This is a genomic window from Burkholderia sp. 8Y, assembly GCF_902506145.1.
Taxonomy (GTDB): domain Bacteria; phylum Pseudomonadota; class Gammaproteobacteria; order Burkholderiales; family Burkholderiaceae; genus Caballeronia.
The window spans coordinates 1,894,920-2,005,600 of record NZ_LR733519.1; the positions used below are offsets into that span (position 1 = coordinate 1,894,920).

General features: G+C 63.7%; 122 protein-coding genes and 2 pseudogenes (2 of these 124 cut by a window edge). 79 read left to right on the forward strand and 45 right to left on the reverse strand.

All coding sequences use genetic code 11. From position 1 onward, the window contains the following. The 8 genes from GV035_RS08365 to GV035_RS08400 all read left to right on the forward strand — a co-directional run. Positions 1–125 carry the 3' portion of a hypothetical protein gene (locus tag GV035_RS08365; protein WP_201303933.1) on the forward strand. Its footprint begins 160 nt before the window's first position, so 125 of the gene's 285 nt are visible here — the last part of the coding sequence; the start codon falls outside the window, past its left edge; its stop codon occupies positions 123–125. Next, positions 112–582, forward strand: a complete 471-nt coding sequence (locus tag GV035_RS08370) for a hypothetical protein (RefSeq protein ID WP_159834480.1) — start codon at positions 112–114, stop codon at positions 580–582. The genes GV035_RS08365 and GV035_RS08370 overlap by 14 nt, the downstream gene beginning before the upstream one ends. After that, complete coding sequence (locus GV035_RS08375; RefSeq protein WP_159834481.1) at positions 579–1,160, forward strand: hypothetical protein; 582 nt, start codon at positions 579–581, stop codon at positions 1,158–1,160. Before GV035_RS08370 ends, GV035_RS08375 begins: the two co-directional genes overlap by 4 nt. 82 nt (positions 1,161–1,242) lie before the next feature. Then, positions 1,243–1,449, forward strand: coding sequence for a hypothetical protein (locus GV035_RS08380; protein WP_159834482.1), 207 nt, complete (start codon positions 1,243–1,245; stop codon positions 1,447–1,449). Positions 1,450–1,525: 76 nt separating this feature from the next. After that, a complete protein-coding gene (locus GV035_RS08385) occupies positions 1,526–1,945 on the forward strand; it encodes a recombination protein NinB (RefSeq protein WP_159834483.1) in 420 nt (139 codons plus the stop codon). Then, complete coding sequence (locus tag GV035_RS08390; RefSeq protein WP_159834484.1) at positions 1,942–2,256, forward strand: hypothetical protein; 315 nt, start codon at positions 1,942–1,944, stop codon at positions 2,254–2,256. The genes GV035_RS08385 and GV035_RS08390 overlap by 4 nt, the downstream gene beginning before the upstream one ends. Positions 2,257–2,528: 272 nt before the next feature. Beyond that, positions 2,529–3,014: a hypothetical protein gene (locus tag GV035_RS08395; protein WP_159834485.1), complete on the forward strand. Its 486-nt coding sequence runs from the start codon at positions 2,529–2,531 to the stop codon at positions 3,012–3,014. A gap of 541 nt (positions 3,015–3,555) precedes the next feature. Further along, entirely contained in the window at positions 3,556–3,729 is a 174-nt protein-coding gene (locus GV035_RS08400; protein ID WP_159834486.1) for a hypothetical protein, read from the forward strand. Positions 3,730–3,803: 74 nt separating this feature from the next. On the opposite strand, the gene GV035_RS29930 is transcribed toward GV035_RS08400, so the two are convergent. Further along, on the reverse strand, positions 3,804–4,175 hold the full coding sequence (locus GV035_RS29930) for a 4-fold beta flower protein (protein WP_442859533.1): 372 nt from the start codon (positions 4,173–4,175) through the stop codon (positions 3,804–3,806). Between the two features lie 81 nt (positions 4,176–4,256). Here GV035_RS29930 and GV035_RS08405 point away from each other — a divergent pair, with 81 nt between their 5' ends. The 25 genes from GV035_RS08405 to GV035_RS08520 all read left to right on the forward strand — a co-directional run bounded on the left by GV035_RS08405 (position 4,257) and on the right by GV035_RS08520 (position 23,487). Further along, a complete protein-coding gene (locus GV035_RS08405) occupies positions 4,257–4,889 on the forward strand; it encodes a hypothetical protein (protein WP_201303934.1) in 633 nt (210 codons plus the stop codon). Beyond that, positions 4,858–6,267: a PBSX family phage terminase large subunit gene (locus GV035_RS08410; RefSeq protein WP_159834487.1), complete on the forward strand. Its 1,410-nt coding sequence runs from the start codon at positions 4,858–4,860 to the stop codon at positions 6,265–6,267. The genes GV035_RS08405 and GV035_RS08410 overlap by 32 nt, the downstream gene beginning before the upstream one ends. Positions 6,268–6,309: 42 nt before the next feature. Further along, complete coding sequence (locus GV035_RS08415) at positions 6,310–7,758, forward strand: DUF1073 domain-containing protein (protein WP_159834488.1); 1,449 nt, start codon at positions 6,310–6,312, stop codon at positions 7,756–7,758. Continuing rightward, a complete protein-coding gene (locus GV035_RS08420; protein WP_159834489.1) occupies positions 7,697–8,446 on the forward strand; it encodes a phage head morphogenesis protein in 750 nt (249 codons plus the stop codon). Before GV035_RS08415 ends, GV035_RS08420 begins: the two co-directional genes overlap by 62 nt. Before the next feature lies 1 nt (position 8,447). Continuing rightward, entirely contained in the window at positions 8,448–9,722 is a 1,275-nt protein-coding gene (locus tag GV035_RS08425) for a DUF2213 domain-containing protein (protein WP_159834490.1), read from the forward strand. A 12-nt stretch (positions 9,723–9,734) separates the two neighbouring features. After that, the gene (locus tag GV035_RS08430) at positions 9,735–10,223 is read left to right on the forward strand and encodes a structural cement protein Gp24 (protein ID WP_159834491.1); all 489 of its coding nucleotides are present in this window, start codon (positions 9,735–9,737) and stop codon (positions 10,221–10,223) included. A 14-nt stretch (positions 10,224–10,237) separates the two neighbouring features. Beyond that, complete coding sequence (locus GV035_RS08435) at positions 10,238–11,269, forward strand: DUF2184 domain-containing protein (RefSeq protein WP_159834492.1); 1,032 nt, start codon at positions 10,238–10,240, stop codon at positions 11,267–11,269. A 2-nt stretch (positions 11,270–11,271) separates the two neighbouring features. Next, positions 11,272–11,445 carry an STY1053 family phage-associated protein gene (locus tag GV035_RS08440; RefSeq protein WP_159834493.1) on the forward strand — a complete coding sequence of 58 codons (174 nt, stop codon included), beginning with the start codon at positions 11,272–11,274 and terminating at the stop codon, positions 11,443–11,445. Between the two features lie 4 nt (positions 11,446–11,449). Beyond that, positions 11,450–11,833, forward strand: coding sequence for a DUF4054 domain-containing protein (locus tag GV035_RS08445; protein ID WP_159834494.1), 384 nt, complete (start codon positions 11,450–11,452; stop codon positions 11,831–11,833). Next, the gene (locus GV035_RS08450; protein ID WP_159834495.1) at positions 11,830–12,309 is read left to right on the forward strand and encodes a hypothetical protein; all 480 of its coding nucleotides are present in this window, start codon (positions 11,830–11,832) and stop codon (positions 12,307–12,309) included. The genes GV035_RS08445 and GV035_RS08450 overlap by 4 nt, the downstream gene beginning before the upstream one ends. A gap of 2 nt (positions 12,310–12,311) precedes the next feature. Further along, positions 12,312–12,686 carry a hypothetical protein gene (locus tag GV035_RS08455; protein ID WP_159834496.1) on the forward strand — a complete coding sequence of 125 codons (375 nt, stop codon included), beginning with the start codon at positions 12,312–12,314 and terminating at the stop codon, positions 12,684–12,686. A gap of 1 nt (position 12,687) precedes the next feature. Continuing rightward, entirely contained in the window at positions 12,688–13,272 is a 585-nt protein-coding gene (locus GV035_RS08460; protein ID WP_159834497.1) for a phage neck terminator protein, read from the forward strand. A gap of 62 nt (positions 13,273–13,334) precedes the next feature. Further along, the gene (locus GV035_RS08465) at positions 13,335–14,819 is read left to right on the forward strand and encodes a DUF3383 domain-containing protein (RefSeq protein ID WP_159834498.1); all 1,485 of its coding nucleotides are present in this window, start codon (positions 13,335–13,337) and stop codon (positions 14,817–14,819) included. Positions 14,820–14,828: 9 nt separating this feature from the next. Further along, the gene (locus GV035_RS08470; RefSeq protein WP_159834499.1) at positions 14,829–15,272 is read left to right on the forward strand and encodes a phage protein; all 444 of its coding nucleotides are present in this window, start codon (positions 14,829–14,831) and stop codon (positions 15,270–15,272) included. A gap of 2 nt (positions 15,273–15,274) precedes the next feature. Then, positions 15,275–15,673, forward strand: a complete 399-nt coding sequence (locus tag GV035_RS08475; RefSeq protein WP_159834500.1) for a phage tail assembly chaperone — start codon at positions 15,275–15,277, stop codon at positions 15,671–15,673. Between the two features lie 56 nt (positions 15,674–15,729). Continuing rightward, positions 15,730–15,870 carry a DUF6889 family protein gene (locus tag GV035_RS29070; RefSeq protein ID WP_201303935.1) on the forward strand — a complete coding sequence of 47 codons (141 nt, stop codon included), beginning with the start codon at positions 15,730–15,732 and terminating at the stop codon, positions 15,868–15,870. Then, on the forward strand, positions 15,867–17,609 hold the full coding sequence (locus GV035_RS08480) for a hypothetical protein (protein ID WP_159834501.1): 1,743 nt from the start codon (positions 15,867–15,869) through the stop codon (positions 17,607–17,609). The genes GV035_RS29070 and GV035_RS08480 overlap by 4 nt, the downstream gene beginning before the upstream one ends. Further along, positions 17,606–18,295 carry a phage baseplate protein gene (locus GV035_RS08485; protein ID WP_159834502.1) on the forward strand — a complete coding sequence of 230 codons (690 nt, stop codon included), beginning with the start codon at positions 17,606–17,608 and terminating at the stop codon, positions 18,293–18,295. Before GV035_RS08480 ends, GV035_RS08485 begins: the two co-directional genes overlap by 4 nt. Then, positions 18,292–18,600, forward strand: coding sequence for a phage baseplate plug family protein (locus tag GV035_RS08490; protein WP_159834503.1), 309 nt, complete (start codon positions 18,292–18,294; stop codon positions 18,598–18,600). Before GV035_RS08485 ends, GV035_RS08490 begins: the two co-directional genes overlap by 4 nt. Further along, complete coding sequence (locus GV035_RS08495) at positions 18,597–19,538, forward strand: phage protein (RefSeq protein WP_159834504.1); 942 nt, start codon at positions 18,597–18,599, stop codon at positions 19,536–19,538. The genes GV035_RS08490 and GV035_RS08495 overlap by 4 nt, the downstream gene beginning before the upstream one ends. A 43-nt stretch (positions 19,539–19,581) precedes the next feature. After that, positions 19,582–20,298: a Gp138 family membrane-puncturing spike protein gene (locus GV035_RS08500; protein ID WP_159834505.1), complete on the forward strand. Its 717-nt coding sequence runs from the start codon at positions 19,582–19,584 to the stop codon at positions 20,296–20,298. Continuing rightward, on the forward strand, positions 20,298–20,651 hold the full coding sequence (locus tag GV035_RS08505) for a hypothetical protein (protein WP_159834506.1): 354 nt from the start codon (positions 20,298–20,300) through the stop codon (positions 20,649–20,651). The genes GV035_RS08500 and GV035_RS08505 overlap by 1 nt, the downstream gene beginning before the upstream one ends. After that, the gene (locus tag GV035_RS08510) at positions 20,651–21,841 is read left to right on the forward strand and encodes a baseplate J/gp47 family protein (RefSeq protein ID WP_159834507.1); all 1,191 of its coding nucleotides are present in this window, start codon (positions 20,651–20,653) and stop codon (positions 21,839–21,841) included. The genes GV035_RS08505 and GV035_RS08510 overlap by 1 nt, the downstream gene beginning before the upstream one ends. A gap of 1 nt (position 21,842) precedes the next feature. After that, on the forward strand, positions 21,843–22,505 hold the full coding sequence (locus GV035_RS08515) for a DUF2612 domain-containing protein (RefSeq protein WP_159834508.1): 663 nt from the start codon (positions 21,843–21,845) through the stop codon (positions 22,503–22,505). Positions 22,506–22,521: 16 nt separating this feature from the next. Beyond that, positions 22,522–23,487: a hypothetical protein gene (locus tag GV035_RS08520; RefSeq protein WP_159834509.1), complete on the forward strand. Its 966-nt coding sequence runs from the start codon at positions 22,522–22,524 to the stop codon at positions 23,485–23,487. A gap of 139 nt (positions 23,488–23,626) precedes the next feature. Here the strand turns inward: GV035_RS08520 and GV035_RS08525 are convergent, their stop codons facing one another. The 4 genes from GV035_RS08525 to GV035_RS08540 form a co-directional block, all read right to left on the reverse strand. After that, entirely contained in the window at positions 23,627–24,886 is a 1,260-nt protein-coding gene (locus tag GV035_RS08525; protein WP_159834510.1) for an acyltransferase family protein, read from the reverse strand. Continuing rightward, positions 24,847–26,004: a hypothetical protein gene (locus GV035_RS08530; protein WP_159834511.1), complete on the reverse strand. Its 1,158-nt coding sequence runs from the start codon at positions 26,002–26,004 to the stop codon at positions 24,847–24,849. Before GV035_RS08530 ends, GV035_RS08525 begins: the two co-directional genes overlap by 40 nt. Beyond that, positions 26,001–26,267 carry an XRE family transcriptional regulator gene (locus GV035_RS08535; protein WP_159834512.1) on the reverse strand — a complete coding sequence of 89 codons (267 nt, stop codon included), beginning with the start codon at positions 26,265–26,267 and terminating at the stop codon, positions 26,001–26,003. Before GV035_RS08535 ends, GV035_RS08530 begins: the two co-directional genes overlap by 4 nt. A 209-nt stretch (positions 26,268–26,476) precedes the next feature. Next, positions 26,477–26,815 (reverse strand): hypothetical protein, encoded by a 339-nt coding sequence (locus GV035_RS08540; protein ID WP_159834513.1) that lies wholly within the window; start codon positions 26,813–26,815, stop codon positions 26,477–26,479. Here GV035_RS08540 and GV035_RS08545 point away from each other — a divergent pair. The 5 genes from GV035_RS08545 to GV035_RS08565 all read left to right on the forward strand — a co-directional run bounded on the left by GV035_RS08545 (position 26,796) and on the right by GV035_RS08565 (position 28,921). Next, positions 26,796–27,332, forward strand: a complete 537-nt coding sequence (locus GV035_RS08545) for a glycoside hydrolase family 19 protein (protein ID WP_159834514.1) — start codon at positions 26,796–26,798, stop codon at positions 27,330–27,332. The genes GV035_RS08540 and GV035_RS08545 overlap by 20 nt on opposite strands. A 73-nt stretch (positions 27,333–27,405) precedes the next feature. Beyond that, a complete protein-coding gene (locus GV035_RS08550; protein ID WP_159834515.1) occupies positions 27,406–27,837 on the forward strand; it encodes a hypothetical protein in 432 nt (143 codons plus the stop codon). Continuing rightward, positions 27,834–28,043 (forward strand): hypothetical protein, encoded by a 210-nt coding sequence (locus tag GV035_RS08555; RefSeq protein WP_159834516.1) that lies wholly within the window; start codon positions 27,834–27,836, stop codon positions 28,041–28,043. The genes GV035_RS08550 and GV035_RS08555 overlap by 4 nt, the downstream gene beginning before the upstream one ends. 27 nt (positions 28,044–28,070) lie before the next feature. Beyond that, positions 28,071–28,535, forward strand: a complete 465-nt coding sequence (locus tag GV035_RS08560; RefSeq protein WP_159834517.1) for a hypothetical protein — start codon at positions 28,071–28,073, stop codon at positions 28,533–28,535. Then, positions 28,532–28,921, forward strand: coding sequence for a DUF1353 domain-containing protein (locus GV035_RS08565; protein WP_159834518.1), 390 nt, complete (start codon positions 28,532–28,534; stop codon positions 28,919–28,921). Before GV035_RS08560 ends, GV035_RS08565 begins: the two co-directional genes overlap by 4 nt. A 99-nt stretch (positions 28,922–29,020) precedes the next feature. Here GV035_RS08565 and GV035_RS08570 read toward each other — a convergent pair whose 3' ends face one another. Then, positions 29,021–29,530 carry a hypothetical protein gene (locus GV035_RS08570; protein WP_159834519.1) on the reverse strand — a complete coding sequence of 170 codons (510 nt, stop codon included), beginning with the start codon at positions 29,528–29,530 and terminating at the stop codon, positions 29,021–29,023. Between the two features lie 1,023 nt (positions 29,531–30,553). Between GV035_RS08570 and GV035_RS08575 the strand changes: the two are divergent. From GV035_RS08575 to GV035_RS08590, 4 genes and pseudogenes are all read left to right on the forward strand, one after another. Then, positions 30,554–30,898, forward strand: a pseudogene (locus GV035_RS08575) (winged helix-turn-helix domain-containing protein); the annotation flags it as partial. 336 nt (positions 30,899–31,234) lie between these two features. Further along, on the forward strand, positions 31,235–31,975 hold the full coding sequence (locus GV035_RS08580) for an AraC family transcriptional regulator (protein WP_159835037.1): 741 nt from the start codon (positions 31,235–31,237) through the stop codon (positions 31,973–31,975). Next, positions 31,953–32,276 (forward strand): hypothetical protein, encoded by a 324-nt coding sequence (locus tag GV035_RS08585; RefSeq protein ID WP_159834520.1) that lies wholly within the window; start codon positions 31,953–31,955, stop codon positions 32,274–32,276. Before GV035_RS08580 ends, GV035_RS08585 begins: the two co-directional genes overlap by 23 nt. Positions 32,277–32,333: 57 nt before the next feature. After that, complete coding sequence (locus tag GV035_RS08590; RefSeq protein ID WP_159834521.1) at positions 32,334–32,747, forward strand: response regulator; 414 nt, start codon at positions 32,334–32,336, stop codon at positions 32,745–32,747. A 61-nt stretch (positions 32,748–32,808) separates the two neighbouring features. On the opposite strand, the gene GV035_RS29075 is transcribed toward GV035_RS08590, so the two are convergent. Further along, positions 32,809–32,979: a hypothetical protein gene (locus GV035_RS29075; RefSeq protein ID WP_175941955.1), complete on the reverse strand. Its 171-nt coding sequence runs from the start codon at positions 32,977–32,979 to the stop codon at positions 32,809–32,811. 113 nt (positions 32,980–33,092) lie between these two features. On the opposite strand from GV035_RS29075, the pseudogene GV035_RS08595 reads away from it, so the two are divergent. The 3 genes and pseudogenes from GV035_RS08595 to GV035_RS08605 all read left to right on the forward strand — a co-directional run bounded on the left by GV035_RS08595 (position 33,093) and on the right by GV035_RS08605 (position 37,356). Beyond that, positions 33,093–33,764: pseudogene (locus GV035_RS08595) on the forward strand (glutathione S-transferase family protein). Between the two features lie 114 nt (positions 33,765–33,878). Then, positions 33,879–35,516 (forward strand): ATP-binding domain-containing protein, encoded by a 1,638-nt coding sequence (locus GV035_RS08600; protein ID WP_159834522.1) that lies wholly within the window; start codon positions 33,879–33,881, stop codon positions 35,514–35,516. Positions 35,517–35,535: 19 nt separating this feature from the next. Continuing rightward, complete coding sequence (locus GV035_RS08605) at positions 35,536–37,356, forward strand: ATP-binding response regulator (RefSeq protein ID WP_236572491.1); 1,821 nt, start codon at positions 35,536–35,538, stop codon at positions 37,354–37,356. A 3-nt stretch (positions 37,357–37,359) separates the two neighbouring features. Here GV035_RS08605 and GV035_RS08610 read toward each other — a convergent pair whose 3' ends face one another. Together GV035_RS08610 and GV035_RS29410 are read right to left on the reverse strand one after the other, a co-directional pair. Further along, on the reverse strand, positions 37,360–38,214 hold the full coding sequence (locus tag GV035_RS08610; protein ID WP_159834523.1) for a helix-turn-helix domain-containing protein: 855 nt from the start codon (positions 38,212–38,214) through the stop codon (positions 37,360–37,362). A 238-nt stretch (positions 38,215–38,452) separates the two neighbouring features. Next, positions 38,453–38,647, reverse strand: coding sequence for a hypothetical protein (locus GV035_RS29410; RefSeq protein WP_236572492.1), 195 nt, complete (start codon positions 38,645–38,647; stop codon positions 38,453–38,455). 45 nt (positions 38,648–38,692) lie between these two features. Between GV035_RS29410 and GV035_RS29415 the strand changes: the two genes are divergently transcribed. Continuing rightward, on the forward strand, positions 38,693–38,977 hold the full coding sequence (locus tag GV035_RS29415; protein ID WP_236572493.1) for a DUF6622 family protein: 285 nt from the start codon (positions 38,693–38,695) through the stop codon (positions 38,975–38,977). 65 nt (positions 38,978–39,042) lie between these two features. Here GV035_RS29415 and GV035_RS08620 read toward each other — a convergent pair whose 3' ends face one another. Next, positions 39,043–39,246, reverse strand: a complete 204-nt coding sequence (locus GV035_RS08620) for a cold-shock protein (protein ID WP_159834524.1) — start codon at positions 39,244–39,246, stop codon at positions 39,043–39,045. An 89-nt stretch (positions 39,247–39,335) separates the two neighbouring features. Continuing rightward, positions 39,336–39,581 (reverse strand): hypothetical protein, encoded by a 246-nt coding sequence (locus GV035_RS08625; protein WP_236572494.1) that lies wholly within the window; start codon positions 39,579–39,581, stop codon positions 39,336–39,338. Between the two features lie 165 nt (positions 39,582–39,746). Here GV035_RS08625 and GV035_RS08630 point away from each other — a divergent pair, with 165 nt between their 5' ends. From GV035_RS08630 to GV035_RS08650, 5 genes are all read left to right on the forward strand, one after another. Then, on the forward strand, positions 39,747–39,980 hold the full coding sequence (locus tag GV035_RS08630) for a hypothetical protein (RefSeq protein ID WP_159834525.1): 234 nt from the start codon (positions 39,747–39,749) through the stop codon (positions 39,978–39,980). A gap of 109 nt (positions 39,981–40,089) precedes the next feature. Beyond that, positions 40,090–40,851 (forward strand): SDR family NAD(P)-dependent oxidoreductase, encoded by a 762-nt coding sequence (locus GV035_RS08635; protein WP_159834526.1) that lies wholly within the window; start codon positions 40,090–40,092, stop codon positions 40,849–40,851. Positions 40,852–40,876: 25 nt separating this feature from the next. Beyond that, positions 40,877–42,211, forward strand: coding sequence for an MFS transporter (locus GV035_RS08640; protein WP_159834527.1), 1,335 nt, complete (start codon positions 40,877–40,879; stop codon positions 42,209–42,211). A gap of 26 nt (positions 42,212–42,237) precedes the next feature. Then, positions 42,238–43,416, forward strand: a complete 1,179-nt coding sequence (gene rhmD / locus GV035_RS08645) for an L-rhamnonate dehydratase (protein ID WP_159834528.1) — start codon at positions 42,238–42,240, stop codon at positions 43,414–43,416. Positions 43,417–43,427: 11 nt separating this feature from the next. Continuing rightward, entirely contained in the window at positions 43,428–44,210 is a 783-nt protein-coding gene (locus tag GV035_RS08650) for an SDR family NAD(P)-dependent oxidoreductase (protein WP_159834529.1), read from the forward strand. Here the strand turns inward: GV035_RS08650 and GV035_RS08655 are convergent. Next, positions 44,197–45,153 carry a LysR family transcriptional regulator gene (locus GV035_RS08655; RefSeq protein WP_159834530.1) on the reverse strand — a complete coding sequence of 319 codons (957 nt, stop codon included), beginning with the start codon at positions 45,151–45,153 and terminating at the stop codon, positions 44,197–44,199. The two genes, GV035_RS08650 and GV035_RS08655, sit on opposite strands and share 14 nt — an antisense overlap. Before the next feature lie 163 nt (positions 45,154–45,316). Between GV035_RS08655 and rhaM the strand changes: the two genes are divergently transcribed. The 6 genes from rhaM (at position 45,317) to rhaS (ending at position 51,207) form a co-directional block, all read left to right on the forward strand. Beyond that, on the forward strand, positions 45,317–45,631 hold the full coding sequence (gene rhaM / locus GV035_RS08660) for an L-rhamnose mutarotase (RefSeq protein ID WP_159834531.1): 315 nt from the start codon (positions 45,317–45,319) through the stop codon (positions 45,629–45,631). Between the two features lie 27 nt (positions 45,632–45,658). Then, on the forward strand, positions 45,659–46,549 hold the full coding sequence (locus GV035_RS08665) for an amidohydrolase family protein (RefSeq protein ID WP_159834532.1): 891 nt from the start codon (positions 45,659–45,661) through the stop codon (positions 46,547–46,549). Between the two features lie 14 nt (positions 46,550–46,563). Further along, positions 46,564–48,075 (forward strand): sugar ABC transporter ATP-binding protein, encoded by a 1,512-nt coding sequence (locus tag GV035_RS08670; protein WP_159834533.1) that lies wholly within the window; start codon positions 46,564–46,566, stop codon positions 48,073–48,075. After that, positions 48,075–49,115, forward strand: a complete 1,041-nt coding sequence (locus tag GV035_RS08675; RefSeq protein WP_159834534.1) for an ABC transporter permease — start codon at positions 48,075–48,077, stop codon at positions 49,113–49,115. The genes GV035_RS08670 and GV035_RS08675 overlap by 1 nt, the downstream gene beginning before the upstream one ends. Beyond that, a complete protein-coding gene (locus GV035_RS08680; protein ID WP_159834535.1) occupies positions 49,108–50,112 on the forward strand; it encodes an ABC transporter permease in 1,005 nt (334 codons plus the stop codon). Before GV035_RS08675 ends, GV035_RS08680 begins: the two co-directional genes overlap by 8 nt. Positions 50,113–50,193: 81 nt before the next feature. Then, entirely contained in the window at positions 50,194–51,207 is a 1,014-nt protein-coding gene (gene rhaS / locus GV035_RS08685) for a rhamnose ABC transporter substrate-binding protein (protein ID WP_159834536.1), read from the forward strand. 57 nt (positions 51,208–51,264) lie between these two features. On the opposite strand, the gene GV035_RS08690 is transcribed toward rhaS, so the two are convergent. The 6 genes from GV035_RS08690 to GV035_RS08715 all read right to left on the reverse strand — a co-directional run bounded on the left by GV035_RS08690 (position 51,265) and on the right by GV035_RS08715 (position 56,421). Then, on the reverse strand, positions 51,265–51,744 hold the full coding sequence (locus tag GV035_RS08690; RefSeq protein WP_328698909.1) for a helix-turn-helix domain-containing protein: 480 nt from the start codon (positions 51,742–51,744) through the stop codon (positions 51,265–51,267). A 377-nt stretch (positions 51,745–52,121) separates the two neighbouring features. After that, a complete protein-coding gene (locus tag GV035_RS08695; protein ID WP_236572495.1) occupies positions 52,122–52,409 on the reverse strand; it encodes a hypothetical protein in 288 nt (95 codons plus the stop codon). 429 nt (positions 52,410–52,838) lie between these two features. After that, positions 52,839–53,084, reverse strand: a complete 246-nt coding sequence (locus GV035_RS08700; RefSeq protein WP_159835041.1) for a hypothetical protein — start codon at positions 53,082–53,084, stop codon at positions 52,839–52,841. Between the two features lie 224 nt (positions 53,085–53,308). Then, positions 53,309–54,304 carry a luciferase-like monooxygenase gene (locus GV035_RS08705; RefSeq protein WP_159834538.1) on the reverse strand — a complete coding sequence of 332 codons (996 nt, stop codon included), beginning with the start codon at positions 54,302–54,304 and terminating at the stop codon, positions 53,309–53,311. A 179-nt stretch (positions 54,305–54,483) separates the two neighbouring features. After that, a complete protein-coding gene (locus GV035_RS08710; protein WP_159834539.1) occupies positions 54,484–55,299 on the reverse strand; it encodes a phosphate/phosphite/phosphonate ABC transporter substrate-binding protein in 816 nt (271 codons plus the stop codon). Positions 55,300–55,413: 114 nt separating this feature from the next. After that, positions 55,414–56,421: a fatty acid desaturase gene (locus GV035_RS08715; protein ID WP_159834540.1), complete on the reverse strand. Its 1,008-nt coding sequence runs from the start codon at positions 56,419–56,421 to the stop codon at positions 55,414–55,416. A 258-nt stretch (positions 56,422–56,679) separates the two neighbouring features. Here GV035_RS08715 and GV035_RS08720 point away from each other — a divergent pair, with 258 nt between their 5' ends. Continuing rightward, positions 56,680–57,762, forward strand: coding sequence for a HoxN/HupN/NixA family nickel/cobalt transporter (locus GV035_RS08720; protein WP_159834541.1), 1,083 nt, complete (start codon positions 56,680–56,682; stop codon positions 57,760–57,762). 121 nt (positions 57,763–57,883) lie between these two features. Then, positions 57,884–58,762 (forward strand): formate/nitrite transporter family protein, encoded by an 879-nt coding sequence (locus GV035_RS08725; RefSeq protein ID WP_159834542.1) that lies wholly within the window; start codon positions 57,884–57,886, stop codon positions 58,760–58,762. Positions 58,763–58,786: 24 nt separating this feature from the next. Here the strand turns inward: GV035_RS08725 and GV035_RS08730 are convergent, their stop codons facing one another. The 6 genes from GV035_RS08730 to GV035_RS08755 all read right to left on the reverse strand — a co-directional run bounded on the left by GV035_RS08730 (position 58,787) and on the right by GV035_RS08755 (position 63,301). Next, entirely contained in the window at positions 58,787–59,089 is a 303-nt protein-coding gene (locus GV035_RS08730) for a beta-xylosidase (RefSeq protein WP_236572496.1), read from the reverse strand. A 168-nt stretch (positions 59,090–59,257) separates the two neighbouring features. Then, the gene (locus GV035_RS08735; RefSeq protein WP_159834543.1) at positions 59,258–59,563 is read right to left on the reverse strand and encodes a hypothetical protein; all 306 of its coding nucleotides are present in this window, start codon (positions 59,561–59,563) and stop codon (positions 59,258–59,260) included. 311 nt (positions 59,564–59,874) lie between these two features. Further along, positions 59,875–60,177 carry a hypothetical protein gene (locus GV035_RS08740; RefSeq protein WP_159834544.1) on the reverse strand — a complete coding sequence of 101 codons (303 nt, stop codon included), beginning with the start codon at positions 60,175–60,177 and terminating at the stop codon, positions 59,875–59,877. Positions 60,178–60,195: 18 nt separating this feature from the next. Further along, the gene (locus tag GV035_RS08745; RefSeq protein ID WP_159834545.1) at positions 60,196–60,528 is read right to left on the reverse strand and encodes a hypothetical protein; all 333 of its coding nucleotides are present in this window, start codon (positions 60,526–60,528) and stop codon (positions 60,196–60,198) included. Positions 60,529–60,709: 181 nt separating this feature from the next. Beyond that, positions 60,710–62,413, reverse strand: coding sequence for a peptidoglycan D,D-transpeptidase FtsI family protein (locus GV035_RS08750; RefSeq protein ID WP_159834546.1), 1,704 nt, complete (start codon positions 62,411–62,413; stop codon positions 60,710–60,712). A gap of 12 nt (positions 62,414–62,425) precedes the next feature. Beyond that, entirely contained in the window at positions 62,426–63,301 is an 876-nt protein-coding gene (locus tag GV035_RS08755) for an arylamine N-acetyltransferase family protein (RefSeq protein WP_159834547.1), read from the reverse strand. A gap of 177 nt (positions 63,302–63,478) precedes the next feature. On the opposite strand from GV035_RS08755, the gene zwf reads away from it, so the two are divergent. From zwf to GV035_RS08770, 3 genes are read left to right on the forward strand one after another with little or no spacing between them, the layout of a single operon-like run. Next, a complete protein-coding gene (gene zwf, locus GV035_RS08760; RefSeq protein ID WP_159834548.1) occupies positions 63,479–65,035 on the forward strand; it encodes a glucose-6-phosphate dehydrogenase in 1,557 nt (518 codons plus the stop codon). Positions 65,036–65,051: 16 nt separating this feature from the next. Beyond that, a complete protein-coding gene (locus GV035_RS08765; RefSeq protein ID WP_159834549.1) occupies positions 65,052–65,885 on the forward strand; it encodes an ROK family protein in 834 nt (277 codons plus the stop codon). After that, on the forward strand, positions 65,882–66,763 hold the full coding sequence (locus GV035_RS08770) for an HAD family hydrolase (RefSeq protein ID WP_159834550.1): 882 nt from the start codon (positions 65,882–65,884) through the stop codon (positions 66,761–66,763). Before GV035_RS08765 ends, GV035_RS08770 begins: the two co-directional genes overlap by 4 nt. Positions 66,764–66,820: 57 nt before the next feature. Here the strand turns inward: GV035_RS08770 and infA are convergent, their stop codons facing one another. From infA to GV035_RS08800, 6 genes are all read right to left on the reverse strand, one after another. Further along, entirely contained in the window at positions 66,821–67,090 is a 270-nt protein-coding gene (infA, locus tag GV035_RS08775) for a translation initiation factor IF-1 (protein ID WP_159834551.1), read from the reverse strand. Between the two features lie 542 nt (positions 67,091–67,632). Beyond that, positions 67,633–68,610 (reverse strand): magnesium/cobalt transporter CorA, encoded by a 978-nt coding sequence (gene corA / locus GV035_RS08780; protein WP_159834552.1) that lies wholly within the window; start codon positions 68,608–68,610, stop codon positions 67,633–67,635. 153 nt (positions 68,611–68,763) lie between these two features. After that, entirely contained in the window at positions 68,764–69,201 is a 438-nt protein-coding gene (locus tag GV035_RS08785) for a bactofilin family protein (protein ID WP_159834553.1), read from the reverse strand. A gap of 75 nt (positions 69,202–69,276) precedes the next feature. Beyond that, positions 69,277–69,633, reverse strand: coding sequence for a hypothetical protein (locus tag GV035_RS08790; protein WP_159834554.1), 357 nt, complete (start codon positions 69,631–69,633; stop codon positions 69,277–69,279). Further along, positions 69,620–70,570 (reverse strand): M23 family metallopeptidase, encoded by a 951-nt coding sequence (locus GV035_RS08795; RefSeq protein ID WP_328698910.1) that lies wholly within the window; start codon positions 70,568–70,570, stop codon positions 69,620–69,622. Before GV035_RS08795 ends, GV035_RS08790 begins: the two co-directional genes overlap by 14 nt. Before the next feature lie 326 nt (positions 70,571–70,896). Beyond that, on the reverse strand, positions 70,897–71,859 hold the full coding sequence (locus GV035_RS08800) for a LysR family transcriptional regulator (protein ID WP_159834556.1): 963 nt from the start codon (positions 71,857–71,859) through the stop codon (positions 70,897–70,899). A 187-nt stretch (positions 71,860–72,046) separates the two neighbouring features. On the opposite strand from GV035_RS08800, the gene GV035_RS08805 reads away from it, so the two are divergent. The 3 genes from GV035_RS08805 to GV035_RS08815 all read left to right on the forward strand — a co-directional run bounded on the left by GV035_RS08805 (position 72,047) and on the right by GV035_RS08815 (position 75,114). Further along, on the forward strand, positions 72,047–73,591 hold the full coding sequence (locus GV035_RS08805; protein WP_159834557.1) for a CoA-acylating methylmalonate-semialdehyde dehydrogenase: 1,545 nt from the start codon (positions 72,047–72,049) through the stop codon (positions 73,589–73,591). A gap of 17 nt (positions 73,592–73,608) precedes the next feature. After that, positions 73,609–74,493, forward strand: coding sequence for a 3-hydroxyisobutyrate dehydrogenase (mmsB, locus tag GV035_RS08810; RefSeq protein WP_159834558.1), 885 nt, complete (start codon positions 73,609–73,611; stop codon positions 74,491–74,493). Positions 74,494–74,757: 264 nt separating this feature from the next. After that, positions 74,758–75,114: a hypothetical protein gene (locus GV035_RS08815; RefSeq protein ID WP_201303936.1), complete on the forward strand. Its 357-nt coding sequence runs from the start codon at positions 74,758–74,760 to the stop codon at positions 75,112–75,114. Positions 75,115–75,201: 87 nt separating this feature from the next. Here the strand turns inward: GV035_RS08815 and GV035_RS08820 are convergent, their stop codons facing one another. The 4 genes from GV035_RS08820 to glgC form a co-directional block, all read right to left on the reverse strand. After that, on the reverse strand, positions 75,202–76,638 hold the full coding sequence (locus tag GV035_RS08820) for a dihydrolipoyl dehydrogenase (RefSeq protein WP_159834559.1): 1,437 nt from the start codon (positions 76,636–76,638) through the stop codon (positions 75,202–75,204). Positions 76,639–76,644: 6 nt separating this feature from the next. Next, a complete protein-coding gene (locus GV035_RS08825) occupies positions 76,645–77,445 on the reverse strand; it encodes an SDR family oxidoreductase (protein WP_159834560.1) in 801 nt (266 codons plus the stop codon). 70 nt (positions 77,446–77,515) lie between these two features. After that, positions 77,516–78,979: a glycogen synthase GlgA gene (gene glgA / locus GV035_RS08830; protein WP_159834561.1), complete on the reverse strand. Its 1,464-nt coding sequence runs from the start codon at positions 78,977–78,979 to the stop codon at positions 77,516–77,518. Between the two features lie 91 nt (positions 78,980–79,070). After that, on the reverse strand, positions 79,071–80,345 hold the full coding sequence (gene glgC, locus GV035_RS08835) for a glucose-1-phosphate adenylyltransferase (protein ID WP_159834562.1): 1,275 nt from the start codon (positions 80,343–80,345) through the stop codon (positions 79,071–79,073). Between the two features lie 394 nt (positions 80,346–80,739). Between glgC and pdxY the strand changes: the two genes are divergently transcribed. Then, positions 80,740–81,621: a pyridoxal kinase PdxY gene (gene pdxY / locus GV035_RS08840; protein WP_159834563.1), complete on the forward strand. Its 882-nt coding sequence runs from the start codon at positions 80,740–80,742 to the stop codon at positions 81,619–81,621. Positions 81,622–81,626: 5 nt separating this feature from the next. On the opposite strand, the gene GV035_RS08845 is transcribed toward pdxY, so the two are convergent. Continuing rightward, on the reverse strand, positions 81,627–82,106 hold the full coding sequence (locus GV035_RS08845; RefSeq protein WP_159834564.1) for a hypothetical protein: 480 nt from the start codon (positions 82,104–82,106) through the stop codon (positions 81,627–81,629). Positions 82,107–82,667: 561 nt separating this feature from the next. Between GV035_RS08845 and GV035_RS08850 the strand changes: the two genes are divergently transcribed. Further along, entirely contained in the window at positions 82,668–83,936 is a 1,269-nt protein-coding gene (locus GV035_RS08850; RefSeq protein WP_201303937.1) for a hypothetical protein, read from the forward strand. 336 nt (positions 83,937–84,272) lie between these two features. On the opposite strand, the gene GV035_RS08855 is transcribed toward GV035_RS08850, so the two are convergent. Both GV035_RS08855 and GV035_RS08860 read right to left on the reverse strand, forming a co-directional pair. Then, positions 84,273–84,737 carry a hypothetical protein gene (locus GV035_RS08855; protein WP_159834565.1) on the reverse strand — a complete coding sequence of 155 codons (465 nt, stop codon included), beginning with the start codon at positions 84,735–84,737 and terminating at the stop codon, positions 84,273–84,275. 240 nt (positions 84,738–84,977) lie between these two features. Then, the gene (locus GV035_RS08860) at positions 84,978–85,805 is read right to left on the reverse strand and encodes a shikimate dehydrogenase family protein (RefSeq protein ID WP_159834566.1); all 828 of its coding nucleotides are present in this window, start codon (positions 85,803–85,805) and stop codon (positions 84,978–84,980) included. 235 nt (positions 85,806–86,040) lie between these two features. Between GV035_RS08860 and GV035_RS08865 the strand changes: the two genes are divergently transcribed. Further along, the gene (locus GV035_RS08865) at positions 86,041–87,507 is read left to right on the forward strand and encodes a cytochrome P450 (protein ID WP_159834567.1); all 1,467 of its coding nucleotides are present in this window, start codon (positions 86,041–86,043) and stop codon (positions 87,505–87,507) included. On the opposite strand, the gene GV035_RS08870 is transcribed toward GV035_RS08865, so the two are convergent. Next, positions 87,501–88,130: a helix-turn-helix domain-containing protein gene (locus tag GV035_RS08870; RefSeq protein ID WP_159834568.1), complete on the reverse strand. Its 630-nt coding sequence runs from the start codon at positions 88,128–88,130 to the stop codon at positions 87,501–87,503. The two genes, GV035_RS08865 and GV035_RS08870, sit on opposite strands and share 7 nt — an antisense overlap. A gap of 202 nt (positions 88,131–88,332) precedes the next feature. On the opposite strand from GV035_RS08870, the gene amaB reads away from it, so the two are divergent. The 9 genes from amaB to GV035_RS08915 all read left to right on the forward strand — a co-directional run bounded on the left by amaB (position 88,333) and on the right by GV035_RS08915 (position 97,308). Beyond that, entirely contained in the window at positions 88,333–89,832 is a 1,500-nt protein-coding gene (gene amaB, locus GV035_RS08875) for an L-piperidine-6-carboxylate dehydrogenase (RefSeq protein WP_159834569.1), read from the forward strand. A 34-nt stretch (positions 89,833–89,866) separates the two neighbouring features. After that, positions 89,867–91,039 (forward strand): NAD(P)/FAD-dependent oxidoreductase, encoded by a 1,173-nt coding sequence (locus GV035_RS08880; protein ID WP_159834570.1) that lies wholly within the window; start codon positions 89,867–89,869, stop codon positions 91,037–91,039. A 155-nt stretch (positions 91,040–91,194) separates the two neighbouring features. Beyond that, positions 91,195–91,401 (forward strand): hypothetical protein, encoded by a 207-nt coding sequence (locus GV035_RS08885; RefSeq protein WP_159834571.1) that lies wholly within the window; start codon positions 91,195–91,197, stop codon positions 91,399–91,401. A gap of 334 nt (positions 91,402–91,735) precedes the next feature. Then, positions 91,736–92,224, forward strand: a complete 489-nt coding sequence (locus tag GV035_RS08890; RefSeq protein ID WP_159834572.1) for a hypothetical protein — start codon at positions 91,736–91,738, stop codon at positions 92,222–92,224. A gap of 133 nt (positions 92,225–92,357) precedes the next feature. Then, positions 92,358–92,744, forward strand: a complete 387-nt coding sequence (locus GV035_RS08895; protein ID WP_159834573.1) for a PaaI family thioesterase — start codon at positions 92,358–92,360, stop codon at positions 92,742–92,744. A gap of 6 nt (positions 92,745–92,750) precedes the next feature. Further along, positions 92,751–93,671: a LysR family transcriptional regulator gene (locus GV035_RS08900; protein ID WP_159834574.1), complete on the forward strand. Its 921-nt coding sequence runs from the start codon at positions 92,751–92,753 to the stop codon at positions 93,669–93,671. Positions 93,672–93,781: 110 nt separating this feature from the next. Continuing rightward, positions 93,782–94,975 carry a CaiB/BaiF CoA transferase family protein gene (locus tag GV035_RS08905; protein WP_159834575.1) on the forward strand — a complete coding sequence of 398 codons (1,194 nt, stop codon included), beginning with the start codon at positions 93,782–93,784 and terminating at the stop codon, positions 94,973–94,975. Next, a complete protein-coding gene (locus GV035_RS08910) occupies positions 94,972–95,916 on the forward strand; it encodes a hydroxymethylglutaryl-CoA lyase (protein WP_159834576.1) in 945 nt (314 codons plus the stop codon). The genes GV035_RS08905 and GV035_RS08910 overlap by 4 nt, the downstream gene beginning before the upstream one ends. Positions 95,917–95,970: 54 nt before the next feature. Further along, positions 95,971–97,308, forward strand: coding sequence for an MFS transporter (locus GV035_RS08915; protein ID WP_159834577.1), 1,338 nt, complete (start codon positions 95,971–95,973; stop codon positions 97,306–97,308). Between the two features lie 89 nt (positions 97,309–97,397). Here GV035_RS08915 and GV035_RS08920 read toward each other — a convergent pair whose 3' ends face one another. The 3 genes from GV035_RS08920 to GV035_RS08930 all read right to left on the reverse strand — a co-directional run bounded on the left by GV035_RS08920 (position 97,398) and on the right by GV035_RS08930 (position 102,419). Continuing rightward, the gene (locus GV035_RS08920; protein ID WP_159834578.1) at positions 97,398–98,504 is read right to left on the reverse strand and encodes an acetate/propionate family kinase; all 1,107 of its coding nucleotides are present in this window, start codon (positions 98,502–98,504) and stop codon (positions 97,398–97,400) included. 4 nt (positions 98,505–98,508) lie between these two features. Further along, complete coding sequence (locus GV035_RS08925; protein WP_159834579.1) at positions 98,509–100,908, reverse strand: phosphoketolase family protein; 2,400 nt, start codon at positions 100,906–100,908, stop codon at positions 98,509–98,511. 212 nt (positions 100,909–101,120) lie between these two features. Next, on the reverse strand, positions 101,121–102,419 hold the full coding sequence (locus GV035_RS08930; RefSeq protein WP_159834580.1) for a hypothetical protein: 1,299 nt from the start codon (positions 102,417–102,419) through the stop codon (positions 101,121–101,123). Positions 102,420–102,571: 152 nt separating this feature from the next. On the opposite strand from GV035_RS08930, the gene GV035_RS08935 reads away from it, so the two are divergent. Beyond that, positions 102,572–107,002 (forward strand): DEAD/DEAH box helicase, encoded by a 4,431-nt coding sequence (locus GV035_RS08935; RefSeq protein WP_159834581.1) that lies wholly within the window; start codon positions 102,572–102,574, stop codon positions 107,000–107,002. On the opposite strand, the gene GV035_RS08940 is transcribed toward GV035_RS08935, so the two are convergent. The 3 genes from GV035_RS08940 to GV035_RS08950 all read right to left on the reverse strand — a co-directional run bounded on the left by GV035_RS08940 (position 107,003) and on the right by GV035_RS08950 (position 107,978). Beyond that, entirely contained in the window at positions 107,003–107,218 is a 216-nt protein-coding gene (locus GV035_RS08940; protein ID WP_159834582.1) for a hypothetical protein, read from the reverse strand. It lies immediately after the preceding gene. Positions 107,219–107,390: 172 nt separating this feature from the next. Next, on the reverse strand, positions 107,391–107,657 hold the full coding sequence (locus GV035_RS08945; RefSeq protein ID WP_159834583.1) for a hypothetical protein: 267 nt from the start codon (positions 107,655–107,657) through the stop codon (positions 107,391–107,393). Between the two features lie 30 nt (positions 107,658–107,687). Further along, positions 107,688–107,978 (reverse strand): hypothetical protein, encoded by a 291-nt coding sequence (locus GV035_RS08950; RefSeq protein ID WP_159834584.1) that lies wholly within the window; start codon positions 107,976–107,978, stop codon positions 107,688–107,690. A gap of 392 nt (positions 107,979–108,370) precedes the next feature. Between GV035_RS08950 and GV035_RS08955 the strand changes: the two genes are divergently transcribed. Further along, the gene (locus tag GV035_RS08955; RefSeq protein WP_159834585.1) at positions 108,371–110,509 is read left to right on the forward strand and encodes a serine/threonine-protein kinase; all 2,139 of its coding nucleotides are present in this window, start codon (positions 108,371–108,373) and stop codon (positions 110,507–110,509) included. A 3-nt stretch (positions 110,510–110,512) separates the two neighbouring features. Here the strand turns inward: GV035_RS08955 and GV035_RS08960 are convergent, their stop codons facing one another. Beyond that, positions 110,513–110,681, reverse strand: partial view of a phasin family protein gene (locus tag GV035_RS08960; RefSeq protein ID WP_236572497.1) — the final stretch only. 419 nt of this gene lie beyond the right edge of the window; 169 of the gene's 588 nt are visible here — the last part of the coding sequence; its start codon lies off the right edge, out of view; it ends in the stop codon at positions 110,513–110,515.

Genomic DNA, 110,681 nt, shown 5'->3' on the forward strand with positions numbered 1-110,681 from the left:
CACGAAAGCTGACTGATGACGAGGCGGTGTGGTTCGGCAACTGGAAGGGCGAAGCATACGTAGTGGAAACGCCGGAACAGGCGATCGAGTATCTGACGAGGAGTGGTGCAAATGGCAGGCAATAAGAAACCTAGGAAGCAGTACCGGCCGCGCTGGAATGGCGGCAACGTGAAGCTGAAAGCCGAGCCGTGGAAGGTCGCGGCCGTCTTCGGCCCGCTCGAGAACATTCTCGACGAGCTGGAAAGCGAGGGCACCGTGAGCACGATGCCTGACGGCACGCCGATCTTCCAAGACACGAACGACGGCTGCTGGTATCCGATGGCACCGGCGCTGATGGGCGTCGTCGATGCCTACGAGATCCACCAGACGCGCACTGGCCGCGCGATGCCGCTCGACACGCTTCGCCAGATGGCAAAGAAGCTCGAGCTCCAGATGCCGCTGTTCACGGCGGACACGGACGCGGCGCGCGCGGCACTGGCGACGCTGAAGGCCGAAACGCTGCTGATGAATGCCGCGTACGCATCCAGCCTGGTGCGCTCCGTGCAGATCCGCATCGAATTCGAAGAGCGGAGGGCGGCATGACGAAGGAATGGAAGGTGTGGACGCCCGAGGAAGACGCGCTCCTGCGCGAAGTGTGGGCCCAGCCGGGCACGTTGAAGGCGAGCATCGGCAAATTCCCCGGGCGAACGATCAATGCGATCAGATTCCGCGGCTCGGTCGACTTGGCTCTGCCGCGCCGTGGATCGCTGCGCGCGACGACCTACTCGTGGTGCGAGGAAGTCATCGACGACGCGCTCCGCAATGGATTCGCCGGGACCGCCGATCAGATCGCCGAGGTGACATCGGCATCGCCGAATCGGGTCCGCGCGATTCTCCGGGAAGGCGAAGAGAAGAAGTATCACGTCTCGGACTGGGCTAAGCGCAGCAACGGCTGCGATTGGAGTCCGATTTGGGTGTGGGGAGGAGGCGAGCGCGCGCCGAAGCCTGAGCGGCAAACCAGCGCGGTTCTTTCCAAACGCTTCCGCACGCGAAAGAAGCTGAAAGAAGGACAGTACAACCCGTTCGACGTGCTCGCGAGGCAAGTCGTCAACGGAGAAAAGCAGGCGCTGGCCATCCGAGGCCGATACCAGAAACGAATCTACGTGCAGGAGGCTGCGTAATGTTGCCCGATAACTTCGATCCGTATTTTGCCGTCACCGGGGTGAAGCGCAGGGACTGGACGCAACCGGCGGGGAGCCAGAAGTGACCGACCGCGAGCAATTCGATCGTCACTACGAGGAGGCCGGCGGCTGCCTTCTCGCGACGGTGAAGGAAGCGCACTGGAAGACGTGGCAGGCCGCGCAGGCGGCGCTGCTCGCGGCGAGCGGACCGGCCGTAGAGATTCGCTATCTGCACGAGCAGGGGCCGCTGGACGCTGACGCCTGGGATCGACTGAGGAGGAAGGGATGAGCGAAGCGAAGCTTTTCTGCATCGAGGTGGTGCTGCTTGCTGCCACGTTCATTAGTCTCGTTGGGATGTACATGTCATGAGCACGCCAATCCTCTACCGCGAGTTCCTGATGCACACGCCGGGCGTCGGGCATCACCTCGTTGCGTTCCTGAAGGCGAACTGCGGTGCGTACGCCGAGCGCGGCGAGCCGCTCCGCGTGATCGTGACGGCAGAAGAGAAGCAGCGCAACGCGCAGCAGAACCGCTTCTACTGGGGCGGCATCCTGAAGCAGATCGCCGAAAAGGCATGGGTCGACGGCCGCCAGTTCGACAAGGACGCGTGGCACGAGTTCTTCGCGCGCAAGTTCGGCGTGCTCGACGAGCTGGTGCTGCCCGATGGCGAGATCGTCACGCGTCGCAAGTCGACGACGCAGATGAGCGTCGGCGAGTTCTCGGAGTTCATCGAGCAGGTGCAAGCCTATGGTTCGGGCGAGCTCGGCGTGGAGTTCGATCGATGACCGCGCGGCTTATCGGAATCCCGAAACCGAAGACGTTCCGCAGCGAGAAGCTCCGGCGCGCGGTCGCCGCGCTTCCCTGCGTGAACTGCGGGCTGGAGCTGTCGACGCAGGCCGCGCACGGCAACTATGGCAAGGGCGGGGCAATCAAGGCGAGCGACGCGCGCATCGCCGCACTGTGCGTGAAGTGTCACTCAGAGCTCGACCAGGGCGGCAAGCTGACGAAGCAGGAACGGCGCGCATTCGAGAATAAAGTCATCGCGAAGACGTACGTTGCGCTAATGGAAAAAGGTGCTCTTGAGGTGGTCACGTGAACCGCAAAGCCGTTAATAAACAATTGTTTAAGTCGGACAATTGAAGTAAAATATAGGCGTCCTAAATGAGAACAACACATGCGGCGCGGTGACTATCGAGACCCTGCAGTGATCATCGAAGAACGGGAGGCGCGCACGTGCAGAGGGTGCCGTCACTTCGTCGAGCAGCGGGTATTCGACGTCAGCTACATGGCATGCAAGAAGGATGCATCGAAGCATTGGCGGGATGACTGGCAGAGCCGCAAGTGTGCGCAATACGATACGGGGGCTAGATGAACTTTGAGACTTTCGGTGAGCGGCTGGACAATTGGGCGCGCGTCGTGCGCCTTCCCAGGTTTCAGGCGGGCGTATGTGCGCAGTGGGCACGGTGGTACGTCGCGATCCGGGATTCCGAGTCGAAGTACGCGGGCACCGCTCCGGCTATGTCGAAGGACGAGATTGATGGATGGCTCGTCGAGCGCGCGTGGTCAAGCATGCAGCACCCGGTGCACAAGCACATCCTGAAGTATCACCACGTGTGGGGCATGAGCGACGTCCAAGTCATCACCCGTATGCGCAAGGCGCACGGCATCAATCTGCGTGGCCGCCCGTGGAATCTGATAATCGCCGAGGCAGAAGCATCGCTCAAGAAAGTGCTTGTAAACCCGGAAGATTTGGCTAAAATGATGCTCAGACTACCGATTCCGCTTCGGCGTGAGCTTGTGGATGCCCCTAGGCAGGCATCCGCGCCTCAACAGAAAGCTGAGTTGGTCGACTGACAGAAGCCCGCCATTGAGCGGGCTTTGTTCGTTTACGCGCACCGATAAAGCGAAGAACAGCGGGGTGAGCCATGAAGCGATAACGTTCAGGTCCTTCCGACAGCCACTTACTCGCTCGACTGAGCAACGGCGCAAACTCGACTCAAGACAACGGCTCTGTGTGGGCCACAGCGACGCCAATAGCTGTTTGGGCGTGGATTCGATTCCACCGCAGCCGGCGCGTACACAGCGGGACCGCTCAAAGCAGCTAACCGGTGGATGCCGGCTCTGTGCTGCGAGCGGGTCTCCTTAAGCGTTTTCAAATTGACGCCGTCACCCGGCGGTCGGCGCCGGAGATCACATCCGGGCGACGTCAATCTGAGAGCGCAACCCCTTCCGCTCGCGTAGCGAACCATCTCGGAAGACGCGGTCACTCTCAGCCTATGAAGAATCGATACTTCGCCGGCCTCGCGCGCAACCGGTGCTTTTGGTGCGACCAGCCAATCTACGACGGCCGGAAGTGCCACGACCCGGACGAAATGGCGAACCTGTGAGAACAAACATGTCCGCAGCACCCTGCAGCATCGAGCCGACGATCAGCCGCCACGCTGAGGCAAACGCCATCGTCGACAAGCTCGAAGCCTTCATTGGCAATTTCCGCTTTCTGTCGGCAGAAGCCCGCGCGCACATCGCTCAGCAGTTCGACGACCTGCGCAGCTACCTGCCGCAAGACTGAACACGTCCTCGTGTCTCCTCGCTCTCGAAAGAGAGTTTGCGCCCGCGCCGGCTAACTCCGGCGTGGGCGTTTTTTTACGCGGCGAGCCACGCTTGCAGGTTGAGATTGGACCATCCGCCGAGCGGGTTCAGCGGTTGCAACGGTCTCAAGGGGTTGAGCGGTCGCAATGGTGTAAGTGGGTTGAGCGGTCTTAGCGGTCGCAAAGGCGCCAGCGGGCGCAAGCCACTTGACGGGCTTCCGAGCCCTGGCATCCAGAATGCGGCCTTGCCGTTCTTGTCCTGGAGAGTGCCCCCATCTACGCTTCCAAGAAAGTTGAGCGTCTTGGAGCTAAACGCGTAGCCGTTCTGCATGAAGCCAACCCAGCTCATGTTTGTGTCGAATATGTTTCCCGACTTGTGATCCACCCAAAGGGCTAGATTGCAGTTTTTATCGAATGCCGGTGTCACTGTAGTGTCCTCGTATATAGATTCGCCCGGTGTATCGCCAGACGAAAGCTATGTTATGGCAACTCGTATCGGTTAAAAAGCATGGCGCATCAAAAAAAGGCGACGCCGGACTGGGAGCGCATCGAAGCTGACTACCGGGCCGGCATCCTGTCGGTGCGAGAGATAGCCGCCTCTCAAGGCATTTCGCACGTCGCCATCGCCAAGCGCGCCAAGCGTGACGGATGGGACCGCGATCTCGCCAAACGCATACAGGCTAAGGCCGAGGCGCTGGTTACCACGCGCACGGTTACCACTGAGGTTACCAGCGAACAGGCGGTAACCGACCGGGTGATCGTCGAAGCCAATGCTGAGGTGATCGCCAACATTCGGCTGGCGCATCGCTCCGACATCGCGCGCTCCCGCCGCCTGGCGATGGCGCTGCTCGGCGAGTTGGAGAGCGTCACCGAGAATCGCGAGCTTTTCGAGGAACTCGGCATCATGCTTCGCTCCGAAGACGAGCGCGGCAACGACAAGCGGAACGACCTGTATCAGAAGGTCATCTCCATGTCCGGGCGCGTAAGCAACATGAAGCAGCTCTCCGAGACGCTCAAAACCCTCGTCGGGCTGGAGCGTGAGGCGTACGGCATAACCGGCGCGCACGACGGCGGCGGAACCGAGGCGCCCGCAGGGCTGGATCACTTCTATGCAGGCTCCGACGAACAAGGCGACGCTTAACCCGGCGCTGCGCAAGTTCTGGACTACGCCCGCGCGTAACCGTGTGCTGCACGGCGGCCGGGCGAGCTCCAAGTCATGGGATGCGGCAGGCTTCGCCGTCTTCCTGACGAATACGTACAAGATCCGCTTCCTCTGCGCGCGGCAGTTCCAGAACAAGATCGCCGAGTCGGTCTATTCGCTGCTGAAGGTGCAGATCGAACGCTTCGGCCTCCAGCACCGGTTCGACATCCAGCGCGACAAGATCATCAACGTCGTGACGGGAAGCGAGTTCCTGTTCTATGGTCTCTGGCGCTCGATCGACGAAATCAAGTCGCTGGAAGGCATCGATGTCTGCTGGATCGAAGAGGCGCACAACCTCACGGCCGAGCAGTGGGAGATCCTGAATCCGACGCTCCGGAAGTCTGGCTCGCAGTTCTGGATCATCTTCAACCCGAAGCTCGCGACGGACTTCGTCTATAAGCGGTTTGTGACGAATCCGCCGCCGAAGACGGTCGTCCGACAGATCAATTACACCGAGAACCCGTTCCTCTCCAGCACGATGCTCGAGCTAATCGAGGCGGCGAAGCAAGAGGATTACGAGGACTTCGAGCACATCTATCTAGGTGTGCCGCGCGATGACGACGAAGGGTCGATCATCAAACGCTCGTGGATCATGGCCGCGATCGACGCTCACAAGGTGCTGGGCTTCGAGCCGCGCGGCAGCAAGCGCATCGGGTTCGACGTCGCGGACAGCGGCTCGGACAAATGCGCGAACGTCTATGCGCACGGCTCCGTTGTCGACTGGGTCGACGAGTGGAAGGCTGGCGAAGACGAACTCATGAAGTCGTGCAAGCGCACGTACAACGCTGCAAAAGAGCGCGAGGCCGCAGTCACGTACGACTCCATCGGCGTCGGCGCGACGGCAGGTTCTAAGTTCGCTGAGATCAATGAGGCGCGGCGCGCAGAAGGCGAAACCTTTCTGGTGCGCTATGACAAGTTCAACGCGGGCGGCGCAGTGTGGGAGCCGGATCGGAACTATCAGCCGGGCATCAAGAACGGCGACATGTTCTCGAACATCAAGGCTCAGGCATGGTGGCTAGTGGCTGACCGCTTCCGCAACACCTTCAACGCCGTGCGCAACGGCGAGAAATTCACCGACGATCAACTGATCAGCATCTCCAGTGAGACGCCGTTCCTCGATCGTCTGATCGACGAACTGTCGACGCCCAAGCGCGACTACGACCAGAACGGACGCGTGAAGGTGGAAAGCAAAAAGGATCTCGCCAAGGCGAACCGCGAGGGCGGCCCTGTGCCATCCCCGAACTTGGCCGATGCGTTCGTTATGTGCTTCCCGCCCAACGCTGGCGCGCTGGATGTGTGGTCGCGCCTCGCCGGATAACATGCTGACGCCTCCCACGTGGCAAGCAAGGATTTTTCTTACATGACACGCAAACGAGGCAACTCAGTCGCACGAACCGCGAAGGTGGAAAGCGCCAAGCGGTGGGTGGCCGGCGACAGCTTCCAGAACTTCGAAGCGCGCGTCGGCTACGGCACGAACAACCAGACTTCCGGTTCCGGGTACGGTTTCGACTTCATCAGTCGCAACCGCGTGCAGGTCGAGGCCATGTACAGGTCGTCGTGGGTCGTGGGCGCGGTCGTCGACTGCGTCGCCGACGACATGACGCGCGCCGGCATCGAGATGGAATCGGATCTGCCGCCGGATCAGATGGACACGATCCATGCGGCGTTCGAGCGCATGGCACTGTGGGATCGCATCAACGACACCATTAAATGGTCGCGCCTGTACGGCGGCGCCATCGGTGTGATGATGATCGATGGCCAGAACATGCGCACGCCGCTCAATCTGGACTCGATCGCGCCTGGCCAGTTCAAGGGCATTCTCGTGCTCGACCGGTGGCTGATTCAGCCGTCGCTCAATGACCTGGTGACCGAGTTCGGCCCGGATCTCGGCCAGCCCCAGTTTTACGACATCGTCGCGGATTCGATGGCGCTCGCGCGTCAGCGCATCCATTACAGCCGCGTGATCCGGCTCGACGGCGTCGAACTGCCGTACTGGCAGAAGATCAGCGAAAACCTGTGGGGGCAATCGGTCATCGAGCGCCTGTTCGACCGGCTGATTGCGTTTGACAGCACGACGGCCGGCGCGGCGCAGCTCGTCTACAAGGCGCATCTGCGCACGCTCGCCGTCGACGGTCTGCGCGAAGTGATCGGCATGGGCGGCCCGGCGCTCGAGGCGCTGCTGAAGAACGTCGATATGATTCGGCGCTTCCAGTCGAACGAGGGCATCACGCTCATCGACGCCAAGGACAAGTTCGAGGCGCACCAGTATTCGTTTTCTGGCCTCGACAACGTGCTCCTCCAGTTCGGCCAGCAGCTTTCCGGCGCGACCGGCATTCCGCTCGTGCGGCTCTTCGGCCAGTCGCCGGCGGGGTTGAACAGCACCGGCGAGTCGGACGTCCGCAACTACTACGACAACATCAAGCAGCAGCAGGAGCGGAAGCTTCGGCTGCCGCTCACGCGCCTGCTCGAAGTCATCGTGCGCTCGGAGCTCGGCATCGAGCCGCCCGAAGGATTCCAGTTCGGATTCAATCCGCTGTGGCAAATGTCCGACATGGACAAGGCGACGATCGCCAAGACGATTAGCGATGCTGTAACGCAAGTCGAAGGGGCTGGCCTTATCAGCCAGCAGACGGCTCTGCGTGAGCTGCGTCAGTCCAGTCACATCACCGGCGTCTTCAGCAACATCACCGACGAAGACATCAACGATGCCGACGACGAGCTTCCCGACCTGACCGAGATCGAACCCGATGCTCCGAACGCAGGACAAGAAACGCAGCCGGAGCCGGGCAAGCCAGCCGCAAACGCGTAGAGCCGAAACGCAATACGCGCTGAAGCTGCGCAAGGTCGCGCTACAGGTGGGCGAACTCATCAACGGCTTTACGCCGGGCGATCCGTCCACCGTGCCGACGATGACCGACATGCTGCGGCGATACGCCGAGGCGCTCACGCCGTGGGCCGATGCGACCGCCGCGCGCATGCTGTTCGACGTCAACCGGCGCGACGAGGCCGCATGGCAGGAGCAGGCGAAAGAGATGTCGCGCGCGCTGCGCGATGAACTCCGCAATGCTCCGACTGGCGAGATCATGCGCGCGCTGCTCGCCGAGCAGGTGACGCTCATCAAGAGCCTGCCGCTCGACGCCGCGAAGCGCGTGCACGACCTGACGCTGAAGGGCATCGAAGACAGCACGCGCGCGAAGGAGATCTCGAAGGAGATCCAGCGATTGGGCCAAGTGGCGAAGAGCCGCGCCAACCTGATCGCGCGGACGGAAGTAGCGCGAACCGCGTCGACGCTGACGCAGGCGCGCGCCGAGCACATCGGCTCAGAAGGCTACATCTGGCGCACCTCCAACGACTCGGACGTGCGCCACTCGCATCGCGAGATGAACGGCAAGTACGTGCGATGGGATGCGCCACCGCGGCTATCCGATGGCACGGTCACGCACGCCGGCCAGATCTACAACTGCCGGTGCTATCCCGAACCGGTCATCCCTGACTGACATGCGCTTTTACACCATTCAGAAGCTCGGGCCGAAGCGTTCGCTGACCCCCGAGGGCTTCCTGCTGTGCGAGGAAGTGCCCGTCGCGCGCACCGGCGAAATGCTCTACGGCGCCGGCGAGGTGCCCGTCGAGCCCGGTCCCGATGGCCTCATCCGCATCAGCCGCACGCCGGAAGAAGTGTTTCGCGACGAGACGCTGGCGAGCTGCATCGGCAAGCCGGTCACCCTCGACCATCCGACCGACTTTGTCGACCCATCGAACTTCGGGGCGCTTTCGCGCGGAACGATGTTCAACGTGCGCCGTGGCGCAGGCATCGCAGACGACCTGATCATCGCCGACCTTCTGGTGACGGAAGCCGAGGCGATCAGGGCGGTGCAGGAAGACGGAATAGAAGAAGTCAGCCTTGGATACGAGGCCGACTACGAACAGGTATCACCCGGCCGCGGGGTTCAGCGGAACATCGTTGTCAACCACGTAGCTCTCGTGGAGCGCGGGCGCTGTGGTCCGCGCTGCGCGATCGGAGATAAGGAACCTCAAATGGCGAAGAAGCCCAGTTTTCTCGACAAGCTGCGCGCTCTCATGAAAGACGCGGAGATGGAAGAGAAAGAAGAGAAGAAGACCGACGACGAAGAGTCGGAGGAACAGGAAGAGAAGAAGGAAAAGACCGGTGACTCGGCTCTGCTGAAGTCGCTCGTCAAGCGCATGGAAGCGCAGGACGCGTTGCTCGCATCGCTCGCGACGCTCGTCAAAGCGCAGGCCAAGGACGCAGACGGCGACGACGAAGAAGATGAAGAGGACGACGAGTCCGGAAAGACCGGCGACGAAGGCGACCTCACCGAAGCGGAAACCGGCGGCAAGCTCAACCAGGCCGAAGTCGATCTGTACACCGGCGACTCGGCAAAGACGATCCTCTCTCGCGCAGAGATCCTGTCGCCGGGCATCAAGCTCCCGACGCTCGACTCGAAGGCAAGCACCGTCGACCGCGCTGCCGCGCTGTGCAAGTGCCAGCGCAAGGCGCTCGACCTCGCGTATCAAACCGATGCGGGCCGCGCAGCAATCGCGCCGTTCGTCGGCGGCAAGACGGCGGACTTCGAAAAGATGCCCGTCGCGCTGGTCAACGCCGCGTTCATGGGCGCTTCGGAACTGATGAAGGCGCAGAACAACGGCGGTGCGCACGCATCGGCCGCGCCGACGAAGGACTTCGGCAAGCGTTCGACCGTCGCCGACATCAACAAGCGCAACCGCGAATTCTGGGCCGATCGGGCCGCACACTAAGGAGAATGCCTCATGGGCAACGCAATTCTATATCGCATGCCTTCGGGCATTCCCGGCGACCTGAGCCGCGCATCGGTCGCGACGGTCGAATCCATCCCGCTGAGCGCGAGCGCGCCGTTCGCAGGCTTCGGTCTGTTCGGCAAGATCGTCAGCGGCACGTTTCAGCCGGTCGGCGCCGGTGACACGGCAGCCGCCGTCTACGGTGCGCTCGTTCGCCCATACCCGGCCGGCGGCTCGCAAGACCCGCTCGGCACCTCGACGCCGCCCACGACTGGCATCGCAAACGTGCTGCGCCGCGGTTACATGACCGTGAAGAACAACGCAGGCACGCCGACGCTCGGCGGCCAGGTCTACGTCCGCGTTGCCGCTGCATCGGGCGCGAAGGTCATCGGCGGCATCGAAGCCGCTGCCGACTCCACCAACACGATCGCCATCACCGGCGCGACGTTCACGAACGCGGGCGACGCAAGCGGCAACGTCGAAATCGCCTTCAACATCTAAGGGGCCATCACCACATGAGCAAAATCATCAAACCGCTGGCGATGGCAATGGCGATCGCTGGCGCGCCGTCGATCATCACCCGCTCGCGCACGCGCGACAGCATGCTGACGTTCGACTCGCGCACGATCGACAGCACGGGCTCGTTCCTGATCGGCGAACTCGAACGCCTCGACCAGCGCCTGCACATGCCGCTGGCGTCGGTCACTTGGACGCGCGACATCGATCTCCGCGAGGATGTGTCGATCGCCGACGAAACGTCGTCGTTCACGAACTCGTCGTTCGCGGCGGCCGGCGGCGCATCGCCGAACGGCAAGTCGTGGATCGGCAAGGATGCAACGGCAATCGCCGGCATCTCGCTGGACATCGGCAAGACGGCCAATCCGCTGACCCTCTGGGGCATGCAGATCGGCTGGACGATCCCCGAACTGGAATCGGCGCAGAAGCTCGGCCGTCCGGTGGATCAGCAGAAGTTCGCCGGCATGCAGCTCAAGCACAACATGGACATCGATGAGCAGGTCTACATCGGCGACTCCGTGCTGGGCGTGACCGGCCTGGTGAACAACGCAGCCGTGACGAACATTACGAACGCGCAAACCGGCGGCTGGGCGAGCGCGACGGCAGATCAGATCCTCGCTGACGTCAACGAACTGCTGACGAGCGTCTGGGCAGCGTCGGGCTATGCAATCTGCCCGCGCGAGCTGCGCGTCCCGCCGGTCAAGTTCGGCCTGCTCGTGAGCATGAAGGTTTCGAGCGCGGGCAATATCAGCGTGCTCGAGTATCTGAAGCAAAACTCGATCTCGAACTCGATCAACGGCGTCCCGCTGAACATCCAGCCGCTCAAGTGGCTGTATCAGCGCGGCACGTCGAGCGCAGATCGCATGGCTGCGTACACGAAGGAAGAGGACAAGGTCCGCTTCCCGATGGTGCCGCTGCAGCGCACGCCGCTGGAATACCGCGACATCCGCCAACTGACGACCTACTTCGGCCGTCTGGGCGTGGTGGAAGTGGTGTACCCGGAAACGATCGGCTATCGTGACGGAATCTGACGATGGCGAAACTCATCGTTGAGAAGCCGTTCGTTCTCACCGATGCCGCCGGCCTGAAGCGCGAGTTTCCGGCCGGCGAGCATGAAGTGGACGACGCGACCGCCAATCACTGGTACGTCCAGGCGCACGCGCAAGTCGTGAAGCCCGAGATGAAGACCGCCAAGACCAAGGGCTGATGCTGTGGACGCTGCTCAATTCCGATCCGACTTCCCTGAGTTCGCCGACACGACGCGGTATCCCGACTCGCTGGTCACCCTGTGGCTGACGGTCGCGGCATCGCTCGTGAATGCGGACCGCTGGGGCGAGTTGACCAACATCGGGCTTGAGCTCGTCACCGCGCATCATCTCGTGCTTGCCGCGCGCGACCAACAGGCGGCTGACGGCGGCGGCCTTCCGGGGCAATCCTCCGGGCCGCAGTCGTCGAAATCGATCGACAAGGTTAGCGTCAGTTACGACACTGGCGCGACCACCGTCGCTGATGCTGGCTTCTGGAACATGACGTCGTACGGCGTCCGGTTCATGGGGCTCACGCGGCTGATGGGCGCAGGCGGAATGCAGCTATGACGGCCAAGATCACGCGCGACAAGGTCGCATCGGTGATCAAGGCTGTCAGCGATCTGGCAACAAAGGACGTGCTTGTCGGCATTCCCGACAGCGCGCCCGAGCGCAAGGACGGCGAGCCGATCAGCAACGCGCAGATTGGGTACATCCAGGAGCACGGCGCGCCGGCGGCGAACATTCCCGCGCGTCCGTTCCTCGTGCCCGGCGTGCGCGACGCGCAAGACAAGATCGGCGAGCGTCTGGGCAAGGGCGCGAAGGCGGCGCTGAACGGCCAAGATCAGGCAGAGCAAACGCTGAACGCCGCTGGCCTCATCGGGCAGAACGCGGCGCGCGCCAAGATCAACAGCAACATCCAGCCGAAACTGGCTGACTCGACGATCGCGGCGCGCCTCGCGCGCGGCGTGACTCGGACCAATACGCTGGTCGACACCGGCCAGCTTCGCAACTCGATCACGTACGTGGTCCGCAACAAGACCTGACCATGCCACTTCTCGACGTCTCCGACCTCCTGACCGATCCGGATTTCGTCGACACATCGCTGACTTGCACGCGGAGCGCGCAGACGGTAGGCGATGACGGCATGGCGGTGAATGCGCCCACGGTGACGCAGTTCTCTGGCGTCGTGACGAACGACTCCGGCGACCAACTGCGCCGCCGGCCAGACGGCACCATGATCGAAGGCTCGATCACGATCCACACGCGCTTCCAATTGATCGACGGCAAGACAGGCTTCGATGCCGACGTCGTGACATGGCAGGGAAGGCAGTACACGGTCGTCAACGTGCGAGACTGGTCGACGTACGGTCGCGGCTTTGTGGCGGCGCAGTGCGAACTGATGCCGTTCTCGGGAGGCTGATATGGCGAACGATTCAAGCACCGGCGGCTATCTCCTGCCGACTGCGCCGTCGCCGCCGCTCGAAGACGCCGCGCTCGATGCGGTCTTTCAGCAGCTGATAGTCGGGCTCACCGGCCTGCCCGGCAACATGGTGCGACCGCGCTGGCAGCCGACCGTGCCGAAAATGCCAGAGCCGACGCAGAACTGGTGCGCCATCGGCGTGACGGACATTGATCAGGACTTCGCGCCGACGGTCGTGCACGTGCCGGACACGGCAGGCACCGACAAGCTTTACCGAAACGAGATTCTCACGCTGACGGCCAGCTTCTACGGACCGGCGGCGATGCAATACGCGGCGCAGGCGCGCGACGGCATCTTCGTGGCGCAGAACCACGGCATGCTCGAACTGAGCGGCATGGGTCTGGTCGACGTCGGCCGCCTAACCGCCGCGCCCGAGCTGCTCAATCAGCAGTGGCTGCGGCGCTACGACCTGCAGTTCCGCGTGCGACGCCAAGTCGAGCGCACCTACAGCGTGCTCAACGTCCTGTCGGCGCACGGCACGATCAACCGCGATCCCGACACGACAGACTTCGTCGTCGAGCAGTAAGCCCATCAACATCGGATTCTTCGGCCCGCCGCGCGCGGGCTTTTCCTTTTTAGGACGCACACATGGCGAACAAACTGCCGATCAGCCGACTGGTCAATGTCGCGATCACGCTCACGCAGGCGGCTGCGCAAGCTCAGAACACATCGACGCTGCTGATCCTCGGCACGTCCAACGTCATCGACCTGACGTCGCGCTTCCGTTCGTACGGGAGCCTGGCCGACGTCGCAAGCGACTTCGGCACGACGGCGGAAGAGTATCTCGCGGCCGCGCTCTGGTTCGAGCAGTCGCCGCAACCCACGACGGTTATGGTCGGTCGCTGGGCCAAGACGGCCGCCGCCGGCCAATTGCTGGGCGGCACACTGTCGGCAGCGCAACAGGCGCTCGCGAACTTCACGGCGGTGTCGTCGGGTGGCATGAAGGTGACCATCGACGGCACGCTCAAGTCGCTGACGGGCATTAGCCTCTCGGGCGTCCTGAACCTAAACGGCGTCGCATCGGCTGTGACGACGGCGCTCGCCGGCGCGGGCACGTGCGTGTGGGATGCCGAATTCGGCCGCTTCGAGATCACCAGCGCGACGACCGGCGCGACGTCGTCGGTCAGCTTCGCTTCGGCTCCGACATCGGGCACGGACATCTCTGCGCTGATGGGCCTGACCTCGACGTTCTCCGGCGCATACGTGTCCGCGGGCGTCGCGGCTGAATCGGCTGTGTCCGCTGTGACGCTGTTCGATGCGAACTACGGCCAGCAGTGGTACGGGCTCGTTGTGCCGTCTGCTGCTGATGCTGACCATCTCGCGATCGCACCGTACATCGAAGGTGCGTCGACGAAGCACTTCTACGGCGTCACGACGCAAGAGGCGGCCGTGCTCGTCGCAAGCGATACAACGAACATTGCGTATCAGCTCAAGGGGCTCGGCTTCAAGAAGACGGCCGTCCAGTATTCGAGCTCGAACGCGTATGCGGCCGTCTCGCTGCTCGCGCGCATCCTAACGACCGACTACACCGGCAACAACACGGTCATCACGCTGAAGTTCAAGCAGGAGCCCGGCATCACCGCCGAGAACCTGAACAGCACGCAGGCAAACGCCCTCGAAGCGTTCAACTGCAACGTCTTCGTCGAGTACGACAACAACACCGCGATCATCGAGCAAGGCGTCTGCTGCTCTGGCGACTACATCGATGAGGTGATCGGCGCCGACAACTTCGCCATCGACGTGCAGAACGCAGTGTTCAACCTGCTCTACACCAGCACGACGAAGATCCCGCAGACGGACGCAGGCAATCACCTGATCGCAACGAAGATCGAGCAGGTGTGCGCGCAGTACGTCAATAACGATTTCCTCGCGCCGGGGACGTGGAATTCCGGCGGTTTCGGCACGCTGAACGAAGGCGATTACATGCCGAAGGGCTTCTACGTCTACGCGCCCCCGATCGCGAACCAGAGCCAGGCGGACCGCAGCGCACGCAAGTCGGTCGCGTTTCAAGTCGCAGCGAAGCTCGCCGGAGCGATCCATTCCGTCGACATCGCTCTCACCGTCAACCAGTAAGGGGCATAGATGAGCACGTACTCGTTTCTGAATTTCAACGCGTCGCTGATCGGTCCCGGCGGCGCTATTTCGCTCGGTTCCGGTGCCGGAATCGCCGAGGAAGGCTTCTCGGTCGAATTCACCGAAGAAGCGGACAACATGAAAATCGGCGCCGATGGCACGCCGATGCACAGCCTCAACCCGAGCAAGGCCGGCAAGCTGACCATCCGCCTGCAGAAGACCTCGCCGACGAACGCGCTTTTGTCGGCGATGTATAACTTCCAGCGCACGAGTTCGGCGAACTGGGCGCAGAACACGTTCACGGCGACGGACACGATCCGGGGCGACGTCTACACGTGTCAGCTCGTCGCGTTCACCAAGTTCCCGAAGAACGATTTCGCCAAGGAAGCCGGCACGATCGAATGGGAATTCAACGCCGGCATCATTGACCCGGCACTCGCCGCAGGCACCTGACCATGAGCGGAATCGTAGACATCAACGGCCAGTCCTACCGGATCGGCCGCCTCGACGCGAAGAAACAGTTCCACGTCGCGCGGCGGCTCGCGCCGCTGCTCGCCGGCCTCGGCGGCGCACTGAAGGGAAAGGCGCAAGGGTTCGCCGAACTCGTCAGCCCGATCGCCGATGCGCTCGCGAAGATGTCGGACGAAGACACCGACTACGTGCTGGACACGTGCCTGTCGGTCGTCGCTCGGCAGCAGGGGGACGGATGGCAGAACGTCATGGTGAAGGGCGGTGGCCTGGTGTTTCAGGACATCGACCTTCCGGCGATGCTTCAACTCACCGTCGCTGTCGTGCAGCAGAACCTCGGCAGTTTTTTTCCCGGCGGGCCGTCGACTTCGACCGCGGCGGCCTGAGCAGCGTTAAGTTCGTCTCCCTTCCTGACGGCGAAGACTGGCTGCTGCTGCCGGTGATGGAGGGACTCATCAAGTACGAGTCCCTGATCGACGGCACGGTTGATCTGTGCGATGTCGCGCTGCTCAACGACGCGCTCTCGGTCAAGCGCGAGAACGAAGCGCGCGTGCAAGCCCACATGGAAGAGACGAAGCGATGAACGAGGAAGTCATCAAGGAGTTCCTGGTCAAGATCGGTTACCAGACCGACGAGACCAGCCTGCGCAAGTTCACGCTCTCGCTCGCGTCCGTCACGAAGAAAGTGATGGCACTAGGCGCGGTCGTCGCGGCGACCGCTGCGGCCGTCGTCGCAGGCGTGAAGGTCATCTCCGCAGAGATGGAGCGCCTGTATTACGCGTCGCAGCGCACCGGCGAAACGGTCGGCAACATCATGGCGCTGCGGTTCGCCGCCGGCCAGATCGGGCTAACAGCGGAGCAGGCGCAGGCGTCGCTCGAGGGATTCACGCGCACGCTTCGCCTTAATCCGGGCATGAACGGGCTGCTCACGCAGCTCGGCGTCACCGGGAACGGGCCGCTGGAGCAATTCGAGAGCTTCATCGGCAAGATGAAGCAGATGCAGCCGTACATCGCGGCGCAGTATGCGGGGCTGTTCGGGATCGACCCGGACACGCTCCTGATGCTGGAGAACGGACTGCCGAAGCTGCAGGCCGCGCAGGCCAAGTATCAAGAGAAGCTCGGTGCGTTCCACATCAACCCCGAGCGCGCGGCGCAAGCCGGGGTCGACTTCGACAACTCGGTCCGGGATCTCACGAGCGACATCCACCTCTTCTGGGTGCTGTTGCAGGAGCATCTTGCTCCCGTCCTCGCAACGATTTCGTCCGAGTTCGAGAAATGGGCAGCCGGGCACGCTGACGAGACAGCGCGCAAGATTGCAACGGCTCTCGAAGCCGTCGCAAAGTGGGTGCAGGAAATCGACTGGCAGAAGGTCGGAAAGGACGTCGACATCTTCCTCGACAAGGCGGGCAAGGTCGCGAAGGTCCTTGGCAACATCGTCGGCAGCTTCGCGAAAGTCGCGGCATGGTTCGCTGGCGGCGACGATAGCGACGACGCTGCGGCCGGCAACAAGCCGGCTGGGCCGAGAGACGGAAAGGACGAAACGCCGCCGGACGCGCGCCCCGACGACAGCCCGTTTCTCGCATGGGTGCGCCGCAAGCGATACGCGCTGCAGAAGTGGGCCGGCAGCGCGCAAAAGCAACCGGCGACTCATCCGGATGCACCGGCGAGTCAGTCGGACAGCGGCAACGGAAGGCGGGCGAAGGAAGGTCAAGGGCCGAGCTCTGCGCCGCGCGGCATCCGCAACAACAATCCGGGAAACATCCGGTATGGCGAATTCGCGCGCAGCGCGGGCGCAATCGGCGCGGACAGTGGCGGCTTTGCAGTCTTCGCGGACATGCACGCTGGCATCGAGGCGACGGCAAGGCTTCTGCGTAGCTACGCGGCGCGCGGCTTCAACACGATTCGAACGATCATTTCGCGTTGGGCGCCGGCGAACGAGAACGACACGCAGGCATACATCGCTGAGGTCTCGAAAAAGCTTGGCATCTCGGCTGACGTTCAGTTGGACGCCGATCAGTTGCGGGGCGTGGCCGGTTCGATCTTCCAACACGAGAACGGTGCTTCCTACCGGAACCTTGGCGACAGCCTCGAGCTCGCGTCCAAAAATGTCGGAGCGGTAACGTCGCGCAACGACAACGCGGCATACGGCAAGCTCGGCGCGACCGCCGCGCCAGCCGCATCGAAGTCGGTGACCATCAGCCAGAAGACTGACGTGCACGTTCACGGCTCTCCCGATCCGGGCGGCACGGGGCGCGCCGTCGCATCCGAGCAGTCGCGAGTGAACGGCGACCTCGTCCGTAACATGACAGGAGCATTCGTGTGAGCGTTCTCGGCTACCTCGAGTCGGCTGCGCAGATTGGCATTCAGTCGGTCGCGATCAAGCCGACACGCGGCTTCAAGTCTTCGGACAATCTGCCGCAGTCGATGTTCTTCTCTCAGGTGACCTTCGAGGAGGTTCACTCCGACGAGATGGAGGTCACGGAACATCCCGTCGAGCAAGGCACCAGCATTTCTGACCATGCCTTCGCTCGACCATCCGAAGTGATCGTGACGGTTGGTTGGTCGAATAGCTCAAGTGACACGAGCGCAATGAGCCAGGTTTTGGGCGCCGCTGCTACGGCAAGCCCTTTGCTGCGCAAAATCGTCGGAGCGGCTCAACTGGTTAGCGGCATCGCCACCGCAGTCAGCCCAGGGCCGCAGATCTCGGCGATCGGATATAGCGTGCTGTTGAAGGCATATCGCGATCGACGGCTCTACAACGTGTACACCGGGAAGCAGGTCTACAAGAACATGCTCATCCGGTCGCTGTCTACGTCGACAGACGCGAGCAGCGAGAACAACCTCATCGTTCGGATAGTGTTCCGGCAGATGCTGCTCGCGCAGACGCAGACGGTGACGGTGCCTGACTCCAGCAACATGTCGAACCCCGCCAGCACGGCATCGCCTCAGGACGCGGGTGTAACGCAGCCTGTTCCGGCGCCGAACATCAATGTCAAAGCCCTTCCATGACCGCATACGAGATCCCGCTGTCGGCCAAGCCGCAGACGTTCAGCATCCCGCTCGGCGGCGTCACCTACAAGATGACGCTCCGGTGGAACGTGCCGGCGGAAGCGTGGATGCTGGACGTCGCGGACGCGAGCGGAAGTGCGATGGTCGGCAGCATCCCGCTCGTGACCGGGGTCGATCTCCTCGGGCAATACGCGTATCTTGGCTTCGCAGGGCAACTCGTCGTTCAGACAGACAATGACCCGGCCGCAGTGCCGACGTTCGACAACCTCGGAACTACGGGGCATCTCTACTTCATCACGTCATGAGTGACCAGTTCGGCCGGAAGGCAACGCTGATTGTTTCGACTGGCTCGAACGGCCTGGACCTGTCGCAGCTGCGGTTCAAGTTCGAGGTGCGGCAGGCGGACACGCAGGCGCCGAACACGCTCTACGTGCGCGTCTACAACCTGGCACCCGCAACCGTCAAGGCGATCCAGGGCGAGTTCACGACGATCACGCTCCAAGCCGGGTACGAGAAGGGCAACTTCGGCATCATCTTTCAAGGCACGATTAAGCAATTCGTGCGCGGCAAGGAGCGGAACGTCGACTCGTTCCTCGACATCTGGGCGGCGGACGGCGACGAGTTCTATAACTTCGGCGTCGTCAACCAGACGCTGGCGGCCGGCAGCACGCAGAAGCAGATTCTCGACTCGATCACGAAGCAGAACGCGGATGCAGGAAAGCTGCCGTACGCGACGGACGTCAACGGTCTTGTCGGTGGCATTCCGGCGCAGGCGCTCGCGCGCGGTAAGGTGCTGTTCGGCATGACACGCGACTATGCGCGTGATTGGGCCGCGAAGAACGGCTTCCAGTGGAGCATTCAGAATGGCCAGGCCGTGCTCGTGCCGATCACAGGGTATCGCCCGGGCGAGGCCGTCGTGCTGTCATCGACGACTGGCCTAATCGGCGTGCCGGAAGCGACGTCAGACGGCGTGCACGCGCGCATCCTGCTGAACCCGCTGGTGAGGATCGGATGCCTCGTGCAGATCGCGCAGGCGGACATCAACACGCTGACTGTAAAGCAGCAGGGCCTTTCATACACGGGGCTATCCGCAGCCGCGCAGACGACAGCCGCCGGGTTCTACCGCGTGCTCGTGTCGGAGATCAGCGGCGACACGCGCGGGCAGGAGTGGTATTGCGACCTGACCTGCTTGGCGGTCGATACGTCGGCGCCAGCCAGCAGTTCTGTCCAAGCTGCCGGCTAGCGATAACGAACAGCAGCGAAGCTATTTTGATTCTCAGGTTCCTATGCTTCAAACCGAACGCTCGGCCGACTTAGAGGAAGCTCTGCGCGCGGCGCTCGGCGGCCACCAGACAGGAATCTGGACCGCGCTCCCGGCGATCATCCAGAGCTTCGACGCCAACGCGCTGACATGCACGGCACAGCCGGCAATTCAGGCGCAAGTGCGCGCGCAGGATGGTAGCACGGCATGGGTGTCGCTTCCGTTGCTCGTCGACGTTCCCGTGTGCTTCCCGCGCGGCGGCAACTGCACGCTGACGTTTCCTATCGCAAAGGACGACGAGGCGCTGATCGTGTTCGCGTCGCGGTGCATCGATGCATGGTGGCAATCCGGCGGCGTTCAGGTGCAGGCTGAACTGCGGATGCATGATCTGTCGGACGGCTTTGCGATTCCGGGCCCATTCTCGCAGGCGACCAAGATCAGCGGCGTGAGCACCAGCACGACGCAGCTTCGCAGCAATGACGGATCGACGTTCGTCGACCTTGATCCTTCGGGGCAGGTCGTCAAGGTCAAGGCGCCAGGCGGCATTACGCTTGATACGCCCGCCGTCACGATCACCGGCGTGATCAACGTCGAGAACGTGAACGGCGCGTCGACGGCAATGGCAATCAGCGGCAACACGAATTTCAGCGGTCAAGTATCTGCTAACGGCAAGCGGATCGACGACACCCACACGCACGGTGGCGTGCAGACCGGCTCAGGCAACACAGCGAAGGTCAACTGATGCGATACCGAGCACTCGACGCAAACGGCGATTACTCTTGGGGCCAAGGCTCGGCGAACTTCCTTGTTGACTCTCCCGAGGCAGTCGCGCAGCTCGTGCTCACACGGCTGAAGCTCTCGACAGGCGAGTGGTTTCTCGACACGACAGAGGGCACGCCGTACGCCACCGAGATCCTCGGCGCGGGCACGGCATCGACGCGCGACCTTGCAATTCAGGAGCGCATCCTTGAAACGGATGGCGTGACGGGCATCGCCGACTACGCCAGCGTGGTGAACCCGACGACGCGCGCGTTCACGGTGGCCGCGACCATCGACACCACGTACGGCCAAACCACCATTACGGCGGAATTCTGATGGCGACTTACCCTCTTGCAACGCTCGGGCCGACGATCACGAGCGCGGGGATTTCCATTCCCTCGTTCAATGACGTCTATCAGAGCTTGATCGCGACGTTCCAGAGCATCTACGGCTCCGACGTAGTCGTCACCGCCGATAGCCAGGACGGCCAGTGGATCGCCTCCATTGCCTCGGCCATCAACGACTGCAACAACGGCGCGATCGCTTGCTACAACGCGTTCTCGCCGGCGACTGCGCAGGGTGCGAATCTGTCCAGCGTGGTCAAGATCAACGGCATCGCGCGCAACGTTTCGTCGGCGTCAACGGTCGACGTGACGGTCGTCGGTCAAGCGGGCACCACGATCACGAGCGGCATTGTCACTGATAGCAATTCGAATCAGTGGGCGCTTCCTTCGTCGGTCTTGATCCCTTCGGCGGGGCAGGTGACGGTGACAGCCACGTGCCAGACGCAAGGCGCAGTCTCGCTCTTGAGCGGCACGGCGTTGAAGATTGCCACGCCGACGCTCGGCTGGCAGACGGCGACGACGGCCGCCGATGCGGCCGCCGGCTCGCCCGTGGAAACTGACGCGGCATTGCGCTCGCGGCAAGCGACGTCGGTCGCTATTCCTTCGCTGACAGTCTTTGCGGGAATCATCGGCGCCGTCGCGCAGGTGTCGGGGGTCACTCGATATGCGGCCTACGAGAACGACACGGGAGCGACAGATGCGAATGGCGTCCCGGCCCACATGATTTCGCTCGTCGTTGAAGGCGGCGACTCGACAGCGATCGCGAATGCCATCGCGGCGAAGAAGACGCCCGGAGGCGGAACGTATGGGACGACGACGGTCACAGTGACGGACGTCTACGGCATTGCTCATCCGATCAGCTTCTTTCGACCAACGACGCAGGCGATCACGGTCGCCGTGTCGCTGAAGGCGCTCGCCGGCTACTCGTCCGTCACAGGCTCGGCTGTGCAGCAGGCCATCTCGGACTATGTGAATTCCGTGGCGATCGGCGGCGGCGCCGCTGGCGCTGTCGAATGGGATTCGTGCATCGCGGCGGCGAAGAGTGTCAGCGGCGGCAACACATTCAAGGTCACGTCGCTCACGTTGACGGGGCCGGGCGGAGTCGGATCGCCAGACGTCCCGCTCGCGTTCAACCAGTCCGCAACGTGTACGCCGGCAAGCGTCACTCTCACGGTTTCCTGATATGGCCGACGCTACAGATTACACCGCACTGGTCACGTCCGAGCATGCCGACAAGCCGAAGTTCATCGCGATGGTTGCCGGCGTCGCGCAGGCGTTCGTCGACATCCAGAATCAACTCGCGGCGACGCCGCCAGCATTCGATCTCGACGCGGCGGTTGGCTCGCAACTCGACGACGTCGGTCTGTGGGTCGGCGTGACACGGAACGTCAACACACCGCTGACGGGCGTCTACTTCTCGCTCGATACGTCGGGACTGGGGTTCGATCAGGGCGTATGGCAAGGGCCGTTTGACCCGACAACCGGCGTCGTCTCGCTCGATGACGACACATACCGTCTTCTTATTCGCGCCAAGATCGGCGCGAACAGTTGGGATGGAACGCTCGGTACATCGGCGTCGATCCTCAACAGCATCTTCAACGGCGGAACGTATGTCTTCATCCAAGACAACGGCGATATGTCGATCACGTACGGCATCGCCGGCAGCGTGCCGAGCGCGATCTTTCTCGCGCTGCTGCGCGGTGGCTACATTCCGCTTAAGCCGGAGGCAGTACATATCAACGGCTATTTCGTGACATCGAATCCCGGCGGCCCGCTGTTCGGATTCGACGTAGAAAACCACCTGATTTCTGGTTTCGACGTCGGCGCATGGGGCGTCGCTGCCTGACCATCACGGAGCATAAATGGCAACGAATGATTTCCTTCCGTTCGCAGTTGGCGGATCGGCGAACGTCTTATCTCAATCGGCATACGCCGCGCTCCCGGCCGTCACCAATGGCTATCAATCAGGGGTGGCGAACTCGGCGCAGATCAACAAAACGTTCCGACAGTCGAGCATCATGGCGGCAGTGTTGGCGCAATTCATCGTGAATCAGACCGGCGCTAATGCGACCGATGATGGAACAACTGCCACGCTTCTTGCGAATCTGACTTCCGCAACGAAGGGTCGGCTGCTGCGCATTTCCGTATATCGATTGGCAAGCGGAGTCCAGCAGGTTTCAGTAAACGGAGGTGCATTCGCAACGACTGGCGCCGGCACTTTCACCGCGATGTCGGCCACTACCAGCCTAGTCGTCGAGATGTGCGGCGGCGGTGGCGGCTCCGCAGGCGTGCCGTCTACGGGGGCGTCTCAGGTCGCTGCATCTGGTGGAGGTGGCGGCGCTGTCTATGGCAAGAGCGTATTTTCATCGGGCTTCAGCGGCTCAATTGCAGTCACCATCGGTGCCGGGGGCGCCGCCGGCGCAGCTGGACTCAACAACGGAGGGGCTGGCGGAACCTCCAGTTTCGGGGCGTTGATGACCTGCGGTGGCGGCAACGGTTCAAACGCAACACCGGCCGGCACCGCGCCAATTATCGTCGGCGCTGGAACAAGTACGACGACGGCGTCGGGGGTGAACATTTATGGCACGCAGGGCGGCCCCGGCGGTCTTGGGTTTATGTTCTCGGCAAGCGCCGGCGTCGGTGGTAACGGAGGGTGCAACGGTGCCGGTTGGCCGGGTCCGGTCGGGGCAACTATTGGGTCGCCCGGCATTTCTGGGGCGGCTTCTTACGGCGTAGGCGGGGCCGGTGGTGCGCAGGGCAACAGCGGCGCTGCACTTGCGGGCGCACCGGGCGGAGCGGGATTCATCGCGGTGTATGAATACGCCTAAGGGGAATCCATGAAGACTTTCGCGAATATTCAGAACGGCGTGATCATTGAGATCATCAAGCCCCGGTTTGACGACACCGGGGCTGAGATCCCTATCGCTGACAGGTATCACCCAGACTTCGTGTCGAAGCTTGTTGACATCACCGACGTGACGCCGCAGCCGGTTTGCGGCGAAGCTCTTCCGACCGCCTCCGCCTGACAAGGAACGACGGTGCGCCCTTCGCCAATCTCTTGCCGAATGACATGAAGGGACGCTCGATGATCACGTAAGTGAAGGTTGACCCGATCGTGAGCAGGGCGCAACAAAGAGCGGCGCTGACCCAATAAACAGCGGGAGACATGAACGCCCAACCCCGCACGATCGGGAGTCCATACATCGCCGTGATTGCGAGCCCTTGAAGAAGATAGACGCTGTAGCTGATGTTCCCGAGCCTCTCGGCTGGTCGAGAAGAAAGCAGGCCGAAGAGGGTATTTCCCGACGAGACAATCGCGAAGAAAACAGCTAAACCGAAGATCTGGAACGAGTGGCCGTATGTACTCGGTGATGATGCAATGGAGAGCGTAAGCGCGGCGATTGCTATCAGACTGGCCGTCCGTGAGGTAGCGCGGAGTCCCCTTATTACGAGCGACGCGGAAAGCATTCCGCCACAGAACAGCGCGGCGAATCCAGGGATGCCAAGCCCTGGGCGAGAGATGCACAGCATGGCGTAGAACGACAACAGCGCAAAGGGAAGGTGAATCGAACGTCGCGCGACGACAAAGAGCATAGGGAGCGCGGCATAAAAAGCCCATTCATAGCCGATCGTCCACGTCACTCCCGCGAGGACCAAGGTTGCATGCTCGTCACCGTTCAGGGGGATCCTCGATCCGGCTATCCCTAGCGATAACCACTGCGCAACGTTGCGGACAAGTTGGCCAAAAGGTACACGAAGCTCCCAATGTGTCCGGTGCGCGACAACGGCGAACATCAAGCAGACGACGACTATGTACATCGGCGCTATGCGAAAGAGACGTCCGATATACAAGCGGACGAAGTCGGTTCGTCCATCTTCCGTGACAAGCCGATGCCAGAATAGGTAACCCGTGACCATGAAGAACAGCGACACACTGGCTTCGCCAAGCTGATTGTAGAAGCCTGACGGCAACCATCCCCAAACCCCGTCGAGATGGTACTTGTACGATGTAACGACGTGGTGAACGGCAACGCTCAGTGTGAGTATGCCGCGCAGACCGCCAATTGATGCGACACGATGAGGAGCGTCCGGCTTCTCCTTCTCATCGACGAACGACCACAGCGGCAGGCTGAACAGAACTAGCACTGCCGCCACCACACCAAAATATGGCCAGATAGCGTAGATATTCACTGATTGTCCGGCGTCTTGATCGGTAAGTTGATCCATGACAATGCTAGGTCGCGCCGGAGATTGTCATCGATGGAAGGCATGTTTGTGGCCGTGGCACTTCCGTCATAAATTACCGCCAGCTTTCCGTCTTTCTCGATCACCGTTGGCAGACCGATCACGGCCTTCGCCCACTTCGAGGATTGACCGTCGATGACGACTGCCTTGTCTGATGCCTTCCACAAATTCAAATCCTTCGTCCAATAGACCCATGCCGCGTCCGAGAACTCTCGGGTCCCGTCGGGTGATAGTCCAACGTGGTTCACGAACATGAACCATTGTCCGCTCGACTGCTGGAAGTACAGGCTTGCGTTTTCGAGTTGCTCGGCCTGCGGGAGCACGGGCTTCGGGTCGACCGTCCAAGGTCCGGCCATCGTCGGCGCTCGTGCAACGCCGATGGTGCGCAGAAGCTTCCCATCAACCCGTTGTGCAGCGGCGAAGAACTGCAGGTATTCGTTCCCGTTCTTCACGATCTGACCAGGGCTGGCCGTGTCGGCGTAATAGGTTCCAGCCTGTGGAGAGAATGGTGCTCCGTCCTTGACCCAGGGACCGGCGAGTGTCGAAGCATGCGCCTTCATCGTCGTGTAGGGCGCGAGAGGAACGATTGACGGCGCGGGCGTCTGAGTGGTCGACGCGGTGTAGTACATCTGATATTGCTTGCCGTCAAACATCGTCACGCCATAGCAGACGCAATCCACATCTAGTTCACCCGGTACGCCGAGGGGAATGATGTTTCCCTTCACCGTCCACGAAAGCAGGTCTTTGCTCGTCGCCTCTACGACGTTCCACGGGCCTGTACCCGACGAGCCATCGTAATGAAGATAGTACGTGCCGTTGTCGGCGAAGACGAATGGGTCGCGCGCACCTTCTTTGTCAGAGCCGTCAGGCGCAGTCCCGTGCGGAAGAATCACGCCGTAATCGGCGATTGGTAGCCGATAGGAGGCGTTCGGACGGCCGTCTTTGTATGCAGTTGGTGAGACCGCATAGATCTGACTTCCGTTCTGCTGCGCTGACGTTTGGCTCGGTTGCGATGCTGCGTTGGACGATCCGCCGCTGCCGCCGCAACCGCTGCACGCGACAACCAAAGTTCCAAGAAATGATGCGGCGATTCCCTTCATGACTCGTCGTCGAATGTTATTTGAGCGCCGGATTGTCTCATGCGGTCGAGCACTCTTCGAATCGATGCCTCGTCCAGTTCCAGTCTGGAAATAGCGAAGAAGAGCATTTGCGCGCTCATGGGTCGAGGATCTTGGCCGCCGGTGTATTTGCGCCACTGCTGGTCTCCGGCCAAGCCGAATAACCCGGCCATTTCCTTGCCGGTCATTCCGAGATTCGCTTTTAGTCGAGCCAGGTCGCTTGGAGACGGAGGCGTGTATTTCATTGGGGCTTCTCTTAGACGCGCTCTCGAGCGCACGAAACGGCAGTTTCATGATCGTCCTTTCGGGGTGACGGGCTGCGCTAAACGCGCTACCCAATGGCATAGAACATAGCCCCTTTGGGGCTGAGTGTCAAGACCATAACCGGCCACCTTCAGGTGGCTTTTATATTTCCGGGGCCAATTTGAATCCATCCGCGCACGCAGAGCGCCGACTAAGTCACGACGAGCGGTTCGCCGTAATCGACCAGCGGTTTGAAGACTTTCAGGCCCAGATTGACCGCCGTTTCGAGGCGGTTCACAAGTCCATCGCCGAAAACACCGAGCTGACGAAGTCGGCTGATGAGCGGTCGCTTCGCATCGAGACGAACACGCAAGCGCTCGTCGACATATTCAATCGGGCAGGGCAGAGCGCGACGTTCTTCGCGCGCACCGCGCGCTTCCTTCGCAGCACGGCCATTTTCTTGGCCCCGTTTCTCACAGTCGCCGGAGTTCTCTGGGCGATTGCTCACGGCAAGTGGCCCGGAGAGTGACATGAACCTGACGTCCAGCATCGTTTCCGCCTCGACGGGCGCGGCGAAGTTGCGCGCAGCGCAGTGGCTGCCCGCCATTCAAGCAGCGTGCGACAAGTACGTTATCAACACGCCTCGGCGGATCGCCGCCTTCCTCGCGCAGATCGGCCATGAGAGCGGCGGGCTCGTCTATACGCGCGAGCTCTGGGGGCCGACGCCAGCGCAGAAGGGCTATGAAGGACGCACCGACCTCGGCAACACGCAGCCCGGCGACGGAGAGCGATTCATGGGCCGCGGCCTCTTACAGATCACCGGGCGTCGCAATTACCAGCTCGCGAGCATCGGGCTCGATCTCGATTTAATCGCGCATCCCGAACTGCTCGAGCAGCCGGCAAACGCCGCAATGTCTGCCGCCTGGTGGTGGGGTAATCACTACCTCAACGGCTATGCGGACGTCGAGCAGTTCGACCGCATCACCAGGATCATCAACGGCGGGACGAACGGCGCGGCCGACAGGCTGGCGCTGTACGCGGACGCGAAGAAGGTGCTCGGCGTCTGATCGCTGGCGAACAGCGTTCCACTGCTTTGAACATCCATCTAACCGCCCTCGGGCGGTTTTTTCGTTTACGGACATGACAAACGTCGCACACGAACACGAACAGCGCGAAACGATCCAGATCGACGTCTTTTATCCAGACCACGCTCCGCGCACGGAGTCCGCGCTGTTCCGCAAGACGAAGCATCACCTGATCGCGGTGCTCGATACGCCGTGCTGGGTGTGCGGCTCAAAGGAGCAGCGCGAAGTGCATCACTTCCATGCGGAGTGGGCGGACGCAGACGGCATCGATTTCGACAAGATGCGAGCGCTGCATCCTGGCTTTGACTGGTCGGCATACGAGGAGCCGAGCGACTTCATCGACTCCGAGTACAACATGCGCGTGCTGTGTGCGAAGCATCACCGCGGCAAAGACCACGGCATCCACATGCTTCCGTATCCGCTCTGGATCATGCAGCGCAACCAGCGCGCCGACTTCATCTTTTCGCCCGACGAGGAGGAAGCATGATCAAGCGCCTCCTGCAGCTCGTTACCGGCGACGACAACGTGACGCTCGAACCGGCCTACGCATGGTCCGCTGTGGCGGTCATTGTAGGCCTCGGTCTGGGAGTCTATAGCGTGGCGACCGGCAAGCCGTTCGACATGCAGTCATACGGCACCGGCGCGGCCGCGCTGTTGGCCGGACTCGGCATCTCCGCGAAGCTCGGCAAGTAACTCTCTCACCCCTCGAAGGAATCCACCATGAAGAACCTCATGCTGCTCGCGGCAGGTCTTGTCGCGCTCGTCGCAATCCTCGCCGGCTGCTCGCAAGCGCAACTGCAGGCGACGCAGACTGCTGCGCAGAAGCTCCAGTCGGATGTCACGCTCGCGTGCAACGTCCTCCAGCCGGCGATTGCGCCGTACGCGATTCTGCTGTCGGGCAACACGGCCGTCGACGCCTTCAATGCTGACGCCGCGCTCGCGTGTAGTGCGAATGTCGTGCTCAACCTGACGTCGGTCGAGAATGTGATCTACTCTTCGGCCGCTGCGGCTCAAGGTGTCGTTTCGAAACTGCCGGGCCTGACCGAAACGCAGGTCGCAATGATCAACTCGTTCATCGGTGCGTTCCAGGGTTCGCTGAATAACGCGGTCGCCATATACAAAGCGAGTCGGCCCGCAGAGACCGCAGCGCCAGCGTCGGCTGCAAGCGGAGCCATCGCATCGTGAGCGGGTTTGTCGCCCCATACGACAAGCTCGACGCCGACCTGATCAAGGACGAGCCGGCGACGTGGCGCCTGAATGAGCCGCTTGTCTACCAGTCCGATGTAGCTGGCCAGACGTTCACTGTTCCCGCTGGCTTCGTCACCGATCTGGCGAGCACGCCGCGCATTCCGGTCGTCTATGAGATCGCCGGGGGCGCGGCCAACATGGCAAGCGTCGTTCACGATTTCCTCTACGCATCTCACCCGGTGACGCGAGGCGTCGCGGATTCCGTTCTCAGGGAGGCGTCGCTTGCCACCGGCGTGGCTAAGTGGCGCGCTCGTCTCATGTTCTATGGCGTCCGCCTATTCGGCGCAAGGCATTGGCAACCCGGCGAACGTGCAGCGGTATAACGGTGAAAGCCCGCCTCGCGCGGGCTTCGACGCCTCTTCGACGGAGGCATGCCGACCATTAAAAAAGCCCGTCGGTAGGACGGGCGGCTTGTGCGTCGATTACTTGCTTGGCGGGACGTTTGCTTGCGCAGTCTGCTGCGGATTGGTAGCTGCCGGCGCTGGTTGGGCCGGATCAGTCTGCGGGGTGCCGTCCGTCTTTTTGGGTGCCTCGATGATTGTCTTCAGTCCCATCGAGACAGTGATCAACGGCGGGTAGTCGTACGCTGCGCCTGATGCCATGTCGACGCCTGCACCGATCACCCCGCCGAACAGAATGTTGCCGAATGCCATGCCCTTCGTGCTTGACTTGACTGCGGCGAGGCCCGGGTCGAGACCGTCCTTCTCGCACTTCACGTTGAGTTCCCCGTACGCGCGGTGCACGGTTACGGTCCCGGGCGTTTTAACGAACCATACACCTTTGTCGTTCTCCAGTTTGCAGGAAGCGCCCGCGACATCGTTGCCCGATTGCAGCGTCTGAATCGATACGACTTGGCTCGTCCCTCCGACGATAGAAGCGCATCCGGAAAGTGCAGCTACAGAAACCAATGCCCCGACAGCAATAATTCTCATAATTTTCCCTCGTCGTTTTTTCTAATTGGCGGCTCATGCCGCTCATGGCGTTTACGGCGGCACGACGGGGAACTTGAGAGCCCTGTCACTCCGTTTTCGCGAGGGTCATAGCGCGACTGACTGCGCAAACAAAAAGCCCGGCACGGGGCCGGGCTAAACAGAGAGATTGACCGGACATACCGGTCATTCAAAGGTTAGGACATAACGCGGGACGCATCGAGTCGTTTCGTGAACTAAAGCGTTTCACTTCTCGTGTTGTGGCGGGCCTGGATTAGCGGCGCGAGACTGAATGAACCCGATCCGTGCTGGCAAGATCGGCGCCGACGAACCCAGCGGGGCAGATCCTCGCGCCGACCTCGCGATCGCCAGCGTCAGTTCAATGGGGCGTGGAGCCTACCGTTCACGAAGCCCAGACCACAACTGGCGCAGATGTAGTTGGGCAATCCGCCCGCAAAATTGAGCAAACGAAAGTGGCATTTATGTTTCATCACGCATTCCCCGATGCCTCGGTCGGAGTGTCGTCATGCCGAGGTCGAACAGAATGCTATCGCAGATCTTCTGCGGCTCAAATCGAAGAGTTTCGTTTTGTCGTACAGCTAGTTGGAATTCTAAGTAGCAAACGTTCAACGATGCCCGAGTGTGACTCCTAGACGACGGGCGCGCATTGTTCCTTATGACGCGGACGATCGGAGTGAGCGCGTCAGAAAAAAGCCCGGTGCGAGACCGGGCAAGATTTGCCGAGAGGGAAAGCGCGCAGATGGGGTGCGCGCCGGAAGATCGCGTGCGCTGGCCGACATTTAATGCGGTTGATGAACCACTCAGTTGCTGACGGCGAAACGGCGACGATTGCCTCACGGTAGGCGGGCTCAGACTACGACGCACCCGTCTCTTAAGCGTTTGAAACCCATGCGCAAGTGACTGATTTTATTAGGACGTGTCAGGCTGTTTCTGCGCCTATTCTGCGGCGCCTCGATTGGCCCGAATCCCTTGCTGGTATTTGCTTTGAGCCAGATGACAGCCGCATACCGCTTCGATTCGCGTCAGCAGACCGTCACCGTGCGAGGCCGCCCGGTGCAACTGAGCGGCACGCAGTTCCGGCTGGCGCAGCTTTTCTTCTCGAATATCGGCCGCGTGCTCTCGCGCGATCACATCTTCGCGATGGTCTGGGGCCGCGAATTCCGCGAGACCACGCGCACCATCGACAGTCACGTGTCGCGTCTGCGTCTCGCGCTCGAAATCGAGCCGGTCAATCACTTCCGCTTGCAGCCCGTGTACAAGAGCGGCTATCGCCTGCTCCATCTTTACGATGACGGCGAGGACGCCGGCGACGATCGCCTGGAAACGGAGCATGCGCGAATCGCCGCTTGAGCTGGCGTTAAACGTTGCTGATTAGGGAATGCCGTCGCGAGACGGCATTTTTGTTTTTGGAACGCTAAAAGTGCAGCTTCGGCTGGCTCCGCGCGACAGCACGCCGACGCGCAGCGACATCCTACTCGCCGACTAGGAATCGTCGTAAGAAACGCGTCCGCGAAAACATAGTGGGGAGAGCGCCAATATTGGCGTCATTCCCGCGCACCTATAATCGGCGCCATTCCGACTTGCGCGCCCGAACGCACGATGAGCACGACCGCACACACTGCCGGCAGCGCCTCGCCCCACGCGTTCGACGCCGCCGCGCTGCCCCTCGCGTCGCCGCTGCGCGACATGCTCGCGCACTTCGCGCTGCTCGCGCCCGTCTTCGATGCCATGCCGGATATCGTGTTCTTCGTGAAGGACCGCGACGCGCGCTACGCGATGGTCAACCGCACGCTCGCACGGCGTTGCGGTCACAAGGACGACAAGACGGCGCTCATCGGCAAGACCGCCGAAGACGTATTCCCGCGCCGTTTCGGGCGCATCTACACGGCGCAAGATCAGGCGATCATCGCGCAGGGCGTGCAGTTGATCGATCAACTGGAACTGCATCTTTACCCGGGGCGCGAGCCCGGCTGGTGCATGACCTGCAAGCAGCCGCTGCACGATGCCGAGGGCAATGTGGTCGGGCTCGCCGGCATTTCTCGCGACTTGCAGGCCGCCGAGAGCACGCACCCGGCCTACAGCCGGCTCGCCGCAGTCGTGCAGCACATTCAGGACAATTACGTGCAACCGCTGAATATGCGCGATCTCGCGCAGATGGCGAACATGTCGATTGCCCAGCTCGAACGGTACTTCCACAAGGTTTTCCATCTGACGCCGCGACAGGTGTTGCTCAAGACACGGCTCGACGCCGCGACCGCGCTGCTCGTCACGCACGACAAAGTCACCGATGTCGCCGCGTTGTGCGGCTACACGGACCACAGCGCGTTCACGCGGCAGTTCAAGGCGACCGTCGGCATCACGCCCACCGAATATCGCGCGCTGCTGCAAGCACCCGCGTCGCGCGTTGAACAATATGCAAACGGCTGACCGTAAAACAGGCGCGGCGCAGGCCCAATTTACAAAGCGATGCGCCAAGGCGCGCGAAGATTTAGGCGAAAAAGGCGCGCGAAGCCGCATCCCGGCTCGGAAACGCACGTCGGTCCGTTTTTTGCTCGATCAGATTTGCTGGGACATGGCGGCCGGCCGGAATTTCGTGCTGGCGGTGCCCAGACACCGCGAGACGTTCAGCACCGGCGCACGCGCGGCGAAAAATACGGTGCGTCCGGAATTCCCGCTGCGATTTTCTGTCAACCAGCACGCACCCGCGAAACGGTCGGCAGAGAAGTGAAGCGGCGAGCCGTGGAGACCGTGCGCGAGAATTCCGTTTGAGGCAGTTCAAAACAACATGATGAACGAAGTGGCAAGACTGGGGCATGCGCGGATCGTACTCATCGAAGACGACCCGGAAAGCAGGGAATCACTGCAAATGTTGCTGGAAGAAGAGGGCGCGCAAGTCGTCGCCGTGGCCGACGCCGAAGACGGCGCGGAAACCGCGACCCGTGTGCTGCCGGATGCGGTGATCTGCGATCTCGACCTTCCTGGAATGGACGGTTTCTATCTCATCCAACGTTTGCGCGACCACGAAATACGCGGGAATTTGCCGCCTTCGGTCGCCATCGCGCTGACGGGACACGGCGGCGAAGAGTATCGATTACGCAGCATCGGCGAGGGCTTTCAGCATTTCATGACCAAGCCCGCGCACCCGGACGAACTCGTGACGCTGATTCAGGACGCGCTCAACGCGCGCGTCGCGGCTTGATGCGAAAAGCGCCGCGCGAGACATGGCGCGGCGCTTCGCTTCGAGGTGTGCTTGGCGGACGCTAGGAACGGTCGCGATTGCGCGCCCGCGTCGCGCCCGTGATGACGGCGATCCCCAGCAAGATGACGGCGACGATGGCGATGGTATGTTGCGCCACATGCATGGCAACGAGCGCCCATGAAACGCCGCCGATCAGAATGAGCCAGCCCACGAGATAAATGATCAGGGTCATCGGGTTCTCCTTTTACTTGTCGGAATAGTCAGGAAATGATGCTGCGCGGCCGCTGCGCCCGCGCGCAGCGTTCTGCCTGCAAGAGCCGTGCCGTCCGCGCACAACACCGCCCTATGCTCACCGTCCATCACCTCAACCATTCCCGCTCTCAGCGCGTGCTGTGGATGCTCGAAGAACTCGGCGTCCCTTATGAGATCGAGCGTTACGCGCGCGATCCGCAGACGATGCTCGCGCCGCCCGCCTTGCGCGCCGTGCATCCGCTCGGCAAGTCGCCCGTCGTCACGGACGGCGAAATGACCATCGCGGAGTCGGGCGCGATCATCGACTATCTCGTGGAACGCTACGGCGAGGGCCGGTTCGCACCGCCGCATGGGGCCTCGGCGGAGCGGGTGCGCTACAACTACTGGATGCACTACGCCGAAGGCTCGGCCATGCCGCCGCTGTTGCTCAAGCTCGTGGCATCGCGGATCGGCAAGGCGAAGATGCCGTTCTTCGCGAAGCCGATCGCGCGGCGCATCGGCGAGACCTTGCAGCGCAGTTTCATCGACCCGCAGCTCAAGCTGCATTTCGGCTTCATCGAAAGCGAGCTCGCAAGGACGCCGTGGTTCGCGGGCGAGACCTTTAGCGCCGCCGATGTCCAGATGAGCTTCCCGCTCGAAGCCGGCAGCTAGCGCGCGGGCGCGAACGACTGGCCGCATATCCGCGCGTTTCTCGCGCGCATTCACGCGCGGCCCGCCTATCGCCGTGCGCTGGAACGCGGCGGCCCTTACGACTTCGCGGCGTAGCGGGCCGACAAGGAAGCGCCGCGCCTTGCGTACAATGAGGCGCACCACGCGCCACGCACCACATTGCGCAGCCGCGCGTTTCGTCGCAACGTCCCTCACGCTCAAAGGCAACGCATGGCCCGAATCGTTCCCGACGACTGGAAGAACCTCGAAGCGACCGGCGCCGCGGCGCGCGAACTCGAAACGCTCGCGCAGCTCGAGAAGCTGCCGGACGACTACACGGTGTATCACGGCGTCCACTGGACGCGCATCAACGAAGGCTTCTCGGTGTTCGGCGAAGCGGATTTCGTCGTGGTTGCGCCGTCGGGGCGCGTGCTGATGATCGAGATGAAGGCCGGTTTCCTGCGCGAAACGGGCGCGGGGCTCGTGAAGGTGTATCTGCAAAAGGAGCGCAACGTCGCCATTCAGCTTGCGCGCGCGCTGGAGAATCTGCATCGGCGATTCACGGCGGCGTTCGGCGCGGGCACGTACCGCATCGAGGAATTGCTCTATTGCCCCGACTACACGGTGAAGGACGCCGCCATCGCGGGCGTGCCGCCGGGCCGTATCGTCGATGCAAGCCGCAAGGCGCAGCTTGCGCGCGTCGTGCTGGAGACCCTTCCGCCCGACGAACCGCGCTTCGAAGCCGCCGCGCGCATCCACCACTTTCTCGCCGATGAACTCTCGCTCACGCCGGATACGAATGCGCTCGTCGGCGCGGCGAACACGCTCGTCACGCGGCTCTCGGGCGGCCTGGCGACGTGGGCGCGCCGCCTCGAATTCGAGCCGTTCCGTCTGCGGGTGATCGCGACGGCGGGCGCGGGCAAGACGCAACTCGCCGTGCGCGTGATGCGCGACGCGCTGGCCGCCGGCAAAAGCGTGCTCTACGTCTGCTTCAACCGGCCGCTCGCGGACCATATCCGCGCCATCGCGCCGAAAGAGGCGAAGATCGCCAATTACCATCAACTGAGCGCGGCGGTTGCGCGCGACGCGGGCAGTCCGCCCGATTTCAGTCAGCCCAACGTTTTCACCACGCTCGAGGAACGCTTCGCCGCCGTGCCGGTGCCGGAGCACTGGAAGACGGATGTGCTGATCGTCGACGAAGGCCAGGATTTTCACGCGGCCTGGGTCGAGGCGCTCGAACGTTTGCTGAACCCGGATGCCGCGTGGTGGTGGCTCGAAGACCCGATGCAGAACCTCTATCTGCGCGAGCCGGTGCCGCTGCCCGGCTGGACCATTCTGCGCGAGACGACCAACTATCGCAGCCCACGCGACTTGCTCGGCTTTATTCGCAAGGTCGTGGGACCGGGCGTGCGGCTCGATGCCGGCAGTCCGTTCGACGGCTCGGACGTCACCGTGTCCACTTACGAGGACGGCCATCCGGACGAAGTCATCGAAGCCACCAAGCGCGCGATCACGCATGCGCTGTCGCTCGGGTTTCGCAAGCAGGACATCGCGGTGCTGTCGTTTCGCGGGCGCGAGGGCTCGGCGCTGACGGCCGTCGATCATCTCGGGCCGCATCGGCTGCGCGCGTTCACCGGACAGTACGATCTCTTCGGCAATCCCGAATACCGCGAGGGCGACGTGCTGCTGGAGTCGATTTATCGCTTCAAGGGGCAATCCGCGCCGTGCGTGATCCTGACCGAAGTCGATTTCGACACGCTCGACGATCAGGCGGCGCGCAAGGTCTTCGTCGGCGCGACGCGTGCGACGATGAAGCTCATCGTGGTCGCCTCCGAGCGCGCCACGCACGCGATGGAAGCGTTGCGCTAGACCGCGCCGCTGACCGCTCATGGCACTCATGCAGAACCGGCGTCCGTGGATTCGCCGCCTGTGGTATGCGGCGATGATCGCGCTCGCGGTCACGCCGCCGCTCGGCGCGGTCGGCTACATGCTGTACTCCGGCTTGCTCGTCCGGCAGCCGCACGGCATGGTCGTGCCGTACGAAGGTCTGTACTGGGACGCCGCGCAGTTCCAGATTGCGTACGAGCGGTTCGAGAGCCAGGTGCTGCTGTTTCGTAGCGGCATCGACGAAGATGTCGGCGCGGTCCGCGATTCCTATGCGCGGCTGCGGGCGCGGCTCGATATCGTCGCGGATGCCACGCGCACGCCCGAAGGCCACGACGCATTGCGCAACCGGCAGCAGGAGATCCTGCGTCAGTTGCGCACGGCGCTGGATTCGATCGATGCCGACGTCGACCGGCTGACCATCCGGCAGAGCCGCGCGCTGCGGGTGATCGGCGTGCTGCGGCAGAACGCGCCCGCCGTCGCGGAACTGGCGACCGGCAGGCGTCTGATGGATGCCGCCGAGCGCGAAAGCATCGTGCGCGACTTCGAGGCGAAGCGCCGCTATCTGCTTTACGGCGGCATTCTGCTCGGCTTGTTGTCGGCGGCGGCGACATCGCTGCTTCTGCTCAATGGTTATCGGCGTACGCGCCTGATCGAGCAGCAACGGGCCGCGCTCGCCGCCGAACATCAGGCGACGCGGGCGGCGCGCGAAGCGGGCGTCGCGAAGGACACGTTTCTCGGCATGATTAGCCACGAACTGCGCACGCCGCTGCACGCGATCGTTTCTTCCATCGAACTGCTCGGCCTCAATTTGCGCGGCGAGGCGGATCGCAAGATCATTCAACGGCTGGAAACCGGCGCGCGGCATCTGGAAGCGCAAATGCGCGACCTGACCGATTACGCGCGTCTCGGCGCCGGCAAGCTCGAACTGCGCATGACCGTGTTCGATCCCGTCGAGCTGCTCGATTCCATCGTCGATGCCAACATGCCGGCGGCTTCTGCGAAGGGCCTGCGACTGCGCGGCACATACAGCGGCGAGCGCGGGCTGCTGGAATCGGACCCGCATCGCGTGCGTCAGATCGTGACGAATCTCGTGACCAACGCGATCAAGTACACGGACGCCGGTTCCATCGACGTGCGCTTCATGCGCGAGGCCGCGCGCCTCGATATCTCCGTGACCGATACGGGCCCCGGCATCCCACGACAACAACTGCCGCTCATCTTTCAGGAATTCACGCAGCTCGATTCGTCCAGCACGCGCCGTTTCGACGGCGCCGGCATGGGGCTCGCGGTCGTGCGCGGGCTGGTGAATCTGCTGGGCGGAAGCATCGACGTGTCGAGCGAAGTCGGCCAGGGCGCGGCGTTTCGCGTGAGCTTGCCGGCGGTGTCGGCCGAGCGGATGCCCGAGCGCCGCGAGCATGACGCCGATGCGCCCGGCTTGCGCAAGTCGCGCGTGCTCGTGATAGACGATCACGAGGCGATCCGCGATTCGCTGATCGAAATGTTGACGCTGCTGGGTTATTGGGCCGTGGCAATGTCCGACGTGGATAGCGCGCTCGCGTGGCTGCGCGCGAACGACGCCGATGTGATCCTGCTCGACCTTCACATGCCTGGCAAGGACGGCTACTCGTTCGCGAACGAATATCGCTCGCGGATCGCGCCGGGCGCGAGCGTGCCGATCATCGCGGTGAGCGCGTATGCGCCCGAGCTCGTCGATCCGAGCGCCACGGTCCTGTTCTTCGATTACCTGCTGAAGCCGGTGCGCTTCGAGGTGCTGAAGGCGGCCGTGCATCGCGCGACGACGGCGCGGCGGCGCGCGGCGTGAGTGTCAGGTTCGCAACAGCCGCTTCGACAGATCCGCGACGAGAATGCCGAGCCGCGCCGGCTTTTCGAAACACGTGACGTTGCAGTCGCGAATGATCTGGCTGATTTCCGATTCGCTCGCCTTGCCGGTGGTGAGTTCGCCGGTGAGCACGAAGATCGGCGCGTCCGGGTTATCGGACTCGCGCACCGCCTGGATCGCGCCTGCCGACGTGTGCACGCCGAACAGCCAGTCGATCACCACGGCGTCGAAAACTTGCGACTGCAGCGCCTCCAGAAAGGTGTCGAGGCTGTAGAAGGCCATCGCGGCGAAGCCGGTCATTTCCAGATAGTCGTGCAGATTGTCGGCGGACGCGTGATCGTCATCGACGACCGCGATCACCGGCTTCTCCGTATCGGCGCGACGCGGCTGGATTTCGATCTTGTGGACGTCGCACGCTTGCTGCAAAAGCACGCCCTCGTGCCGCATGACGATCCAGCGGCTATTCACCTTCTGCGCGATGAAATCGGGCCGGCTGCCCGCGTCCAGTGCATCGCCGATCCAAGCGGTGCACGGAATCTCGACCGATCCGAGCTTCAGGACGGCGTCGTGCGCGGTGCCTTCGGTTTCGTCGGGGCGCGTATCGATGCTGTCGAAAAGCTTAAGCGCCGGTTCGTCGAAGGCGTCGGCGACACGGCGAATCTGCGCGAGCGTCCACGGACTGTTGCCGCGCAGCTTGCGATGCCCCTGCGAAAAGCTCAGATCGAGGATGCGGCACAGCTCGGCCGTCTGCTGACGCTTGCCGATGCCGTGACGGCTCATCAGCTCACGAACGCGTTCGGCGACGGCGAGGGATTCCAGGGAAGAGGTTTCAGAGACCATGCTGCCGGACGGAGGCGGGAAATAGCTGCGAATGCGCAGCGAACCGCCCATTGTAAACGGCGGCGGTGGGCGTGCTCAAAATCGTAATGATGCTTCCGGCGTTCTGCATAGGAATGAGGAGTCGGCCGCCGATCAATCTTTACAATGGAAAAAAGCGTTGACGCAGCGATCGGCCGAAGTCAAAATGTTTCCATCGTAAAGATTTGCGACGACAGCAATTCAACCGAAATCAACCGCATCAACGGAGAACGATCATGTCCTTGCAGGCAATCTTGGCCGGTACGCCGGTATGGGTTTGGGTGTTGTTGGCAGTGCTCGTGTCGCGCGGTATCAAGGCGATGAAAGGCGGCACCGCGCCGCTCTCGAAACTGGCGGTCGTACCGGCGATATTCGCCGCGTGGGGCTTGCTGCATATCGTCAGCGGGCCGTCCACCGGCTGGCAAGCTGCGGCGATGTGGCTCGTCGGGGCCTGTTCGGCATGGGAACCGGCGCCGTGCTGGCGAAGAACAGCGCCATCACGGTGGATCGCGTGCAGCGGACCGTCACCGTGCCCGGCTCCGTCGTGCCGATGCTGCTGATCCTCGCGACGTTCGCGTCAAAGTTCTTCATCGGCTTCGAACTGGCGGCGAGCGCGGGCGTCGACTCGACGCTGATCGCGCTGAATGCGCTGATTTCGGGCGTGATCGCGGGAATTTTCGCGGGCCGTTTCCTGTTTTACTGGCTGGCGCTGCGGCCGGCAGCGGCTGTCTTCGAGCGCGTGTGATTGTTCGAAAAAAAACGTGAAGCCGATGACACGGCTTCACGGCTTCGGCGTCTGCACTCGCTTGCTTACTGCGGCTGAATGTTGGCGGCTTGCAGGCCCTTCGGACCCTGACGCACGTCGAACAGCACCTTTTGATTTTCTTGCAGCGACTTGTAACCGTCCGCCCGGATTTCCGAAAAATGCGCGAACAGGTCAGGGGTGCCGTCGTCCGGCTTGATGAACCCGAAGCCCTTCGAGTCGTTGAACCATTTCACAGTGCCAGTTGCCATTGTTTCCTCTTCTTCTGCAGCGTTGCGCGAGGCCATGCCCCGCGTGGATGAATGATCGTCGGTTGATGCGTCAGTCGAAGCGTGGCTCGTCACGCCAGCGCGGCTTCGGCCGGAATTTCGTCGAGCAGCGTCGAAAGTTGGCCTTCCGCGTCGCGGCCGCTGAATTCGCGCAGCGTCGCGAGCAGCGTGCGCCACGGGGCAGGCCAGCGCGTTTCCCGCACGCAGCGGCCGGTGGCGTCGGTGATGCGAAGCAGCGTGGTATCGGGATAGTAGGTCAGCGTGACGGGCATGCCGTCGAGGACGCAAGTAGCGGTGCAAGGTTTCGGTGTGAACATGCTGTTTTTGTTGGATAAGTAGTCGTCGCTGCGCGCGGCGCGCGCCTGGTCGTTCGACGGTGCGTGGCATAAAGCAACGGCCGTGCCTGCCCGACTCGATGGTGACGGCAGCGATCTCGCCAATAGTCATAGTTCGAAAAAGCGTTTCGCGATTTTGGATGTCGAATGCTTCAGTTTCATGTTACTTACGCAAAGTTATCCATTTACACTGCGTCGCACGTTGAATGGAGAACCTTCATCATGTTTGTCGCTACTTTGTTGCTCTGTCCTGTCGGCGTTGCCGCGCTTTTCGCATTTGCTCTTTATGCCGACAAGATATTTCGGCGCGGCGACCTGCAAAAGGCGCCTGCCGTCGCGCATACGGACGCGCCGGGTCGGCCCGATTTCGATCGGCGCTGAAGCCGCGTGCCGGTCGATCCGGTTTCGTTATCGAACGATTGCCCTTTCGAATTGTTGCGTTATTGGCACCCGACTATAGTGCTACACACAACACGACAGGAGACAACGCATGAACCGGATCGATCTGGCGGAACGTACTGTGATCATCACCGGCGGCGCGCGCGGTATCGGGCTCGCGGTCGCAGAGCGGGCGCTTCTTTCGGGTGCGAACGTCGCGCTGTGGGATGTCGACGCCGAGCGGCTTCAGCGCACGCGCGCCGAACTGGCGTCAAAGCACGAGGACCGCACCGTCAGCGAGTCCGTGGTCGAACTGACCGATGAAGCGTCGGTCGATGCCGCCGTCCAGTCGACGCTCGCGGCGCACGGCAAGATCGATGTCCTCGTGAACAACGCGGGCATCACCGGAGGCAACGGTTCGACGTGGGAGCTTGCGCCGGACGTGTGGCGCCGCGTGATCGACGTCAATCTGATCGGGCCTTACCTCACCTGCCGCGCCGTCGTGCCGCACATGCTCAAGAACGGCTATGGGCGAATCGTCAATATCGCGTCGATCGCGGGCAAGGAAGGCAACCCGAACGCCTCGCATTACAGCGCGTCGAAGGCCGGACTGATCGGCCTCACGAAGTCGCTTGGCAAGGAACTCGCGGGGAAGAACATTCTCGTCAACGCGGTCACGCCCGCCGCCGCGAAAACCGAAATCTTCGATTCGATGTCGCAGCAGCACATCGACTACATGCTCTCCAAAATTCCGATGAACCGCTTCCTCATGCCGGAGGAAGCGGCGTCGCTCATTCTGTGGCTCTCATCGGAGGACTGCGCGTTCAGCACGGGCGCGGTGTTCGACCTGTCGGGCGGACGCGCGACGTACTGATCCGCGCGCCTCACTGGAGAGAGACATGGACCACGCCGCCACGGCGGAAGGCGCTGTCACGTCCCGCGTGATGCGCCGGCTGCTGCCATTCCTCTTGCTGATGTACGTGCTCGCGTTCCTGGATCGCGCGAACATCGGCTTCGCCCAGAAAGCCTTGCAGCAGGACACGGGCCTCACGAACGCCGCGTTCGCGTTCGGCGCGGGCGTGTTTTTCGTCGGCTATGCGATCTTCGAGGTGCCCAGCAATCTGCTCTTGCATCGCGTGGGCGCGAAGCTGTGGATGTGCCGCATCATGGTCACATGGGGCCTCGTTTCGTCGGCGATGGCCTTCGCGCATTCCGCGACGGCCTTCTACGCGCTGCGTTTTCTGCTCGGCGTGGCGGAAGCGGGCTTCTTCCCCGGCATCGTCTATTACCTGACGCGCTGGTTTCCGCAGAGCGCGCGTGCACGGGCGCTGGGCGTGTTCTATTTCGGCGCGCCGCTCGCCTTTATCTTCGGTGCGCCGCTTTCCGGCTTGCTGCTGGACCTGCACGGCGCGTTAGGCTTTGCCGGCTGGCAGTGGCTTTTTCTCGTCGAAGGGCTGCTCGCGTCCATCGTCGGCGCGTGGGCGTTCTTCTATCTCGACGACGATCCCGCCCGCGCCCGCTGGCTCACGCAGGAACAACGCGCGTGGCTCGTCGCGCGACTGGATGATGACGCGCGCGCCGCGTCATCGCACGGGCCGCATCGCGTGCTGGCCGCGTTGGTCGATCCGCGCGTGCTCGTGCTCTGCTGCGTCTACTTTCTGATTCAGGCGGCGGTGTATGGCGTCGTCTTTTATCTGCCGCAGCAAGTGGCCGCGCTGCTGGGCACGAAAGTCGGGTTGCGCGTCGGACTCGTGACCGCGCTGCCGTGGATCGCGGCGGTCGTCGTGACGTGGATCGTGCCGCGCTACGCGGATCGCACCGGCACGCATCGCGCGTGCGCCGTCGCGCTGCTCGTCATGTCCGGCGTCGCCATCGCGGTGTCGGGCGTCGCGGGCGCGCCCATCGTCTCGCTGATCGCGCTCTGTTGCGCCGCGAGCGGATTCATTGCCGCGCAGCCGCTTTTCTGGACCTTCCCGACGCGTTATCTGACCGGCGCGGCCGCCGCCGCGGGTATCGCGCTCATCAATTCGCTCGGCGGATTGGGCGGTTTTTTCGCGCCGATGGCCCGCACCGCCGCCGACGCCGCTTTTCATTCCGCGAGCGCCGGGCTCGTCGTGCTCGGCGCGTCGAGCGTGCTGGCGGCGGTCATCATCGTCGCGCTGGTCCGCGTGCCGGCGCGCGGCGCCGCCGCCGAGCCTCGTGGCGATCGCCGCAAACCCGCGAACGCGTCCTGACCATTCCAATCTACGGAGACGAAACCATGTCCATGCCCACCATTCGCCAGGTCCGCGCTTTCGTGGTTCGCGGCGGCGGCGCCGATTATCACGATCAGGGCGCCGATCACTGGATCGACGATCACGTCGCCACGCCGATGGCGCGTTATCCGGAGTATCGGCAGAGCCGGCAATCGTTCGGGCTGAACGTGCTCGGCTCGCTCGTCGTCGAAATCGAAGCGAGCGACGGCACCGTCGGCTTCGCGGTGACGACGGGCGGCGAGATCGGCGCGTTCATCGTCGAAAAGCATCTGGCGCGCTTCCTCGAAGGGCAGCGCGTGACGGACATCGAGAAAATGTGGGATCAGATGTACTTCGCGACGCTCTACTACGGGCGCAAGGGCATTGTGCTGAACGCGATCTCGGGCGTCGATCTGGCGCTCTGGGATCTGCTCGCGAAGGTGCGCAAGGAGCCAGTGTTCCAGTTGCTTGGCGGCCCCGTGCGCGACGAACTGCAGTTCTACGCGACCGGCGCGCGTCCCGATCTGGCGAAGCAAATGGGCTTCATCGGCGGCAAGATGCCGTTGCAGCACGGCCCGGCGGAAGGCGAAGAAGGGCTCGCCGCGAACATCGCGAAGCTCGCCGACATGCGCTCGAAAGTGGGCGACGACTTTTGGCTCATGTTCGACTGCTGGATGTCGCTCGATCTGAATTACGCGAAGCGGCTCGCCACCGCCGCGCACGAATACGGCCTGAAGTGGCTCGAAGAAACGCTTCCGCCCGACGACTATTGGGGCTACGCCGAACTGCGCCGCTCCGTTCCGCGCGGCATGATGGTGACGACGGGCGAACACGAAGCGACGCGCTGGGGTTTCCGGATGCTATTCGAAATGGGCTGCGCGGACCTCGTGCAGCCGGACGTCGGCTGGTGTGGCGGCATCACGGAGCTGATCAAGATTTCGGCGATGGCGGACGCGCACAACGTGCTCGTCGTGCCGCACGGGTCGTCCGTGTACAGCTATCACTTCGTCGTGACGCGGCATAACTCGCCGTTCGCCGAATTCCTGATGATGGCGCCGCAAGCCGATCAGGTCGTGCCGATGTTCACGCCGCTCTTGCTCGACGAGCCGGTGCCGGTCAACGGCCGCATGAAAGTGCCGGAGACGTCCGGCTTCGGCGTGCGGTTGAATCCGGAATGCGCGCTGGCGCGGCCTTACACCCACTGACGAGGCGTCCCATGCTGCTGGAGAACAAAGTCTTGATCGTGACGGGCGGCTCGCGCGGCATCGGGCGGGCGATCGCACTCGCCAGCGCGCGCGAAGGCGCGAACGTCGCGATCAATTACTGGCGCGACAACGACCAGTCTTACGGCAAGGCATCAGCGGTGGAATCGATCGTCGGCGAGATCGAGGCGCTGGGCCGTCGCGCGATTGCAGTCGAAGGCAATGTCGCGGAACGCGAGACCGGCATCGAACTCGTGCGGCGAACGGTCGAAGCGTTCGGGCGCGTCGACGTGCTGTCGAGCAATGCGGGCATCTGTCCGTTCCACGCGTTTCTCGACATGCCGCCTTCCGTGTACGAAACGACGGTCGCGGTGAATCTCAACGGCGCGTTCTACGTGACGCAGGCCGCCGCCAATCAGATGAAGGCGCAGGGCACGGGCGGCGCGATCGTCGCGACGAGTTCGATCAGCGCGCTCGTCGGCGGCGGCATGCAGACGCACTACACGCCGACGAAAGCGGGTGTGCATTCGCTAATGCAGTCGTGCGCGATCGCGCTCGGGCCGTATGGCATTCGCTGCAATTCGGTGATGCCCGGCACCATCGCGACCGACCTGAACGCCGACGATTTGTCGGACGCGGACAAGCGCGCCTACATGGAAAAGCGCATTCCGCTCGGCCGTCTCGGTGCGCCCGACGATGTCGCGCAGTGCGTGGTGTTCCTCGCGTCGGATCGTGCGCGCTATGTGACGGGCGCGTCGTTGTTGGTCGATGGCGGTCTTTTCGTCAACTTGCAGTGACCGCCGAGGGAACTGCCGAGTATTTGCGCAGCAACGCGATGAAGTATTCGGCCGGTTCGCTGAGCGTTTCGAATTTGCGGCGCAGCAGGCCGAAACCGGACAGGCTCTTGCCGATCTCGACCGGCAGCTCGACCAGCAGTTGCGCGCGCAGATAGTCGCGCACGACGGACTCGGGCAGCATCGCAACGGCATCGCTGTTTTGCAGCAGTTGCAGCGTCGCGAAGATCGACGCGCATTCGACGATATCGGCGGGCGTCGTCAACCCGGCACGCGCGAGTTCTTCCTCGAAGAGACCGCGCGCGGGGCTCGTGATCGGCTGAAGAATCCACGGCCAGCCGACGAGCGTATCCAGAGCAAGCGAAGCCTTCGCGGCCAGCGGGTGCTTCGCGCGCACGACGAGGCGCATGGCTTCGCGTGCGAGCGGTTCGAAGTCGAAGTCGTTGTGCTGCAAGGGCGTGGTCAGGCGGCCGAGCGCCAGATCCACTTCGCGGCGATGCAGCAGTTGCACGACCTGATCGCTCGTTTCGCCGAGTATCCGCACGTTGAGCAGCGGCCGCTCAGATTTGAGTTCGGTGACGGCCATCGCGAGCACGTCGGGCGCGGCGCCCATGATCGCGCCGACCGTCAGTTGTCCGTGACCGCCGCGCCGCTTGTTGTCGAGATCGTCGGCGAAGCGCGTCAAGTCCGCGAGCGAACGGCGCGCGTAAGCAAGCGCGGCGGTGCCGAGCGGCGTCGGATGCATGCCGCGCGCATTGCGGTCGAAGAGCTGAAAGCCGAACGCTTCTTCGATATCCGCGAGCATGCGGCTCGCGCTCGGCTGCGCGACGTTGATATTGTCCGCCGCCTGATGGAGATTGCGCGTGTTGTCGAGCGCGACGAGCAGCGCGAGATGCTTGAATTTGAGGCGGTTGACGAGCGCGACTTGTGACACGTTCTGGTTCATTGAGCAGCCCCGCGTGATGCAACACGACGATGTTCGCTGATACGGTTTTGCAATCGGCCAATCCTGCTTTCGGATTGTCGTGCTATCAGTCGGCGCATTATAGTCGCAGCACAACGCGCCTTATCGCAAAGAGAAGGCGCATCAAACATAAAAGGCGGCCGCCATGGAGACAGTGGCTTTTCGCATGACCCTCAAACCGGGCATGCGCGAGGAATATGAACGGCGCCATCGCGAGCTATGGCCCGAACTGGCCGATGCGCTGCGTGCCGCCGGCATCCGCGATTACTGGATCTTTCTCGACGAAGCGACAGGCCATCTCTTCGCCACGTACAAGCGCACGGACACGCATACGACCGATGCGCTGCCAGACCAGCCCATCATGCGCAAATGGTGGGATTTCATGGCGGAACTGATGGATACGCATGCGGACAACGCGCCCGTCGCTGTGGCGCTCGCGCCGGTTTTTCATCTTGCGTGAACGCGCCCGAGCCGCGAGGACACCACCATGCAGGTTGTCGATCCGCATATTCATCTGTGGGATTTATCCACGCACCATTACCCGTGGCTCGCAAATCCGCAGACGTCGTTCGTCGGCGACGCGCGCGAGCTGAAGCACGATTATCTGCTTGCCGACTTGCTGCGCGACGCCGAGGGCATCGACGTGCTCAAGCTCGTGCATGTCGATGCGAATCACGATCCCGCCGATCCGGTGGAAGAGACGCGCTGGCTGCAAGGCATCGCGAACGGTGAAGGACGCGGCATGCCGAACGCTATCGTGGCAGGCGCGGCTCTGTCGCGCGACGATGCGCCGCAAGTGCTCGAAGCGCATGCGGCGTTTGCGAATACACGCGGCATTCGGCAGATACTGAATGTGCATGAGAATCCGCTGTATGACTACGTTGGGCGACACTATTTGCACGAGCCGCAATGGCGCAGGCATTTCGCCTTGCTGCGGCGCTTCGGCATGTCGTTCGACTTGCAACTCTATCCATCGCAGATGCACGATGCCGCACAGCTTGCGCGTGAACACGACGATACGCAGTTCATCGTCAACCACGCGGGCATGTTCGTGGATCGTGCGTCGCCGGCCGGGTATCGCGCGTGGCGCGACGGGTTGCGCGCGCTGGCTGCGTGCCCCAACGTCGCGGTGAAAATCAGCGGTCTTGCGATGTTCGATCATCAATGGACCGTCGAGAGCTTTCGGCCCTATGTGCTCGAAACGATCGATACCTTCGGCTGCGAGCGCGCCATGTTCGCTTCGAATTTTCCGGTTGACCGCCTGTTCGGTTCGTACACGGCGATATGGAACGCGTATGCGCGCATCGTCGAGGACGCAAGCACGAGCGAGAAAGACGCGTTATTCATTCAGAATGCAGAACGTATATATCGCATCTAGTCAGGAGACGTTTGATGATCCCAAGGCTTGAAATGCGGCACGCGAGCAAGGCATTCGGCCGCGTGCGTGCGCTCGGCGACGCGAGTTTGCAGCTTTTTCCCGGCGAAGTGCATGCGCTGCTCGGGGAAAACGGCGCGGGCAAGTCCACGCTCGTCAAGCTGCTCGCGGGCGTCTATCAGCCGGATTCGGGCGAACTGCTCGTCGATGGCGTCGCGCGCCGCTTCGCGAATCCCGCCGAAGCACGCAACGCGGGCATCGCGGTGATCTACCAGGAGCCGACGCTCTTCGCGGACCTTTCCATCGCGGAGAACATTTACATGGGGCGTCAGCCGCGCGACAGGCTCGGGCGTATTCGCTATGACGAGATGCATCGCGAAGTCGATGCGTTGCTCGCATCGCTCGGCGTGAACATGCGCGCGCAGCGCCTCGTGCGCGGGCTGTCCATCGCGGATCAGCAAGTCGTGGAGATTGCGAAGGCGCTGTCGCTCGATGCCAACGTGCTCATCATGGACGAACCGACCGCCGCGCTTTCGCTGCCTGAAGTCGAGCGGCTCTTTGCTATCGTGCGCGGATTGCGCGAGCGCAATGCGGCGGTTCTTTTCATCACGCATCGGCTGGATGAAGTGTTCGCGCTCACGCAACGCATGACGATCATGCGTGATGGCATGAAAGTCCACGACGCGCTGACCGCGGACATGAGCATAGATTCGATCGTGAGCAAGATGGTGGGCCGCGATCTCGACACGTTCTACCCGAAGGCCGACGTCGCTCCGGGCGATGTGCGTCTCTCCGTGCGCAATCTGACGCGAGAAGGCGTATTCAAGAACGTGTCGTTCGATGTGCGCGCCGGTGAGATTGTCGCGCTGGCAGGTCTTGTCGGCGCGGGAAGAAGCGAAGTCGCACGCGCGATCTTCGGCATCGATCCGGTCGATGGCGGCGAAGTCAGGGTCGGCGGAAAGAAGATCGAACTCGGCAAACCGGCTGCGGCCGTGCGAGCGGGACTCGCGCTCGTGCCCGAAGACCGGCGCGCGCAAGGACTTGCGATGGAGTTGTCCATCGCGCGCAATGCATCGTTGACAGTGCTCGGACGTTTGGTGCGGCACGGCCTCATCTCGTCGCGAAGCGAATCCACGCTCGCCGCGGACTGGGGCAAGCGCCTTCGCCTGAAGGCCAGCGATCTCGACGCACCCGTGGGCACGCTGTCGGGCGGTAATCAGCAGAAGGTCGTGCTCGGCAAGTGGCTCGCGACGAATCCCAAGGTGCTCATCATCGACGAGCCGACGCGCGGCATCGACGTGGGCGCGAAAGCCGAGGTGTATCGCACGCTCGCGGAACTCGTGAAGGAGGGCATGGCCGTGCTGATGATATCGAGCGAACTGCCTGAAGTGCTTGGCATGGCAGACCGCGTGCTCGTGATGCACGAGGGACGTATCAGCGCGGACATTGCCCGCGCCGATGCGAGCGAGGAGCGCGTCATGAGCGCGGCGTTGGGCGCTCCTGCGCATACTTTAGGTCACGCGGCATGATGACACGACACTCTCCCAGCTTGCCCGCCATGCACGCCGCGCAAGAGAAACGCGACGGTTTCGCCGCATCCATCGCGAAGAGCCGCGAGTTGACGCTCTTCGTCGTGCTGCTCGTGCTCGTCGGCGCGACGGCGGCCGTGAAGCCCGACTTCCTGAATTTGCAGAATCTGCGCGACGTATTGCTCAATGTGTCGATCATCGGCTTGCTGACGGCGGGCATGACGATCGTGATGTTGATGCGGCACATCGACTTGTCGGTGGCGTCGATTGTCGGCGTAAGCGCGTATGCGGTCGGCAGCCTCTTTGTCGTGTTCCCGCATATGCCCGTGATCGCCGCGATATTCGCCGGCATATTGATCGGACTCCTGATTGGTGCGTTGAACGGCGCACTGGTCACGTTTGGCCGCGTCCCGTCGCTGGTTGCGACGCTCTCCACGCTTTACATCGTGCGCGGCGCGGATTACGCATGGGTCCACGGCGGACAGATCAACGCGACCAGCCTGCCGGATGCGTTCGCGAAAATCGCAACGGGGTCGTTGATTGGCGTGCCGAATCTCGTGTTGATCGCGCTCGTCGTGCTCATTGCGTTATCCGTGTATCTGAAGCAGTATCGCGGCGGACGCGAGCATTATGCGATCGGCTCGAATCCCGAAGCGGCGCGGCTTGCCGGCATTCGCGTGGACCGTCGCGTGATGATCGGCTTCCTGCTGTCGGGCGCGATTGCCGGGCTCGCCGGCGTGCTGTGGCTGGCGCGCTTCGGCACCGTCGATGCGAGCACGGCGAAGGGCATCGAGTTGCAAGTGGTCGCGGCGGCCGTCGTCGGCAGCGTCGCGATCACGGGCGGCGTCGGCACGGTGGCGGGCGCAACGCTCGGCGCGCTCGTGCTCGGCGTCATCAACATCGCGCTGGTGGTGCTGCGCGTGTCGCCGTTCTGGCAGCAAGCGATACAAGGCGCGCTGATCGTCGCGGCGATCACGCTCGATACGTTGCTCGCGCGTTCCGTTGCGCGCCGCATGATGAGGAAACGCGATCATGGCTAAACCCGATTCCGCTTTGTCCGTCGCGAAGCGCCGCCATGTGCAATGGGAAGCGATGCTGGTCATCGTGCTCGTCGTCTCGCTCGTGACGGGACGGGTGCTGGCGCCCATGTTTTTGTCGTCAGCGAATCTCTCCAACATGCTCGCCGATTTCACCGAGATCGCCTTGATCGCGTTGCCGATGACGCTCGTCATCGTCGCGGCGGAGATCGACTTGTCGGTTGCGTCGGTGCTCGGGGCATCGAGCGCGCTGATGGGCGTGCTGTGGCATATGGGATTGCCGATGCCGCTCGTCATCGCCATCGTGCTTGTCGCGGGCACGCTCGCGGGGCTGCTGAACGGGCTCGTGATCGTGCGCTTCGGCTTGCCCTCGCTTGCCGTGACCATCGGCACGCTCGCGTTGTTTCGCGGGCTCGCGTATGTATTGCTGGGCGATCAGGCCATCGCGGATTTCCCCGCGTCATACACGGCGTTCGGCATCGATACTGTCGGCGATACCTTCCTGCCGATGCCGTTCCTTCTCGTGATCGCGGGCGCCATCGTCTTCACGATTCTCTTGCAGGCGACGCCCTTTGGACGCAGCCTCTATGCCATCGGCGCGAACCCGACCGCCGCGCAGTTCTCCGGCATCGACGTCGCCAGGACGAAGCTGAAGCTCTTCATGATGTCGGGCGCGATGTCGGCGCTCGCGGGCGTCGTCTATACACTGCGCTTCACGAGTGCGCGTGGCGACAACGGCGAAGGCTTCGAACTGTCGGTCATCGCGGCGGTGCTGTTTGGCGGCGTGAGTATCTTCGGCGGACGCGGCTCGATGATCGGCGTGCTGCTGTCGCTCGTGATCATCGGCGTGCTGCGCAATGCCTTGACGCTCGCGGACGTGTCGAGCGAAACGCTGACCATCGTGACCGGCGCTCTGTTGCTTTCCTCGGTGCTGATACCGAACCTGGTCGCGCGTTGGCGGGCGGCGCGCGAGAAGCGCCTGATGGCGCAGACGCTATGACGAAAAGTTATACCCGCGTTGATAACCAGCGCAGAAGCCCGTTTTTGAAGGGCGGCGCGCAATGACAGGAGACGTTCAGACATGAAAAAGCCCTATCGATTCGCACGCGGCCCGATGCTCGCGGCGGCCTTGCTTGCCGTCACCGTGGCATTGACTGCGAGCGCCGCCGAAGTGAAGAGCGGCCTCAAGATCGCATTCGTGCCGAAGCAGATCAACAACCCGTACGAGGTGATCGCCGACGATGGCGGCATGGCCGCAATCAAGGAGATGAAGGGCGACGGCAAGGTCGTGGGGCCGTCGGATGCCGGTGCGTCATCGCAAGTCAGCTATATCAACACGCTCATCACGCAGCGTCAGAACGCGATCGTGATTGCGGCCAACGATGCGAACGCGGTCGTGCCGTATCTGAAGAAGGCGATGTCGCAGGGCATCAAGGTCGTCACGTTCGATTCGGATACCGCGCCCGATGGCCGGCAGATTTTCGTGAATCAGGCCGAGTCCGAGGCGATCGGGCGCGGGCAGATTCAACTGCTATCCAAGCTGATCGGCGGCGAAGGGGAATTCGCGATTCTTTCGGCTACGCCCAACGCGACGAACCAGAATACGTGGATCAAATGGATGCAGGAAGAGTTGAAGAAGCCCGAGTATTCGAAGATGAAACTGGTCAAGATCGCCTACGGCAACGACGATGACCAGAAGTCGTTCGTCGAGACGCAAGGCTTGTTGCAGGCATATCCGAACCTGAAGGGCATCGTCGCGCCGACATCGGTCGGGATTGCGGCTGCGGCGCGTTATATCCAGAGCTCGCCGGCCAAGGGTAAGGTCACTGTGACCGGCCTTGGCACGCCGAATCAGATGCGCGCGTTCATCAAGAACGGCACCGTGCAGGCGTTCCAGTTGTGGGACCCGGGCCAATTGGGCTACCTCGCGGCGTTTGCGGCGGCGAATCTCGCGTCCGGCACCATCACGGGCAAGGAAGGCGATTCGTTCGATGCCGGCAAGCTCGGCAAGCGCACGGTGGGCAAGAGCGGCGAAGTGATTCTCGGGCCGCCGACGACGTTCGACGCCAGCAATATCGATCGTTTCAATTTCTAGGCGGATGCGGCGGAGCGCCTCGACGCTCCGCCGTATAGTTTTACTAAGGTTAGCTAACTATCTTCGCGACTTGGACAGACGGTGCGCCAGTCCGAGATTGGTCGCGATTTGCCAGACATACACGCGCGAGAAGCGCACGCCATAGCGCCGCTCGATCAGTTCGCGCAGACGCGCATTGGTCCATGCGTCGCTTGGAAAGCCGTGTTTGCGCGCCGGGTTCTGCAACGCGGCGGCGATCCAGTCGAGCGCCGCGCGGTCCAACACCGACGTGCGTCCGCCGACGCCCATTTTCGCGAGCGCATCCAGCCCGCCGTCCGCAACGATGCTTTTGTAGCGGCGCACCGTCTGCACCGACAGATGCAGCTCGTCCGCGACCGTCGCCACCGATGCGCCTTCCAGCAGCCTGCGCCCGGCGCTCATGCGCCGCTCGACGCTCGGAAGAGGGGCGGGGCGGGACGGCATCGCGCTGTCGTCGTTCGGGCGGTCCGGGGCTTCGACGCGCGGCGGTTCAGCCGCGCAGCCCGGCGGCGCGCTCACGCGCAATCCAGTGCGCCCGTGAAATGCGGGGCGCGTCGAAGCCGGGCGCGGCGTCACGGCGTCCGTATGCGTTCATGCGTGGCTCCTTTTCGGGAGACTGCGGAACTCGATCGAACGTGCTTAACGGAAAATCGTGCGCGGCCCGCGAAGTCAGGCCGGCTACTTCGGGCTACCAATAAACGTTTTACGGCGCAATGGGCAGCGGTCGCCAAAAATTTTTTGGCTTGAATAATGGAGGCGAATTGCCTATGCGCGCGGCGGTCCAGGCGCGCTTCAACCCACGCGCGATGCGCGGCGAGCAATGCTGCGGGACTCGGTTGCAGTTGTTCGTGTATCCGTGCGTCGCGAGGACGCCATGCGCGGCCGAAGCCCTCGCCTCAGACGCGATAGAACTCGATATCCTGGCCCGCATGTACCGCGCGCTTCAACCATTCCGGCATGTCGCCCACGCCGTCCCAGGTGTCGCCGCTTGCGTTGCGGAAAACCGGACCGGCTCCGTTCGATGCGGGCATGGACGGCAATTGAGGCATCGCGCGATGCGCCTTTTGGGCGCCGTTCGCCCCGTTCCCGTTGGTTTTCGTGAACGTGGGCGGTGGGGGAGGCGCGGCCTGCGCTTCGGCTAAAGCTTCGGCCAGGGCGGTTTCGGTAATGCCGAATTCGGCCATGCGGCTGCGTAAGTACGCAATGATGCTATCTCGCTTTCTTTCGTCCACGGCTTTCCTGATTCAGCTTTTTGATTTACAGAAGACGAACCCATGCCCCGCGCGGACCGGGGCGGTTCGATGTCTTTAATAGGTGTATTACCAAGCGTGGCGCAGTGTTTGCCGCTCGTCAATTGGTGAATTTACCGCGAGGCTGTTTTAATCCGCCAGACTCATTGACGCAATCGCCGAATAGACTCGCCGAATAGAGTCGCTAAGTCCTTTACTCGTTCGAGGATCACCGCGACGGACGCACGACAAGAGTGCGCGCGGGAAGTCACGCTGAAAACCACGATCCGCAGAGGGGCAAGCCGCGCCGCCGACGACTGCGCGACGGCCGAAAAGCTCGCTCCGCTTCTATTGTATGCTGCTCTTAGCCGGAATCAGAAAGTTTTAACGCGAATGTTGTTCTCCCGGTAATTCCGCACCGTGCGCGCGAATGGCGGCAATCAGTTCCGCCGGTGTTATTTCATAACGGACTTCCCGATGAATACCGGGTTTGCGTTCATCGATCTCGATCAGCAGCACGGCCTTGCCGTCAGCGGCGGGTTCGAGCTTCAACGAGCGCACTTCCTGGCCGGTGGCGTCGTCATATTCGGTCAGGAGCGTCATGGCCCCGGTGGCTGCGCTTCTCGGCATCGACATTCTTCCTCCCGTCTTGCGACGCATTTGTTGTTGTTCCGCTGCATCGGCCAGCCGCGCGCACGATAGGGCGTGCGCGCTCGACGGACGAAATAGGGCGGATACGGCGGACGCGGAGCGCGGCGCATACGCGAGTGCACTCCGGTATCTCATTATTGCCTGCCAAAAGCGCGGGCGTCCAGCGTGCGAGTTTCCCGCCCGCTTGCGCCTCGTCGTGCCCCTTAAGCGGTCGCCCCGATGGCGTCGCGGGCTTCTGCGGTGATTTCGAACGAACGCAGCCGCGCCGCATGGTCGAAAATCTGCGCGGTGACGATGAGTTCGTCCGCCCGCGTCTGATCGATCACGGAGCGCAGCCCGGCTTCGACGTCCCCACGGTCGCCGACGACCGAGCACGACAGCGAGTGATCCACGCCCGCGCGCTCGGCCGGCGACCACGCGATCGATTCGACCGGCGGCGGCAGTTGCCCCGGCGTGCCTCGTCGAAGATTGATGAATTGCTGTTGCAGCGATGTGAACAGGAAGCGCGCTTCGTCGGCGGTGTCGGCGGCGAAGACGTTGACGCCGACCATCGCGTAAGGCTTGTCGAGCGTGGCGGACGGCCGGAATTGCGAGCGATAGACGTGCAGCGCGGTCATCAGATAATCCGGCGCGAAATGGGACGCGAACGCGAACGGCAGCCCGAGCGCCGCTGCGAGCTGCGCGGAAAAGAGCGAGGAGCCGAGCAGCCAGATCGGCACATGCAGCCCCGCGCCGGGCACCGCGCGCACGCGCTGGCCTTCCACGGGATCGCCGAAATAACGCTGAAGCTCCACGACGTCGTCGGGGAACGAGTCCGCGCTGCCTTGCAGGTCGCGGCGCAGCGCGCGGGCGGTCGTCTGGTCGGTGCCGGGCGCGCGCCCGAGCCCGAGGTCGATGCGGTCCGGAAACAGCGAGGCGAGCGTGCCGAACTGCTCGGCGATCACGAGCGGCGCGTGATTCGGCAGCATGATGCCGCCCGAGCCGACTCGAATCGTCTTCGTGCCGCCCGCGATATGCGCGATCACCACGGAGGTCGCCGCGCTGGCGATCCCCGTCATGTTGTGATGCTCGGCGAGCCAGTAGCGCCGGTAACCCCAGCGTTCGGCGTGCTGGGCGAGATCGAGCGAATGGGCGAAGGCGTCGGCGGCGGTGGAGCCGAGCGGAATGGGCGAGAGGTCCAGCAGCGAGAAGGGGATCATTGCGATTGGGCTTGCAAGAACGTGGCGGCGCGGCGTGCGGATGGGCGCAGCGGCCTCGACGCGGCCACGCGTTGGACCTTCGATTGTGCCGAAAGTCCGGGAAGTCTGCCGAAGCCGACGATGTTCGCGGCGTGCGGGCGGCTCGGGGCGAGGATCATGCGGGCCGGATGCGTCTGCCGTCACGCCAGCGCCGGGTATCCTCGCTGCGCCGCCTCGCGCTCATAGCGGAGAATCGGCGCGTAATCCGCTTTTTCCAAGCGCACGACGCCCTTCAGCCTCAACCTGCCTGCAAGCTGCCGGTCACGCTCGATGGCATCGCTCAGCGCGGCCGCGAGCCCATCGACGAGTTCGGGCGGCACGCGCTTCGATGCGATGAACGGAAGCGCGGGCGCACTCGCCGTCGTGCCGAGTTCGCGCACGCCGGCCGCCAGTTCGGGCCGATGCGCCCGCACGAACGCGAGCGTCACGCAGTCGATGGCGGCGATATCGGCGCTTTGGTCGATCGCGATGGCCCGCAGCGACGCCAGATGCCCGCCGCTCTTCGTCACGGAGCCGAAGAAGCGCCCGCCCTGCGCGAAAGGGGCGACGGCGTGTCGGAACAGGTTCATGCCGCTGTTCGAATCGTCGTCGTTGTAGACGGCGCGCAGGCCGCGACAGGCTTCCAGCGATGCCGCGTCCACGTGCGCGCCCGCCACCAGCACGCTGCGATAGCCGCCGTTATCGCAGCCGGGGACATCGAAGTCCGGCGTGGCGACGAGTTGCACCTGCTCATCAAGCGCATGCAGCAGCGGATAGCCGCACGTCTGCGAGAGCAGCAGATCGTCGCGCAGCCAGAAGGCGGTCAGTTCCGAGCGCGGATCGGCGATGGTGAGCGTATCGCCGCGCGCGTCGAGGCGATCGGCGATCCGGGCGTGCACGGCATCGAGCAAGGCGCGCCAGTCGGCGGCGAGCGCGGGCGTGACGTTGTACATCGGCAGGGCGGCGGTCCAGTGCATCGTCGGGGGCGGGCGTGAGATGTTGCATCGTAACGGGTGTTTCGAGGCGATGGTCGGCGAGCCGGCTCGCCAGCGGTGACGAGCAGTCGCCGGATCGCGGCGTGCGTCGAATCTTCAACCGCCGGAAGCCGCCTCCGCGCGCTCGCCGCGCCCGAACGTTCGTACCGGCGCGTCATCGGCCGCACTCGCGAACGGATGCACCGGCGCGACCGCCCGCGCGAACGCATACCGCGTGAACCACTCGCCGTATCCACGCACGACGAAACCGCCATTGCTCGCCCGATACGCTTCGCGCCGCTCACGATAAACCGCGCCGAGCGCAAACCAGGGCACGCCCGGCAAATCATGATGCACCGCATGGTAGTTGTTGTTCAGAAAGAGCAGCCGCCACGGCCACGCGGCCTCGTTGATGACCGTCCGTTCGCGCTCCGGACCGACCGCACGATGTTCGAGGAACGAGCGCACGGACGAAAGCACGAGCGCCGCGTAGCCGACGCCCAGGAACGCGCGCCACGGCACGCCACATCGCGTGTCCAGCCACCACGCGAGCACCGCCAGCGCCGCAATGTGGGCGATCCAGCTCGCGACGATCCGCCATTCGCGATCAAGAACCGCCATCGCCGCTTCCCGCCAGGACGCGGCGATGGCGAACCACGGCCCGATCAGCAGGCGCCCGACGAACGTATTGCGCGCGGCGATCGCGGCACGCAGCACGATGCCCGCGCTTGCCCACTGAGCGGGCGTCACGTAGTAGCTTTCGGGATCGCGGCCGGGCACGGTCAGATGCGCGTCGTCGTGATGACGCAGGTGGGACGCGCGATAGACCGCATACGGAAACCACACGGCGAGCGGCGCCAGCCCGAAGATCATGTTGACGAGCGGCCAGCGCGTCGGATGTCCGTGCAACAACTCGTGCTGCAGCGACATGTACCAGCACGACAGCACCGCGAGCAGGCCGAGCGCGACCGGCAATCCGAGCGTGCGCGCATGCATCGCGACGGCGAACCAGCCGCCATGCACTGCGACGATCACGAGCCAGGTGGGCCATTCGCTGCGCCAGCGCCAGGACGCGCGCTGGTCCTGGATTGCATCGCGTTGGGCGTCGTCGAGATAGCGTGGCATGGCGGACTCTGAAAGGCGAAGGGCCATGTTAGCCGCGTGCTCGCGCCACCCCAACGAACGAATACGCCTATGGTTTTCGCGCAAAGCGGATAGCAGCGCGTTGCACGCCGGCGCTTTTCACGCGATCGCGATTTATGTAGGCATGCGAAATAATGAGGCATGCATTCGCTAGCTGAGACGACGATGCGAATATTGGCCGCAAGAAGAAGCACGGTATTCTTTGACGCTGTCCCGGTTCCTTGCCCGCCACGCGCACCTATGACCCGACCTCCCGCATCCGGCACCGCGTCAGTCTCTCAGTCCACGCGGCGGCTACCCGCCCGCTCAACGCGTCTTTTCGCCGGACTCATCGCGTTCAACGTGGCCGCATGGCTGTGGGCGCTCATCGCGTTTCGTCACTATCCGCTGCTCATGGGCACGTCGCTGCTCGCGTATTCGCTCGGGCTTCGCCATGCGGTCGATGCAGACCATATCGCGGCCATCGATAACGTCACACGCAAGCTGATGCAGCAGGGCAAGCGTCCGCTTTCGGTCGGCATCTACTTCTCGCTCGGGCATTCGACCGTCGTCATGCTCGCGACCGCGCTGATCGCCGCGACCGCGCTCGCCGTGCAGTCGCGGTTCGCGGCGTTTCGCGAGATCGGCGCATTCATCGGCACGTCGGTCTCCGTGTTTTTCCTGTTCGCCATCGCCGCGATGAACCTCGTCGTGCTGCGCGGCGTGTGGCGTGCGTTCCGGCGCGCGCGTCGCGGCGACGCCTTGAAGGAAGACGATGCGAACATGCTCGTCGTCGGCGGCGGGCCGCTCGCGCGCATCGCGCGGCCGCTTTTCAAGCTGATCGGCACGAGCTGGCACATGTATCCGCTGGGCTTTCTGTTCGGCCTCGGCTTCGATACCGCGACCGAAATCGGGCTCATGGGCATTGCCGCGTCCGAAGCGGCGCGCGGCATGCCGGTATGGTCGATCCTCGTGTTCCCGGTGCTCTTCGCCGCCGGCATGTCCCTGATCGATACCGCCGACAGCCTGCTGATGGTCGGCGCCTACGGCTGGGCGTTCATGAAGCCGGTCCGCAAGCTCTACTACAACCTGACCGTGACGCTGGCGTCGGTGGTGATCGCGATGTTTGTCGGCAGCGTGGAGGCGCTCGGCCTGCTCGCGGACCGCCTGCAACTGAAAGGCGGCCTCTGGGATCTCGCCGCGCGCCTGTCGGACCATTTCGGCGCGCTCGGCTACGCGGTGATCGGCCTCTTCGCCGCGTGCTGGCTGGGGTCGGCGCTGCTCTACAAGTGGCGCGGCTACGATGCCGCCGACGACGCGCTCGACTCGGGCATCGCGCGCTAGCTTTCTCACGCCGGCTTTCGCGCCGGCTTTCGTTCTCCTGATGCGGGCATCGTTTCTGCTGTCCATGTGCGCCTGCCGCTCATCGGTTCCCGCATCGAGCGGCCTACACGGAGAACACATCATGGCAGATACGCAGGACGCCTCGCGCGAGGGCGGTTCCGCAGGCGCGGACTCACCGAATCTCGACGATGCACAACGGGAACAGGCGGCCAAGCATTCGACGCCGCATGCGCTCGTCATTCACGAAATCGTGCGGGAGGAAGGCGAGGCCGCGATGGAGCGGACCTTCGGCGCATTGATGTGGTCCGGGCTGGCCGCGGGGCTATCGATGGGCTTCTCGTTTCTCGTCCAGTCGATACTGGAAAGCGCGCTGCCCGAGACGCACTGGAGCAGTCTCATCGCGAGCCTGGGCTATACCATCGGCTTCGTGTTCGTCATTCTCGGACGGCAGCAGTTGTTCACCGAAAGCACGCTGACGGCGGTGCTGCCCGTCCTCACGCGCCGCGACATGAAGACGGTCGGCAAGACGCTGCGCCTGTGGATCATCGTGCTGGTGTTCAATCTGATCGGAACGGCGATCTTCGCGGGCCTGCTGCAACTTCCCGGCGTGTTCTCGCCGGAAGTCACCGAAGCGCTTGCCAAGGTCGCGAAGGCGCCGTACGCAGGCAGCTTCGGCGTGACGGTCGCGCGGGCGCTTTTCGCCGGCTGGCTGATCGCGTTGATGGTCTGGCTGCTGCCGAGCGCGCGGTCGGCGCGTTTGCTGACGATCCTGCTCGTCACCTACACGGTCGCGGTCGCCAAGCTCTCGCACGTGATCGCGGGCTCCGTCGAAGCGGCCTACGCGGTCATGTCGGGCGCGGCCAGCGTCTCGCAGTACTTCCTCGTTTTCCTCGTGCCGACGCTCATCGGCAATATTCTCGGCGGCGTGTCGCTCGTCGCGATCGTCAATCACGCGGCCATCGCGCCGGAGATCAACGGCACGCCGCAGAACGCCGATTGAGGGCGGAGTGCGGCGCGGCGCGCGTTACTTGTTGTTGCCCGCGCCCGTGCCGTACAGACCGTTGTTGAAGCCGCCCGCGCCGTTCGTCGAGTGCTCCTTGCCGACGGTCGGGCCGCGCGACTTGCCTGCGGCGTCCTTCGACTGCGGCTTTTGCGTCTCGTGCACCGCGACGCCGGACGGGTTGGCGCGCGCGGTCGAGTCGGACGTGCGGTTTTCCTGCTGATCCGAGCCTTCCGGCTTCGTGATCTGCGCGCTGGCGCAAGTGCTGAATCCGGCGGCGAATCCCGCGAGCAGCGTGGCGGCCATTCGAGTGCGTAAAGCGGACATGACGTCTCCAGGCAGTTCGGAAAAAGAAAGCCGAGCACGAACGATGCCTGAGGACAGCCTGTGCGATGTCGGGTTCGCCGGACTCGCCGGCGAAGCTGCGCGCCCGCCCGGCAGAACCGTTGCGAGCGAAGAACGTCGCGCGCCTGGCGCGAATGGCGAAAGCGGCGGTCAGGCCGCTTTCGCCCAAAGCCTGTTGGTCGACCTTTTGCGGCCGCCGCCGTCGCGTGGATTGCTTTGAACCGCATCGAGCGCAACGCGCAGTGCTTCGATGCGCTGCTTCTGCGCGGGCACGAGCGCGTAGCCACTGACCACGGCCGTGAGGCGTTCGCGCCAGTATTCCACGTTGAGCGTGCCGGACGACTGGTTGTTCATCGTGCGAAGCTGCGCCACGGCGCGCTCGATGTGTTGGAGTTCGATGTCCGCCATCGCCGAGGGCAGCAGGCTGCCCTTGGTCTCGCCTTTCTTCTTCTTCATTAGTGGTCTTCCTCTCAGCCGCACGGCTCAACGCTGCATGGACGTTGCGCGTCGTGCGGGCACCCCGTTCACCCGCGCGTTTTCTGTTGAAACGTCACGGGCGGCCCTTGCTCATTTTCTGAATTGTTCGTCGCGACCGGCAGGCGTGATCCGCAGTCTTGTATCTGCGGCTGCCAACGGTACGACCGTTGACAAAAATGTACGCAAAGGGGGCCTGTTGCCTCCGTCTGTCATCGCACATTTTTGAGAGAGCTCGGGCGGCTTTCGATGCTGCGCCGCGCCACGCACGAGCGAAGCGCAAGGCGACGCGTTCAGTCGGTGTCGTCGGAAGAGGACTTGCGCGTGGATGGCTGAGCGCGCTTACCGCTGCGTCCGATTTGCGCTTCCATCGCTTCGTCGAGCTTGCTCACCTTGCGCGGCTTGGCGGGCTCGCGGGCGTTGACGAACGCGATGAAGTCGTCCATCGGCAGCGGGTCGCAGAGCTTGGCGGTGCCTTGCGCCGAACGCTCGACCAGATAGAAGAAGCCGCCCGGCATGCTCACGGCCGCGTAGTGCGGATTGCCGGTGCGCGTCTTGAGCCGTTCGACGGCGCTGATGGCTCGTGTCGAGCGCATGATGCTAGCCTCGCGCGGTCAGGGCGCGCACTTCTTGCCCGCGCCTTCGATCCACATGTTCGACACGTGGCGCTCGCCGGGGTAGAAGCGGTAGGTGGTCTCGCCGTTGTCGTAGCGGACCTTGACGACGTTCGAGTCGCCGAATTCGAGCATCGTGCCTTGCGGAATCGGCGTTTGCTTGTAGGTCGCGTTGTGCTTTTTCGCTTCGTCGGTGATGCATTGCACGATGCTCGCGACCTCGTTGTGCGTCGATGCGGCTTCGACTTCGGGCTGGCCGGCGTCTTCGTTATGAAAGCGGCCGCAAGCGGCGATGAGCAGGGGCAGCGCGAGGGCCGCGACGAGTTTCTTCATGATCTTCCCGGTCGTGAGGGTGTCGAATCGAACGCTCCATGAGAGCTCCATTAGAGCACAGCGTCTTTACAGTTCGGACGGCTCCCGGCGTTCGGCGCAACGACGAAGGCAGCAACGTCCGCGCCCGCACGCGGCGCGTGCGTCGGCGGACGTCTTCGCTCAGGCTTGGCTCAAACGCAACTCAGGCGTCCGGCGGCACGCCGAGCAGCGGCAGCGTGGCCCCGACGATGCCCGAGAACACCGGCCCGGCGACGGTCCCGCCGTAGTACGCGCCGCCCGACGGCTCGTCGATCATCACGGCGACGATCACGCGCGGATCGCTCATCGGCGCGATACCGACGAACGACGCGCGATACTTGTTCACCGCATATGCGCGCCCGATCTGCTTGCGCGCCGTGCCCGTCTTGCCGCCCACGCGATAGCCGTCGACCGCGGCGGCGCGTCCGGTGCCGTTCGGTCCCATCGCCATTTCGAGCATGTCGCGCACGGCGGCGGCCGTCGCCGGCTGGACCACCGGCGTGCTCGCGCGGCGCTTTTCGCCGTGGATGAGCGTGGCCGCGTGGAAGCGCCCGTCGCCGGCATACGCCGTGTAGATCTGCGCGATCTGCAGGAGCGAGAGCGACAGGCCGTAGCCGTAGGCCATCGTCGCCTGTTCGATCGGCTTCCAGCGTTCGGGCGCGCGCAGCCGTCCCGTGGCCGCGCCCGGAAACGTCAGTTCCGGCGCCTGACCGATGCCGTACTCGCGGTACTTGTCCCAGATGGTCCGCGCAGGAATCTTCAGCGCGAGCTTCGTCAGCGCGACGTTGCTCGACATCTGCACGGCCTCGGCCACCGTGATGACGCCATGATTCGACGTATCGTGAATCACGTTCGGCCCGATCTTCAGCGTGCCGGGGTTCGTGTCGATGCGCGTATCCGGCCTCACGTGACCGAGGTCGATGGCGAGCGCGGCCACGAGCGGCTTGATGGTCGAGCCGGGCTCGAACGTATCGGTGAGCGCGCGGTTGCGAAGCTGCTCGCCGGTAAGACGGCGGCGGTCGTTGGGATCGAAGCTCGGGTAATTCGCCAGCGCCAGCACTTCACCGTTTTTCGCGTCCAGCACGACGACGCTGCCCGCGCGCGCCCGATGTTTCGCGATGGCCGCCTTCAGTTGCGAATGCGCGAGCTGCTGAATGCGCCGGTCGATCGTCAGGCGGATCGTCTCGCCGTTTTGCGGCATCGCCGTCTCGCCGATCTGCGAAACGACGCGCCCCAGCCGGTCGCGGATCACTTCGCGCTGGCCGGCGGCACCCGCGAGGCGCGCATCGGCGGCAAGCTCGATGCCTTCCTGACCGCGATCCTCGTTATCCGTGAAGCCGACGACATGCGCCGCCGCTTCGCCTTCCGGATAGAAGCGTTTCGTGTCGGGCACGAGCGTGATGCCCGCGCGACCGATCTCCGCGATTCGCTCGGCCGTCTGCGCATCGACCTGGCGCTTGAGCAGCACGAAGCGGCGATTCGTCTCGATGCGGCGCGTCAGTTCCTCAGCCGGAAAGCCCAGCCCTGTCGCGATGTCGCCGGTGCGGGCGGCGTCGAGGAGCTTCGGGCTCGCCCAGACTTCGTAGGTGGCGAGGCTGACGGCGAGCATCGCGCCATGCCGGTCCACGATGCGCCCGCGCGTGGCATCGAGCGCGAGCGTTCGCTGATAGCGTTTCTGTCCTTCGCCGATATAGAACGCGTGATCGACGACTTGCACCCACAGCGCGCGCCCGGCCAGCGCGAGAAACGCGGCGGTCACGCCCGCGAGGACGAACGTCGAGCGCCACGCCGGCAGCCGTTGCGCGAGCATGGCGCTGCGATGATGCGTATGGAAATCGCGGCCACCGCGCGTCTTTTTCTTGAACATCGTTGCGATGCGTCAGGCAGGATCAGACTGCGCGAGGCGCGCGAGCGCCGCGTCGAGCTCGGACGACGCGATGGCGCCGTCCGCATCCGGCAGACGAATGCCGATATCCTCGCTCAACACGCGCCGGAGCTCTTCGACGCTTGCGAGTTCGCGATGCGTGGTGCCGTCGCGCTCGTCGTGCATGGACAGGCGCCCGTTGAAAAGACCGTAGCGGCGTCCCGGCGCGAGCCGCGCAGCCAGCAGGTTATGCACGAAAATCGACTGCGGATACGTGGACACGAAGTAATTCGACATCTCGTAGTCGATGTCATATTGCGGATCGAAGTCGAAGCGGTAGATGGCGGTCCACGTTCCGTCGATGAGCGCCTCCATTCGATAGTGCGGCAGGCCCGCATCCCAGTCGATGCGCTGCAGCCTGAACGCGCCATGCGGCGTGATCTGCTCCAGACCGCCTTGAAGCGCGAGCGGCGCGGAAAGCGTCATGCCGCCGAAGCCGACATCGGCGACGAATGCGCCTTCGTCCAGCTCCACGACGAGCAGCATGTGCGTGCGCGGCGGCATGACCGACGCATCGCGGCCCCACAGCACGCGGCCCGCGTAGCTTTTCACGCGGAAACCCAGTGCTTCGAGTACGCTGCGAAAAAGCAGGTTGTGTTCATAGCAGTAACCGCCGCGCCGGTTCGTGACGAGCTTGCGCTGAATGGAAGCGGGATCGATGCGGACCGGCCGCCCGAGCAGCACGTCGAGATTCTCGAACGGTATCGCCTGCGGATGCAGCAGATGCAGCGCGCGCAGCGTGTCGAGCGTGGGCGCGGGCCGGTCGCCGCCGCCGAAGCCGATTCGCGCGAAGTAGGCGGGCAGATCGATGAGCGTGTCGTGTGGAGTCATGTCGAGGTTGGCCTTGGGGCTGCGAAGTCGCGCAAGCATTCTACGACACGGCAAGCCGAAAATTACAGATAGCCTACGAACGAAGCAAAGCGCCGTAAGAAGCGATGCGCGATTGAACTGTGCCGCATTGCCCGAGGTCTTTCCAGTTTCCGCTCAACGGATGAGGACACCCACGTCATGCCGAACGATGCAGACCAAAGCAGTCAGGCAAGTGCTTCGAACCCGCCTTCAGCGTCGCCCGCAGCGAGGCGCCGCGCGCCTCCCTGCACACTCGTGATCTTCGGTGCGGGCGGCGATCTCACGCGGCGGCTTCTGATGCCCGCGCTCTACAACCTGTCCGCCGACGGTCTGCTCGACGACGACATGCCCATCATCGGCGTCAATCACGGCGCGCGCGAGACGTCCGAGTGGCGCGACGAGCTCACCGAGTCGCTGCGGAAATTCGCCGCCGACAAGGCCAGCACGTTCCACACGTCGAAGCTGGACGAAGACGCCTGGAACCGCGTCGCGCAAAAGCTCGAATACTTCGCGGGCGAGTTCGACGACGACGACACCTTCGCGCGGCTCAAAAAGCGGCTCGCCGAGTCGAAGGCGCGCAATGTCGTTTTCTATCTGGCCGTGGGCGCGCGCTTCTTCGCGCCGATCGCCGAACATCTCGGGCGCGCCGGTCTGCTGGAAGAGAAAGACGGCGCATTCAGACGGCTTGTCATCGAAAAGCCGTTCGGCACCGACCTCGCTTCCGCGCAGGCGCTCAACCGCTGCATTCTCACGTACGCGCAGGAATCGCAGATCTATCGCATCGACCATTTTCTCGGCAAGGACACGGTGCAGAGCATTCTCGCGGTGCGCTTCGCCAACGCCATGTTCGAGCCAGTGTGGCGGCGCGAATACATCGATCACGTGCAGATCACGGCGTCGGAGACGATCGGCGTGGAAGGGCGCGGCAGCTTCTACGAGCAGACCGGCGCATTCCGCGACATGGTGCCGAACCATCTCTTCCAGTTGCTCGGCATGGTGGCGATGGAGCCGCCCAATTCCTTCGACGCCGAAAGCGTGCGCGACAAGAAAGCCGAAGTCTTCGACGCGATGAAGCCGCTCTCCACCGAGGACGTGGTGTTCGGGCAATATGAGGCCGGTGCGGCGGGACCGGGCTATCGCGAAGAGCCGGGCGTCGCGAAGGACAGCCGCACGGAGACGTACGCGGCGGCGCGCGTCTTCATCGAGAACTGGCGCTGGGCGGGCGTTCCGTTCTATCTGCGCACCGGCAAGCGGCTGACGGAGCGCCGCACGGAGATTTCGGTGCAACTGAAGGCGGTGCCGTTCAGGCTGTTCCGGGACACGCCCGTCGATGCGCTGACGCCGAACGTCTTCACGCTGCGCATCGATCCCGCGCACGGCACGACGTTCGACTTCAACGTCAAGGTGCCGGGCCCCGTGATGCAAATAGGCGCGGTGCGCTCGGCGTTCGATTACGGCGACTTCTTCGCGGAACGCGCGAACGTCGGCTATGAAACGCTGCTCTACGACTGCATGCTCGGCGACGAAACGCTGTTCCAGCGCGCCGACAGCATCGAGACGGCATGGGCGGCGGTGGATCGCGTGCTGCATCCGGATGGCGAACTGCCCGTGCATGGCTACGCGGCGGGCAGCGCAGGCCCGCAGGAAGCGGACCGGTTGCTGGCCGAGGACGGCCGGGCGTGGCGTCCGCTAACCGATAACCGCAAGAAGAACTGAACCCTGGACATCGACGATGACAAGCGTGAGCACGGAAACCAGAACCAAGCAAAGACGGCATGCGAGCACTGCGAAGGGCGCGGTGAAGGCGGACCGCATTCTCGCGATCGATATCGGCGGAACGGGGTTGAAGGCCGCCGTGCTGTCCGAAGACGGCGAGATGAAAAGCGAGCGCGTGCGCGTGCCGACGCCCAAGCCCGCGATGCCCGACGTGGTGGTGGATACGCTCATCGCGCTCGTGCAGCCGATAGTCGCCGAGCCGCCGACGCATATTTCCATCGGCTTTCCCGGCGTGGTGCGCGATAACGTCGTGCTGACCGCGCCGAATCTCGGCAACGAATACTGGAAACGGGTGCCGCTCGCGGACCTGATTTCGCAGCGTCTCGGCGGCATGCCCGCGCGCATGATCAACGATGCCGAAATGCAGGGGCTCGCGGCCATCGAAGGACACGGTATCGAATTCGTGCTGACGCTCGGCACGGGCGCAGGCACCGCGCTCTTTCGCGACGGCGAACTCATGCCGCATCTGGAACTCGCGCACCATCCGGTGTCGAAGAGCCGCACGTATGACGAATATATCGGCAACGCGGCGCGCGAGAAGGCCGGCAACAAGCGGTGGAACCGGCGCGTCGAGAAGGTGATCGGCATTCTCGACACGCTGGTCAATTTCGACAAGCTGTGGATCGGCGGGGGCAACGCCGCGCACCTGACTTTCGAGTTGCCGCCGAACGTGGCGGTCGTAGCGAACGCGGCGGGCATCGAGGGCGGCGCGAAGCTGTGGCATCCGCGCTCCGTTCGCGAGAGTCGCCAGCTTACTGACTTCAATCAGCGCGAGGGAGCGCCTTCATGAACGCCAATGGCCAATTCGGTTTGCACAGCGTGAACGGCGACGGCGCCGCCGCATTCGAGGCGCTCGCGCAAGTCGATCTCGTCGTCTCGGACTGCGACGGCACGCTGCTCCATACCGACAAGTCGATCAGCGAGGCCGCGAAGGACGCGGTGCGGCGTCTGCGGCAAGCGGGCGTCGAGTTCACGGTCGCGAGCAGCCGCCCGGGGGCGGGGATGCGCACTATCGTGGAGACGCTCGGCGTCGACATGCCGTATGCGTCGTATAACGGCGGCAATCTGGTTCAGCCGGGCACGTGGGAAGTGCTCGCCGCGCACAAGCTGCCGCGCGATGCCGTGCAGACGTCGCTGGAGGCGCTCGCGTCGGCGGGCGTGGATGCGTGGGTGTTCGTCGGCGACGTGTGGTATCTGACCAATCCCGATGGCGCCTACGTGCCGCGCGAACGGCGCACGGTTGGCTACGACGGCGTGGTGGTGCAGCGTTTCGACGATGTCGACCTCGATGCCGTCGACAAGATCGTCGGCTCGACGGCGGACGCGCCGCTGCTCGAACGCGTTGAAGCGCAGTTGCAGACGCGCTTGGAAGGGCGCGCGAACGCGGCGCGCTCGCAGAGCTATTACCTCGACATTACGCATCTGCTCGCGAACAAGGGCGACGCGGTGCGCGAACTCGCGAAGCGCAAGAACGTGCCGCTCGAGCGCGTGGCCGTGCTCGGCGACATGACCAACGATATCGCGATGTTCGAGATTGCGGGGACGTCGATCGCCATGGGCCAGGCGTCGGAGGCGGTGCAGCGACGCGCGAGCCTCGTCTCGTCGACGAACGATGAGGATGGATTTGCGGTGGGAATCAGCGCGCTCTTGTCGGCGCGTGGCGCATAGCAGAAATGGCAGCGCCGCCCGGCTCGCGCTGGCGAGCCGCGCTGGCGCGCGGACGGATTAGCGCCGGCGCATCGGCGCGCGTGCCCCGCCGCCGCCGCTTGCGCGTTCGTCCTTATGACGAAAGTTGATACGGCCCTTCGTCATGTCGTAGACCGACATTTCGAGCGTCACGCGGTCGCCGGCCAGAATGCGGATGTGGTTCTTGCGCATGCGGCCCGAGGCGTAACAGCCCACGACCACACCGTTGTCCAGCGTCACGCGATAGCGGCTGTCGGGAAGCACTTCGTCAACGATACCGTCGAGTTCGATAAGTTCTTCTTTCGCCATTTGAGCTCCTGTTAAGTAATTGTGAGTGCCGCGCCCGCCGTTCGAGGCCACGTAATGCCAGCCACGCAAGGCCACGCAGCGACATTCGCGATTGTCGGCGGGCGACGGTGCCAAGAGGGCATCGTCGCTGCAACGCGTCGGTAGCGAAGTCAGGCGTGGTTCGGCGCGCTCGAACGAAGAAACGCGCCGCGTCTTGCTTTCAGGCTCGTGGCGAGCTTGACGGCAGTGGCCGCAACGACAGGACGCGCCTCGAAGCGGCAAGTCCTTGGCCGGCATGACCGGGACGGCGACGCCGGCGCGATGTGAGGCTTCGACCCGGATTCAGGGCGATGCCGCGAGTGCCGACGTGCGGTGTGATGCGGTGAATGGGTCTGCTGTGACTGGCAGGTGCGGTCAGAAAGCCGGAATACAAGCTACTGAGGAGGCACTGAGGCTGCGTCGCGACAGAGTCCGTTTAGACAGAGGAAACCGCACAAAAGTTCCTTGCGCGATGCCCGGCGAGTGGTGCTTGTTTTGATGCGACTAATCGCATCGAACCCGTATTATAACCACCCGGCCTTCTTGAAGCGCCAAAAGAGCGCGATATCGACCAGCAACATCACGCCGATGCACGCCGGATAGCCATACGCCCAGTCCAGTTCCGGTATCCGATGGAAGTTCATGCCGTAGATGCCCGCGATCATCGTCGGCACGGCGAACAGGGCGGCGAACGAGCCGAGGCGCTTCGTGACTTCGCTTTCCGCGAGCGCAATCAGACCGAGGTTGACCTGAATCGCGGTGACGATCATTTCCCGGCGGCCTTCGATCGTCTTCACGATGCGCAGCAGGTGGTCGTAGACGTCGCGGAAGTATTCCTGCATGCCCGCGCACACGCCCGGCGGCCGCCCGCCGTACAGCTTGCTCACGGCTTCGAGCAGCGGCGCCGTGTGATGCTGCATGAGGGTCATGCGGCGCTTGAGGGAATACAGGTCTTCGATGATCTCGCGCGACGCCGCCGAGCCGTTGCGCTCGAAGATGCGCTCTTCCACTTCGTCGAGCGCCGCGCCGAGTGTTTCGAGCACCGGAAAATAGCGGTCGACGACGGCATCGAGCAACGCGTACATCACGAAGGCCGGACCGTGCTTGAGCAACTGTGGCTCGCGCTCGCAGCGTTTGCGCACTTCCTGGAACCCTTGCGTGGCGCGGTTACGCACGGAGATCACGTAGTTGCGCCCGACGAACACGTTCATTTCGCCGACGAGCAGCTCGCCTTCTTCGTCGAACTCGACGGTATGGATCACGGCAAAGAGCGAATCGCCGTACTCCTCGATCTTCGGCCGCTGATGCCCATGCTGCGCGTCCTCGACGGCCAGTTCGTGCAGGCCGAACTGATGCGCCATGTGCGCGAGTTCGCCGGGACCGGGCTCCTTCAACGCGACCCAGATGAACGAGTCGGGCAGATCGCGGTACGCATTGATATCGTCGATTTGCACGTCCGCGAGCTTTCGGCCGTTCTGATAGGCCGCGCAATTGACCAGCATGGGGCGCCTTGTAATTTCGATGTGATCGGCCACGCGCCTTTTGAAAGATGCACGACGGGCGCGGCCGCGCGGACTTCACCGTTGAAATCTTAGCGGATCGCGACGCGCCGCGCGCCCGGTATTCGCACGGGCGAGCGGCATCTCGCGCGGGGCTCAGTTCGCCGTGTAATCGAGCTGCGGGAGGACTTCGGGAACGGGCAGGGCGACGACGGTCGACTGCATCGCGTCGAGCTTGGTCAGCTTGCCTTCCACCGTCGCGCCGACGTCCATGCGCAGTTTCTGATAGTAGATGTTGCCCTGCACGTGCGCGTTCGACTGCAACTCGACGAAGTGCGCGACCGTCACGTCGCCGACCACGCGGCCGTTGATGATGACATCGTACGCGCTGACGTTGCCGTGAATCGCGCCCTGATCGCTCAGGACGAGCAGCGATTCATCGCCCGGGCGGCCCGTGACGTTGCCCGTCACCTGACCGTCCATGCGCAGCCCTTCGCTGAATTCGAGGTCGCCCGAAATATGCACGTTCTGCGCGATGAGGGTGGAGAGCTTGGCCGGCTTGACGCTTTGTGCGTCTTTCTTCGATGAAAACATGGCGATTCCTTGCGATGCGATAAAGGGTGACTTCCGGCGATCACGCGCAGCGGCGTGCCCGGTCGGTCGGATGAATCAACGTTGCTTCTTCATGAAAGCGAGGTCGGTCTGCAGCCGCTCGATCTGCGCGGCGCTTTGCACGGCACGCTGTTCGAGCGCGGCGCGCGCCGCCGTTTCCTGTTCGAGCGCGAACTGCGCATGCGCCAACTGGTCGCGCAGCGTCTGTTCGGACACGGGCGGCGCGCAAAGCACATCCAGCTTGCGCGCCTGTTCGTGCGAGGTCTTCAACGCGTAACCGGCCGCGGCCAGCGCGCCGATCGCGCAGATCGCCGCCATCGCGCCGGGGAGATACGCGGCGCTGCGCTTGGGCGTGAGCGAATACGTATGCTGGGTCAGCTTCAGCGACATCCGCTTCGAATCAGCCTTGCGCATTGGGTTTTTGCCTGAAGAGCGTGAGATAGGGCTTCGGATTGAGCTGCGCGCCGCCGACGATCACTTCGAAGTGCAGATGCGGCCCGGTCGAGCGGCCCGTCGAGCCGACCTCAGCGACTTCATCGCCCGGCATCACGTACTGGCCTTCCGTCACGAGAATGCGCGACGCGTGTCCGTACCGCGTCACCATGCCGTTGCCGTGGCGAATATCCACGGCGTTGCCGTAACCGTTGCGCTCGCCCGCCTGGATCACGCGCCCGCCCGCGCTCGCGAGAATCGGCGTGCCGGTCGGCGCGACGAGGTCCAGCCCCGGATGAAAACTGACGTGCCCGGTGAACGGATCGATGCGGTTGCCGTAAGGCGAGCCGAAGTGCGAGCCGGGCGCGGGATCGCGGCCCGGAAACGCCATGTACGCGGTGTAATGCGCGATGGCCTGGCCTTGCACTTGCGAGAGCGTGTCGCTCAGGCACCCGATGACCTTCTTCGCGCGCTCGAGGCGCTGCGCGGGCGTGCCATCCTGCCCGCGCGCCGAGTCGCAGAGGCGCGGCGGCAGTTCGGGACCGCCCGCGCCGTCGAGCGAAGTCGCGGGCCCTTCGGTGTCGGGCAGCGGCGGCACGTCATGGACGCCGGAGGCGGTGCCCGTGCCGGGCGCGGCCTTCAGCCGGTTATCGAAATCGCGCAGTTCGCCGATCTGCGCCGACAGCGCCGCGACGCGCGGCACGAGCGAGCCGATATCGGCGTCGATGCGCCCGAGTTGCTCGATCTCGTAAGAGCGGCGCGACACGAACGCCTGCTCCTCGCCGAGATGACTGCGCGCGAACGTCGTGCCAATGGCGATGCCGAGCGCAAGCGCGGCGATCAGCAGCGCGATCAGCCCGATGACGGCGATGGTGCGAGCCGTGCGCGCTTCGACGAAGCGCACGCGCTGGCTCGACACGGAACGTCTTGACCAGATGACGAACGACATCAGCGGACGGCGCGCAGTGTGCCGGCGCACGCGGCCGGACAGGGTTGAATTAGGCTAAAGCTCAATCGATTCAAGTAGAAGCAGCGCCGCGACGGACGGCGCGATGGAACGGGCCGGCGAATATGCCGCACGACGTCCGGTGCGCCGACATGTAGTCGGGATGGCGAATTAAATTAATACGAAGCCAGCGCGAACAAGCCGGATGGCGATGCGGGACTGCATCGCCGGAAAGCGGCATTAAAACACCTGTGCGCGCTAACAACGTCAAAAAGGTTCAAAGCGTTCCGAGCACGTGTTCAGGATGGCTTGACGTCCACCCAGCCGATGTCGGGCGCGTCGCCCAGAAGAAACGCTTGGTTGAGTTCCGCCGCCGCGCGCAGATAGTCCCAGACGGCGGTGATGCGCCGCAGCCGGCGCAAGTCTTCGCGACACGAGAGGAAGAAGGCGCGCGTCACGACGATCTCGTCGGGCAGCACAGGCACCAGCCGCGCATCGGGCGACGCCATGAAGCACGGCAGGATGGCGAGCGCGCGCCCCTGAAGCGCGGCGTGATACTGCGCGATTGCGCTCGTGCTGCGCCAGCGCGACACCGCGCCCGGCACCGCGCGCTCCAGATACAGCAGTTCGTGACTGAACGCGAGGTCGTCGATATAACTTGCGAAGCGATGCTCGCGCAGATCGTCTTTCGCGCGGATCGGCGCGTGCGCGTCGAGATAGCCGCGCGTCGCGTAGAGCTTCAGCCGGTAATCGCAGAGCTTGGTGTAGACGTACTGCCCTTGCTCGGGGCGTTCGAGCGTCACCGCGATATCCGCCTCGCGCTTGGACAAGCTCACGAAGTGCGGCACCGGCAGCAGGTCGATGGAAATGTTCGGATGCGCGTCCTGAAAGCGCGCGAGATGCGGCGCGAGAAAGAAGCAGCCGAAGCCTTCGGTCGAACCGACGCGCACGTGCCCCGACAACGCATGTCCCGTGTTGGCGATCTGCTCGGCGGCGGATTGCACCGTCGTTTCCATCGCATCGACGAAACCGAGCAGGCGCTGGCCTTCCGCAGTCAGCACGAAGCCGCCGCTGCGCGACTTGTCGAAGAGCAGCGTGCCGAGCGCATCTTCGAGCGCGCGCACGCGCCGCGCGACAGTCGTGTAATCGACGCCCAGGCGCTTGGCCGCGCCGCTCGCGCGCTGCGTGCGCGCCACTTCGAGGAAATAGCGCAGATCGTCCCAGTTCAGTTTGGCGGCGTCGAACTTCGTGCCTTTTTGCATATCGGTCGGGTGTTTTTCTAGTGCCAAGGCGGACTTTTGCATAACTATACTCAAAGGCACGAGCCTGCCGGATAGCGGGCCGATACCTGAAACGGAGACGACATGCCTTTCCCCCCGACGCTTTGCCCGCGTCGCGCCCGCGCGTCTTCGCTCCTTCTTCCGCACCGTTCCCATCGAGGAGTCATTCGTGAATATCGTTGCTGAACATCCGGCGCAGGGTGCTCGACCCGGCGCGTCCGCGCGCACGGCCAAACTGCTGATCGACGGCGAGTTCGTCGAGTCGAAATCGGGCGAATGGCGCGACATCGTCAATCCGGCGACGCAGGAAGTCGTCGGCCGCGTGCCGTTCGCGACCGCAGACGAGGTGAACGCGGCGGTCGCCGCCGCGCAGAAGGCGTTCGAGACGTGGCGCACGACGCCGCTCGGCACGCGCATGCGGCTCATGCTCCGCTTTCAGGATTTGATTCGCCAGAACATGAAGCGCATCGCGCAGACGCTGACCGCCGAGCAGGGCAAGACGCTCGCGGACGCGGAGGGCGATATTTTTCGCGGCCTCGAAGTGGTGGAACACGCGTGCGGCATCGGCACGCTGCAACAGGGCGAGTTCGCGGAGAACGTCGCGGGCGGCGTCGATACCTACACGCTGCGCCAGCCGATCGGCGTCTGCGCGGGCATCACGCCATTCAATTTCCCCGCGATGATCCCGCTCTGGATGTTCCCGATGGCGATCGTCTGCGGCAACACCTTCGTGCTGAAGCCGTCGGAGCAGGACCCGCTGTCGACCATGGAACTCGTCGAGCTGGCGATGGAAGCCGGCGTGCCGCCGGGCGTGCTCAACGTCGTGCATGGCGGCAAGGATGTGGTCGATGCGCTCTGCACGCACGCCGATATCAAGGCGGTGTCCTTCGTCGGCTCGACGGCGGTCGGCACGCACGTCTACAACCTCGCGAGCCAGCACGGCAAGCGCGTCCAGTCGATGATGGGCGCGAAGAATCACGCCGTCGTGCTTCCCGACGCCAACAAGGAGCAGACGCTCAACGCACTTGCCGGCGCGGGCTTCGGCGCGGCGGGGCAGCGTTGCATGGCGACGTCGGTCGTCGTGCTCGTGGGCGCGTCGAAGGACTGGCTGCCGGATCTCGTCGAACGGGCGCGCTCGCTGAAGGTCGACGCGGGCACGGAGCCGGGCGCGGACCTCGGGCCGGTCGTGTCGCGCGCGGCGAAGGAGAGGATTCTCGGCATGATCGCGAAGGGCGTGGAAGAGGGCGCGACGCTCGCGCTCGACGGGCGCGACATCATCGTGACCGGCTACGAGAACGGCAACTTCATCGGCCCGACCGTGTTCTCGGACGTGACGACGGACATGGCGATCTACCAGACCGAGATTTTCGGGCCGGTGCTGTGCGTGGTGGAAGCGGCGACGCTCGATGACGCGATCGCGCTCGTCAACCGCAATCCGATGGGCAACGGCGTCGGTCTCTTCACGCAAAGCGGCGCGGCGGCGCGCAAGTTCCAGAGCGAAATCGACATCGGGCAGGTCGGCATCAACATCCCGATTCCGGTGCCGGTGCCGTCGTTCAGCTTTACGGGATCGCGCGGCTCGAAGCTCGGCGATCTCGGTCCCTACGGCAAGCAGGTCGTGCAGTTCTATACGCAGACGAAGACGGTGACGTCGCGCTGGTTCGACGACGCCACCGTAAACGACGTCGTCAATACGACGATTTCGCTCCGATAACCACGAGGAGACACGCGATGCGAATCGGTTTTATCGGCCTCGGCCACATGGGCGGCCCGATGGCCGCGAATCTGCTGAAGGCCGGCCACGCGGTGACGGCCTTCGATTTGTCGCCGCCCGCGCTCGACGCGGCGAAGGCGGCGGGCGCGACGCTCGCGGGTTCGCCGCGCGTGGCGTCCGAAGGGGCGGAAGTGGTCATCACCATGCTGCCCGCCGCGCCGCACGTCAAAGCCGTCTATCTGAACGACGACGGCGTGCTGGCAGGCGTCGGCGCGGGCGTGCCGCTCATCGACAGCAGCACGATCGATCCGGCCACGGCGAAGCTCATCGGCGAGGCGGCGGCGGCGCACGGCAACCCGTTCGCGGACGCGCCGGTATCGGGCGGCGTGGTCGGCGCGCAGGCGGGCACGCTCACGTTCATGGTCGGCGCGGACGAGGCGCTCTTCGAAACGCTGCGGCCGGTGCTCTCGAGCTTGGGCAAGAACATGGTGCGCTGCGGCGAAACCGGCACCGGACAGATCGCGAAGATCTGCAATAACCTGTTGCTCGGCATCTCGATGATTGGCGTCGCCGAAGCGATGAAGCTCGGCGAGACGCTCGGCATCGACCCTGCGAAGCTCGCGAGCATCATCAACACATCGACGGGGCGCTGCTGGAGTTCGGATACGTGTAATCCCTATCCCGGCATCGTGGAGACCGCGCCGGCATCGCGTGAGTACAGCGGCGGCTTCGGCGCGGACCTCATGCTGAAGGATCTCGGCCTCGCCGTCGATGCCGCGCGCGGCGCAAAACAGCCTGTTTTCATGGGCGCGATTGCACAGCAGCTTTACCAATCGATGAGCCAGCAGGGTCTCGGCGGACTGGATTTTTCAGGCATCATCAAGCTGTACGGCAAGCACTGAACGGGATATTCGGCACGCACGTGCGTGCCGGATCGAATGCCCGCCATAACTGCTTTATTAAGTTGCACTGCACAATGCGTCGCGCTGCGGCTTATCCGGCGGAGTCATCGGGATTACGATGATTCGCTTTCCCAAAAAATGTCCTATTCTGAAAGCACGACGCGCGTGTGCCGTTCAATCCACTCAGGTGAAAACGGTGTCGCGCGCGCCTCCGAGGCAAGCCGACGAGCCCGGTCTTTCGGGCGATCAGATGAGGAGCACGCGATGCAAGTAACACGTCATTTGAATATGGAACTGCGGCATGCCACGATGCCGACTTACGTAGCCAGCTATTTCTTTCCGTTGCTGCTTTTGGCATACGAAGCCTGGCGAGTGGGATCCTGGGTCGCGGTGAATGGCTTCAACTTCATGAACTTCAACGCGATGGGCTACGAGTTCGCGCTGATGATCGCCGTGTTCGCCATGCAGGTCATCGTGGAAATCGCGTTCCTCGCGGGGGCCGTGCTGACGCGGCATAAAGATGTCGGCCACCGGCTGGCGAATCTGTCGCTCGGTATCTTCTGCTCGATGGTCGTGCTCGGCTTCGACCTTGCGCTGCAATATGGTTTGAGCGGAAGCTGATTCGGCGGCGCTGGGTTAGCAACGTCCATAAACGCAAAGGCCGGCTGTTTTCACAGCCGGCCTTTGCGTTTTACGAGCGACGTCGTTCTAACAGCCTGCCGCGCTCGCGAGACCCGGCGGTTTCGCGGCGCGCTCGGCGTACCACTTGTCGCTCGCGTCTCTAAGCGCCGTGCGCAACCCTTCCTCGACGACAGGATGGTAGAACGGCAGCTTCAGCACGTCGTCGAGCGTCAGGTCGAGCTGGATCGCCCACGCGAGCAAATGTCCCACATGCTCCATCGCCGGGCCGCAGCCTTGCGCGCCGCGCAGCCTGCCGCTTTTCGCGTCGGCATAGACGTGAAGCAAGCCGCGGTTTTGCCGCATCACGCGGCTGCGTCCTTGCGTGTCGAACGACACGGCGCCCGTCACCGTCATCTGCTTGTCGAGCGATTCGTACGATGCGCCGACGATCACGACCTGCGGTTCGCAGAACACGATCGAGAACGGAACCTTGCGCTTGACCCGCTGCACGTTCGGGAAACGCGCGGCGTTTTCGCCGGCGAGCTTGCCTTCGTCGGCGGCATCCTGAAGCCACGGGCGCGTGCCGTCGCAGTCGCCCGCGATGAAGATCGCGCTGCCGCCGCATTGCATCGTCGATTCGTCGAAACGCGGCACGCCCTTGTCGTTCAGTTCGATGCCCGCGTGTTCGAGCGCGAGCGGCTTCAGATTCGGCGCGCGGCCGGTCGCGGCGAGCACGAGGTCGAACTGTTCCGTGCGCGTGGCGCCGTCGCGCGACTTGAAGCGCAGCGTCGGGCGGCCGTCTTCCAGCGACATCTGTTCGATATCGGCGTCGGGATCGAGATAGAACTCGTCGGCGAGCGCCGCCGTGAGCGCGTCGCGCACGGGCGTGTCCGACAGCGCGGCGACGTTGCCGCCGTTGCCGAACATGAAGACTTCCACCGACAGTCTCGACAGCGCCTGTCCCAATTCCAGCGAGAGCGGCCCTGTGCCGAACACGGCGATGCGCTTGGGCAGCGTGCGCAGTTCAAAGAGATCGTCGCTCGTGATCAGCTTGTCGCCGAAGACCTTGAACTCGTCCGGAACGCTCGGCGCCGCGCCCGTCGCGATGACCACGCTTTTCGCCTCGACCCGTGTTGCCTCGCCGACGAGCAGCCGTCCCGGCGCCTCGAAGCGCGCTTGTCCGCGCAGAATCGAACGGTCCGGGAACGCCTCCGTTTCCTCGATGACGCCGCGCACGAAGTGATCGCGCTCGCGGCGCACGTAGTCCATGACGCACGCGGAGTCGGTTTTCAGCGCATGCGTGCCTTCGATGCCGCGCGCCGCGAGCGAGCGGGCGTCGTGCAGGCCGTTCGCGGCGGCCACGAGCAGCTTCGACGGCATGCAGCCGACGCGGGCGCACGTCGTCCCGAGTTCGCCGCCTTCGATGAGCACCGCGTTCGCGCCCGCATCGCGTGCCGCGCGAAACGCGGCCATGCCCGCCGTGCCCGCGCCGATCACGGCAACATCCACTTCGATCGTGTTCATGGCGAGTCAGCCGTTATCGGCGAAACCGGGATACAGCGTCATGCCGCCATCGACGAAAAGCGTGGTGCCGACCACGTAATCGCTTTCGTCCGACGCGAGCCAGACGGCCGCGCGCCCGATATCGTCGACTTCGCCGATCCGCCCGTACGGCACGAGCGTCAGCAGCCGGTCGAGCGCCTCCTTCGAATCCCATGCGTCCTGATTGATCGGCGTGCGGATCGCGCCGGGCGCGATCGAATTGACGCGGATGCGCTGCGGCGCGACTTCCTGCGCGAGGGATTTCATCAGCATCTGAATGCCGCCTTTGGACGAAGCGTAATTCACATGCCCCGCCCACGGAATCACTTCGTGCACGGAACTCATGCAGATGATTTTGCCGAGCGCCTTCGAAACGGGGCGCGGCCCGCGCCGCAGGAATTCGCGCACCGCGCGCTGCGCCGTGAGGAATTGCCCGGTGAGATTCGTGTCGATGACCTTGCGCCACTGGGCGAGCGTCATGTCGGCGAACTTCGCGTCCTGCTGCAAGCCCGAATTGGCGACGACGATATCCACCGTGCCGTAGCGTTTCACGACGGCGTCGAACATGGCGTCGATGGCGTGTTCGTCGGAAACGTCGGCGCCGACGGCGAAGGCCTCGCCGCCGAGCGCCGCGATTTCGGCGGCCAGCTTCTCAGCCGGCTCGCCGTGCGAGTGGTAGTTGATGGCGACGTGCGCGCCGGCGTCCGCCAGCGCCTTCGCGACGCCCGCGCCGATGCCGGAACTGCCGCCGGTCACGAGCGCGATCTGGCCTGCCAGGGCTTTTTGCATGAGCCTTCCTGATGTCGGTTGAATGGCTAGCGGCGGCAGCAAGGTGCGCGCCCGGCGTTCTGGGAACCACTCAGACGCTGAGCAATTGCCGGTAGACCTCGGCGTAGCGTTGCGCCGCCGTTTCCCAGCCGAAGTTCTGGCTCATCGCGCGCTTGACGACCGTCTTCCATTCCGTGCGCCGCCCCTTGAGCGCGAACGCACGGCGGACCGCCGCGACGATGCCCGCGCGCTGGAAATGCTCGAAGACGAAGCCGGTGGCCGTGTCGTCCGCGAGATTCTCCAGCGAACAATCGACGACCGTATCCGCGAGACCGCCGACGCAATGCACGAGCGGCAACGAACCGTAGGCGAGCGCGTACAGCTGCGTGAGCCCGCACGGCTCGAAACGCGAGGGCACCATCACGACGTCGCTGCCCGCGATGATCGAATGCGAAAGGGTTTCGTCGAAACCCAGTTCGACCGCGACCGCGCCCGGATGCGCCGCCGCCGCGTTCTTGAGGCCGGTCTCGAGCGCCGGGTCGCCGGTGCCGAGCACGACGAGTTGCCCCCCGTGCCGCACGATCTCCGGCACCGCCGAAAGCAGCAGATCGATGCCTTTCTGTTCCGTGAGCCGGCTGACGACGCCGAAGAGCAGCGCGTCGTCGTCGCGCGCGAGTCCCATGCGCTCCTGTAGCGCCGTCTTGCACTTGCTCTTGCCGGCGGGCTTGACAGCGGTATAGCGGGCAGCGATGGCGTCGTCGACGGCGGGGCTCCAGATCGTATAGTCGACGCCGTTCAGGATGCCGCTGATGTCGTGCGTGCGCGCTTGCAGCAGGCCGTGCAGACCTGCGCCCTGCGCTTGCGTCTGGATTTCGCGGGCGTACGTCGGGCTGACGGTCGTGATGCGGTCCGCGTAATACAGGCCGGCCTTGAGAAACGACGTCTGCCCATAGAACTCGACGCCTTCCACCGCGAAGAAATCCGGCGGCAACTGCAGCACGCCGAACTGCGACGCCGGAAAGACGCCCTGATACGCGAGGTTGTGCACGGTCATCACGCTCGGCACGCGCGGCGCGCCCGTGCGCTCGAACGCGCGCAGATACGCTGGCGCGAGACCGGCGTGCCAGTCGTGCGCGTGGACGATATGCGGCCGCCACGCGGGATCGGCGCCCATCGCGATTCGCGCGGCGCTCCAGCCGAGCAGCGCGAAGCGGCGGTCGCTGTCCGCGTACGGCTTGTGCGACGCGTCCAGATACGGATTGCCCGGACGGTCATAGAACTGATCGGCGCGCACGACATAGACCACGACGCCGTGCGGCTGCAACACGCCGCGTTCGAGCCGCACGTCGTTCGCGCCGAACGCGGCGCCGAGACCCGCCACCGGCTCGATATCGGTGAGGCCCGCGAGCACGGCGGGGAAGCCCGGCAGCACGACGCGCACGTCCGCGCCCAGTTGCGATTGCGCGGGCGGCAGGGCGCCGACTACATCGGCGAGGCCGCCGGTTTTGAGAAGCGGAAACATCTCTGCTGCGACATGCAGCACGCATACGGTCATCGGCGCTCCTGTTGATCATGGGTTGACTTTGTTATCAGGCCAGTGGCGGCAGTGCCACAGCGGCACGGACGCCACGCCAGCCCGCCGTGGCCTAACCCCCGCCAAGCCGCGCGAGCGCCTCTCGCGTGACGAGCGTCACACCCGACTCGGTGCGGAAAAACCGCGCGGCGTCATCGTCGGGATCCTCGCCGATCACGAGTCCCTCGGGCACCGTGCAGCCTCGGTCGATCACCACGCGCTGCAATCGGCAACTCGGCCCGACCGTGACCTGAGGCAACAAGACTGCCTCATTGATGTTACAGAACGAGTGCACGCGCACCGCCGACGAAAACACGGACTTCGACACCTGCGAGCCCGAGATCACGCAGCCGCCGCACACCAGCAGATTCGTGATGGCGCCTTGCTGGCCGTTCAGATCGCGCACGAACTTGCCGGGCGGCAACTGCTCCTGATTGGTCCAGATCGGCCATTTGCGGTCGTAGAGGTCGAGTTGCGGAATCGTCGAGGCGAGATCGAGATTGGCGGCCCAGTAAGCGTCGACCGTTCCGACATCGCGCCAATAGGCGGGCGCGTTCGGATCGTTGTCCGACGTGACGCAGGACATGCCGAACGGATGCGCGATTGCCCGGCCGCTCGTCACGACGCGTGGAATGATGTCCTTGCCGAAATCGTGGTCCGTGCTCGACGCGGCGATGTTCTCTTCGAGCAGGTGATACAAATACTTCGCGCTGAACACGTAGATGCCCATGCTCGCGAGCGCGATGTCGGGCTTGCCGGGCATGGCGGGCGGATCGGCGGGCTTCTCCAGAAAAGCCGTGACGCGGCGGTTTTCGTCGACATGCATCACGCCGAAGGCCACCGCCTCCATGCGCGGCACTTCGATGCAGCCCACCGTGCAGTCCGCGCCGCTCTCCACATGGTCGAGCACCATGCGCGTGTAGTCCATCTTGTAGACGTGATCGCCCGCCAGCACGATGATGAACTCCGGCGCGATCGAACGGATGATGTCGAGGTTCTGGAACACGGCATCGGCCGTGCCGCGATACCAGCTCGAATCGACGCGCTGCTGCGCCGGCCAGATGTCGATGAACTCGTTGAACTCGCCGCGCAGGAAACCCCAGCCGCGCTGGAGGTGGCGCAACAGCGAGTGCGCCTTGTACTGCGTGACGACCGCAATGCGTCGAATGCCCGAATTCAGGCAATTGGACAACGCGAAGTCGACGATGCGGTATTTGCCGCCGAAATGGACGGCGGGTTTGACCCGCTTGTCCGTGAGCGGCCCGAGACGCGTGCCGCGCCCGCCGGCGAGGACGATTGCGAGGGTGGACTTCTGCAAGTCGGTGCGATTCTTAGACGGCGTCTCCATGTCGGCTCCTGATTTGCCTGCGTCTGTTGGTTGTCGTGTGGATGGTCTGCGGTGCTTCGGTCCTCGGGGATTGGCCTCCGCTGTCAGCGGTGCGCGCGTTTATGTTCGTTGCATTATCGGCGCGCGTTCGGGTTTCTGTGCTGCCGCCGTTCGATTTTTTGTTGCCGGCAGGCATGGTTGTCGAGCGGACTGAGCAAGGCGCATGCCGAAAGCGCGCCCTGGACCGGGGCGCTTTCGGCATCGCGCTGCGTTGTTGCATGCGCGCGACTGGACAAAATGCGGCGCCGCACTTTATAACGAGCACGCGATGCTGCGCGACGCGGGGCACGGCACAATACCGAATGCCCCGCCGTATCGACTCCGACCGCCCACATGCAAGCCGGGAAATGACAACATGAACAATGTCCTGAGTATTCAGTCGCACGTCGTTTTCGGGCACGCGGGCAATAGTGCAGCGGTCTTTCCGATGCGGCGGCTCGGCGTCAACGTCTGGCCGCTGAACACCGTGCAGTTCTCCAATCACACGCAATACGGCCGCTGGACCGGCGGCGTGGTGGATGCCGAAGAGTTGCAGAGCGTGATCGAAGGCATCGGCGCGATCGGCGTGCTTGCGCGCTGCAACGCGGTGCTCTCCGGTTATCTCGGCGCGACGGAGCAGGGCCGCGCGGTCGTCGAGATCGTCAAGATGGTGAAGGCCGTGAACCCGCGCGCGCTTTTTTTCTGCGATCCGGTGATGGGCGTCGAGGGCGGCTGCACGGTCGCGCCCGGCATCGAAGATTTCCTCGTCACGACGATGCCCGAAGTCGCCGATGCGATCATGCCCAATCACAACGAACTGCAAAAGCTCACGGGCCGCACCATCGAGACCGTGGAAGAAGCCGTCGACGCGTGCCGCGAGGTCCTCGCGCGGGGGCCGCGGGTCGTGCTCGTCAAGCATCTGTTCGATCGCAACAGCCGCGCCGATACTTTCAACATGCTCGCCGTCAGCCCGAACGAAGCGTGGTTCGTGCAGCGGCCGCTGTATCCGTTCGCGCGGCAGCCGGTGGGCGTGGGCGATCTGACGAGCGCGGTGTTCGTCGCCCGGACTCTGCTCGGCGATTCGCTGCGCGACGCGCTCGAACACACGCTCGCGGCGGTCAACGCCGTTGTGAAGGCGACTTACGACGCAGGCCGCTACGAACTCGAGATCGTGGCGTCGCAAGACGAGATCGCGAAACCGACCGACCGCTTTCCCGCCATCCGTGTGACCGGTAACGCGCCGGCCCACGCGCGCTGACGCACTCAGACGGTAGCCGCGGCCGCCATCGCCCTGAAGTTCTCGGGCGTGGCGAACGCCAGATACTCGGCCTGCATCTCGGGCGTCAGGAATTCCAGCATTGTCCCGTTCTCGATCCAGAACTCGATCACGTCGAAGAAGTGGTCCCCGCGCGTGCAACGCACCGCGCGCCAGCCTTCGCGCTCGCCGATCGCCAGCACGTCGGCGGCGCTGCGCCGTGTCGCGATCGCCATGTGGAACGCGCTGTACTGCGGCCGCTCGACGGTGCCCGCTCCGTAGCTCACGCTCGTTTCGTGTCCGCCGCCGGGCGTGATGACGCGATCGCCCGGATACACCTCGATGATGCTGCCGCGGTCATCGCCCGCGACGGCCATCCATGCATCGGGAAAAGGGGAGAAGGGCGCGGCGAAGCCGTCCCAGAGTTCGGCTAGCACGTGCGCGACATGCTTCGGATCGCGGGCGGGAATGGACGCGTGGTAGATCATCTGGAGTACTCCGGCGGAAGGAGACGCAATGCGCGTGGATGCTTCCATGCTGTGCCGGACTGCGTCAATTGGCATTCGCCGCGATATTGCGGATTAATGCTTAATTTTGTCTTCTCGATATTATTCGTCTGGTTATTCGGACGATTAAATCGTGTGCATTTATCACGTACGTTCAAAACCCCGGCAAATTTGCTTGCGACAAAGAAGCTTGAACGTTACGCTTCGCTTCACCAGCGATTAACTCAATTCGCAGGTACGCGTTTCTCTCTTGCTCAGAAGTCTTGAGCAAATACAAACAGCGCCCGTCAGGGCGTGATTCTGTGGCCAGTGCATGCAGCGGGCTGATTCGACCGCATGCAAAAGCCATATACGGCAAAACTTGCGCGCATGAGACCAGCGCCCCGAGCGAAACTCCCGTTTCGCCCGGTCTCGTGTCGTTCGCGAAGTTTGTTGATGCTCGATTCACGCAGACAAGGCATGCATGCGCATGCCTTCGCGGAGCGTTGTGCGCGTTGAACGCATACCGCAACGAATTCTTTTAACGATAGGCGGAGTTGAGACATGGAAGGAAAATATACGCATTGGATTGGCGCAGTCGCTTCGGCAGCCGCGTTGGTTTTACTCGCCAGTTGCGGCGGCGGTGGCGGCGGAACCAGTTCGAACGGCGCAGGCTCGACGACAACGACGGACACGGGCGCGAGTTCGCCATCGGGCGCGAGTTCGCCGAGCGGCGCGAGTTCGCCATCGGGCGCGAGTGCGCCGAGCGGCGCGAGCTCGACCGGTTCGACGACCGTCACGCCGACCCTCGCCGCAGCGACGCAAGTCGTCGACGGCACGGCGCTGGGGACGGCGCAGTGGGCGAGCGGCTCGACGGCGAGCGGCGGCACGGGCCAGCCGATCAGCGGCCTGAACTGCGCGGTCGCGGGCAACACGTACAGCTACTCGCATCTGTCCATCTATCAGAACGGCAAACTGCTTGCGCTGCCCGCGAACATCGGCACCGTCGCGCCGACCATGGCGCTGCAGACGGGCTGCGTGTATCCGGTGCATACCGATGACAACACAGGCAAGATCCGCATGGACGTGACGAGCAACGCCTCGTACACGCTCGGCCAGTTCTTCTCGGTGTGGGGTCAGCCGCTTTCGGCGACGAACGTGGCGGGCATTACGGGCGCGGTCACGGCATGGGTGAACACGGGCGGCACGCTCACGCAATACACGGGCGATCTCGCGAGTCTCGTCTTGCCCCAGCACGGCGAAGTGACGCTCGCCATCGGCACGCCGCCCGCGCAGATTGCGACCTACACGTGGATCGATCCGCCGGCGTTCAACACCAACCCGGTCACGCTGGTCTATGGCGGAGTCGTCGGTACGACGGCTGCCTGGCCGACGGGCGGCACCGCGACGGGCTCGACGATCGACGGCATCATCTGCGCGGCGGGGATGGCCGAGACCTTCCACGTGCATGCGCATGTCGCGATCTTCAAGGACGGCCAATGGCTCCAGTTTCCGCAGCAGATCGGCATTCCGGGAAGCTGTAACTACGAGATGCACACGCACGATCAGACCGGCATCATCCATATCGAAACGCCGAACCTGAAGACCTATACGCTCGGGCAGTTCTTCGATATCTGGGGCCAGCCGCTCACGACGACCAACGTCGCGGGCAACACGGGCAACGTCGTGGTGTATATCAACGACAACGGCGACTCGCGGCGTTATCTCGGCGATCCGCGCGATATCGTGCTGACTTCGCATCGCGATATCACCTTCCAGATCGGCTCGCCGATTAGCTCGCTCGCCACGTACTCGTGGTATGAGCCGAAGTAAGCGCCGGCGAAGCAGGCGTTGAGGCAAGCGGGCGGCGTTCGGTGAACGCCGCCCGTTTTTCGTTGGACGAGCGTTAGAAGCGGCGCGCGGCAAAAAAAACGCCGCCCGGGGGAGGCGGCGAGAGCGCGTCCGTTGCGAGACTGTCCCGAACGGGGTGAACGGACGCGTGAGGAGACAACGAGATGCAGGTGAGTATCGCAAGGCCGGATGGCCGACTCAACCGGCTTTTGGAAGCAGTGCGTTTCGCGTTCGCCTGATTATGCCGATCCGCGCATCCGATCCGGCGTCCGCCTCGAGCCTCGGCTCATCCGAACCGAAACGTGCGTGTTGCGCGTTTCAGCATTCGTTCGACGGCATCAACCGGGGATAGCCCGGCTGCGCGGAATCGATCGTCGTGACGCATGCGCCGGGCTGCACGTCGAGCGTGCTGTCGATCGCGCGCTTCGCGCCGTCGCGCGTCTGAACGCCGTAGCGATAAACCTTCGCGGTCTGCTCGGGGCTTCTCTCGAAGAGGCTCGTCAGATCGAAGCTCAATCCCGCGCCCGCGCCGACACCGCTCCAGCCGCTGCCACCGAAACCGCCACCGCCCACGCCGACCGATGGCCCCGACGACGATGCCGCGCCGGTCGTCACGGTCGTCAGATATTGCTTGTCCGCGATGCGTCCGTTGGCGAGCCGGGCATCGGCCGGAAGTGCGCCCGATGCGCCGGGACCGGTGGCGCACGCCGCGAGCAGCGCGCAAGTCATGGCGACGACGCTTGCCAGCGCCGGGCGTTTGAACATGAGTCGATACGTTTTCATTGCAGCCTTCATTGAGCTTCTTCATACCCTCGGTGACGGCGAGCGTCTGATGTCTTATGCCAGCGAGAGCGAGGACGCGGCGAAGCGGCGCGCAAAAAAATGCCGCCCGTGAGAGGGCGGCGAGCCGATGTTTCGCCGGCAGAAGGCATGCGCGGCTGAGGGAGGCACACGCGCCGCGGTATGGTGCAGCAGCGCGCGGTCCATTTGAACCAGACTGCTCCGATTCCGTCCGCGAGCGATTCAGTCTTTCAGCAGGAAATCCACGATGGCGTCGCAGACGCGGCCGAACATCTGCGTGCCGGTGACGGTTGGACAGCCCCGCCCGCGAGCCGCTTCGATGAACGGCGTGATCGGCGGCTTGGTGACGACATCGCCGACGAAAGTCGCCGGCGCGAGGCTCGACACGTCGATGGGCACCGGATCGCCCGGTCGCATGCCGGCCGGCGACGCATTCACGACGATGTCGTAGCCATGCGCGGCGTCGTCGTCCGCGATGCTCACCGCGCCGCGCCCGAGCGACGCAAGCCGCGAGGCGAGGGCGCCGGTGCGTGCGGCATCGAAATCGCGGATGGCGAGCGACGCCACGCCCGCTTCCACCAGCGCGTGTCCGATGGCCGAGCCCGCGCCGCCCGCGCCGATCAGAAGCGCGCGCTTGCCGGCCGGCTCGCAGCCTGCGTCCGCCAGCGCCGCGACCATGCCGACGCCGTCGGACATGCCGCCGTGCCACGACCCGTCGGCGTTGCGCCTCAGCATGTTCGTCGCGCCGAGGATGTCCGATTCGCCGGTCAGCGTGCGGCAATACTGCGCCGCGCTGAACTTGTGCGGCACCGTGATGATGATGCCGTCGACGTTCTGCATCGGCGTCACGCCGGCGAAGAACGCGCCGAGGTCCGATGGCGCGACGTGCGCGGGAACGACGATCGCGTCGCGGCCGGCTGCGCGCATCGCGGCGGTGACGCCGGACGGCGAGCGGACCTGCGCGATCGGATCGCCGACGATGAAATACACGCGAGTCGCGCCGCTCAAGCCGGCATCGAGCGATGCGGAAAAGGAAGTGTCCTGCGCCATGCGTCGATTGTCCCGGTTGGCGCGCGCCTGGTGAGCGCGGGCGTGATGTGAAAAATGGCGGATGGAGAACTCTAGTTGAGATTGGAGTGACGTTCAACGGTGGCAAAGTCATTGATCTGCAACTAACGGTCGATTTTCTTCGCATACCTCGAACTGCGAAGCCAATCTCCAATACCCCGTCAACAAGCCCCGCCTGCACTATGCTTTGCAGATCAAGCCCGCTCCGAGGCAGATCATGACAGCCGCGACCGCCATCGCTCCCGCGCGTGAACTTCACGACTTGCCGTCGCCGCGCGGCCTGCCGCTCATCGGCAATCTGCATCAGCTTCCGCCCGCGACGCACCACCTCACGCTCGAACGCTGGGCCGCCGAACTGGGCACGCCTTACGTCTTCCGGCTCGGGCGCACGCCGGTCACGGTGTGGTCGGACATCGAACTGAGTCATGCCGTCATGCGCGAGCGGCCGCATCGCTATCGCCGTTACGAGCCGATCGAATCCGTGCTGAAGGAGTTCGGTTGCAACGGGCTTTTTTCGGTCGAAGGCGCGGCGTGGCTGCCGCAACGCCGGCTCGTGATGCAGGCGCTCTCCATTCCGCACATCAAGGCGTTCTATCCGACGCTCGCCGCCATCGCCGACCGTCTGCGGCGGCGCTGGGAAGCGGCGGCGCGCGATGAGCGCGTCGTCGACATGATCGGCGATCTCAAGCGGTTCACCGTCGATGCGACCAGCGCGCTCGCATTCGGCGAAGACCCGAACACGCTGGAAAAGGACGGCGACGTCATCCAGCAGCATCTCGCGCTGCTTTTGCCGATGTTGATGTCGCGCGTGAACGCGCCGTTCGCGTACTGGCGCTATCTGAAAATGCCGCGCGATCGCCGGTTCGAACATGCGATGGCCGAAGTGCATCGCTATATCCGCGCGCTGATGGCGCGTGCGCGCGAACGCATGGAGCCGCAGCAGCAGGAGCCGCGCAATCTGCTCGAAGCGATGCTCGCCTTGCGCGACGCGCCCGGCTCCGACATCACGGACGACGACGTTGCCGCCAACGTGATGACGCTTCTGGTGGCGGGCGAGGACACCACGGCCACGTCGATCGCCTGGGCGCTGCTGTTTCTCGGCGCGGACGATGGGCTTCAGTCCCGGATCGCCGCTGACGCCCGCCGCGCGCTCGGCGACGCGCCCGTGTGTCAGAGCTACGACGCCATGCGCGAGCTCGATTCGTGCGAAGCCGTCTGCACCGAGGCGAGCCGCCTGCATCCGGTCGCGCCGTATCTGTCGTTCGAACCGCTGGAGGACGTGCGGCTTCTCGGCGTGCGGCTGCCGGCGGGCACGAAGATGTTCATGCTCAATCGCCCGGCCATGCTCGATGCGCGCCATTTCGCCGATGCCGCCCGCTATGACCCGCAGCGTTGGCTGCGCGATCATCGTCGGGATGGCAATGCGAACGCGCCGACGCACGAAACGCGCGCCTGGCTGCAATTCGGCGCGGGGCCGCGCGTGTGTCCGGGGCGGCATCTGGCGTCGGTGGAAATGCGGCTCGTCGTGTCGATGCTGGCGGCGAACTTCGTCGCGCGTCTCGCGACGGACCCGGCGAACATCCACGAAGTCTGCGCGTTCACCATGGTCCCGAGCGAAATGCCGATGCGGCTTCAGTTGCGCGATCGTCGCGCCGAAGTCCGGTCGGACGCGAGACCTTATTGAGCGTCGAGCGCGGGCGCGGCAGCGGGCACGGCGCCGCCCGTCGCCATCCAGAGCACTTCGGCGTCTTCGTCGCTCGTGGAGATGGCCGCGTGGCCGGTGCGGCTGTCGAAGTACAGGCTGTCGCCGGCGTTCAGATGCGTCGGCGCGTAGAGTTCCGAATACAGGCAGACGCTGCCGCTGATCACGTACAGAAATTCCTCGCCTTCGTGACGGCCCCAGTCGTCGAAGGCGTCGAGCGTATGCGCGGAAATGCGGATGCGAAACGGCAGCATCGCCTTGTGCGCGAGTTCGGTGGCGAGCAGTTCCATCTGATAGCCGCGATACGCGTGGCGCTGACCCTGGTCGCGCCGCGTGAGCGCGCGCCTTCCGCTTGCGCTCGGCGCGCTCGCGTTGCCGAACAGTTCGGCAAGATCGATTCGCAGGCCACGCACGATTTTCTGGAGCACGTCGAAAGTGGGCGACATCAGCCCGTTCTCGATCTTGGACAGCGCCGAGCGCGACACGCCGCACAAGCGGCTGGCCGTCTCCAGCGTCATGTCTTGCGCGACGCGCGCCTGTCTGACGCGGCGGCCGAGATCGGCTGCGGATTGCTCGGGCGATGAGCGGGTGCGAAGGGTCGTCATGGCAATGCGCGGAAATTTTGTTTCGGATAATAACATCGGCACGAGTCCAACATTCGCCGCACATGGCTCGTCCTTGTTGGGGAGAACCCGCATATTGGCGCCATTGTGAGGCGTGACGTCCACGCGTATAGTCTCCACGAACGTTTCTGATCAGAAACACAGCAACGCGCCGTTCAACCAGCAGCTTCGAAAGGATTACACCGTGGACGCTCAATCGATTCTTTCCGACCTCGGGATTTCAGGACTCGTGCAGGACGGCGATCTCGCCGTCACGTCGCCGGTCACGGGGCAGGTCATCGGGCGCGTGAAGCGCCATACCGCCGCCCAACTCGACGCCACGCTCGATCAGGCGCGCACCGCGTTCGCCGTCTGGCGCACTGTGCCCGCGCCGCGCCGGGGCGAACTCGTGCGCCTGCTCGGCAACCGCTTGCGCGAAAAAAAGGCCGCGCTCGGGCGGCTCGTGTCGCTGGAGGCGGGCAAAATCCTCGAGGAAGGTCTCGGCGAAGTCCAGGAAATGATCGATATCTGCGATTTCGCCGTCGGCCTGTCGCGCCAGCTTTACGGCCTGACCATCGCATCGGAGCGCCCGGGGCATCGCATGGCCGAGACGTGGCATCCGTTCGGCGTCTGCACCATCATTTCAGCGTTCAATTTTCCGGTGGCCGTGTGGTCGTGGAATGCGGCGCTCGCGCTGGTGTGCGGCAACGCGGTCGTCTGGAAGCCGTCGGAGAAGACGCCGCTCACCGCGCTCGCCGTCGACCGCATCTTCCGCGAAGCCCTCGACGAATTCGGCAGTGCGCCGCCGGGACTCGCCACGGTCGTGATCGGCGACCGGGACATGGGCACGCAACTGGTCGCGGACAAACGCTCGGATATCGTCAGCGCGACCGGCAGCACGGAGATGGGCCGCGCGGTGGGCGTCGAAGTGGCGCGCCGCTTCGGCCGCTCGATTTTAGAGCTCGGCGGCAATAACGCGGGCATCGTCTCGCAGACGGCCAATCGCGATCTCGCGCTGCGCGGCATTCTGTTTTCGGCGGTCGGCACGGCGGGGCAGCGGTGCACGTCGCTGCGGCGCCTGTTCGTCCACGACAGCATCTACGACGAGACCGTCGCGCGCCTTAAAGACCTCTACGCGAAGGTGCCCATTGGCAATCCGCTGAACGACGGCGTGCTGATGGGGCCGCTCATCGACGTGCAGTCGTTCGCGCGGATGCAGGACGCACTGGAGCAGGCGAAGGGCGAAGGCGGCAAGGTGTTCGGCGGCGAGCGGGTGACGGTCGAGGGTTGCGAGAACGGCTACTACGTGCGTCCGGCGTTGATCGAAATGCCCGCGCAAAGCGAAGTCGTCCTGAAGGAAACCTTCGCGCCGATTCTCTATGTGATGCGCTACAGCGATTTCGACGAGGCTATCGCGCTGAACAACGCGGCGGTGCACGGCTTGTCGTCGTGCGCGTTCACGACGGACCTTCGCGAAGCCGAGCGATTCCTCTCTGCGTCCGGAAGCGACTGCGGCATCGCGAACGTGAACATCGGGCCGAGCGGCGCGGAGATCGGCGGTGCGTTCGGCGGCGAAAAGGAAACGGGCGGCGGACGCGAATCCGGCTCGGACGCGTGGAAGGCGTACATGCGCCGCGCGACCAACACGATCAACTACTCGTCCGAATTGCCGCTCGCGCAGGGCATCGACTTCAATCTCGGCTGAGACGTTCAACGCAACAAACTGCGACGGGGGCGGCGTGGCTCAACAGGTGGTGATCGTCGGTGGCGGCGTGATCGGCAGTTCGGTCGCGTATTTTCTGCGGGCATCGGACCCGGGCGTGCAGGTCACGGTAATCGAGCGCGATCCGACTTACGCGCGGTCGTCGTCGGCGTTGTCGGCGGCGTCGATCCGTCAGCAGTTCTCAACGCCGCTTTGCGTGCGCATGTCGCTATTCGGCATCGAGTTCTTGCGCGCCATCGGCGAGCGGCTCGAAGTGAACGGCGAGCGGCCGTCCATCGACTTGCACGAGGGCGGCTACCTCTTTCTCGCGACGCCTCGCGGGGAAAGCACGCTGCGCGAAAATCACGCGATGCAGCGTGAACTCGGCGCCGATATCGCGCTACTCGACCCTTCGGGCTTGCAGGCGCGTTTCCCGTGGCTCAACACGGACGACCTCGCAGCGGGCGCATTCGGCGAGCGCGGCGAAGGCTGGTTCGATGGCTATGGGCTCGTGCAGGCGCTCAGACGCAAGGCGCAGGCGCTCGGCGCGCGCTATGTGACGGCAGATGTGACCGGCATCGAACGCGAAGGGCGGCGCGCGACGCGCGTGCGCGCCTCGAACGGCGATGCGTATTCGTGCGATGTCGTTGTGAACGCGGCGGGCGCGTGGTCGCGCTCTATCGCGGGAATGCTCGGCATCAATCTTCCGGTGCACGCCCGGCGGCGCAGCATCTTCAACGTGTCGTCGCCGGCCAAGCTCGACGGCTGTCCGCTTCTGATCGACCCGAGCGGCGTCTATTTCCGCCCCGAAGGGCGCACGTATATCTGCGGCACGTCGCCCGCCGAGGATAACGACCCGGACGACCTTCCGCTCGACGAAGTGGACCACGCCCTTTTCGACGATGTGATCTGGCCGACGCTCGCGCATCGGGTGCCGCCATTCGAGGCATTGCGCGTGGAACGTTGCTGGTCCGGTTATTACGAATACAACGTGCTGGATCAGAACGCGATAATCGGCTTTCATCCGGCAATCGACAATTGCATTTTTGCAAGCGGCTTTAGCGGACACGGTCTGCAGCACGGTCCGGCCACCGGGCGCGGTGTCAGCGAACTGATCCTGCATGGCCGATATACAACACTCGATCTATCGCCGCTCGATTGGGCGCGTGTGATCGAAGGGCGGCCGATCGTGGAGAAGAACGTCGTTTAGCAATAACGGCGGATAAGGCGCGGGGGACGGACACTCTTTAAATGATCGATACCGTTTCGGCGCGCGTCCATCGATGAAATCCACTAGGGCCAGTTGGCCCACGGAAGCGCATCCTGAATATGTCTCGATAATTCGAGTGTGAACAGGAGGCAAAGATGGATGCTCGATCCAACACGCAACACGCGCATTTCGCAGAATGGATGGACGATCAGCAGGTAACGGGAGAATCGACGGCAACGGCGTCGCACCGCTCTAGCCAGGTGTGCGCCGAACCGGAATATGTTGCCGACGTATGCGGACGTTTCGCGGGAGAAAAAACAGAAGAGGAACAAAAGTCCTGCGTGGTTCGCGGATATAACTAAGCGTTTTGCAGTGCGATTCGTTGCGCGCGATATCGGCATTTACGCCGCGGGCGCGCAGCGATAACCGATAGACAAAGGCAATTCGCGCCGCACGGCGGATTTGCGTATCGTGAATGCGCGCAGTTCTTCTGCGCCCATGCTTTCGTCGCGTTCGGTTCACGCTATTCCATCGCTAAAAGAATGTTGCGCCGACGCAAAACGAACATCATTGCGTCGCTTGAGCGCGGTCTTTTTTGAACGCCTACGCTGGCGCTTGCAGATGGAGATATCTTCATGAAACGCCTCACCGCGCCGCGCGCGTCTGCCTGGCGCGTATCCAATGGAGCGCCGTATCATGCGTGTCGATGAACACGGGGCACTCGAACCGGGACTGCCGCCTTCGCTTTCCACTGTTTCGTACGAAGCCGACGAACGCGTGCGTCGCATCGATCCGCCTTCCCGCAGGCGCTCGTTCAGCGACGCGCGCAACAACGCCGATCGCTTGCGGCGCGCACTCGCGGCATCGACGTGCGTGATGGTCGCGTGGTCGCTCTTCGAAGTGCCGTGGGAACTCGACACGGACAGCCGCGGCCAGCAGATCGCCGCCGTGCTGACAGCCAAGGCGCTGTTGATGCTGATCGCGGGCATGGCACTGCGCGGGCGGCGTTTCGCGCGCTATCTTTTGCTGTTCGTGTGCGTCACGAGCGTGCTCGCCATTGCGCCCGAGCTGCCCGGCGAGTTCGTGCATGCGCCGTGGCTGGCCGTGCTCTCGACCGTCGAATGCATGACCAAGCTCGCCACGCTCACGCTCATCGCGCTGCATCTCAAACCTCGTCTGCGCTAAGGCGCATAGGTTGTCTTCGCCGAGGCGGCGCGCGCGGGCGTCGCCGCGCAATGGCACAATCCCTAGCTGAAATGGCGCACGCCGCGTTGCGGTTTCGACGCGACGAAAACAACGACGCAGGGAGAACGCACAGTTGGCGAATCTGGATCTCGACAATCCTTTCCTCGAAGCACTCGGTGCGACGCTGACCGCGTGGCGCGACGGCTACGCCGAATTCACGATGCCGATTCACGCGGGCCATCTCAATCGACAGCGCATTCTTCAGGGCGGCGCGATCGCCACACTTCTCGATGCGGCCTGCGGCTACACGGGCCTTTTCACGACGGAAGCGATGCCCATTCATGGCTTCACGCTCTCGCTCACGGTCAACTACCTGGATCGCGGCATTGGCGACAAGGTCGTGGCAAAAGGATTCCTGGAGCGAAAAGGGCGCTCCGTGTACTTCGCGCGCGGCGAAGCGTGGGTCGACGATCGCGTGATGATCGCGAGCGCGCAGGGCACGTTCAAGTACGCGCGCTGAACTGACATGGCGCTCAAGAACCTGTTGCGGCGTCTTGATCTGACGACGCTACAACTCTTTCTCGCCGTCTTCGAGGAAGGCACGCTCACGCGCGCGGCCGAGCGCGAGGCCATTGCGGTGTCGGCGGCGAGCAAGCGGCTATTGGAACTCGAGCAGGCGGTGGGCGCGGCGCTCTTCGAACGCAAGGCGCGCGGCATGGCGCTCACGCCTGCCGGCGAGACGCTGCTGCATCACGCGCGGCGCGTGTTGCGCGATGTCGAGAACATCGGCATCGAACTGGCGGAGCATGCGAGCGGCGTGCGCGGCTACGTCCGCATGATGGCGAATCTCTCGGCCATCGTCGAATTCCTGCCCGAAGACCTGCGCGCCTTTCTCGCGGCACACGGGCAGATCAAGATCGATCTCGAAGAGCGGCCGAGCGGCGGGATCGTGGATGGCGTCTTGGACAGCCTCGTCGATCTCGGCATCTGTTCCGGCGATGCGGACACGCGCGGCCTGGAAAGCACGCATTATCGGCACGACCGGCTCATCATCGTGACGCCGGGCGATCATCCGCTCGCGAAGCGCGAAAGCGTGAGCTTCGCCGACACGCTCGACTTCGATCACATCGGCCTGCACTCGGCCAGTTCGATCAACGCGCGCACGCATCTCGCCGCGCGGCAGGCGGGCAAGCCGCTGCGCTTGCGCATCCACGTGCCGGGCTTCGATGCCGTGTGCCGCATGGTGCAGGCCGGCATGGGCGTCGGCGTGTTGCCGCTGGCGGTGTTCGAGGCGATGGGCCGCCAACTCGGACTCGCGGCTGTTCCGCTCGATGAAGCATGGGCCGCGCGCAGCCTCATCATCGTCGTGCGCGATGCATCGGCGTTGTCGCCCGTGAGCCGGCTGCTGTTCGACCATCTCCGTTCGATAGAAGCAGCACAACGCTGACGCGACGAGCGTTCGCGTTTGACGAACGATGCTTGCCGAAATGCGGTTGGACGCGCTGCGCCCGCCGCCCATAAGCTTGTCTCAACGATACATAACCGGAGACGAGCAACATGAGCGGACCGCTTACGGGCATTCGCGTAATCGAAATCGGCACCCTGATTGCCGCGCCATTCGCTGCGCGCATGATGGCCGAGTTCGGCGCGGAAGTGATCAAGATCGAGGCGCCCAATGGCGGCGACCCGCTTCGCAAATGGCGAAAACTGCACGAGGGCACGTCGCTCTGGTGGTACCTCCAGTCCCGCAACAAGAAGTCTGTCTGCGTGAACCTCAAGTCGCCCGAAGGGGCCGACGTCATCAAGCGTCTCGCCGCCGACGCGGATATCGTCATCGAGAACATGCGGCCCGGTGCGCTCGAAAAGCTCGGACTCGGCTGGGACGTCTTGCATGCAATAAACCCGAAACTCACGATGGTTCGCATCTCCGGCTATGGACAGACGGGTCCGTACCGGGATCGTCCGGGTTTTGGCGCGATCGGCGAGGCAATGGGTGGCATTCGGTATACAACCGGCGACGCGGAAGGCACGCCGGCGCGCGTCGGCATCAGTCTCGGCGATTCGCTTGCGTCGCTGCACGGCGTGATCGGCGCGTTGATGTCGCTGTTGCGCGTGAAGACAGGGCAGGGCGAAGGACAGGTCGTCGATGTATCGCTGGTCGAGAGCGTGTTCAACCTGATGGAAAGTCTCGTGCCCGAGTACGACCTACTCGGCCATGTTCGCGAGCGAAGCGGTGGCGCGCTGCCGGGCATCGCGCCGTCCAATACCTATCGCACGGAAGATGGCGGGTTCGTCGTCATCGCGGGCAACAGCGATCCGATCTACAAGCGCCTGATGAACGTGATCGGCCGGCCCGATCTCGCCGACGACCCCGCGCTCGCGCATAACGATGGCCGCGTGCGGCGAAGCGCGATGCTCGATGAAGCGATCGGCGCGTGGACATCGCATCACGCAATGGGCGATGTGCTGGCTGCACTGGAGGGCGCGGAAGTGCCGTCGGGCCGCATCTACTCGGTCGCGGACATCATCGGCGATGCCCACTACCAAGCGCGCGACATGCTGTTGCAGGCGACCTTGCCGGGTGGGGCATCGGTGAAGATGCCGGGCATCGTGCCGAAGCTTTCCGATTCGCCCGGCGAAGTCCGCTGGCAGGGACCGGCGCTCGGCGAGCACACGCAGAGCGTCCTTGAATCCCTCGGTTTCGACGAAAGCGATGTGCAGCGGCTGCGTGCCGAAGGAGCGATTCAATGACGCGCGATGATAGCGAACGGCTGATCGTGCAGGAAGTCGCGCCACGCGACGGCCTGCAGATCGAAGCGAAATGGGTCGAGACGGCGGACAAGATCGCTTTGATCGACGGGCTGTCCGAGTGCGGCTTCACGCGCATCGAGGCTGGCTCTTTCGTCTCGCCCAAGGCGATTCCCGTGCTGCGCGACGGCGATGCGGTGTTCAGCGGCATACGACGCGCGCCCGGCGTGATCTATGTGGCGCTCGTGCCGAACCTCAAGGGCGCACAGCGCGCGCTCGCCGCACGAGCCGATGAACTCAACCTCGTGATGTCGGCAAGCGAGACCCATAACCTCGCGAACATGCGGATGAGTTGCGACGCCTCGCTCGCGGGCTTTTCGGAAGTCGTTCGTATAGCGAAGGAATATCGCCATGTCTTGCTGAACGGTACGGTCGCCACTGCGTTCGGCTGTCCGTTCGAAGGCCGCATCGACGAAGATCGCGTCGTGTCGATTGCGCGGACGTATCGCGAGATGGGCATGGAGGGCGTCACACTTGCCGATACGACAGGCATGGCGAATCCGCGGCAGGTCGAGCGCCTCGTATCTCGCGTGCTCGAACATGTTCCGGCTTCGGCCTTGACGCTGCATTTTCACAATACGCGCGGTCTGGGTCTTGCCAACGTACTCGCCGCATATCAAGCCGGCGCGCGCCGCTTCGACGCCGCTTTGGGCGGGCTGGGCGGCTGTCCGTTCGCGCCGGGTGCGTCCGGCAACATCTGCACGGAAGACCTCGTGAACATGTGCCACGAGATGGGCATTCCCACGGGCATCGACTTGCTGAAACTCATTGCACTGTCGCGGACGCTGCCTGCGCTCGTCGGTCACGACGTACCCGGCCAGGTGGCGAAGGCCGGGCGCAATGCCGATCTGCATCCCGTGCCCGCCTACGTGCGAGCAATCTGAAGCAACGGTCCGATAAAAACTCAATCCCGGACCGCCCCATACAAGGAGACAATCATGAGCGATCTAAGCGTATCGAGCGCGGATAAACCGCAGGCGTTGCAAAGCACGAGCGACATCGTTCGCAAAGTGGCATGGCGGCTCATGCCGCTCATCATGCTGTGCTATCTGTTCGCGTTTTTTGACCGTATCAACATCAGCTTTGCCAAGTTCCAGTTGCAAAGCACGCTCGGCTTCTCCGATACCGCTTACGGACTTGGCGCAAGCCTTTTCGTGATCGGATATGTTTTGTTCGAAGTACCAAGCAATATGTTGCTGTACAAAGTCGGCGCGCGGCGCTGGATTGCACGGATCATGATTTCGTGGGGTATCGCGACTGCGCTCATGGTCTTCGTGCAAACGGAGTGGCAGTTCTACGGGCTGCGCTTCGTTATCGGCGCGATGGAAGCGGGCTTCGCGCCGGGCGTGCTCTACTATCTGACGCTGTGGTTCCCGGCGAGCTATCGCGGGCGCATCACGTCATTGCTGTTCCTTGCTTCCGCATTTTCGGGGCTCATCGGTGCGCCGCTGTCGGGTCTCGTGCTCGGGCATATGAACGGCGTGTTCGGCATCGCGGGATGGCATTGGCTCTTTCTGCTCGGCGGCTTGCCGTGCGTGCTGCTGGGCATACTCGTGCTGAAGGTGCTGAAGGACCGCATCGACGACGCCGGATGGCTCACGAGCGTCGAAAAGGCTTATCTCAAGAGTCAGATTGCGACGCAGAGCCAAGCCACCTCGACCGGTCATTCGCTATTCGGCGCCATCAAGACGCCCGGCTTTCTGATGCTCGGCCTGATCTACTTTCTGATCCAGATCGCGTCCTATGGCCTGAACTTCTGGGCGCCGCACCTGATTCGCGCAGCGGGCACGCATAATCCGACGATCATCGGCTTGTTGACGGCGGTTCCGTATATCTGCGGCGCGGTGTGCATGGTGGTGGTCGGGCGGCTGTCGGATACCTCGGGCGAACGACGCAAGTTCGTATGCGCGCTGCTGCTGATGGCCGCGGCAGGCTTTTTCGCGGCGGGCGTGTTCGACAAGCAGACGACGCTTCTGATCGTCGCGCTCGGCGTGATGGGCGCGGGTGTGATCGCTTCGATTCCGGCGTTCTGGGCGTTGCCTCCGAAGCTGCTGACGGGAGCGGGAGCGGCGGGCGGCATCGCGTTGATCAATACGCTCGGTCAATTGGGCGGAATTGTCAGTCCGGTGATGGTGGGACGTATTCGCGATGTCACTGGCAGCACGACGCCCGCTTTGTATGCAATCGGCGCGATGAGCCTCGTCTGCGCGCTGTTGTTGCTGTTCGGGTTGCCGCAGACGTTGCGTCAGCGAGACCATTCCGAGCGCGCGAGCTGAAAAGCGCGCGGTAGTTGAGAGCGCCCGGCGACCGCGCTGTCGTCGGGCGTTTTGCATTCTGCATGCCGAATGAAACATGCAACATGCAATCAGTCCGCAAGCAAGCGCCGGCAATGCCGCGCAATCTGCGTCTCCTCATCGGTACGCACCACGCGATGCGGTGCATTGAGGAACGCGAGGCCCTCGAGTATCTGCGCGCGAATCGCCTCGCTATGCTCGCCGATGCCGCCGCTAAAGACGATCAGGTCCAAGCCGCCCAGCACGGCCGCGTAGGCACCGATAGTCTTTCGTATCGCGTCGCAGAACACGTCGATGGCGAGCGTCGCGTCCGCATCGCCCTGAGCGCGGCGGGCAAGCAGCGTCTGCATGTCGTCGTCCGAGTCGGAGAGCGCCTTCAGGCCGCTCTTTCGATTCACGAGCGTCTCCAGCGCGTTCGCGTCCAGCGACTCGTTGCGCAGCAGATGAATCAGCACGCCGGGGTCCATATCGCCGCTGCGCGTCGCCATCGGGATGCCGCCTGTCGGCGTCATGCCCATCGACGTATCGACGGAGCGGCCGTCTTTCAGCGCGCAGAGGCTGGCTCCGGACCCGAGGTGCGCAATCACCATGCGCGACGGCAACTCCCTGCCCAGCGTGCTCACGATGAACTCGTACGACAGCCCGTGAAAGCCATAGCGCACCATGCCGCGCTGCGCATAGTCACGTGGCAAGGCGAAACGCGTCGCGCGCTCCGGCATCGTGCGATGGAACACCGTGTCGAAGCATGCAAAATGCGGCACACCGGAGAAGATGCGCTGCGCTTCGTCGATCAACGCGAGCGATTGCGGCAGATGCAGCGGCGCAAATTGAACGGCTTCGCGCAACGCGTCTTTCACGTCCTGCGTGAGTTCGCAGTGCGCGCGCACATGCGGTCCGCCGTGCACGACCCGATGCCCCACCGCAGCAAGCGGCTCGTGCAAGTGCTCATGAAGGGCATCGGCGACGCGCTGCAATGCGTCGTGCTGCGATTCCATCAAATGATCCTGCGCAATATCGATGCTTCCATCCGCCGAGCGCATGGACAGCGACCCGTTCTCGCGCCCGATGCCCTTCGCGCTGCCCGTGAGCCATGCCTGTTCGTCGTGATCGCGCGGCACGAACACGCCGAACTTCAGCGATGACGAGCCGCTATTCAACACCACGATGCCTTGTGTCATGGCATCAACCTTTCCACGTCCATTCGCGGATCTCATCGCGATCAATGCCTTCCTCATGCGCATAGCGCACACTCTCGATGATCTGGTTCTTGAGCATCTCCTTGGTATGCGCAGCCGTGCTCGAAAGTCCCGGTACACGGTCGATCACGTCGATGGCGAGGCTGTACCGATCGACGCCATTGATGATGGCGAGCTCGAACGGCGTGTTGATATTGCCGCGCTCGCGATAACCATGCACGTGCATGTTGTCGTGATTCGTGCGGTTATACGTGAGCTTATGCACAAGCGATGCATACGAATGGAAGTTGAAGATCACCGGCTTGTCACGCGTGAAGAGCGAATCGAAGTCGCGATTGGATAGGCCGTGCGGATGATCCGTGTCGGGCATGAGCCTGAAGAGATCGACCACATTGACGAAGCGCATCTTCAGATCAGGGCATTGCGTCTTCAGGATTTCGACAGCGGCAAGCGCCTCCATCGTCGCGATATCGCCCGCCGATGCGATGACGACGTCGGGCTCGTGATTCTGATCGGTCGATGCCCAGTCCCATATGCCGATGCCTTTCGCGCAATGCACCATCGCGTCTTGCATGTCCAGGTACTGCAAATGCGGTTGCTTGTCCGCGACGATCACGTTCACATAGTCATGCGAGCGCAGACAATGGTCCGCGACGCTCAGCAGGCAATTGGCATCCGGCGGTAGATAGATACGCACGACCTGCGGGCTCTTGTTGGTCACGACATCGAGAAAGCCAGGGTCTTGATGGGTGAAGCCGTTATGGTCCTGACGCCAGACGAGCGACGTAATGAGCAGATTGATCGACGGCACCGGCGCACGCCACGACAGCTCGTTCTTCGCTTTCTCCAGCCATTTCGCGTGCTGGTTGAACATCGAATCGATCACATGCACGAACGCTTCGTAGGTCGCGAATAGTCCATGACGGCCCGTCAATACGTAGCCTTCGAACCAGCCTTCGAGCGTATGCTCCGAGAGCATTTCCATCACGCGGCCATCGGTGGAAAGCGCACCGCCGTCGGCGTCTTCGGGCTTCATCTCCGCGAGCCAGCGTTTGCCCGATGCTTCGTACACGCCGTCGAGCTTGTTGCTTGCGGTTTCATCGGGGCCGAACAGACGGAAGGTCTGCATGTTGCGGCGGATCACATCGCGCAGGAAGGTCGCGAGCACAACCGTCGGCGATTGATACGCGCTTGCCGCGCGCTTCAAATCGAAGGCGTAATCGCGGATATCCGGCATATCGAGCGCCTGCCTGAGCAGGCCGCCGTTCGCATGAGGATTCGCGCTGATACGCCGTCCGCCCACCGGCGCGAGTTCACGCAGACTCTCGACGAGGCTTCCGTTTTCATCGAAGAGTTCTTCGGCCTTGTAGCTCTTCATCCAGTGTTCGAGCACGGCAAGACTCTTGTCATTCGTCGCCGGGTCCAGCACGGGAACCTGATGTGAACGCCAGAAGTTCTCCACCTTATGGCCATTCACTTCTTTAGGGCCGGTCCAGCCTTTAGGCGAGCGCAGCACGATCATGGGCCACCGCGGACGCGTTACGTCGCCTGGATTCGCGCGAGCGCGTTGCTGGATCGCGCGGATATCGCCGATGCAGCGTTCGAGCGTCGCCGCCATCAATTGATGCATCGTGTCCGGATCATCGCCCTCGACGAAATGCGGCTCATAGCCATAGCCCTTGAACAACGCTTCGAGTTCGTCGTGCGGAATGCGCGCGAGAATGGTCGGATTCGCGATCTTGTAGCCGTTCAGATGAAGAATCGGCAACACGGCACCATCGGTCGCGGGATTGAGAAACTTGTTCGAGTGCCACGAGGTTGCAAGCGGGCCGGTTTCCGCTTCGCCGTCGCCCACCATTGTCGCGACGATCAAGTCGGGGTTGTCGAATGCCGCGCCGAACGAATGCGACAGGCTATAGCCCAGTTCGCCGCCTTCATGAATGGAACCCGGCGTCTCGGGCGTGCAATGCGAGCCGATGCCGCCCGGCGACGAGAACGCGCGAAAGAGCCGCAGCATGCCGCGCTCGTCGGGACTGCGGTCGGGATAGATCTCGGAGTAATGCCCTTCGAGATAGGCATTCGCGAGCGTCGCGGGCGCACCGTGGCCGGGGCCGGAGACGAACATCACGTTGAGATCGTCGCGTTTGATGAGACGGTTCAGATGCACCCACACGAAGGACTGTCCGGGGTCCGAGCCCCAGTGGCCGAGCAGGCGTCGCTTGATGTGCTCGGGCTTGAGCGGCGCGCGCAGCAGCGGATTGGCGCGCAGGTAGATCATGCCGACCGAGAGGTAATTGCAGGCGCGCCAATAGGCGTCGATTCTACGCAGCAGCTCGGGAGCGAGAGGCGTGTGCGTCGCGGTCTTGCCTTGGACGTCGTCGTTCAATTGCTTCTCCTTGCGGTGAAAGTTTGGGTCGAGCGTCGGCTTGCGGCTTGATGCGAGTGAATTGCTGAGTCGGATTCCTGTGATGGAAGACGTTGGATTTCAGGGTCGCACTGACAGAGCGAGCCTGAAGAGAGCGAAGATTGCTGTAGCGTCGCGCAACATCATACTTGTGTTCGCGCGACGAAGTTTTGACAGAACCGCAGGCGCGGCGCTTATTCGCGGGCGGATTGCGTCATGTCGTAATCCATCAGCAAGGCTTTGTGGTCTTCCCACATGCCGATGTAATGCACCATGAAGCTGTCGGCACGCCGATAAATCCACGGCGTGTTCCACTCGATGAAAGACGCAATGCGCGTTGCGTCGAAATCCGCGTGACTTTCAAATTCGCGGATAAAGAAAGGTTGATCCCCCATGTTCGCATAGACGCTCGATTTGTCGTCGAGTTGCGAGCATGCATGCAGGATGTAATGGAACGCGTCGTAGTTGGGATGCGTGCGGCGAAAGCCCATGATGCCGGAATTGAACGTCCACGTGCCGACATCGCGGGCAAACAGGGCGTCCTGTCCCTGCATGATGGATTCGAGCGTGCGATTCATGTCGTTGAAGAGCACGTCGGCATCGACCCAGAAGACCCATTCATGATGCGGCAGATACTCGCGCAACAGGGCAGGCTTGAGCCAGTTGCCCGCTGTCTTGCCGTCGTTCAGATGCGCCGGAATCGCGCGGTGAACATAGAGCGTATAGCCATGACGCGCGCAATAGCGCCTGAAATTGGCCTCGGCAATGCGCCCGTAACGCGCGACGTTCGGCGTATAGAGCGTGACGACGGCGATCGGCTGGCCGGGCTGATAGACGCTTCGAGCCGAAGTATCGTCCGTGTCTGCATCGAAGAAGGAAAGGAACGGCAAGCCCCGCGCCAAACGTTGATTGATGTGCTCGAAAAGCGCCGTGCGAAACCGCCGATGCTGCGGCTCTTCGCGGATGCACACCGAGAAGGCAGGCCATTTCGCCCACACGCTTTCGAGCGAGACCGCAGCAGGCACGGCCACATGAACTTTGCCGATCATGGTCTGGGGAGGAAGCGCGTCGAACTCACACAGCAGCAAGCCTTCGTCCGCAGGCAGCTCAACGCTGAAGCGGCAGTGGGTAACGACCTTGTAGAGCTTGCGGCGAACTTCTTCGGTGTTGCGCCATACCTGGAGATCCGTCTGCGGATGCCCCTTTTCCACGCATGTCAAAAGCCAGTCGCGGTTATCGAGCAATTCGGGCAACGGCATCGTGCCGATGATCGCGGCGTTCTGCGTCAGCAGCATGATGATCTCGCCGGGGTCGGCCTTGGTCAGCGTTTGCAGCAGCGTTTCGTACTTGAACATCCACAAGACATGGGCGCTGCTACCGGACAATTCCGACAGGTCGATCTCAACATGCCGATAGCCGTGCATGCGGGCATAGCGTCGATGATTGGCGAGCGCGCCGGGCGCGTGGTCGAATAGCAGGCTGATGACGATCATGAATGCAATATGCAAATGGACGGCGGCGCATGCGCAACAGCGCCGGGACGGCCGTAGCATGGCCGCAATCAACGCCAGCCCGCATGGGACGGGTCCTAAAACGGCATGCAGAATGCAAAACGCTGACTCTCAACCGCCCCTAGAATGTGGCAATGACCGTCGATTTCCACACGCCCGACGACGCGCTCGCGGGTTTTCATCCCGCCGTCGTCAATTGGTTCCGCGCGCATTTCGCCGCGCCGACCGCCGCGCAGGCGCGCGCGTGGCCGCTCATTCATGCGCGCCGGTCGACGCTCGTCGCTGCGCCCACCGGCTCGGGGAAGACGCTCACCGCGTTTCTCGCCGCACTGGATGAGCTCGTCCGCGACGGCATCGCGGGCGGCGGCGTCTTGCCGGACGAGACGCGCGTTGTCTACGTGTCGCCGCTGAAGGCGCTGTCGAACGACATCCGCGTGAATCTGGAAGAGCCGCTCGCGGGCATTGCGCGCGAACTGCGCGACATGGGCGCGGCTGCGCCGGGCATCCGCGCCGCCGTGCGGACCGGCGATACCACGCAGCAGGAGCGCAACGCGGTGCGCAAGCGCCCGCCGCATATTCTCGTGACGACACCGGAATCGCTTTACGTGTTGCTTTCGTCCGATTCCGGCCGCGTGATGTTGTCAACCACGCGCACCGTGATTGTCGACGAAATACACGCGGTGGCGGGCGGTAAGCGCGGCTCGCATCTGAGCCTGAGCCTCGAACGGCTCGACGCGCTCTGCGAGGAACGCGGCGCGGCGCGGCCCGTGCGCGTCGGCCTGTCGGCGACGCAGAAGCCCATCGAACTCGTTGCCAAGTTTCTGGCCGGCGAAGGCCGGCCGTGCGAAATCGTCGATGTCGGGCATGTCCGCGCACGCGATCTCGCGCTGGAACTGCCGCCGATGCCGCTCGAAGCGATCATGTCCAACGACATGTGGGAGCGCGTCTACGACCGGCTCGCTGAATTGTCGGCGCAGCATCGCACGACGCTCGTCTTCGTCAATACGCGGCGCATGGCCGAGCGCGCGGCGCGGCATCTCACCGACCGGCTCGGCAAGGAGGCGGTCGCGGCGCATCACGGCAGCCTCGCGCGGGAGCATCGGCTGGACGCGGAACAGCGCCTCAAGCGCGGCGAGTTGCGCGTGTTGATCGCGACCGCATCGCTGGAACTGGGCATCGATATCGGCGATGTCGATCTCGTCTGCCAACTCGGCTCGCCCGGTTCCATCGGCGCGTTCCTGCAGCGCGTCGGGCGCTCGGGCCACCACGTCGGCGGCGTGCCGAAAGGGCGGCTCTTTCCCACTTCGCGCGACGATCTGATCGAATGCGCCGCGCTGCTCGACTGCGTGCGCCGAGGCGAGCTCGACGCCCTGACCATCCCGCGCGCGCCGCTCGACGTGCTCGCGCAGCAGATCACCGCCGAAGTCGCGTGCCGCGAGTGGGGCGAGGATGCGCTGTTCGAGCGCATCCGCCGCGCGTATCCGTACGCGACGCTCGAACGCACGCGCTACGACGCCGTGCTGCGCACGCTCGCCGAAGGCTATACGGGCCGTCAGGGCGTGCGCGCGGCTTATGTGCATCGCGATGCGGTCAGCCGCACGCTGCGCGCCCGGCGCGGCGGCAAGCTCACGGCGGTCACGTCGGGCGGAGCGATTCCCGACAACGCGGATTTCGCCGTGCTGCTGGAGCCGCAAGGCTTGCAGATCGGCACGGTCAACGAGGACTTCGCCGTCGAAAGTCTCGCTGGCGATATCTTCCAGCTCGGGAATACGTCGTATCGCATCTTGCGCGTGGAAGGCGGGCGGGTGCGCGTGGAGAATGCGAACGGCCAGCCGCCGAACATTCCGTTCTGGCTCGGCGAAGCGCCGGGCCGCAGCGATGAGCTTTCGTTCGCGATTTCGCGTCTGCGCGCGGACGTCGATGCGCGGCTTGCATCGGGCGACGGCAAGGGTCGTATGCATGCCGCATCCAATATGCCGAATGCAATAGACCAAACGTCGCCCGTCGATCTCACCGTCCGCTGGCTCGCCGACGAAACGGGCATCGGCATGGAAGCGGCGCGGCAGATCGTCGATTATCTGGCTCGCGCGCGCGCCGCGCTCTCGGTTCTGCCGACGCAGGACACGCTCGTCATGGAGCGATTCTTCGACGAATCCGGCGGCATGCAACTCGTCATTCACGCGCCGTTCGGCAGCCGAGTGAACCGGGCGTGGGGCTTGGCGTTGCGTAAGCGGTTTTGTCGCAAGTTCAATTTCGAGCTTCAGGCGGCGGCAACCGAAGATGCGATCGTGCTGTCGCTGACTGGCGGCCACAGCTTCGCGCTCGACGACGTATGGCGTTATCTGAAATCCGCCACCGCCGAGCACGTGCTGGTTCAGGCGCTGCTCGACGCGCCGCTGTTCGGCGTGCGCTGGCGCTGGAATGCGACCAACGCGCTCGCGCTGCCGCGTTATGCGGGCGGGCGCAAGGTCGCGCCGCAGTTGCAGCGCATGAAGAGCGAGGATCTGCTCGCGGCCGTGTTTCCGGATCAGGTCGCGTGCGCCGAGAATGTCGTCGGCGAGCGCGACGTGCCGGCGCATCCGCTCGTCGAGCAGACCATCGACGATTGCCTGCACGACGCGATGGACAGCGAGGCGTGGCTCGCGCTGCTGCGACGCATCGAAGCGGGCGACGTGCGGCTCATCACGCGTGATTTGCCTGCGCCGTCGCCGCTCGCCGCCGAAATTCTGTCGGCGCGGCCATACGCGTTCCTCGACGACGCCCCGCTCGAAGAACGCCGCACGCAGGCCGTGCTGGCGCGCCGCTGGACAGACCCGCGATCGACAGACGATCTTGGCGCGCTCGATGCCGACGCCATCGCGAGCGTGCGCGCAGAAGCGTGGCCCACGGTGACGAGCGCCGATGAGATGCACGAGGCGCTGACGAGCCTCGCCGGGGTGACGGACGCCGAAGCCGCCGCGAGCGATGGCTGGCCCGCGTGGCTCGACGTCCTCGCCCGCGCTGGCCGCGCGACGCGCCTGCAGATCGCCGAGCATGACGGCTTGTGGACGCCCGTCGAGCGCCTGACTTTGCTGCGGGCCGTCTATAACCGCGCGCCGATGCATCCGCGCCTCACGCCGCCGCCCGGCTTCGACACGGCCTGGGACGCCGACGACGCGCTCGTCGAAATCGTGCGTGCACGGCTCTCGGGCTTCGGGCCGCTGACCTTGGCGGACGTCGCGCGGCCGCTGGCGTTGTCGGCGTCGTCGGTCGCGGTCGCGTTGACGCGCCTCGAATCCGAAGGTTATGTGATGCGCGGCCAGTTCACGCCGGACGCATCCGCTGAATCCGGCGTCGATGAACAGTGGTGCGAGCGCCATCTGCTGGCGCGGATTCATCGCTACACGGTGCGGCGGCTGCGTCGAGAAATCGAGCCGGTGGAGCGGCAGGACTTCATGCGTTTCCTGTTCGAATGGCAGCGCGTCGCGCCGGATGCCCGCGGCGAGGGCCGCGACGCGCTGCTTGCCGTTCTCGAACAACTGGAGGGTTTCGAAGCGCCCGCCGTCGCGTGGGAGGACGAGATTCTTCCGGCACGCATCGCTGATTACTCCGGCATCTGGCTGGACGAAATCTGCCGCGCCGGAAAGATCGTGTGGTCGCGCCCGGCGGGGCGATCGCGCGCCGCGGGCGGTCCGGTGCGCGGCACGCCCATCGTGCTGCTGCCACGCCGCGCGCTCGCGGCGTGGAATGCGCTGATGCGTCCGGACGAAGCGCCGGAGCTGTCGTCGCGTGCGCAACGCGTCTTCGATGCGCTCTCGACGCACGGCGCGATGTTCTTCGACGAATTGCTTGCCGAAACACGCCTGTTGCGCACCGAACTGGAAGACGCGCTCGGCGAACTGGTCGCGCTCGGCCTCGTGAACGCCGACAGCTTCGCCGGGCTGCGCGCCTTGCTGACGCCCGCCGCCAAACGCAACGCGATGTCACGGCGCACGCGCAGGCCGGGCGGCGGACTCTTCATCGGCGGAATGGACGACGCGGGCCGCTGGGCGTTGCTGCATCGCGCAGGCCCCGGCCACGAAGGCGGCGATGCCGAGCATGTCGCGCTGACGCTCCTGCGCCGGTATGGCGTCGTGTTCTGGCGGCTGCTCGAGCGCGAGGCGCAATGGCTGCCGCCGTGGCGCGACCTGCTGCGCGTCTATCACCGGCTGGAGGCGCGCGGCGAGATTCGCGGCGGGCGTTTCGTCGCGGGACTCGCGGGCGAGCAGTTCGCGCTGCCCGACGCCGTGCCGCTCCTGCGCGAAGTGCGCAGGCGGCCAAAGGACGGCGCATTCGTCGCGTTGAGCGCAGTGGATCCGCTGAACCTCGTCGGTACCTTGCTCCCGGGCGGCAAAGTGCCGGCGCTGGCGGGCAACCGCGTGCTGTATCGGGACGGCGTGCCCGCCGGCGCGGTGATCGCGGGCAAGACGCATTATTTCGGCGATGCCGACGCGCCGACGCGCGAGCGCATGCGTCTTGCCCTCGTCAAACGAAACGCGCGTTCCTTGAGCGCGTCGGCCGCGCGCCAGGTGGCGGTTCCCGACTGACTACTTCGACACGAGCTTGTGGACGAACGGCCCCGGCTGTTGCACCGGCACGTCCTTCACCGGCACGCCGGGGTAATCGACCACGCGCTGCGGGTTTGCATGCAGAATGCGAAACGACGGACGCACGCGCTCGCGCGAGCCGCCGGCGATGCTGGCCATCGCTTGCCGGTCCAGCTCGACACTGTCGGCCAGATCCCTGATCTTGATGACAGCCATGACTGTCCTCCTGGTTGAGCGCCGCGTCTCGTTCAGTATAGGAAGCAAACGAGCACGCGGTCGTGTCTAACGAAAAGCCACGAAAGCCAAAAAAGCCGACAGGCGGCGAAAGGCCGAAGCCTTTCGCCGCCCACGCTCTCAGGCGCTTATCGTTTCCGATGCTCGTCGCAGATCAGAACAGTGCGGCGGCGGCGTTCAGATGCGCCATCTGCTGCGGTTTCACGTAGATGGACGGCGCGGCGAAATTCGCCCCGATGACGCCGACATCATTCAGCGTGTTGACCTGCACGTTCTGCAACTGCGAGATGTTCTGCAGGATGCCGACGTTCACGTTGACATTCGCATACGGACCGTAGCCTTGCCCGCCGGAAACGGCGGACATTGCGCGGCGGTCCAGTTCCTTGCTATGGGACAAGTCCCGGACGACGATGGACGACATGATGGTGCTCCTCGCGAAGGGAATCGTAGGTCAGGCGTACAGCATGCCGAGACCGCCGCCGATATTGATGTTGCTGGAGTTGCTGCCTTTCTGGACCGGATGGAGGTCCGAATGAATGCCGCTCGCGAAGGCGACGTTCACGCCGTTCTGGTTAGACGTGTTCTGCTCTTGTTGCACCATTTGCTGCGTGTTGAACGAGAGCGACGTCTTCGAGAAGTCGAAGCTCGGCAGCAGATAGCCCATGCCGCCTCGCACGGCGGACATCGCGCGGCGATCGAGTTCTTCAGTGATGGGCAGGTCTTTGATGGTCAGCGTCTTCATAGCGGTTCTCCTTGGGTGCGCGTGGCGCGTTCAGGTAAGGGTTCGAGCAACATGTCTGCTCGGGCCAGTTCAATGCATAGGGTGTGCCAAGCGGCATGAGCCGCGCCCGAAACCATCGCAAAGCCCTTTATTCATGGGCTTTTCCGACATCGCGCTTCGCTTGCGCCGACAGCATCGGTCATCGCGGCGGCGCCCGAATGCCGCGTCGAATCCAACAGCGCGCTGAATTGTGTCGGTCTGCGAAAGACATGTGCGCGATGCCGCGCATCCGATAAAACGCCATTTGCTTAAGCCCGATACGAAGGCTAGTATCGAACGATCAACCGGCGTTTGTTACGACAAGTAGAGTGCCGGCCGACCACGTTATTTCGGAGCCGCAACGAGTCGCACAGATGACTAGCTTTCAAGAATCGCTTCGTGCATACCGGGGCGAAGGCGGGTCGCGCGACGCGTTCTTTGCGGGGGTCGACGGCGCATTGGCCGCCGAGCGCAGCCCGCCCGCGCGGCTCATGCAGATCCTCGACGAGGCGCATGCGGCAAGTCCGCTGCCGCCCGATATCTATGCAGCCATCCGCCGCCGCATCGAACATGCGGCGCGCACGCGTTTCGACGGCGAACCCGGCACCGCATTCGAGCCGGGCCGCGACGAAACCCGTATGCGCGCCGCGCCGGACTTTCCGCCGCCCTTGCCGCCTCGCGTGACGAATACGCCGAGCGCGGGCAGCGACCCGAGCGGCGCCACTTCCGGCCAGGCGACGCAAGTGCTCGCGGACACCGATCAGGTCAAGGGCGTCGGCGACACGCTCAATAACCGCTTCGTGCTCGAAGAATGTCTCGGTATCGGCGGCATGGGGACCGTCTACAAGGCGCTCGATCTGCGCAAGCTGGAGGCGTCGGACAGGCGTCCGTATGTCGCCATCAAAGTGCTGAATCTGCAGTTTCGCGGCAACCCGAAGTCGCTGATTGCGCTGCAACGCGAGGCACGCAAGGCGCAGCAGCTTGCGCACCGCAATATCGTCACCGTGTACGACTTCGATCGCGACAACTCCGTCGTCTACCTGACGATGGAGTATCTTTCGGGGCAACCGCTTTCGAAGATACTTCGGACACCGAACTTCAAGGGGATGCCGTTCGCGCAGGTCTTTCCGCTATTCAAAGGGATGGCGACCGCGCTTGCCTACGCGCACGAGCGCGGCTTCGTGCATTGCGACTTCAAGCCGGCGAACGTGTTCGTGACCGATGCATCGGAAGTAAAGGTCATCGACTTCGGCATTGCTCGCGTGATTCAACGCCCGGAAGAAGAAAGCGAGGCCACGGTCTTCGATCCGGGCAGCCTCGGCGCGCTGACTCCCGCGTATGCAAGCCCGGAGATGCTCGAACATCGCGAGCCCGACCCGCGCGACGATATCTATGCGCTCGCATGCATCACGTATGAACTATTGACCGGTAAGCATCCGTTCGACCGCGTTCCGGCGACGCAGGCGAAAAGCGCGGGCATGAAACCGCAGCGTCCGGAACAACTCGGCAACAAGCAATGGAAGGCGCTGAAGGCGGCGCTCGCTTTCGAGCGCGAAGCGCGCACGCCGACAGTCGCGCAGTTTCTCGATGAGATCAGCGAGGAATCGCCGCCCGCGCCCAAGCAGTCAAAGAAGTTTCGGGCAGGCGTGCCGAGTGTCGCGGTCGGCGCGCTGGCGCTCGTCATCATTGCGAGCGCGGCGTATTACGTCGTCGCGCACAAGAAGAGCGGCAATGCGCCGACCGCCGTTGCAGTCGCCCCGGCGCTTCCAACGCCAACCCCGATGCCGACGCCGGAAAAGCCCGCGATCACCCCCGCTGTCCCCGCCGCCCCCGCGCCGACGCTCACGATGGCCGCCGTCACGCCGGTGCTTGGGAGCGTGCCGTGTTCGGCGCTCGTTGCTTCGGTCCACGATCAGACTGTCGATGTGCAGGGCTTCGTGTCGCAGCAATACGGCCTTACTCGCCTCAAGGACGCGCTCGGGCGCGTGCCGGGCGTCAAGACGACGAACTTCGGCGTCCAGACCGTCGCCGATGACAAGTGCGATCTGCTCACGGTGCTCGGGCCCTACTGGACGACGAACAGGCAGTCGGGCCGGCCCGCATCGGTGCATACGCGTTCGAACCAGACGCGCCTCACCGAAGGCGATCCGCTGATCGTCGAGCTGATGACGCCCGCCTTCGATTCATACGTGACTGTCGATTACTTCATGCTCGACGGCAGCGTGGTGCATCTGCTGCCGAACGCGCATTCTCGCGACAATCAGGCGCCGCCCGGCTATACCGCGACGCTCGGCACGATGGGCGACTGGGTCGTCGGCAAGCCCTTCGGCTCGGAGATGATCGTGCTGACCGTCACGCCCGCGCCGCTCTTCGACGCGTTGCGCCCCGACAGCGAAGCGAAGTCCGAATATCTGCGCGAGATCGATAAACGGCTCGCCGCGCTCGCCGCCCGTTACGGACGCGAGCGCGTGGCCGTCGATATCGTTCAGATCACGACGCAGCCGAAGAAGTGACCGCTAGCTTTGGGGCTTCTCGACCGCGGCCTTCAATTCCTGCATTGCTTCCTCCATGCGCTTGCTGACGAGCGCATAGGCTTCGGCCTGTGTCTGCTGCGTGGTCCGCGCGATGTCCTGCATGTCGGCGAGCGCATTGTGCAGCGCACGCTGCACGACTTCATTCGCATTG

Bases quoted from the DNA above. Each gene is read 5' to 3' on its own strand.
- GV035_RS08370 (WP_159834480.1), top strand. From the start codon at position 112: ATGGCAGGCAATAAGAAACCTAGGAAGCAGTACCGGCCGCGCTGGAAT.
- GV035_RS08375 (WP_159834481.1), top strand. From the start codon at position 579: ATGACGAAGGAATGGAAGGTGTGGACGCCCGAGGAAGACGCGCTCCTG.
- GV035_RS08385 (WP_159834483.1), top strand. From the start codon at position 1,526: ATGAGCACGCCAATCCTCTACCGCGAGTTCCTGATGCACACGCCGGGC.
- GV035_RS08390 (WP_159834484.1), top strand. From the start codon at position 1,942: ATGACCGCGCGGCTTATCGGAATCCCGAAACCGAAGACGTTCCGCAGC.
- GV035_RS08395 (WP_159834485.1), top strand. From the start codon at position 2,529: ATGAACTTTGAGACTTTCGGTGAGCGGCTGGACAATTGGGCGCGCGTC.
- GV035_RS08400 (WP_159834486.1), top strand. From the start codon at position 3,556: ATGTCCGCAGCACCCTGCAGCATCGAGCCGACGATCAGCCGCCACGCT.
- GV035_RS08405 (WP_201303934.1), top strand. From the start codon at position 4,257: ATGGCGCATCAAAAAAAGGCGACGCCGGACTGGGAGCGCATCGAAGCT.
- GV035_RS08410 (WP_159834487.1), top strand. From the start codon at position 4,858: ATGCAGGCTCCGACGAACAAGGCGACGCTTAACCCGGCGCTGCGCAAG.
- GV035_RS08415 (WP_159834488.1), top strand. From the start codon at position 6,310: ATGACACGCAAACGAGGCAACTCAGTCGCACGAACCGCGAAGGTGGAA.
- GV035_RS08420 (WP_159834489.1), top strand. From the start codon at position 7,697: ATGCTCCGAACGCAGGACAAGAAACGCAGCCGGAGCCGGGCAAGCCAG.
- GV035_RS08425 (WP_159834490.1), top strand. From the start codon at position 8,448: ATGCGCTTTTACACCATTCAGAAGCTCGGGCCGAAGCGTTCGCTGACC.
- GV035_RS08430 (WP_159834491.1), top strand. From the start codon at position 9,735: ATGGGCAACGCAATTCTATATCGCATGCCTTCGGGCATTCCCGGCGAC.
- GV035_RS08435 (WP_159834492.1), top strand. From the start codon at position 10,238: ATGAGCAAAATCATCAAACCGCTGGCGATGGCAATGGCGATCGCTGGC.
- GV035_RS08440 (WP_159834493.1), top strand. From the start codon at position 11,272: ATGGCGAAACTCATCGTTGAGAAGCCGTTCGTTCTCACCGATGCCGCC.
- GV035_RS08450 (WP_159834495.1), top strand. From the start codon at position 11,830: ATGACGGCCAAGATCACGCGCGACAAGGTCGCATCGGTGATCAAGGCT.
- GV035_RS08455 (WP_159834496.1), top strand. From the start codon at position 12,312: ATGCCACTTCTCGACGTCTCCGACCTCCTGACCGATCCGGATTTCGTC.
- GV035_RS08460 (WP_159834497.1), top strand. From the start codon at position 12,688: ATGGCGAACGATTCAAGCACCGGCGGCTATCTCCTGCCGACTGCGCCG.
- GV035_RS08465 (WP_159834498.1), top strand. From the start codon at position 13,335: ATGGCGAACAAACTGCCGATCAGCCGACTGGTCAATGTCGCGATCACG.
- GV035_RS08470 (WP_159834499.1), top strand. From the start codon at position 14,829: ATGAGCACGTACTCGTTTCTGAATTTCAACGCGTCGCTGATCGGTCCC.
- GV035_RS08475 (WP_159834500.1), top strand. From the start codon at position 15,275: ATGAGCGGAATCGTAGACATCAACGGCCAGTCCTACCGGATCGGCCGC.
- GV035_RS29070 (WP_201303935.1), top strand. From the start codon at position 15,730: ATGGAGGGACTCATCAAGTACGAGTCCCTGATCGACGGCACGGTTGAT.
- GV035_RS08480 (WP_159834501.1), top strand. From the start codon at position 15,867: ATGAACGAGGAAGTCATCAAGGAGTTCCTGGTCAAGATCGGTTACCAG.
- GV035_RS08490 (WP_159834503.1), top strand. From the start codon at position 18,292: ATGACCGCATACGAGATCCCGCTGTCGGCCAAGCCGCAGACGTTCAGC.
- GV035_RS08495 (WP_159834504.1), top strand. From the start codon at position 18,597: ATGAGTGACCAGTTCGGCCGGAAGGCAACGCTGATTGTTTCGACTGGC.
- GV035_RS08500 (WP_159834505.1), top strand. From the start codon at position 19,582: ATGCTTCAAACCGAACGCTCGGCCGACTTAGAGGAAGCTCTGCGCGCG.
- GV035_RS08505 (WP_159834506.1), top strand. From the start codon at position 20,298: ATGCGATACCGAGCACTCGACGCAAACGGCGATTACTCTTGGGGCCAA.
- GV035_RS08510 (WP_159834507.1), top strand. From the start codon at position 20,651: ATGGCGACTTACCCTCTTGCAACGCTCGGGCCGACGATCACGAGCGCG.
- GV035_RS08515 (WP_159834508.1), top strand. From the start codon at position 21,843: ATGGCCGACGCTACAGATTACACCGCACTGGTCACGTCCGAGCATGCC.
- GV035_RS08520 (WP_159834509.1), top strand. From the start codon at position 22,522: ATGGCAACGAATGATTTCCTTCCGTTCGCAGTTGGCGGATCGGCGAAC.
- GV035_RS08525 (WP_159834510.1), bottom strand. From the start codon at position 24,886: ATGGATCAACTTACCGATCAAGACGCCGGACAATCAGTGAATATCTAC.
- GV035_RS08530 (WP_159834511.1), bottom strand. From the start codon at position 26,004: ATGAAGGGAATCGCCGCATCATTTCTTGGAACTTTGGTTGTCGCGTGC.
- GV035_RS08535 (WP_159834512.1), bottom strand. From the start codon at position 26,267: ATGAAATACACGCCTCCGTCTCCAAGCGACCTGGCTCGACTAAAAGCG.
- GV035_RS08545 (WP_159834514.1), top strand. From the start codon at position 26,796: ATGAACCTGACGTCCAGCATCGTTTCCGCCTCGACGGGCGCGGCGAAG.
- GV035_RS08540 (WP_159834513.1), bottom strand. From the start codon at position 26,815: ATGCTGGACGTCAGGTTCATGTCACTCTCCGGGCCACTTGCCGTGAGC.
- GV035_RS08550 (WP_159834515.1), top strand. From the start codon at position 27,406: ATGACAAACGTCGCACACGAACACGAACAGCGCGAAACGATCCAGATC.
- GV035_RS08555 (WP_159834516.1), top strand. From the start codon at position 27,834: ATGATCAAGCGCCTCCTGCAGCTCGTTACCGGCGACGACAACGTGACG.
- GV035_RS08560 (WP_159834517.1), top strand. From the start codon at position 28,071: ATGAAGAACCTCATGCTGCTCGCGGCAGGTCTTGTCGCGCTCGTCGCA.
- GV035_RS08570 (WP_159834519.1), bottom strand. From the start codon at position 29,530: ATGAGAATTATTGCTGTCGGGGCATTGGTTTCTGTAGCTGCACTTTCC.
- GV035_RS08580 (WP_159835037.1), top strand. From the start codon at position 31,235: ATGCTCGCGCACTTCGCGCTGCTCGCGCCCGTCTTCGATGCCATGCCG.
- GV035_RS08590 (WP_159834521.1), top strand. From the start codon at position 32,334: ATGATGAACGAAGTGGCAAGACTGGGGCATGCGCGGATCGTACTCATC.
- GV035_RS29075 (WP_175941955.1), bottom strand. From the start codon at position 32,979: ATGACCCTGATCATTTATCTCGTGGGCTGGCTCATTCTGATCGGCGGC.
- GV035_RS08600 (WP_159834522.1), top strand. From the start codon at position 33,879: ATGGCCCGAATCGTTCCCGACGACTGGAAGAACCTCGAAGCGACCGGC.
- GV035_RS08605 (WP_236572491.1), top strand. From the start codon at position 35,536: ATGGCACTCATGCAGAACCGGCGTCCGTGGATTCGCCGCCTGTGGTAT.
- GV035_RS08610 (WP_159834523.1), bottom strand. From the start codon at position 38,214: ATGGTCTCTGAAACCTCTTCCCTGGAATCCCTCGCCGTCGCCGAACGC.
- GV035_RS29415 (WP_236572493.1), top strand. From the start codon at position 38,693: ATGGGAACCGGCGCCGTGCTGGCGAAGAACAGCGCCATCACGGTGGAT.
- GV035_RS08620 (WP_159834524.1), bottom strand. From the start codon at position 39,246: ATGGCAACTGGCACTGTGAAATGGTTCAACGACTCGAAGGGCTTCGGG.
- GV035_RS08625 (WP_236572494.1), bottom strand. From the start codon at position 39,581: ATGTTCACACCGAAACCTTGCACCGCTACTTGCGTCCTCGACGGCATG.
- GV035_RS08630 (WP_159834525.1), top strand. From the start codon at position 39,747: ATGCTTCAGTTTCATGTTACTTACGCAAAGTTATCCATTTACACTGCG.
- GV035_RS08635 (WP_159834526.1), top strand. From the start codon at position 40,090: ATGAACCGGATCGATCTGGCGGAACGTACTGTGATCATCACCGGCGGC.
- GV035_RS08640 (WP_159834527.1), top strand. From the start codon at position 40,877: ATGGACCACGCCGCCACGGCGGAAGGCGCTGTCACGTCCCGCGTGATG.
- rhmD (WP_159834528.1), top strand. From the start codon at position 42,238: ATGTCCATGCCCACCATTCGCCAGGTCCGCGCTTTCGTGGTTCGCGGC.
- GV035_RS08650 (WP_159834529.1), top strand. From the start codon at position 43,428: ATGCTGCTGGAGAACAAAGTCTTGATCGTGACGGGCGGCTCGCGCGGC.
- GV035_RS08655 (WP_159834530.1), bottom strand. From the start codon at position 45,153: ATGAACCAGAACGTGTCACAAGTCGCGCTCGTCAACCGCCTCAAATTC.
- rhaM (WP_159834531.1), top strand. From the start codon at position 45,317: ATGGAGACAGTGGCTTTTCGCATGACCCTCAAACCGGGCATGCGCGAG.
- GV035_RS08665 (WP_159834532.1), top strand. From the start codon at position 45,659: ATGCAGGTTGTCGATCCGCATATTCATCTGTGGGATTTATCCACGCAC.
- GV035_RS08670 (WP_159834533.1), top strand. From the start codon at position 46,564: ATGATCCCAAGGCTTGAAATGCGGCACGCGAGCAAGGCATTCGGCCGC.
- GV035_RS08675 (WP_159834534.1), top strand. From the start codon at position 48,075: ATGACACGACACTCTCCCAGCTTGCCCGCCATGCACGCCGCGCAAGAG.
- GV035_RS08680 (WP_159834535.1), top strand. From the start codon at position 49,108: ATGGCTAAACCCGATTCCGCTTTGTCCGTCGCGAAGCGCCGCCATGTG.
- rhaS (WP_159834536.1), top strand. From the start codon at position 50,194: ATGAAAAAGCCCTATCGATTCGCACGCGGCCCGATGCTCGCGGCGGCC.
- GV035_RS08695 (WP_236572495.1), bottom strand. From the start codon at position 52,409: ATGGCCGAATTCGGCATTACCGAAACCGCCCTGGCCGAAGCTTTAGCC.
- GV035_RS08700 (WP_159835041.1), bottom strand. From the start codon at position 53,084: ATGCCGAGAAGCGCAGCCACCGGGGCCATGACGCTCCTGACCGAATAT.
- GV035_RS08705 (WP_159834538.1), bottom strand. From the start codon at position 54,304: ATGATCCCCTTCTCGCTGCTGGACCTCTCGCCCATTCCGCTCGGCTCC.
- GV035_RS08710 (WP_159834539.1), bottom strand. From the start codon at position 55,299: ATGCACTGGACCGCCGCCCTGCCGATGTACAACGTCACGCCCGCGCTC.
- GV035_RS08715 (WP_159834540.1), bottom strand. From the start codon at position 56,421: ATGCCACGCTATCTCGACGACGCCCAACGCGATGCAATCCAGGACCAG.
- GV035_RS08720 (WP_159834541.1), top strand. From the start codon at position 56,680: ATGACCCGACCTCCCGCATCCGGCACCGCGTCAGTCTCTCAGTCCACG.
- GV035_RS08725 (WP_159834542.1), top strand. From the start codon at position 57,884: ATGGCAGATACGCAGGACGCCTCGCGCGAGGGCGGTTCCGCAGGCGCG.
- GV035_RS08730 (WP_236572496.1), bottom strand. From the start codon at position 59,089: ATGTCCGCTTTACGCACTCGAATGGCCGCCACGCTGCTCGCGGGATTC.
- GV035_RS08735 (WP_159834543.1), bottom strand. From the start codon at position 59,563: ATGAAGAAGAAGAAAGGCGAGACCAAGGGCAGCCTGCTGCCCTCGGCG.
- GV035_RS08740 (WP_159834544.1), bottom strand. From the start codon at position 60,177: ATGCGCTCGACACGAGCCATCAGCGCCGTCGAACGGCTCAAGACGCGC.
- GV035_RS08745 (WP_159834545.1), bottom strand. From the start codon at position 60,528: ATGAAGAAACTCGTCGCGGCCCTCGCGCTGCCCCTGCTCATCGCCGCT.
- GV035_RS08750 (WP_159834546.1), bottom strand. From the start codon at position 62,413: ATGTTCAAGAAAAAGACGCGCGGTGGCCGCGATTTCCATACGCATCAT.
- GV035_RS08755 (WP_159834547.1), bottom strand. From the start codon at position 63,301: ATGACTCCACACGACACGCTCATCGATCTGCCCGCCTACTTCGCGCGA.
- zwf (WP_159834548.1), top strand. From the start codon at position 63,479: ATGCCGAACGATGCAGACCAAAGCAGTCAGGCAAGTGCTTCGAACCCG.
- GV035_RS08765 (WP_159834549.1), top strand. From the start codon at position 65,052: ATGACAAGCGTGAGCACGGAAACCAGAACCAAGCAAAGACGGCATGCG.
- GV035_RS08770 (WP_159834550.1), top strand. From the start codon at position 65,882: ATGAACGCCAATGGCCAATTCGGTTTGCACAGCGTGAACGGCGACGGC.
- infA (WP_159834551.1), bottom strand. From the start codon at position 67,090: ATGGCGAAAGAAGAACTTATCGAACTCGACGGTATCGTTGACGAAGTG.
- corA (WP_159834552.1), bottom strand. From the start codon at position 68,610: ATGCTGGTCAATTGCGCGGCCTATCAGAACGGCCGAAAGCTCGCGGAC.
- GV035_RS08785 (WP_159834553.1), bottom strand. From the start codon at position 69,201: ATGTTTTCATCGAAGAAAGACGCACAAAGCGTCAAGCCGGCCAAGCTC.
- GV035_RS08790 (WP_159834554.1), bottom strand. From the start codon at position 69,633: ATGCGCAAGGCTGATTCGAAGCGGATGTCGCTGAAGCTGACCCAGCAT.
- GV035_RS08800 (WP_159834556.1), bottom strand. From the start codon at position 71,859: ATGCAAAAAGGCACGAAGTTCGACGCCGCCAAACTGAACTGGGACGAT.
- mmsB (WP_159834558.1), top strand. From the start codon at position 73,609: ATGCGAATCGGTTTTATCGGCCTCGGCCACATGGGCGGCCCGATGGCC.
- GV035_RS08815 (WP_201303936.1), top strand. From the start codon at position 74,758: ATGCAAGTAACACGTCATTTGAATATGGAACTGCGGCATGCCACGATG.
- GV035_RS08820 (WP_159834559.1), bottom strand. From the start codon at position 76,638: ATGAACACGATCGAAGTGGATGTTGCCGTGATCGGCGCGGGCACGGCG.
- GV035_RS08825 (WP_159834560.1), bottom strand. From the start codon at position 77,445: ATGCAAAAAGCCCTGGCAGGCCAGATCGCGCTCGTGACCGGCGGCAGT.
- glgA (WP_159834561.1), bottom strand. From the start codon at position 78,979: ATGACCGTATGCGTGCTGCATGTCGCAGCAGAGATGTTTCCGCTTCTC.
- glgC (WP_159834562.1), bottom strand. From the start codon at position 80,345: ATGGAGACGCCGTCTAAGAATCGCACCGACTTGCAGAAGTCCACCCTC.
- pdxY (WP_159834563.1), top strand. From the start codon at position 80,740: ATGAACAATGTCCTGAGTATTCAGTCGCACGTCGTTTTCGGGCACGCG.
- GV035_RS08845 (WP_159834564.1), bottom strand. From the start codon at position 82,106: ATGATCTACCACGCGTCCATTCCCGCCCGCGATCCGAAGCATGTCGCG.
- GV035_RS08850 (WP_201303937.1), top strand. From the start codon at position 82,668: ATGGAAGGAAAATATACGCATTGGATTGGCGCAGTCGCTTCGGCAGCC.
- GV035_RS08855 (WP_159834565.1), bottom strand. From the start codon at position 84,737: ATGAAAACGTATCGACTCATGTTCAAACGCCCGGCGCTGGCAAGCGTC.
- GV035_RS08860 (WP_159834566.1), bottom strand. From the start codon at position 85,805: ATGGCGCAGGACACTTCCTTTTCCGCATCGCTCGATGCCGGCTTGAGC.
- GV035_RS08865 (WP_159834567.1), top strand. From the start codon at position 86,041: ATGACAGCCGCGACCGCCATCGCTCCCGCGCGTGAACTTCACGACTTG.
- GV035_RS08870 (WP_159834568.1), bottom strand. From the start codon at position 88,130: ATGACGACCCTTCGCACCCGCTCATCGCCCGAGCAATCCGCAGCCGAT.
- GV035_RS08885 (WP_159834571.1), top strand. From the start codon at position 91,195: ATGGATGCTCGATCCAACACGCAACACGCGCATTTCGCAGAATGGATG.
- GV035_RS08890 (WP_159834572.1), top strand. From the start codon at position 91,736: ATGCGTGTCGATGAACACGGGGCACTCGAACCGGGACTGCCGCCTTCG.
- GV035_RS08900 (WP_159834574.1), top strand. From the start codon at position 92,751: ATGGCGCTCAAGAACCTGTTGCGGCGTCTTGATCTGACGACGCTACAA.
- GV035_RS08905 (WP_159834575.1), top strand. From the start codon at position 93,782: ATGAGCGGACCGCTTACGGGCATTCGCGTAATCGAAATCGGCACCCTG.
- GV035_RS08910 (WP_159834576.1), top strand. From the start codon at position 94,972: ATGACGCGCGATGATAGCGAACGGCTGATCGTGCAGGAAGTCGCGCCA.
- GV035_RS08915 (WP_159834577.1), top strand. From the start codon at position 95,971: ATGAGCGATCTAAGCGTATCGAGCGCGGATAAACCGCAGGCGTTGCAA.
- GV035_RS08920 (WP_159834578.1), bottom strand. From the start codon at position 98,504: ATGACACAAGGCATCGTGGTGTTGAATAGCGGCTCGTCATCGCTGAAG.
- GV035_RS08930 (WP_159834580.1), bottom strand. From the start codon at position 102,419: ATGATCGTCATCAGCCTGCTATTCGACCACGCGCCCGGCGCGCTCGCC.
- GV035_RS08935 (WP_159834581.1), top strand. From the start codon at position 102,572: ATGACCGTCGATTTCCACACGCCCGACGACGCGCTCGCGGGTTTTCAT.
- GV035_RS08940 (WP_159834582.1), bottom strand. From the start codon at position 107,218: ATGGCTGTCATCAAGATCAGGGATCTGGCCGACAGTGTCGAGCTGGAC.
- GV035_RS08945 (WP_159834583.1), bottom strand. From the start codon at position 107,657: ATGTCGTCCATCGTCGTCCGGGACTTGTCCCATAGCAAGGAACTGGAC.
- GV035_RS08950 (WP_159834584.1), bottom strand. From the start codon at position 107,978: ATGAAGACGCTGACCATCAAAGACCTGCCCATCACTGAAGAACTCGAT.
- GV035_RS08955 (WP_159834585.1), top strand. From the start codon at position 108,371: ATGACTAGCTTTCAAGAATCGCTTCGTGCATACCGGGGCGAAGGCGGG.